The sequence below is a fragment of the Polaribacter atrinae genome, assembly GCF_038023995.1.
GTDB lineage: Bacteria > Bacteroidota > Bacteroidia > Flavobacteriales > Flavobacteriaceae > Polaribacter > Polaribacter atrinae.
The window spans coordinates 2,083,335-2,198,677 of sequence record NZ_CP150660.1; the positions used below are offsets into that span (position 1 = coordinate 2,083,335).

Annotated in this window: 86 protein-coding genes (2 of these 86 cut by a window edge); 40 read left to right on the forward strand and 46 right to left on the reverse strand. The window is 31.2% G+C overall.

The window, feature by feature from the left end; translation table 11 throughout:
* The 3 genes in view from WG945_RS09145 to WG945_RS09155 are tightly spaced (at most 4 nt apart) and all read right to left on the reverse strand, a layout consistent with a single transcriptional unit that may run on beyond the window.
* Positions 1 to 925: the 5' portion of a TolC family protein gene (locus WG945_RS09145; RefSeq protein WP_068447242.1), read on the reverse strand. It extends 395 nt beyond the left edge of the window; only the first 925 of its 1,320 coding nucleotides appear in the window; it begins with the start codon at positions 923 to 925; its stop codon lies beyond the left edge, outside the window.
* Positions 912 to 4,112 (reverse strand): efflux RND transporter permease subunit, encoded by a 3,201-nt coding sequence (locus WG945_RS09150; protein ID WP_068447243.1) that lies wholly within the window; start codon positions 4,110 to 4,112, stop codon positions 912 to 914. Before WG945_RS09150 ends, WG945_RS09145 begins: the two co-directional genes overlap by 14 nt.
* A 4-nt stretch (positions 4,113 to 4,116) precedes the next feature.
* Positions 4,117 to 5,229, reverse strand: coding sequence for an efflux RND transporter periplasmic adaptor subunit (locus WG945_RS09155; protein ID WP_068447245.1), 1,113 nt, complete (start codon positions 5,227 to 5,229; stop codon positions 4,117 to 4,119).
* A gap of 529 nt (positions 5,230 to 5,758) precedes the next feature.
* On the opposite strand from WG945_RS09155, the gene WG945_RS09160 reads away from it, so the two are divergent.
* From WG945_RS09160 to WG945_RS09170, 3 genes are read left to right on the forward strand one after another with little or no spacing between them, the layout of a single operon-like run.
* Positions 5,759 to 6,946 carry a peptidogalycan biosysnthesis protein gene (locus WG945_RS09160; RefSeq protein ID WP_231874460.1) on the forward strand — a complete coding sequence of 396 codons (1,188 nt, stop codon included), beginning with the start codon at positions 5,759 to 5,761 and terminating at the stop codon, positions 6,944 to 6,946.
* Positions 6,936 to 7,802 (forward strand): acyl-CoA thioesterase, encoded by an 867-nt coding sequence (locus tag WG945_RS09165; RefSeq protein ID WP_068447247.1) that lies wholly within the window; start codon positions 6,936 to 6,938, stop codon positions 7,800 to 7,802. Before WG945_RS09160 ends, WG945_RS09165 begins: the two co-directional genes overlap by 11 nt.
* Before the next feature lie 27 nt (positions 7,803 to 7,829).
* The gene (locus WG945_RS09170; protein WP_068447249.1) at positions 7,830 to 8,183 is read left to right on the forward strand and encodes an SdpI family protein; all 354 of its coding nucleotides are present in this window, start codon (positions 7,830 to 7,832) and stop codon (positions 8,181 to 8,183) included.
* Between the two features lie 96 nt (positions 8,184 to 8,279).
* Here WG945_RS09170 and recO read toward each other — a convergent pair whose 3' ends face one another.
* The gene (recO, locus tag WG945_RS09175; RefSeq protein ID WP_068447251.1) at positions 8,280 to 9,002 is read right to left on the reverse strand and encodes a DNA repair protein RecO; all 723 of its coding nucleotides are present in this window, start codon (positions 9,000 to 9,002) and stop codon (positions 8,280 to 8,282) included.
* Position 9,003: 1 nt separating this feature from the next.
* Positions 9,004 to 11,364 (reverse strand): hypothetical protein, encoded by a 2,361-nt coding sequence (locus WG945_RS09180; protein ID WP_068447252.1) that lies wholly within the window; start codon positions 11,362 to 11,364, stop codon positions 9,004 to 9,006.
* Positions 11,365 to 11,643: 279 nt separating this feature from the next.
* Here WG945_RS09180 and WG945_RS09185 point away from each other — a divergent pair, with 279 nt between their 5' ends.
* The gene (locus WG945_RS09185; RefSeq protein WP_068447253.1) at positions 11,644 to 12,117 is read left to right on the forward strand and encodes a CYTH domain-containing protein; all 474 of its coding nucleotides are present in this window, start codon (positions 11,644 to 11,646) and stop codon (positions 12,115 to 12,117) included.
* A gap of 3 nt (positions 12,118 to 12,120) precedes the next feature.
* Here WG945_RS09185 and trhA read toward each other — a convergent pair whose 3' ends face one another.
* Positions 12,121 to 12,759, reverse strand: coding sequence for a PAQR family membrane homeostasis protein TrhA (gene trhA, locus WG945_RS09190; RefSeq protein ID WP_068447254.1), 639 nt, complete (start codon positions 12,757 to 12,759; stop codon positions 12,121 to 12,123).
* Positions 12,756 to 13,520 (reverse strand): lysophospholipid acyltransferase family protein, encoded by a 765-nt coding sequence (locus WG945_RS09195; protein ID WP_068447456.1) that lies wholly within the window; start codon positions 13,518 to 13,520, stop codon positions 12,756 to 12,758. Before WG945_RS09195 ends, trhA begins: the two co-directional genes overlap by 4 nt.
* A 195-nt stretch (positions 13,521 to 13,715) precedes the next feature.
* Here WG945_RS09195 and trpS point away from each other — a divergent pair, with 195 nt between their 5' ends.
* The gene (gene trpS / locus WG945_RS09200; protein WP_068447256.1) at positions 13,716 to 14,684 is read left to right on the forward strand and encodes a tryptophan--tRNA ligase; all 969 of its coding nucleotides are present in this window, start codon (positions 13,716 to 13,718) and stop codon (positions 14,682 to 14,684) included.
* Between the two features lie 66 nt (positions 14,685 to 14,750).
* On the opposite strand, the gene WG945_RS09205 is transcribed toward trpS, so the two are convergent.
* The 12 genes from WG945_RS09205 to WG945_RS09260 form a co-directional block, all read right to left on the reverse strand.
* Positions 14,751 to 15,245 carry a DUF1761 domain-containing protein gene (locus tag WG945_RS09205; protein ID WP_068447257.1) on the reverse strand — a complete coding sequence of 165 codons (495 nt, stop codon included), beginning with the start codon at positions 15,243 to 15,245 and terminating at the stop codon, positions 14,751 to 14,753.
* A 117-nt stretch (positions 15,246 to 15,362) separates the two neighbouring features.
* Positions 15,363 to 16,349: a DUF4837 family protein gene (locus WG945_RS09210; RefSeq protein ID WP_082864132.1), complete on the reverse strand. Its 987-nt coding sequence runs from the start codon at positions 16,347 to 16,349 to the stop codon at positions 15,363 to 15,365.
* Between the two features lie 183 nt (positions 16,350 to 16,532).
* The gene (locus WG945_RS09215; RefSeq protein ID WP_068447259.1) at positions 16,533 to 17,822 is read right to left on the reverse strand and encodes a lytic transglycosylase domain-containing protein; all 1,290 of its coding nucleotides are present in this window, start codon (positions 17,820 to 17,822) and stop codon (positions 16,533 to 16,535) included.
* Positions 17,823 to 17,830: 8 nt separating this feature from the next.
* Positions 17,831 to 18,592 carry an exodeoxyribonuclease III gene (locus tag WG945_RS09220; protein ID WP_068447260.1) on the reverse strand — a complete coding sequence of 254 codons (762 nt, stop codon included), beginning with the start codon at positions 18,590 to 18,592 and terminating at the stop codon, positions 17,831 to 17,833.
* 78 nt (positions 18,593 to 18,670) lie between these two features.
* Entirely contained in the window at positions 18,671 to 19,327 is a 657-nt protein-coding gene (locus WG945_RS09225) for a 3-oxoacid CoA-transferase subunit B (protein ID WP_068447262.1), read from the reverse strand.
* A gap of 5 nt (positions 19,328 to 19,332) precedes the next feature.
* Complete coding sequence (locus tag WG945_RS09230) at positions 19,333 to 20,031, reverse strand: CoA transferase subunit A (RefSeq protein WP_068447264.1); 699 nt, start codon at positions 20,029 to 20,031, stop codon at positions 19,333 to 19,335.
* Positions 20,032 to 20,165: 134 nt separating this feature from the next.
* Positions 20,166 to 22,430 carry a penicillin-binding protein 1A gene (locus WG945_RS09235; RefSeq protein ID WP_068447267.1) on the reverse strand — a complete coding sequence of 755 codons (2,265 nt, stop codon included), beginning with the start codon at positions 22,428 to 22,430 and terminating at the stop codon, positions 20,166 to 20,168.
* Positions 22,431 to 22,438: 8 nt separating this feature from the next.
* A complete protein-coding gene (locus WG945_RS09240) occupies positions 22,439 to 22,933 on the reverse strand; it encodes a gliding motility lipoprotein GldH (RefSeq protein WP_082864133.1) in 495 nt (164 codons plus the stop codon).
* A complete protein-coding gene (gene ricT, locus WG945_RS09245; RefSeq protein ID WP_068447271.1) occupies positions 22,908 to 24,416 on the reverse strand; it encodes a regulatory iron-sulfur-containing complex subunit RicT in 1,509 nt (502 codons plus the stop codon). Before ricT ends, WG945_RS09240 begins: the two co-directional genes overlap by 26 nt.
* Positions 24,417 to 24,789: 373 nt before the next feature.
* A complete protein-coding gene (locus WG945_RS09250) occupies positions 24,790 to 25,020 on the reverse strand; it encodes a ferredoxin (RefSeq protein WP_068447273.1) in 231 nt (76 codons plus the stop codon).
* Positions 25,020 to 26,267, reverse strand: coding sequence for a peptidase U32 family protein (locus WG945_RS09255; RefSeq protein WP_068447275.1), 1,248 nt, complete (start codon positions 26,265 to 26,267; stop codon positions 25,020 to 25,022). The genes WG945_RS09250 and WG945_RS09255 overlap by 1 nt, the downstream gene beginning before the upstream one ends.
* A 3-nt stretch (positions 26,268 to 26,270) precedes the next feature.
* Entirely contained in the window at positions 26,271 to 27,302 is a 1,032-nt protein-coding gene (locus tag WG945_RS09260; protein ID WP_068447277.1) for a rhodanese-related sulfurtransferase, read from the reverse strand.
* A gap of 407 nt (positions 27,303 to 27,709) precedes the next feature.
* Between WG945_RS09260 and WG945_RS09265 the strand changes: the two genes are divergently transcribed.
* The 3 genes from WG945_RS09265 to WG945_RS09275 all read left to right on the forward strand — a co-directional run bounded on the left by WG945_RS09265 (position 27,710) and on the right by WG945_RS09275 (position 30,546).
* Positions 27,710 to 28,699, forward strand: coding sequence for an aspartate-semialdehyde dehydrogenase (locus WG945_RS09265; RefSeq protein ID WP_068447279.1), 990 nt, complete (start codon positions 27,710 to 27,712; stop codon positions 28,697 to 28,699).
* Positions 28,700 to 28,713: 14 nt separating this feature from the next.
* Complete coding sequence (locus WG945_RS09270; protein ID WP_068447281.1) at positions 28,714 to 29,760, forward strand: ferredoxin--NADP reductase; 1,047 nt, start codon at positions 28,714 to 28,716, stop codon at positions 29,758 to 29,760.
* Positions 29,761 to 29,880: 120 nt separating this feature from the next.
* A complete protein-coding gene (locus WG945_RS09275; protein WP_068447283.1) occupies positions 29,881 to 30,546 on the forward strand; it encodes a LysE family translocator in 666 nt (221 codons plus the stop codon).
* A gap of 410 nt (positions 30,547 to 30,956) precedes the next feature.
* Here WG945_RS09275 and WG945_RS09280 read toward each other — a convergent pair whose 3' ends face one another.
* From WG945_RS09280 to WG945_RS09315, 8 genes are all read right to left on the reverse strand, one after another.
* Positions 30,957 to 32,738 carry a cytochrome c oxidase subunit I gene (locus WG945_RS09280; RefSeq protein WP_068447286.1) on the reverse strand — a complete coding sequence of 594 codons (1,782 nt, stop codon included), beginning with the start codon at positions 32,736 to 32,738 and terminating at the stop codon, positions 30,957 to 30,959.
* Positions 32,739 to 32,763: 25 nt separating this feature from the next.
* The gene (locus tag WG945_RS09285) at positions 32,764 to 33,780 is read right to left on the reverse strand and encodes a cytochrome c oxidase subunit II (protein WP_068447288.1); all 1,017 of its coding nucleotides are present in this window, start codon (positions 33,778 to 33,780) and stop codon (positions 32,764 to 32,766) included.
* Between the two features lie 38 nt (positions 33,781 to 33,818).
* Positions 33,819 to 35,225: a quinol:cytochrome C oxidoreductase gene (locus WG945_RS09290; RefSeq protein ID WP_068447291.1), complete on the reverse strand. Its 1,407-nt coding sequence runs from the start codon at positions 35,223 to 35,225 to the stop codon at positions 33,819 to 33,821.
* Between the two features lie 28 nt (positions 35,226 to 35,253).
* Positions 35,254 to 35,796 carry a c-type cytochrome gene (locus WG945_RS09295; protein ID WP_197482025.1) on the reverse strand — a complete coding sequence of 181 codons (543 nt, stop codon included), beginning with the start codon at positions 35,794 to 35,796 and terminating at the stop codon, positions 35,254 to 35,256.
* Between the two features lie 10 nt (positions 35,797 to 35,806).
* On the reverse strand, positions 35,807 to 36,334 hold the full coding sequence (locus tag WG945_RS09300; protein ID WP_068447295.1) for a DUF3341 domain-containing protein: 528 nt from the start codon (positions 36,332 to 36,334) through the stop codon (positions 35,807 to 35,809).
* 2 nt (positions 36,335 to 36,336) lie between these two features.
* Positions 36,337 to 37,791 carry an NrfD/PsrC family molybdoenzyme membrane anchor subunit gene (gene nrfD / locus WG945_RS09305; protein WP_068447297.1) on the reverse strand — a complete coding sequence of 485 codons (1,455 nt, stop codon included), beginning with the start codon at positions 37,789 to 37,791 and terminating at the stop codon, positions 36,337 to 36,339.
* Between the two features lie 76 nt (positions 37,792 to 37,867).
* Positions 37,868 to 40,924: a TAT-variant-translocated molybdopterin oxidoreductase gene (locus WG945_RS09310; RefSeq protein WP_068447300.1), complete on the reverse strand. Its 3,057-nt coding sequence runs from the start codon at positions 40,922 to 40,924 to the stop codon at positions 37,868 to 37,870.
* Between the two features lie 82 nt (positions 40,925 to 41,006).
* Positions 41,007 to 42,314 (reverse strand): cytochrome c3 family protein, encoded by a 1,308-nt coding sequence (locus WG945_RS09315; RefSeq protein WP_068447303.1) that lies wholly within the window; start codon positions 42,312 to 42,314, stop codon positions 41,007 to 41,009.
* Between the two features lie 194 nt (positions 42,315 to 42,508).
* On the opposite strand from WG945_RS09315, the gene WG945_RS09320 reads away from it, so the two are divergent.
* Positions 42,509 to 42,877: an SPOR domain-containing protein gene (locus tag WG945_RS09320; RefSeq protein WP_068447305.1), complete on the forward strand. Its 369-nt coding sequence runs from the start codon at positions 42,509 to 42,511 to the stop codon at positions 42,875 to 42,877.
* Between the two features lie 159 nt (positions 42,878 to 43,036).
* On the opposite strand, the gene WG945_RS09325 is transcribed toward WG945_RS09320, so the two are convergent.
* The 4 genes from WG945_RS09325 to WG945_RS09345 all read right to left on the reverse strand — a co-directional run bounded on the left by WG945_RS09325 (position 43,037) and on the right by WG945_RS09345 (position 47,008).
* The gene (locus WG945_RS09325) at positions 43,037 to 43,606 is read right to left on the reverse strand and encodes a DUF2911 domain-containing protein (RefSeq protein WP_068447307.1); all 570 of its coding nucleotides are present in this window, start codon (positions 43,604 to 43,606) and stop codon (positions 43,037 to 43,039) included.
* Between the two features lie 328 nt (positions 43,607 to 43,934).
* Positions 43,935 to 46,046 carry a ferrous iron transport protein B gene (feoB, locus tag WG945_RS09335; protein ID WP_068447309.1) on the reverse strand — a complete coding sequence of 704 codons (2,112 nt, stop codon included), beginning with the start codon at positions 46,044 to 46,046 and terminating at the stop codon, positions 43,935 to 43,937.
* Positions 46,046 to 46,276, reverse strand: coding sequence for a FeoA family protein (locus WG945_RS09340; protein ID WP_068447311.1), 231 nt, complete (start codon positions 46,274 to 46,276; stop codon positions 46,046 to 46,048). Before WG945_RS09340 ends, feoB begins: the two co-directional genes overlap by 1 nt.
* Before the next feature lie 51 nt (positions 46,277 to 46,327).
* Positions 46,328 to 47,008: an SCO family protein gene (locus WG945_RS09345; protein ID WP_068447313.1), complete on the reverse strand. Its 681-nt coding sequence runs from the start codon at positions 47,006 to 47,008 to the stop codon at positions 46,328 to 46,330.
* 171 nt (positions 47,009 to 47,179) lie between these two features.
* On the opposite strand from WG945_RS09345, the gene rseP reads away from it, so the two are divergent.
* A complete protein-coding gene (gene rseP, locus WG945_RS09350; protein ID WP_068447315.1) occupies positions 47,180 to 48,526 on the forward strand; it encodes an RIP metalloprotease RseP in 1,347 nt (448 codons plus the stop codon).
* 413 nt (positions 48,527 to 48,939) lie between these two features.
* On the opposite strand, the gene WG945_RS09355 is transcribed toward rseP, so the two are convergent.
* From WG945_RS09355 to WG945_RS09370, 4 genes are all read right to left on the reverse strand, one after another.
* Positions 48,940 to 49,095 (reverse strand): hypothetical protein, encoded by a 156-nt coding sequence (locus WG945_RS09355; protein ID WP_157603506.1) that lies wholly within the window; start codon positions 49,093 to 49,095, stop codon positions 48,940 to 48,942.
* Between the two features lie 169 nt (positions 49,096 to 49,264).
* Entirely contained in the window at positions 49,265 to 50,668 is a 1,404-nt protein-coding gene (locus WG945_RS09360; RefSeq protein ID WP_068447461.1) for a flotillin family protein, read from the reverse strand.
* Between the two features lie 21 nt (positions 50,669 to 50,689).
* Positions 50,690 to 51,262: a hypothetical protein gene (locus WG945_RS09365; protein WP_068447317.1), complete on the reverse strand. Its 573-nt coding sequence runs from the start codon at positions 51,260 to 51,262 to the stop codon at positions 50,690 to 50,692.
* 430 nt (positions 51,263 to 51,692) lie between these two features.
* Complete coding sequence (locus tag WG945_RS09370; protein WP_082864134.1) at positions 51,693 to 53,516, reverse strand: TonB-dependent receptor plug domain-containing protein; 1,824 nt, start codon at positions 53,514 to 53,516, stop codon at positions 51,693 to 51,695.
* A gap of 67 nt (positions 53,517 to 53,583) precedes the next feature.
* Between WG945_RS09370 and WG945_RS09375 the strand changes: the two genes are divergently transcribed.
* From WG945_RS09375 to WG945_RS09435, 13 genes are all read left to right on the forward strand, one after another.
* Positions 53,584 to 55,083, forward strand: a complete 1,500-nt coding sequence (locus WG945_RS09375; protein WP_068447320.1) for a PLP-dependent aminotransferase family protein — start codon at positions 53,584 to 53,586, stop codon at positions 55,081 to 55,083.
* Positions 55,084 to 55,162: 79 nt separating this feature from the next.
* The gene (locus WG945_RS09380; protein ID WP_068447322.1) at positions 55,163 to 56,428 is read left to right on the forward strand and encodes a Y-family DNA polymerase; all 1,266 of its coding nucleotides are present in this window, start codon (positions 55,163 to 55,165) and stop codon (positions 56,426 to 56,428) included.
* 134 nt (positions 56,429 to 56,562) lie between these two features.
* Positions 56,563 to 56,940 (forward strand): DUF2007 domain-containing protein, encoded by a 378-nt coding sequence (locus WG945_RS09385; protein WP_068447324.1) that lies wholly within the window; start codon positions 56,563 to 56,565, stop codon positions 56,938 to 56,940.
* Between the two features lie 52 nt (positions 56,941 to 56,992).
* Positions 56,993 to 57,427, forward strand: coding sequence for a LexA family protein (locus tag WG945_RS09390; RefSeq protein ID WP_068447326.1), 435 nt, complete (start codon positions 56,993 to 56,995; stop codon positions 57,425 to 57,427).
* 76 nt (positions 57,428 to 57,503) lie between these two features.
* The gene (locus WG945_RS09395; protein ID WP_068447329.1) at positions 57,504 to 58,007 is read left to right on the forward strand and encodes a DUF2975 domain-containing protein; all 504 of its coding nucleotides are present in this window, start codon (positions 57,504 to 57,506) and stop codon (positions 58,005 to 58,007) included.
* A 1-nt stretch (position 58,008) separates the two neighbouring features.
* Positions 58,009 to 58,215 (forward strand): helix-turn-helix domain-containing protein, encoded by a 207-nt coding sequence (locus tag WG945_RS09400; RefSeq protein WP_068447330.1) that lies wholly within the window; start codon positions 58,009 to 58,011, stop codon positions 58,213 to 58,215.
* Positions 58,216 to 58,364: 149 nt separating this feature from the next.
* A complete protein-coding gene (locus WG945_RS09405; protein WP_231874463.1) occupies positions 58,365 to 61,064 on the forward strand; it encodes a LuxR C-terminal-related transcriptional regulator in 2,700 nt (899 codons plus the stop codon).
* 250 nt (positions 61,065 to 61,314) lie between these two features.
* On the forward strand, positions 61,315 to 64,413 hold the full coding sequence (locus tag WG945_RS09410) for a SusC/RagA family TonB-linked outer membrane protein (protein WP_068447334.1): 3,099 nt from the start codon (positions 61,315 to 61,317) through the stop codon (positions 64,411 to 64,413).
* 20 nt (positions 64,414 to 64,433) lie between these two features.
* Positions 64,434 to 65,846, forward strand: coding sequence for a RagB/SusD family nutrient uptake outer membrane protein (locus WG945_RS09415; protein WP_068447336.1), 1,413 nt, complete (start codon positions 64,434 to 64,436; stop codon positions 65,844 to 65,846).
* 72 nt (positions 65,847 to 65,918) lie between these two features.
* Complete coding sequence (locus WG945_RS09420) at positions 65,919 to 67,262, forward strand: glucoamylase family protein (RefSeq protein WP_068447465.1); 1,344 nt, start codon at positions 65,919 to 65,921, stop codon at positions 67,260 to 67,262.
* Between the two features lie 11 nt (positions 67,263 to 67,273).
* Entirely contained in the window at positions 67,274 to 68,074 is an 801-nt protein-coding gene (locus tag WG945_RS09425; RefSeq protein ID WP_068447338.1) for a prolyl oligopeptidase family serine peptidase, read from the forward strand.
* A 6-nt stretch (positions 68,075 to 68,080) separates the two neighbouring features.
* The gene (gene bglX / locus WG945_RS09430; protein WP_068447341.1) at positions 68,081 to 70,423 is read left to right on the forward strand and encodes a beta-glucosidase BglX; all 2,343 of its coding nucleotides are present in this window, start codon (positions 68,081 to 68,083) and stop codon (positions 70,421 to 70,423) included.
* A gap of 181 nt (positions 70,424 to 70,604) precedes the next feature.
* On the forward strand, positions 70,605 to 72,452 hold the full coding sequence (locus tag WG945_RS09435; RefSeq protein WP_082864135.1) for a family 43 glycosylhydrolase: 1,848 nt from the start codon (positions 70,605 to 70,607) through the stop codon (positions 72,450 to 72,452).
* Positions 72,453 to 72,573: 121 nt separating this feature from the next.
* On the opposite strand, the gene WG945_RS09440 is transcribed toward WG945_RS09435, so the two are convergent.
* The 3 genes from WG945_RS09440 to WG945_RS09450 all read right to left on the reverse strand — a co-directional run bounded on the left by WG945_RS09440 (position 72,574) and on the right by WG945_RS09450 (position 76,865).
* Positions 72,574 to 75,072: a S9 family peptidase gene (locus WG945_RS09440; RefSeq protein WP_068447344.1), complete on the reverse strand. Its 2,499-nt coding sequence runs from the start codon at positions 75,070 to 75,072 to the stop codon at positions 72,574 to 72,576.
* 114 nt (positions 75,073 to 75,186) lie between these two features.
* Positions 75,187 to 76,410, reverse strand: coding sequence for an FAD-dependent monooxygenase (locus tag WG945_RS09445; RefSeq protein WP_068447469.1), 1,224 nt, complete (start codon positions 76,408 to 76,410; stop codon positions 75,187 to 75,189).
* A gap of 5 nt (positions 76,411 to 76,415) precedes the next feature.
* Positions 76,416 to 76,865: a nucleoside deaminase gene (locus WG945_RS09450; RefSeq protein WP_068447346.1), complete on the reverse strand. Its 450-nt coding sequence runs from the start codon at positions 76,863 to 76,865 to the stop codon at positions 76,416 to 76,418.
* A gap of 109 nt (positions 76,866 to 76,974) precedes the next feature.
* Here WG945_RS09450 and dxs point away from each other — a divergent pair, with 109 nt between their 5' ends.
* Entirely contained in the window at positions 76,975 to 78,744 is a 1,770-nt protein-coding gene (dxs, locus tag WG945_RS09455) for a 1-deoxy-D-xylulose-5-phosphate synthase (protein ID WP_068447348.1), read from the forward strand.
* A 46-nt stretch (positions 78,745 to 78,790) separates the two neighbouring features.
* Here the strand turns inward: dxs and WG945_RS09460 are convergent, their stop codons facing one another.
* A complete protein-coding gene (locus WG945_RS09460; RefSeq protein WP_068447350.1) occupies positions 78,791 to 80,128 on the reverse strand; it encodes a deoxyguanosinetriphosphate triphosphohydrolase in 1,338 nt (445 codons plus the stop codon).
* Positions 80,129 to 80,289: 161 nt separating this feature from the next.
* On the opposite strand from WG945_RS09460, the gene WG945_RS09465 reads away from it, so the two are divergent.
* Positions 80,290 to 80,721 carry an META domain-containing protein gene (locus tag WG945_RS09465; protein WP_068447352.1) on the forward strand — a complete coding sequence of 144 codons (432 nt, stop codon included), beginning with the start codon at positions 80,290 to 80,292 and terminating at the stop codon, positions 80,719 to 80,721.
* 51 nt (positions 80,722 to 80,772) lie between these two features.
* Positions 80,773 to 82,083, forward strand: a complete 1,311-nt coding sequence (nhaA, locus tag WG945_RS09470) for a Na+/H+ antiporter NhaA (protein ID WP_068447353.1) — start codon at positions 80,773 to 80,775, stop codon at positions 82,081 to 82,083.
* A 63-nt stretch (positions 82,084 to 82,146) separates the two neighbouring features.
* Here the strand turns inward: nhaA and WG945_RS09475 are convergent, their stop codons facing one another.
* The 3 genes from WG945_RS09475 to WG945_RS09485 all read right to left on the reverse strand — a co-directional run bounded on the left by WG945_RS09475 (position 82,147) and on the right by WG945_RS09485 (position 86,527).
* Positions 82,147 to 83,103: a hypothetical protein gene (locus WG945_RS09475; protein ID WP_068447355.1), complete on the reverse strand. Its 957-nt coding sequence runs from the start codon at positions 83,101 to 83,103 to the stop codon at positions 82,147 to 82,149.
* A 367-nt stretch (positions 83,104 to 83,470) separates the two neighbouring features.
* On the reverse strand, positions 83,471 to 85,249 hold the full coding sequence (locus tag WG945_RS09480; protein WP_068447357.1) for a ribonucleoside-diphosphate reductase subunit alpha: 1,779 nt from the start codon (positions 85,247 to 85,249) through the stop codon (positions 83,471 to 83,473).
* A 3-nt stretch (positions 85,250 to 85,252) separates the two neighbouring features.
* Positions 85,253 to 86,527 carry a ribonucleotide-diphosphate reductase subunit beta gene (locus WG945_RS09485; RefSeq protein ID WP_068447471.1) on the reverse strand — a complete coding sequence of 425 codons (1,275 nt, stop codon included), beginning with the start codon at positions 86,525 to 86,527 and terminating at the stop codon, positions 85,253 to 85,255.
* Positions 86,528 to 86,912: 385 nt separating this feature from the next.
* Between WG945_RS09485 and WG945_RS09490 the strand changes: the two genes are divergently transcribed.
* The gene (locus WG945_RS09490; RefSeq protein WP_068447358.1) at positions 86,913 to 87,104 is read left to right on the forward strand and encodes a cold-shock protein; all 192 of its coding nucleotides are present in this window, start codon (positions 86,913 to 86,915) and stop codon (positions 87,102 to 87,104) included.
* 251 nt (positions 87,105 to 87,355) lie between these two features.
* The gene (locus WG945_RS09495) at positions 87,356 to 88,375 is read left to right on the forward strand and encodes a COX15/CtaA family protein (protein WP_068447360.1); all 1,020 of its coding nucleotides are present in this window, start codon (positions 87,356 to 87,358) and stop codon (positions 88,373 to 88,375) included.
* A 270-nt stretch (positions 88,376 to 88,645) separates the two neighbouring features.
* Here WG945_RS09495 and WG945_RS09500 read toward each other — a convergent pair whose 3' ends face one another.
* A complete protein-coding gene (locus WG945_RS09500; protein ID WP_068447362.1) occupies positions 88,646 to 89,068 on the reverse strand; it encodes a molybdenum cofactor biosynthesis protein MoaE in 423 nt (140 codons plus the stop codon).
* 192 nt (positions 89,069 to 89,260) lie between these two features.
* Here WG945_RS09500 and WG945_RS09505 point away from each other — a divergent pair, with 192 nt between their 5' ends.
* On the forward strand, positions 89,261 to 89,536 hold the full coding sequence (locus WG945_RS09505) for a DUF3817 domain-containing protein (protein ID WP_068447364.1): 276 nt from the start codon (positions 89,261 to 89,263) through the stop codon (positions 89,534 to 89,536).
* Positions 89,537 to 89,604: 68 nt separating this feature from the next.
* Here the strand turns inward: WG945_RS09505 and moaD are convergent, their stop codons facing one another.
* From moaD to WG945_RS09520, 3 genes are all read right to left on the reverse strand, one after another.
* Positions 89,605 to 89,847 carry a molybdopterin converting factor subunit 1 gene (moaD, locus tag WG945_RS09510; RefSeq protein ID WP_068447365.1) on the reverse strand — a complete coding sequence of 81 codons (243 nt, stop codon included), beginning with the start codon at positions 89,845 to 89,847 and terminating at the stop codon, positions 89,605 to 89,607.
* 12 nt (positions 89,848 to 89,859) lie between these two features.
* Positions 89,860 to 92,316: a DUF5686 and carboxypeptidase regulatory-like domain-containing protein gene (locus WG945_RS09515; protein ID WP_068447367.1), complete on the reverse strand. Its 2,457-nt coding sequence runs from the start codon at positions 92,314 to 92,316 to the stop codon at positions 89,860 to 89,862.
* A gap of 119 nt (positions 92,317 to 92,435) precedes the next feature.
* On the reverse strand, positions 92,436 to 93,467 hold the full coding sequence (locus WG945_RS09520; protein WP_068447369.1) for a LacI family DNA-binding transcriptional regulator: 1,032 nt from the start codon (positions 93,465 to 93,467) through the stop codon (positions 92,436 to 92,438).
* 216 nt (positions 93,468 to 93,683) lie between these two features.
* Here WG945_RS09520 and WG945_RS09525 point away from each other — a divergent pair, with 216 nt between their 5' ends.
* The 11 genes from WG945_RS09525 to sprA all read left to right on the forward strand — a co-directional run.
* Entirely contained in the window at positions 93,684 to 95,009 is a 1,326-nt protein-coding gene (locus WG945_RS09525; protein WP_068447371.1) for a sugar porter family MFS transporter, read from the forward strand.
* A gap of 4 nt (positions 95,010 to 95,013) precedes the next feature.
* Positions 95,014 to 96,597: a glycoside hydrolase family 32 protein gene (locus tag WG945_RS09530; RefSeq protein WP_068447372.1), complete on the forward strand. Its 1,584-nt coding sequence runs from the start codon at positions 95,014 to 95,016 to the stop codon at positions 96,595 to 96,597.
* Between the two features lie 12 nt (positions 96,598 to 96,609).
* Complete coding sequence (locus WG945_RS09535; protein WP_068447373.1) at positions 96,610 to 99,771, forward strand: SusC/RagA family TonB-linked outer membrane protein; 3,162 nt, start codon at positions 96,610 to 96,612, stop codon at positions 99,769 to 99,771.
* 11 nt (positions 99,772 to 99,782) lie between these two features.
* A complete protein-coding gene (locus tag WG945_RS09540; protein WP_068447376.1) occupies positions 99,783 to 101,528 on the forward strand; it encodes a RagB/SusD family nutrient uptake outer membrane protein in 1,746 nt (581 codons plus the stop codon).
* A 113-nt stretch (positions 101,529 to 101,641) separates the two neighbouring features.
* The gene (locus tag WG945_RS09545) at positions 101,642 to 102,526 is read left to right on the forward strand and encodes a carbohydrate kinase family protein (protein ID WP_068447380.1); all 885 of its coding nucleotides are present in this window, start codon (positions 101,642 to 101,644) and stop codon (positions 102,524 to 102,526) included.
* 77 nt (positions 102,527 to 102,603) lie between these two features.
* Positions 102,604 to 103,956, forward strand: coding sequence for an MFS transporter (locus WG945_RS09550; protein WP_068447384.1), 1,353 nt, complete (start codon positions 102,604 to 102,606; stop codon positions 103,954 to 103,956).
* Positions 103,957 to 104,001: 45 nt separating this feature from the next.
* Positions 104,002 to 104,940 carry a carbohydrate kinase family protein gene (locus tag WG945_RS09555; RefSeq protein ID WP_082864137.1) on the forward strand — a complete coding sequence of 313 codons (939 nt, stop codon included), beginning with the start codon at positions 104,002 to 104,004 and terminating at the stop codon, positions 104,938 to 104,940.
* Between the two features lie 13 nt (positions 104,941 to 104,953).
* Positions 104,954 to 106,690, forward strand: a complete 1,737-nt coding sequence (locus tag WG945_RS09560) for a glycosidase (protein ID WP_068447385.1) — start codon at positions 104,954 to 104,956, stop codon at positions 106,688 to 106,690.
* Positions 106,691 to 106,803: 113 nt separating this feature from the next.
* Positions 106,804 to 109,101 (forward strand): NADP-dependent malic enzyme, encoded by a 2,298-nt coding sequence (locus WG945_RS09565; protein WP_068447387.1) that lies wholly within the window; start codon positions 106,804 to 106,806, stop codon positions 109,099 to 109,101.
* A 157-nt stretch (positions 109,102 to 109,258) separates the two neighbouring features.
* Positions 109,259 to 109,840, forward strand: a complete 582-nt coding sequence (ruvA, locus tag WG945_RS09570) for a Holliday junction branch migration protein RuvA (RefSeq protein ID WP_068447388.1) — start codon at positions 109,259 to 109,261, stop codon at positions 109,838 to 109,840.
* A gap of 5 nt (positions 109,841 to 109,845) precedes the next feature.
* Positions 109,846 to 115,343 carry the 5' portion of a cell surface protein SprA gene (gene sprA / locus WG945_RS09575; RefSeq protein WP_231874466.1) on the forward strand. The gene runs 1,615 nt beyond the window's last position, so the window shows 5,498 of its 7,113 coding nt (coding positions 1-5,498); its start codon is at positions 109,846 to 109,848; the stop codon falls past the right edge of the window.

Here is a 115,343-nt window from a genome sequence, read left to right on the forward strand (position 1 = left end):
ATCCGTTAGAGGTAGATGCCGCCAAAAAAGAAGTTGATGGGTTTTCACTTTTGTTCCATCCGTAAGAAGTATTTAAACCTAAAGATGGTAAATAATTTGCTTTGTTTATTTTGATGTTAAACTCGCTAATAGCAATATTTTTTTCATTTTGTTTTAAGGTAGAGTTATTAGCTATTGTTTTTTGTAAAAGGTCTTCAAAATTCAGCTCATTTATAAACTCCACATCTGTTTCAACTACATAATTCACTTCTTTTTCAATACCTAAAATAATATTTAAACCACGCTTTACATTGCTTAATTGCTGATTAGCATTTATTAAAGTAATACTATCATTATTTACATCTACCTCAGCATTTAGTAACTCTAATTTGGTAGATTGTCCATATTCATATTGATATTTTGCACGTTGCAAACGTTGCTTAGAAATTGCTAAAGCTTCTCTTAAATTTGCGTGATTTTCTGAGAATCTTGCAATTTGAAAATACGTTGTAAACAACCGTAAATACGTGTTTTCTATCGTTTCTCTAGCTTGTAATTCAGTTAAATTATAGGTTTCTTTTAATTGTTGATAATTGTATTTTCTACCCAATCCATCAAAAATGGTGTAATTTAAACCTATTGAGGCATTATACGATTTTGTAACCGCACCGTCTATACTTGTAGAAGTACCATCTTGACGAGAAATTGTTTGATTGTTATTACTATAATTTGCACCAGAAGAAATAGAAGCTGTTGGTAAAAAACCAGTATTATAAATACTTTTATTGTTTTTTGCAACTTCTAAATTATTGTTCGCAATTTTAATTCCGAAGTTATTTTCTAACGTAATTTCTAATGCTTCTTTTTTGCTTAAAATCTCTTGCGAGATTCCTTGTAAAGTCGATAAAAATCCGACTATTAATATGGTATTTCTAATGATCTTCATTTTCGTCAAATTTAGATTCTATAATAGCTCTTTCTACTTCTTCTTTAGTTACTTTTTCTCCAGTTTTTAACCACTTAATGCCCACTTTTATAGAATTGGAAACAGACAATAATAATGGCAACATCACCAAGGTTAAAATGGTTGCAATTGCTATTCCGTAAGAAATAGAAATTGCCATCGGAATTAAAAATTGAGCTTGCCTACTTTTTTCTAACATTAAAGGTGCTAAACCAGCAATTGTAGTTAAAGAAGTTAAGAAAATTGCTCTAAAACGAGATTGACCCGCCATAATTAAGGCATCATCAAACAACATTCCTTCTTTTAAATAACTGTTGAATTTACCTATTAAAACCAATCCGTCATTTACCATAATACCTACCAAGGCAATAATACCTAACCAAGATAAAATGTTGATAGAAAAATCGTGAATAAAATGCCCCCAAACAACACCAATCATACTAAAAGGAATCATTAGAAGTAATAAAATTGGCTGACTGTAAGATCTAAATGTAAACGCAATTACAATATAAATTAAGCCTAAAATTATATATTTTAACCAAACTAAAGAATCTGTTGTCTTTTTAGCCTCTCTATTTTGACCTTCGTAAAGTGGTGTTACAGAATGATATTTAGAAAGAATTAGTGGCATTACACTCGTTTTAATCTCATCTAAAATTTCTGTAGCACTTTCTTTTGCATCTTTTAAATCTGCAGAAACTTGTATTTCTCTTTGACCGTTTAAGTGGTTAATAGCAATATCTCCTCTTCTAATTTCATAAGTTCCAATTTCAGAAAACGGAATTCTTGTTCCATTTGGGGCAACAATACGCATATCATCTAAATTTTTAATAGAAGATCTGTCTTCTTTATTGTAACGTACCCAAACTTTAATTTCATCTTGCCCTCGTTGAAAACGTTGTGCCTGAAATCCGAAGAAACCATTACGTATTTGCGCCATTACAGACTGTAAATTTAAGCCTAATACATATGCATTATCTTTTAAAGAAATACTTACTTCTTTAATTCCCGCAGGATCATTGTCTGAAATATCCTTTAAAAGTGGATTGTTTTCTAACACTAATTTTAATTCTTCTTTTGCTGCTTTTAGTTCTTCAATATTATTTCCTAACAAAGAAACTGCAACAGGACTTCCTCCAAAATTTCCTCCAGAACCAAAAACCAGACTTTCTACACCATAAACTTTTCCTACTTTTTCTCTAATAGAATTTGTTATTTCTGGTGATGAAAATTCTCTACTTTCTCCTGCTAATAAATTAATACTTAAAGTTGCATTTGCACTTCCTGGACCAACCCTTTTTATAACATTCTGAACAACTTGCTCGTCTCCAGATTGCTTTGCAGTGTATTCTTTATTTATCAACCAAACCTTTTCTTCTATAGATGAAATAATAGAATCTGTAATTGTTTCGTTAGTACCTTGCGGCATATTTAAAGTTACCTGAATTTTATCACTTGCTACAGAAGGGAAAAAAGAAGTTCTAACAATACCACCACCAATAGATGTTAAACTAAAAATTAATAAGGCAATTGGCATGGCAAAAGCAAATACTTTATTTTTTAAAGAAAACTTTAAAAAAGGAACATAAAATCGTTCATTTACTTTAGTCAAAGCTCCATCTGCAAACCTATTTATCTTATTAAAAAAAGCATCAACTCCATTCATTTTAGCTTCTGCTCCTTCTTCTAAACGTTTTCTATCTAAAGCTTTAGAATGTGCAATATGTGCAGGTAAAATAATCAACGCTTCTATTAAGGAAACGGTTAATGTTAAAAGTACAATTGTAGACACTTCACTAAAGAAATTACCGATTCTTCCATCAACAAAAAACAAGGTAGAAAAGGCAATAATAGTTGTTAGAATTGCAGAAACAATTGGCGGAATTACTTCCATTGTACCGTCAATTGCTGCCTGAATTTTAGTTTTTCCTAAATCGTAATAATGGTGATAAATATTTTCTCCAATTACAATTCCATCATCCACCAAAATACCGATTACGATAATCATCCCAAAAAGAGATAAAATATTAATGGTAACATCAAACTGAGCTGCTAAAATAAACATTCCTAAAAATGCAACAGGTAAACCAAAAGCAACCCAAATTGCCAAACGTAAGTTTAAAAAGAGTGCTAGAAAAAACAAAACTAGTAAAATACCAACAACTCCATTTTCTATTAGAAGCATTGTTCTTCCTTGTAATGTTACACTTCTATCATCTGTAATATCTAACTGAATGTTTTGATTTTGCTGATTAAATTTATCAATATAAACCTTAATTTTATCTGCTGATGAAAGCAAATCTTCATTATTGGTATTACTAATAGAAATATCAATTGCCAAATTACCATTGTAATACAATCTATCTGGAGTTTCCGACCACGTATCTTTAACCTCTGCAATGTCTTTTAAACGAATAATATGTCCGTTTGTTTCTGTTCTTACAATTAGGTTTTGTAATTCTACACCATAATAAGAACGATTGCTTGCTCTAATTAAATAATCTTCTTGTGCCGTTTTAATATTACCACCCGTAATTAAAAGGTTAGAGTTTTGTATAGCAGTTGCTACTTCTGCGAAGGATAAATTAAAAGCACGTAAATCGTTTTCTTTAACCGCTATTTCTATTTCTTCGTCTGGAAAACCAGAAATAGTAACTTGAGAAATTCCTTCGATACCTCTAATATCATTTTCTATATTTCTAGCATATTGTTTTAAAGATTTTAGCGGAATATTATCTCCACTCACAGTAAAACTAATGGTTGGTCTTATACTTTCTACTTTTGCTATTACAGCAGGCTCCATACCAGAAGGAAAAGACGGAACTCTATCTACCGCATTTTTTACATCTGTTAAAACAACGTCTATATCTTTCCCTTTTTCTACCTCTATATTTACAGTTGCAGAGTTTTCTCTAGAAACAGATGTTACACGTTCTACACCAACAATTCCTTTTAAATTGTCTTCAATTTTTAAGACCACACCTTCTTCCATTTCTTGAGGTGAAGCCCCTGGATATACTAAAGAAATGTTTATTAATTCTGAATCTGTTAATGGAAAGAAAGACGATTTCATACTAAAAGCGCCTACTAAACCAAAAGCTACAAATGCTATGATAAATACATTTACAGCAACAGGATATTTTATAAAATAAGTAATTAATTTTCTCATCTAATTACTTCTTATTAATTTTCACAATCATACCATCAAAAGCTCCAGGTAACACTTGCGTTAATATTTTCTGATTGTTTTCCAATCCTTTTATAACTACTTTTTCATCACCAAAATAAACAGGATCTACATTTACTAGTGATAAGATACTATCATTCTTAACAGTATAAATAGCTTTATTATCTACCAGTAATTTTCTAGAAATTTCAATAGCGTCATTTTCTGATTTAGCAACCAAGTCTGCTTCTAAAAACATACCTTCTTTTAAATCTTTATCAGCAACATCTACAAAAGCTTTTATAGTTTGCGATACTTGATCTACTTTACCGTTTACACGAACTACTTTACCTGTGTATTCTTTTGTTTTTTCTAAATTAGAAAGTGCTACAGAATTACCCACTTTTAATAAATCTGCAAACTTAGAATTTACAGAAACTTCCATTTCATAAACACTTGGGTTTATAAACTCCCCTAATTTTTGACCAACTCTTACTAAAGAACCTGGGCTTACCAATGCTTCTGTTAAGATCCCAGTAAAAGGAGCTCTAATTTGATATTTAGATAAACGTACTTCTAAATTCTTAACATTATAATATGCTGTTAAGATTCCTCTTCCAGTGATAAAATACTTTTCTTTATCCGTAGAAAATTCAGGAAGTTTAGGAGTTGTTTTATTCATATCAAATCCTTTGATGTACGTTTCCCACTTGGTAAATGCAACAGGATAATCTAAACGCAAATCTGGTAGAATTGCAGTTATTAAATTATTTAAATTGCTTTTCTGAGATTGTAAACTTGCGTAAAACTCATCACTATTAATACTTAACAAAGTTGCACCTCTGTTATAATTGGTACCTGCTTTAAATAACTTGTTAGATGCTTTTAAAACACCTGAAACTTCAGAATATATTTCTATTTTATTCTTTGCTATTAAGGTTCCGTTTGCTGTTAAAATAATAGGAACATCTTTATTAACAACATTTTCTACAAAAACAGTTTTTATTTGTTTTTCAAAGGTTGGTTTTGGTTTTTGGTTTTTTTCAATAAGATAACTACCTAATAAGATAGCTCCCAGAACTGTTAAAACTCCTAGAATAGCTAGAATAATCTTTCTCATAATTGGTTAATTGTACTTTTATATTTATACTTAAAAAGTATTCGGTTTTTGCAAATATACTTTTAAGACGTTCAGCACTTTAAATAATTAACAAGTAAGAATGTTAAAGAAACGTTATAATTTTAAAGTTCTTATCTTTTAAAAATAGAATTATACTTATTTAAGTCAAATTTGAAAACATCTTTAACAGCAAACAAAACTATATATGACTCTAAAAATTATAAAAAAACAACACTTCAATTAAAATTTCCTTAAAAAAATTAAAAGGACAATTGGTAAGTAATTATACTAATTTGCGACTCAATATTTGACCACAAAAAAAATGAATTATAGTAAATTTTTCTAAAAAAATCATTTATAAATTAAAAATCTCTAAAAAATGGTTTTATAAATGCTAAGAACTATTGGAATTGTGATTAGCGAAATTTGACTTATAAATTACCATATTATTACTAAAGAAAACGGAACTTTGCATATAGAGAACCTCCTTATAAAAGGTCTATAAATTTAAAAACCGATATGAATTAATTTGATTTGTTGCGCCAATACAAATACTGCAAAATTTTTCTCTTCTATTGATGAAATTCCTACCCAAATATGGGAGACTTTAAACTGTACAAAAAACAGTTATTTTCATCCTGATTTTTTAAAGTATATCGAAAAAAATCACCCAGAAATCACCTTTTCATATATTGTTTTAGTAGATAAAAAAAATATACCAACAGCTTTTGCCTGTTTAACAATAATTAATTTTGAATTAAATTCTATAAAAAATGACTTCGAAATTTTAAAAACTATTGGAAAAAAACTTCATGTATTTCCTGATAAAAAACCTTTAAAATTATTAATCTGCGGAAACACTTTTGTGAGTGGTGAACATGGTATTTTTATAAGGGAAAATCAAGATAAAAAAGCCATTATAAAAGAATTGGCAGAAAGTATGAAGCATTTTGTAAATTCTGATAAAAAACTAAAAAAACAAATTGATGCATTTCTTATAAAAGATTTTACAAAAGAATCACTAACCACAACAAGCACCTTAAAGAATTTTAATTATCATCCGTTTTCTGTAGAACCAAACATGAAGCTTCAAATCCATGAAAATTGGCAAAATTTTGATGATTATTTGGCTTCCATGAAAACCAAGTTTAGGGTAAAAGCTAAAAAAGCATTTAAACAGAGTGCAGCAATAAAAATTAAAGATGTTACTTTAGAAAATATAGATGAGATGTTACCAAAAATGACAGAGCTCTATGAGAAAGTTGCTTCTAATGCCGGATTTAATTTAGGTGTTTTCAATTTAGAAACCTATAGAAATTTAAAAGAACTGTTTGGTGAAAAATATATTTTAAAATCTTATTCTTTAGAAGGCAAAATTGTTGGTTTTGTTTCTGGAATCATAAACCAAGAATCATTAGACGCACATTTTGTTGGCATTGACTATCAACTAAATAGAGAGTACGCTATTTACCAAAGAATGTTGTATGATTATATAGAAATGGCTATCAGTAAGAAATTAAAAACCATTAATTTTGGAAGAACTGCTAGCGAGATAAAAAGTTCTGTTGGTGCAGTTCCTCAAGATTTAACCATGTATCTTCGTCATCAAAAAACAATAAAAAACAAAATTTTAAAGTTATTTTTGCAAAGAGTTCAGCCAACTCCATTTCAACAAAAGTTTCCTTTTAAAAATTTAGAAATTAAGTATGATAAATAGTAAAGAATTAATTGCACTTTTAAACCTAGAAGATTTAGGTAATCATAATTTTAGCGGAAATAGCGTTACCATTGGAAGCCCTAATGTTTTTGGTGGTCAAGTTATTGCACAAGCAGTAAATGCAGCTTATAAAACAATACCAGAAAATCGTATTTTACACTCTTTACATGCTTATTTTTTAGAAGCTGGAGATTTAACAACGCGTATTAATTACCATGTACAAGAGGTGAGAAATGGTGGTAGTTTTTCTACAAGGAGAGTTACTGCTAGCCAGAAAGATAAAACTATTTTTATTCTAGCGGCCTCATTTCATAAACAAGAAGATGGTTTTGAGCATCAGGCAACGTTTGATGCAACTATAAAACAACCAGAAAAATTGTTGAGTTGGGACGATATGTTAGAAAAATTTGGTGATTTTTTACCAAAATCCATGAAATACTTTTTAAGTATAGAAAGACCAATAGAGTTTAAACCTGTAAGAATACCAAATCCATTACAACCAGAAAACTTACCACCCACAGAACAGGTTTGGTTTCGTTTAAAGGGTGAAAAACAAGAAATGGATTTTAGAACAAAACAAGAAATTCTTGCCTATATTTCTGATTATAATATATTAAATGCCGCTTTTAATCCGAATGCAAGTAATCACAATTTTGGAAATACACAAACGGCAAGTTTAGATCATTCTATGTGGTTTTTTAGAGATTTCGATTTTGATGATTGGATGTTGTATTGTGTAGAATCTCCAAATGCTTTTGGAGCTAAAGGTTTATCTAAAGGAAATATTTTTACAAGAGATGGTAAACTAATTGCTTCTGTTGCACAAGAAGGATTATTAAGACCTATTAAAAAGTAGGCAGTAGCAAAATTAAAAAATAGAATTATGAGCGAAACTTTATTATACATACTTACCACAAATGGTTTATTATTTTTAATCAGTATTATTTTTTGGAAATTCCCTCCAAAAAAAGTGAATGGTATATATGGTTACAAAACACCTAAAGCAATGCTAAATAAAGAAATATGGGATTTTTCGAATGCTATTTTTAATAAAAGTCTTTTAATCTACTCTGGTATTTCTTTTTTAGGAGCTTTAGTTATTGCAAATTTTGCTACTATAGAATTAACCTGGCAACCAATGGTTTTAGTGCTACTATCTATTTTAGTTAGTGTTATAAAAACGGAAAGAGCATTAAACGATAATTTTACTGAAGAAGGTAAAAAGAAGAAAAATTAGAGTTTTTTCAAACTAAAAAAAGTAATTGAAAACATCTTGTTTCTTGTATCTTTTAGCGAAGCCTTCTTAAGTTTTTTTAGTGAACACTATAATGCATCAGCTAAAAACAGTTTCTAAAATTTGTAATGATTTTGGCTTTTTAAAACCATCTAAGTGCAGTTCGAAATATTGTATAATAACTTTTAAGACAATCTGTCTCTCTTGTTTACTAAAAGATACATTTTCTATTTCATCAAAAGTAATCCCTAACAATTTTTTAAATTGGTAATAATAATTGCCTGAAATAATGTTTTTTTGAGATATTAAATCAGAAAAAATTCCTTCACTTAAATCAAATCCATATTTATCATCATCAGATAAATCTGGATAAAAACCTAAAAAACGGGTTAAATTGAGTAAAAATAATAAGTGAAAATTGGCGATTTTATCATGTAAGTCTAACCAAATAAGTCCCGATTCTAAATACTCGAAAAGATCCTCATTCTTTTCTTCTTCTTTTATTGCGTAAGACAAAACTTCTGATAAAAACAAAACTACAGATTGCTTAACAATATCTCTATAAATAGTTTGATAAGGATTAGAGATTTGAACCTCTTTAATAGAGTTTAAAGTACCTTTATTGTTATGACTCGCTACAATTGTTAGTTGTGTTAATGGTTGAAAATAAGCTGCCTTTATACCTCCTTTTTTTGCTTTTAAAATACCTCTAATTAAGTAAGACTTTACACCTTCTTCTTCGGTAAAACATTTTACAATTAAACTAGAGTCTCCAAATTTTAGAGAACTTAAAACAATTGCTTTAGTAGTTACAACCGCCATTTTAATTTACAATTGCAATTTTTGTAATGGCAGTTTCTGTTGCATCATCATTAGATAATAATACAATATAAATACCAGAAGCTACATTGTTACCTGCAAGATTTTTTTTATTCCATACTACTTTACCTCCTTGCAACTCCTGCCCTTCTACCACATTCGTTTCATGCACCAAGTTACCAGCAACATCAATTATTTTTACATTGGTCCCTTTTGGTAAATGTGTGCCGTTTCTACCATCAATAGTAATCGTTTCATGATTCTTTAATGCAGGATTTGGATAAGCATAAATCTCTGGAATCACATCGCCAAAAGGCGCCACTTTACTATTATAAACTACAATCCCTTTATTGGTAGCAAAATAAACTTTACCAGTACTATCATCTACCGCTATTTTAACAATTTTATTAGATGGTAATGGCGAGTTTTGCATACTAAAATTTGCCAATGTTGTTTGTCCGTTTGGATTGGTATAAATTACACCTCCATTATCTGTACCAAACCACTTATTATCTGCGCCATCTACCACAATGCTATTAACCCTTTGATCTCCTAAAAGTCTTTCTCCAAAACCATCTTCATTTCCGTTAATAACTACTGCGTTTGCATTTGGAGTTGCATCATCAAAAACACCTGATGCATTATTATACATAACCAAGCCAGATCTAGTACCAATCCAAACTCTATTGCTACCATCTACAACTACAGATTGTACATTTACATCCGGAAGATTCCCTAAATTAGGCGTTGCAATTAATGCCTTTTTTCTAGCTCCGCTCTCATTAAATACATATACACCGTTTCCTCTAGATCCATACCAAAGACTGTTATTTCTATCAATAGCAATTTCACTTATACCTGCTCTACCACTATTAGTTTCTACAGATCTCATATCAAAACTAGACCAACTACCACTTGTAGAAAGTTTTTTTAACTCATTATCTACCAAAACATTTGTAACCCATAAGTTTCCTTCAGGGTCGAAAATAGTACCACTAACCCTTACCGTTACCCTGTTTGGGTCGGCTGCTTCAATATCTGCTAACGGACTATTTAAATGATTATAAAAGGTTTTAAGTTCATCGTTCTCTATCACTAATAAACCTCCTGTAGCATTTTTATTAGTATCTGATGTTGCATTTGTATCTCCAAAAGAACTAACGTAAACTCTATTTTCTACATTTGGATCGATTGTAATGTGGTTTAAATCTGAAAAAGGAGCATCTGAATTTAAATATATGTTTTTCCATTTTTCTCCGTCAGCCTCTCCGTCATTATAGTGGCTTATATAACCAATTCTATTTCCTATAGGTGTATAAATATCGTCATATCCACCATAAACAACCCAAACATTATTATTACTGGCTGCAATAGAAAAAACATCATTTTCTAAAGGACCTTCTGGGTGAATTTCTAAATAATTAATGCTGGTACTATTACTTTGCAAAATACCAAACTCTTTGGTTGCTAAAAAAATGTTATTATCTTCAAAAAAAGAATTGTTTAAAGTAAAATCGAATTCTGTATTTAAATCAAATTGAAAAGCGGTATTTAAAGAAGTATTTAAAATTACAGAAGTAGTATTAAAAGTTACTGATAAAAAATTAGCATCACTTTTAATAGCAATTATTGTTTGAAAAAAATCTCTTCTTTGATTTAAAGTACCGCCATTTATTTCATACAATTTAGATCCAGATATGGCAAATACTCTATTATTAAATGCTACTAATTTCTTAAAATTATTACCGTTAAATTGCTGTTGCCAATTATTAAAATCTATTAAAGATGTATTGTTTATATCTGCCGTATAAACTCCATTTTCTGTTGCTGCATAAATAACATCATTTAAAACAATTGTTGCATTAATTCTTATAGCACTAGACTCTGATCCAATAAAATAGGTGTCTCCAAACTCTAATCTATCAATATCATAAACTACAATAGCAAATGGGGTAGACAAATACAATTTGTCGTCATACTCTGTAATATCATTTATACTTTTCTCTCCAGATTGATTAAAACTTACAATATCCGATGAAATCGTTATTAGACCATCTTTATCAACAACCTCTACCAATCCGCTTTCATAACCAATTACAAGTCTTTTAAAAGTACTATTGTAATGAATTGAACTTGTAGTTTCTCCAGATAAACCATGTACAGAAGACAATTTATCTGTCTCTTTAGTAACTACATCATACGTAAAAACAGCATTGTCTACCAATGCATAAACAACATCATCTACCTTAACAAAGTCTTTTACATTATTGTAAGAATAAAAGTCTTCCCAAGAAGCACTATAATCTGTCTGCGCAGAAAACGATAATGAGAAAAATAAGGTAAAAAGTATAAAGAGTTTTTTCATCATTTAGATTTGATATCCCAAAGATATTTCTTTTTTATCATTAAACGTAAACATGCTAGTATTAGTACACTTTTTAACCATATTTCTATTGATGTTTGTTCTTTTTTATAAAACATTCATCTAAAAAGAATACGTATAGAGGATGACAGTTTATTATAAAAAAGTACTTTTGTAATGATTTTTAAAAGAAAATCAGTCTGATTTTGTGTTTGGTGTTTATCAAAATAAAAAAAGAACCTTACCTACTAGTACATTTAAATTATCGCAAAAAAACATTTTATGAGCGTAGAAATAGAAAGAAAGTTTTTAGTACAAAACGACGATTTTAAGAGTGAAAGTTTTGCTCAAAAAAGCATTAAACAAGGGTATTTAAATTCTGATAAAAATAGAACTGTAAGAGTTAGAATTGCTGATGAAAAAGCTTTTATGACTATTAAGGGGAGGTCTAACGCAACAGGAACAACTCGTTTTGAGTGGGAAAAAGAAATTGACAAATTAGAAGCAGAAAACTTACTTTTACTATGTGAACCTAGTATTATTGATAAAACAAGATATTTAGTTAAAGTAGGGAATCATACTTTTGAAGTGGATGAGTTTTATGGTGACAACAAAGGTTTAACAGTTGCAGAAGTAGAATTATCTTCAGAAAACGAACTTTTTACCAAACCAGATTGGTTAAGCGAAGAAGTTACAGGTCAGGTAAAATACTATAATTCTAGCATTAGTAAACATCCTTTTAAAAATTGGGATTAAAGATTACAAATAATAGATGGCTATAAAATGACTGATGCTACCTAATAAAACAAATACATGAAAAATTGCGTGGTTGTAAGGTATTTTTTTAATGGAATATAAAACCGCACCAATGGTATAAAAAACACCTCCGCCAATTAATAAGTTCAAATTAAAACTTGGTAAGGCAACCATTAATGGTTTTATAAAAAAGACCACTTGCCATCCCATTAAAAGATACATTGCTGTAGAAATTTTATCGAACCTTCCTGTAAAAAATAACTTTAAAATAATTCCTGTTAAGGCAAAAATCCAAACTGCTATAAACATATACCAACCTAGGTCAGAGTCTAAAGCTACCAGGCAAAAAGGGGTATAACTCCCAGCAATTAAAGCATAAATAGCTGCATGATCAAAAATATTTAATCGTCTTCTTTTCTTCGGATTTTTTGCCGCATGATAAAAAGTGGAAGCAGCATATAAAACAAGTAAACTTACCCCATAAATTACAAAACTTGCAATATCCCAAAAGTTAGAATAGTTGGTTGCTTTTACTATTAAAAAAGGAAAAACAATACTACTTGCAAGCAAACCTAAACCATGAGACCAAACATTTAAGCGTTCTTCTGTTTCTGAATACCCATGATTTAATTGTTCTTTCATTTTTTTCTATTTGTATCTTTCATGTACTTTTTATCACTAGCCAAATCCTTGTAAATGATATTAAATACTTTGTCTTTTAATTGATCTCTTTCTTTAATAGAAAATCCTTTTGTTGAAATAAATTTATGCTGGCGCACTCTAAAAACGCCCATACCTCCTTTAAAAACATCCCAAGAAAACAAACGTTTACAATCGTAATAAACTTGGGGTACAATAGGTATTTCAAACTCTATAGCTAAACTGAAAGCCCCTTTTTTAAATGGCGCTAAAACTACATCTTCTTCTGGCACTAATCCTTCAGGAAAAATAGCCATACTTACTCCGTTTTGCAACCTTTTTTTAGCCATGCTAAAAACTCTCCTTCTACTTTCTGGATTATTTCTATCAACCATAATAACAACTCGTTTATAAAAGAAGCCAAAAACAGGTATTTTAACCAGCTCTTGTTTACCAACAAATACAATAGGGTTTTTACTAATAGCTATCAAAACAAAAGGATCCATTAAAGAAGTATGATTTGGGCAAAACATATAACTTTTATTCGGTTCTAATTCTTCATCAAATTGTACATTTAAACGAAAACCCATTCCGTAAATTAGAACTTTAGATAAAATTCTAGCAATTCTCCAAAAAATATGATAGTGCGCTTCTTTAAAAGTGAATAACAATAAAAGTGGAGACATCACTAAAATAGTTATGATCATTAAAAGGTAAAACCACAAACGCCAAATTAAAAGAAAAGGAACCTTAAGGTACTTCATAGAATCAATAAAAGTTGCTAGATGATTTAAAATAGTAATCACTTAAAAAGAATAAAGGTATTCTCTTAAATTCTACTAAGAAACAAAAATACTAATATTCTTTTGTTTGATAGGTTTTCTTAAACAAAACCTTATTTTTGTAATTGCGGAGAGCAAATTAGAATCTCTCAATCAAAAAAAGATAAAAACAACGTAATGTCTAGAATTTTAACAGGTGTACAAAGTACAGGAACTCCACATTTAGGAAATTTATTAGGAGCTATTTTACCAGCAATAAAAATGGCAAATAGTCCAGAAAATGAATCTTTTATATTTATTGCAGATATGCATTCTTTAACTCAGATTAAGGATGGAAAAGAATTAAGAGAAAACACATACAGTGTTGCTGCAACCTGGCTTGCTTGTGGAATAGATATTAATAAAACCATATTTTATAGACAAAGTGATATACCACAAACCACAGAGTTAACTTGGTATTTAAGCTGTTTTTTTCCTTACCAAAGATTAACTTTGGCGCATGGATTTAAAGATAAAGCAGATAGATTAGGTGATGTTAACGCTGGTTTATTTACCTACCCAATGTTAATGGCTGCAGATATTTTATTGTATGATGCAGAAATTGTACCTGTGGGTAAAGATCAATTACAACATTTAGAAATGACACGTGATGTTGCTAATAGATTTAACAATATTGTGGGAGAAACATTGGTTCCGCCTCAAGCAGAAATTCAAAAAAACACAAAATTAGTTCCAGGAATTGATGGTGAAAAAATGAGTAAATCTAGAAATAACATTATCAATATTTTCTTACCAGATAAAAAGTTAAGAAAACAAGTAATGTCTATTAAAACGGATAGTTTAGGTTTAGAAGATCCTAAAAACCCAGATACAGATAATGTTTTTGGACTCTATAAATTATTAGCTTCTGATGAGCAGATTGCAACAATGAGAGCAAATTACGAAGGTGGTAATTATGGCTACGGACATGCAAAACAAGCTTTATATGAATTGATTCTTGAGCAGTTTTCTCCAATAAGAGATCGTTACAATCACTTTATGGAAAACAAACACGAAATTGATGAAGCTTTAAAAATTGGAGCTGAAAAAGCGACTGTAGTTGCAAACGGAGTACTAAAAAGAGTAAGGTCAAAAATTGGTTACTAAACCAATTTTTACCTATATAAAAACCACGCTAAATGCGTGGTTTTATTTTTTAGATATGCTTTAACTCTATGCCCATTCACATATAATACCTCCCATAATTGCCAAGGTTACCATCCAATAACCAGCGTTAATAGCAACATATTTTACAGATTTTCTTTCAAACATTGCTATAATTGATAAAATTGGTGAGACAAAAAATACTCCAGTCAAAACACCGTGTAATACACCGTGTTTAAATGTTCTATAATTATTTCCATACTTAGTCATAAAGTCTTCAAAATAAGCCAACGTTTCACCTTGTAATTCCATTGAACCGGATTCTAACATTGTAGAGAAAACACCACCTTGATGAATTACTAGTGATTGTAAAAGGAAAGCAATAAAAAAACTAAATATATAACAGAATATAAATGTTAATATCATATTCTTGCCCGCTAAAGACTCTTTAGTAAACCCCATTTCTTTCATCCAAATATTTCCAAATAAGGGACCATACCATACAAAACCAATAAATAAAGGGACTAAAGCCGCTAAAAGAAAGATGTAAATATTCGTTTCCATGATTAAAAAAGTTTTTGGTTGAATACCAAATATAAGTAATCTGAAATTAGCAATTTATTCCATAAAAAAAAACGAAAGCATTTGCTTTCGGTTTTAATAATAATTTACAAAGTACTTTTATTGAATCTTCATAGATTTTGCAATTGCCTCCAACTCAAATAAAAATGCTCTTTTATTTACAGAAGGTGCATAAGTAAAGCCTTCAAAAACAATTAATCGATTGTTCTTTTTATCAACCACCGTATAATTTAAAAATGGTCCAGCCATAAAATCGTTTTTCACCTCCCACTTACCACGAGTTTCATAAGCTTTTTTACCATCTATAACTGCATCAAAAGTAAAAGGAGTATATGCTTTTTCTGTAATCATGTGCATGGTTTCTGGATCTGAACCAGGTATGTATTTTTTACCAATTCTGTTTCTAACAGCTACAATACTATCCAACACTTGTGTTTCATCTTCTAAAGGAACAGAATACACTAAAATATTATTACTACCTGTTTTTGCAATTCCGCTTGATAAATGTTGACGTAACCATAAAAAATCTCCTGTATCATCTACCGTATTAAATTTATTATTAATGGTTAATGAAATTCCTAAATTTTGTAATGTTTTAAATTGAGAATCATCCAATTTGTTTTTTGAAAACAAATTTTGAAGCATATTTACATCTGATTCTATAAAGGTTTTAATAATTTCTTCTTGGTGCTTTTTAAACATTTTTACAACACCCGCTTTATCTTTTGCATAGACATAAACAATTGTTTGAGGTTGTGCATAAACATTATTTCTTACAAAGTATTCTTCTTCGTCTGCAACACCAATAACCATAATATTTCTACCAACCTGCATCATTGTTCCAAATCCGTTTGGCGCTACTTGTGAGACAGATAAAAGAGGCTCTGGTTGTGGCAAACCTACCATTAATTCTCCAAAAGAATTTCTTATTTCTTTACCAATATCACCAGCCCAATCACTAGCTTTGGTAACTACCATTACTTTGTTTACTTTACCAACTGATGATCGTAAAGTAATTTTATCATTACCTCCACCACATGAGGTTAATAAAACTGTAATTGCAAGTAGCGTAAATATTTTTTTCATGAGTTTCGTTATTTTTATATTATAAAGTTGGTTCTAACTTCTAAAAGTTTAACACCCCAAATACTGTTCCACTTTTAAAGTATTTCTAAGAAAAATAAAAATGTTTATCAGAAATACTTTAAAGCTGGTTTACTGTGTCTTTTTCGTATTCAATATAGGACTTATGGTTTCTTTATACAGTGTCTATTTTCCTAATTTCTTAGGATATACAGACAACCTCTGCCCTATTTTTAATCGGCTTGTTTTTAAACTATTCCAACGTTTTAGATCACTTACCCGAACACCAAATTTATTTGCTATTTTACCTAAAAAATCGCCACTTTTTACTTTATAGCGAATACGTTGATCCATTTCAAAGTATTTAGGTAAAGGTTTTTCTCTTTGTGCATCATCTGTATCTGCTAAAGCATAAATTTCTTTTTCTTTATCTAAAAACTCAATAACCTTATCACTTGGTAGTCTTAATGCATACTCTCTATCTTCTACAAACGGAATAATATCTAATTTATAAGACGGATTTAGTTCAGATAAAACATCTTCATCAATAGCGGTCTTCTCTGAAATTTGATCGAAACTAATGGTTCTTTTAATTTTAATAGTATCTGTCTGAAAATTAAAAAATTGAGGAAGTTCAGAATAAATATTATGTTCAGTTGCATATTCAAAAATATACATCGTTGCATAAAAAGCAGGTACATAACCTGCCGTTTCTCTTGGCAAATAAGGTCTTATATTCCAATAATTTGTATATCCACCAGAACGTTTTATTGCTTTTCTAACATTTCCAGGACCGGAGTTATAAGCCGCTAAAGCTAAATCCCAATCTCCAAAAACAGTAAATAATTGACTTAAATATTTACAAGCTGCAATGGTTGCTTTTACTGGATCTTGACGCTCATCTACATAAGAACTCACCTTTAAATCGAATTCTATACCTGTACCGTACATAAATTGCCACAAACCTGTTGCCCCAACTGGCGATTTTATTTTAGGTCTTAAAGCCGACTCAACAATAGCCAAATACTTCATTTCTAAAGGAATATCATATTGATCTAGATATTGCTCAAACATTGGAAAATAATATTTTGCCTTTGCCATTAAAGCTGGATAGTATTTTTTACGATATAGTAAATAACTATTAATAACGTTTTCTAAAGATGGATTAAACGCTAAGTTAAAAGGCGTTTTACTATTTAAAGCAGTAAGACGTAGCTTCAGTAAATCTGTTGTTAAAACAATACTTGTATTCCCTGTAATATCTATATCATTTATTACATAACTCAATGAGTCTACTAATGCCGAATTAAATTTTTCATCGACTAATAAGCTATCAATTGCGTCTAAATCTGCGTCAGAAAAAAAACTTTTTCTAACAGGTTCTTGTATGGTATCTTGGGTTATAAATAAACTATCTTTTTTTATTTGTGAAAAAATAGTATTCGTAAATAAGAGACATATAATAAGTTTCTTCATGTTTTATTTTAAATATCAAGTTCTAAAGCAATTGGACAATGGTCTGAATGTTTTGCTTCTGGCAAAATATATGCTCTAGAAATTTGCTCTTTTAAAGGTTCTGAAACCATAGCATAATCTAAACGCCAACCTTTATTGTTTGCTCTAGAATTTGCTCTATAACTCCACCAAGAATATTCTTGTTTTTCTTGATTTAGGAAACGAAAACTATCTATAAATCCATTTTTAATAAATTCACCAATCCACGTTCTTTCTTCTGGTAAAAAACCTGAAACACCTTTCATTTTCGGGTTGTGAATATCAATTTCTTCATGACAAATATTATAATCTCCACAGATTACTAAATTCGGAATTTCTTGTTTTAAATTGTTGATGTATTCTTGAAAATCATCCATGTATTTAAACTTAAAGTCTAACCTTTCAGAATTTGTCCCAGAAGGCAAATACAAGCTCATTACAGAAACTTTATCGAAATCTACACGTAAATTTCTACCTTCAAAATCCATAGATTCTATTCCGGTTCCATATTCTATATGGTTTGGTTTTTCTTTACAAAAAATGGCTACAGAAGAGTATCCTTTTTTTTGTGCAGAAAACCAATAATGATATGGATAACCTGCATTTTCAAAATCGGTAAGATCTAATTGTTCTTTATGGGCTTTGGTTTCTTGGATGCAAATTACATCTGGATTTGCAGCTTTTAACCAATCTAAAAACCCTTTTTTTAATGCAGCTCTAATTCCGTTTACGTTGTATGATATTATCTTCATGTATGCTTTTTAATTTCCTAAAAAAGAAAACACTCTTATTTTTATTTTATTGCTCTACTTAATAAATACTTAAAGACGTTAAACGTCCATTTCTGGTATTTCTCCATTTACAACCAAGGTACCTTCGGTTGCTTTCTTAATTTCTTCAACAGAAACTCCAGGAGCTCTTTCTAACAAATGAAATACATTATTCTTTACTTCTAATACCGCTAAGTTTGTTACTATTTTTGTTACACAACCAACACCTGTTAGCGGCAAAGAACATTTCTTTAAAATCTTAGATTCTCCACGCTTATTGGTATGCATCATGGCAACAATAATATTTTCTGCAGACGCTACTAAATCCATAGCCCCACCCATACCTTTTACCATTTTACCTGGAATTTTCCAGTTGGCAATATCTCCATTTTCAGCAACTTCCATAGCTCCTAAAATAGTTAAATCTACATGTTTACCACGAATCATCGCAAAACTCATGGAAGAATCGAAGAAACTTGCTCCAGGCATTGTAGTAATGGTTTGTTTACCTGCATTTATAATATCTGCATCTTCTTCTCCTTCAAAAGGAAAAGGGCCCATTCCTAGAACACCATTCTCACTTTGAAACTCAACTTCTATATCTTCTCGTACGTAATTTGCAACCAAGGTTGGAATTCCAATACCTAAGTTTACGTAAAATCCATTTTGAACTTCTTGCGCTATTCGCTTTGCAATACCAATCTTGTCTAAAGCCATAACTATTATTTTTGTCTTACCGTTCTTTGTTCAATTCTTTTCTCGTAATCTTTACCTTGAAAAATACGTTGTACAAATATTCCTGGAATATGAATATTATTAGGATCTAACTCGCCAACTTCAACCAACTCCTCTACTTCTGCAACGGTAACTGTTGCAGCACCACACATATTTGGATTAAAGTTTCTTGAGGTTCCTTTAAAAACTAAATTACCTGCAGCATCACCTTTCCAAGCTTTTACAAAGGCAAAATCAGCTTTAAAAGCAGGTTCTAAAACATACATTTTTCCATCAAACTCTCTGGTTTCTTTTCCTTCTGCAACTTCTGTTCCATACCCTGCAGGTGTATAAAATGCAGGAAAACCAGCTTGTGCTGCTCTACATTTTTCTGCTAAAGTACCTTGAGGTGTTAATTCTACCTCTAATTCTCCAGATAACATTTGACGTTCAAACTCATCATTTTCGCCAACATAAGAAGAAATCATTTTTTTGATTTGTTTATTTTGAAGCAATAAACCTAAACCAAAATCATCTACACCTGCATTGTTAGAAATACATGTAACATTTCTAATATCTAATTTTACGAGTTCTGAAATTGCATTTTCTGGGATTCCACATAAACCAAAACCTCCCAACATAAAAGTCATTCCATTTTTAACACCTTTTAAAGCATCTGCTACGTTGTTTACTTTTTTATTGATCATAATGTTCTTGTTTTAGAGCTTCTCGATTACGCGTGAAGCCACATTCTTGTAATTTACTGAAAAATAAATTTAGTGCAAAATAAAGAATTTATTGAAACAAAGAATCTCCTAACAAGTAGGAGACTCTTTTTAGACTAAAAATCGGTATCTTCTTCTATAGGTGAATCTTCATCATCAGAAGTATCATTACAATCAATATTTATTGATAAATTATCTGGTTTTTCAAAATCTGCTTTACTAACATTTAACGTTTTGTCTGCATAAACCTTTTGCATATATAACGCCCAAGATGGTAAAGCCATTGTAGCTCCTTGTCCCTTTGCAATACCTGCAAAATGAGTTGATCTATCTTCTCCACCAGTCCAAACACCTGTTGCTAAATTAGGTACAATCCCCATAAACCAACCATCCGATTGATTTTGAGTAGTACCTGTTTTACCTGCAATAGGGTTTGTAAATCCATAAGGATTCCCTGTAATATAATCTGCTCTTTTCCAAGATAGGCGTAAACGAACACCAGAACCAGATTGGGTAACTCCTTTTAATAAATCTAACACAACATAAGCAGATTCTTCACTAAGAACTTCTTTTGTTTCTGGTGTAAATTCTTCTAAAACGGTTCCGTTTTTATCTTCAATTCTTGTTAAAATCATTGGAGCAACTCGTAAGCCTTGATTTGCAAATGTAGCATATGCACTTACCATCTCTAATAATGATAAATCTACAGCACCTAATGCTATTGCAGGGTTAGCATCAATATGACTTTCTATACCTGCAGATGTTGCTAAACGAACTACATTTTCTGGACCAACCATATCTATTAATCTTGCAGACATTGTATTTACAGATCCTGCTAAACCATCTTTTAGGCTTAACATTCCTCCATACTTTCTACTCGCATTTTCTGGTGTCCATGCTTTTGGAATTCCATATTTTCCTTTTGGAATTGTATAAGGTATGTTTGGAAACTTATCACAAGGAGATAATTTTAATTGATTAATTGCTGCAGCATACACAAATGGTTTAAAAGTAGAACCTACTTGTCTTTTCTGTTGTGCAACTGCATCATATTTAAAATGTTTATTATTAATACCGCCTACCCAAGCTTTAATATGACCAGTTTGTGGTTCTATAGATAACAGCCCAGAACGTAAAAAGTATTTATAATATCTTACAGAATCTATTGGAGACATAATAGTATCAATATCTCCTTTCCAAGAAAAGACACTCATTTCCGTTTTTGTTTTAAAAACTTCATCGATGTATTTACTAGATTTTCCTGCAATTTTTAATCGCTTATATCTATCTGAATTTTTCTTTGCTCTTTCTAGAATTGAATTAATTTCAGATTGCTCTAAATCATAAAAAGGGGCATTTTTGTTTCTTTTCTGCTCCTCAAAAAAATAGGATTGTAGGTTAGACATATGTTCTTCTGTAGCTTCTTCTGCGTATTTTTGCATTCTAGAATCTATGGTTACATAAATCTTTAAACCGTCTCTAAAAATATTATACTCTTCACCATTGGGTTTTGGGTTTTCTTCTACCCATTTTCTTAAGTATTTTTGCAAATAGGTTCTAAAATAAGTTGCAGAACCATCACTGTGTCCTTCTTTATGGATGTCTAAACCTAAATCTAGTGCTTGTAAAGAATCTTTTTCTTGTAAAGAAATAAACTCGCTACGATTCATTTGTTTTAACACAACGTCCCTACGATTTTTTACACGCTCTGCTCTTCTTAAAGGGTTAAATAGTGATGCATTTTTTAACATACCAACCAACATTGCAGATTCTTGTACCTCTAATTCTTTTGGTTCTTTACCAAAGTAAATACGTGCTGCAGAACGAATACCCACTGCTTGATTTATAAAATCATACTTATTTAAGTACATTGTTAAAATCTCATTTTTGGTATATTGTCTTTCTAATTTTGTAGCAACAACCCATTCTTTTACTTTTTGACCAATTCTTAAAAAAATATTTCTAGAAGCTCTACCTGTAAATAACATTTTTGCCAATTGCTGCGTAATAGTACTAGCACCACCACTTCCTGGTTTTAAGATTGCTCTTGCAGTTCCTTTAAAATCAATACCAGAATGCTCAAAAAAACGTTCATCTTCCGTTGCAACTAATGCTTTTATTAAATTCTCTGGTAAATCATTAAACTTAATAGGTGTTCTATTTTCTGTAGCATATTTCCCTAATGTTTTACCATCTGAAGAAATAATTTCTGTTGCCAAATTGTTTTCTGGATTTTCTAATTCTTCAAACGTTGGTAATTTTCCTAAACCACCCCAAGAAGCTATTAAAAACAATAATAATATTGATGCAAATCCACCTAGAACTAGCAACCAAAACCATTTGATATATTTTTTAAAATCTGTTGTTTTCTTTTGTGTCATCTTCTAATTTAATTTTCTATGCTAAAACCAACATCCTGAATTCCTTTTAAAAATTCAATTGGGTTTACTTCACCATTTTTACGCATTGCATGGCGCACATTAAATATATAATTCCCAGAAATTGGAAATGCCTTTTTTTCTTTATAAAATAATTTATTCTCTTTAATCTCTGTAAACCCAACACCTAAAAACTGCCCTGTTTTATCAGCCATTTCATATTGCAAAGTGTCTACAACCTTTGTTTTATTAGGAAAAATAAGCTCTGTAATAATATACAAATTACTATAGGCATACTCATTATTATTTCTAATATTAATAAACAAGTTCTTTGGAGAAATAGTGTCTTTTACATCAAACTCAAAAAATATTTTTTCATTTGCTTTCCAACCTTCATTATCTATTGATTTATATAGATTAAAATCTGATTTATCGTCACAAGAAAACATCAAAAATAGAGTTACTAAAACAATTGAAAAACTACTTCTTTTCAGAACTGTCATCATTTTTCGGGTTGTTATTTTTACGGTTTCTATTATTTCTTCTTGGCTTATTTACCTTTTTTACTTCTCCTTCTGGTTTATTTACATCTCCTTGAGCTTTAGGCCTTGGTTTTGGCCTTGGTCTTGGCTTAGGTTTCTGAGCAACATCGTCTTTAACCTTTTGATTTGGTTTTTGATTCGGATTAGGTCTTGGCTTAGGTTTCTGATTTGGATTGGTATTTGGTTGTTTTTTTATCTGAGGCTTTCGTTTCTGATTTGGGTTTGGTTTCGCTTTTTGACCAGGGATTGCCTTTGCCGCTGGCTTGCTTCGATTATTACTAGCAACTGCAACCGGTTTTTTCTTATTTCTATTTCTATTATTCTTTTTACGATTACTCGTCTTTGGAACATCAAAACGTGTTAAACTATCTTGCCCAACAGCATCTTCGAAATCTACTTTTACTGGAATTTCTACATCTGCTTCATATTCTTCTAACGAAATAGATTTCTCGTTATTCTTATTCAGATCAACTATTTCTAGAACTTGTTCTAAAGTAAGTCTAAACCATTTAAAACGTTCCTCTTTGTATGTATACCAAAGGTGGTTTTTAAAAATATCCATCTTCACAAAGACAGCATCTCCCTTTTCTGTTTTTAAGACTACATCTTGTTTAGGAAACGATTTTAAAGCATCTAAATACGTGTCTAATTCAAAATTTAAACAACATTTTAATTTACCACATTGTCCTGCTAACTTTAAAGGATTTAAAGATAATTGTTGATAACGTGCCGCAGAAGTTGTTACTTTTCTAAAATCTGTTAACCAGGTAGAACAACACAATTCTCTACCACAAGAACCAACACCTCCTAAACGAGCCGCTTCTTGTCTTGCACCTACTTGTTTCATTTCTACACGAATAGAGAATGCACTTGCCAAATCTCTAATTAACTGTCTAAAATCTACTCTTGTATCTGCCGTATAATAAAACGTAGCTTTGTTGCCATCACCTTGATATTCTACATCAGATAATTTCATTTGCAAACCTAAACGTCCTAAAATCTCTCTTCCTTTTCGTTGCGTTTCTTCTTCTTTCCCTCTGGCTTGTTGCCAAATATCAATATCTCTCTGACTTGCTATTCTGTAAATCTTCTTTACATCTTCATGATCTGCGGTAATTTTGCGTTTTTTCATTTGCACTTTCACCAATTCTCCTGCTAAAGAAACCGTACCAATATCATGTCCTGGAGCACCTTCTACCGCAACAATATCTCCCATAGTGATGGGTAAATTATCTGGATTTGTAAAAAAATGCTTTCTTCCATTCTTAAAACGGACTTCAAAAATATTGAATCTTTCTTGTCCACTTGGTAACGTCATATTAGACAACCAATCAAAAACGGCTAGTTTATTACTACCACTTCCGCAGGTTCCTGACCCACAATTACCATTACTCTTGCAACCTTTTGGTACTCCATTTTCTGTTGTACCACAACTTCCACATGCCATGTAAGTATATATATTTTTATAGTTGATATTTTTTATAGCATATTTTTAGCAGCAAATCCACTAAAAAACCTCTCTATAAATTCTAAAAACCTCTTGGTTCATAATTTGATTATCAGACCGATACACAAACACAGCCTAATCTTCACTAATTCGTAAATATACGCATTCTCAAAGAATGAAAAAATAGGTTAATATAAAGTTCTCATAACTAATTTTTTATTTGATGATACCCAAATGTAGTATGAATAGTTGTTTACCCACTAATTCGTTTAGTATTTGCATGGATTAAATTAGTATTCGTATAAAAAATCTCTTTTTTCAACAAAAAAAGACCTCAAAAATGAGGCCTTTCTATATTTAGTTTATGTACTTATTAAATCTGTTTTACTTCAATAATTTTAACAGGACACGCTTTTTTTGCTTCGTTAGAACAATCAAAAATAGACTCATCAAAAGATTTTATGGTAAAAAAACCTTTCTTTTCTACGGAATGTAACAGCACCGTTTTGCCATCTTTTTTTGACATCTGGAATTGACTTGGAGCCAACTCTACGCAGTAATTACAACCAATACACTTGTTTCTTTGCAATGTAACTACCACCATTAGCTTACTGCGAATTCAGTTTTTACAATCTTATACAACTTGTCTGATCTTCTAATTTTAAAATCTAACTTCATGGTAACTTCGTCTCCTTTTGTTGCTTTTTGGGCAGAAGCATCATTTACAAACATTTGTTTAACTTCCATTTCTTGAGCTCCAGTTGTTGGCCCGGTAATTAAAATAGTGTCTCCTACCGCAACATCATAGGCATCAATTTTAAATTGACCAATTTTAGCTTTGTCAAAATAATGTTCTCCTTTACCTAAATACACTTTCTTTTGTGTTGCATGAGAGCCAGATTCTTTACTCCACTCTCCTAATTTCTGACCTAAATAATAACCATTCCAAAAACCACGATTGTAGACTTTTTCTAATTCTTGCATCCAAGAAATCACCTTCTCATTATCATACGTTCCGTTAGCCAAACTATCTATAGCATCTCGGTAACATTTAATTACTTTGGCTACATATTCTGGCGCTCTTCCTCTACCTTCAATCTTTAAAACTTTGATTCCTGCCTCTGCAACCTGATCTAAAAAATCGATGGTACATAAATCTTTTGGAGACATAATATACTCATTATCCAATTCCATTTCAAAACCAGTTTCTTGATCGATAACTGTATATTTTTTTCTGCAATTTTGTTTGCAAGCACCTCTATTTGCTGATGAATTATGAGAATGTAAACTCATATAACATTTACCCGAAACAGCCATACACAAAGCACCGTGACCAAAAATTTCAACTTCAATTAATTTACCAGAAGGTCCTTTTATTTGATCTTTCTCAATTGCTTCTGTAATCTTTTTTACTTGTCGTAAACTCAACTCTCTACTTAAGACAATTGTATCAGCAAAAAGTGCATAAAACTTTACAGTTTCTATATTTGTAATATTAATTTGTGTAGAAATATGAACTTCCATTTGTTGTTCTCTCGCCATAGAAATCACTGCTTGATCCATGGCAATTACCGCAGTTATATTTGCTTCTTTTGCACGTTTTATCAATGTTTTTACTATTGATAAATCATGGTCGTAAACTATGGTATTTAAGGTAAGATAGGTTCTTACTTTTTTTTCTGAACATCTTTTAGAAATCTCTTCTAAATCATCTAAAGTAAAATTAACAGAAGCTCTTGCTCGCATATTTAGTTGCTCTACTCCAAAATAAATAGAATCGCAACCATTATCTAAAGCAGCCTGCATCGATTCAAAATTACCGGCTGGTGCCATTAATTCGATTTTTTGCATGTCTTACTTCTTAAACTTTAAAACTTCAGATCTTCCTTTTTTAAATATTTTATTGCTATTTCCCTTCCCTTTTCTAAGCTCTTTTTGCTCCTCAAAAGACAATTGAATTATTTCTTGACAATCTGTAGAACAGGTGTTTTCCATAGCTTCTGAACATTCATCACATTGAATAAACAATAAATGACATGCTTCATTTGCACAGTTGGTATGTTCATCACACGCTTTACCACATTGGTGACAGTTAGAAACGACATCGTCTGTAATACGTTCGGCTCTTCTATGATCGAACACAAAGTTTTTACCGATAAATTTATTCTCTATTCCTTCTTCTTTTACTTGACGCGTGTATTCTATAATTCCGCCTTCTAGCTGAAAAACATTTTTAAAACCTTTGTGTTTGTAATACGCAGATGCTTTTTCGCAACGAATTCCGCCAGTACAATACATCAACAAGTTTTTGTCTTCTTTGTTGTCTTTTAAATCTTCTTCTATAATATCTAAAGAATCTCTAAAAGTATCTACATCTGGTGTTACAGCGCCATCGAAATGACCAATTTCACTTTCGTAATGGTTACGCATATCTACACAAACTGTGTTTGGATTTGCTAACATCTCATTGAATTCCTTTGCATTTAAATGAACTCCTTTTGCAGTAACATCAAAAGTTTCGTCATTTAAACCATCAGCAACAATTTTGTTTCTAACTTTTACTTTTAGCTTTAAAAACGATTTATTATCATGTTCTACAGCAACATTTAAACGGATGTCTTTTAAGAAAGAAATACTGTCTAATTGTTCTTTTAAAGCATAAAAGTTTTCTGATGGAACAGAAAGTTGCGCATTAATACCTTCGTAAGAAACGTAAATTCTACCAAGTACATCTAATGCATTCCATTCTAGGAATAACTTGTCTCTAAGTAATTGTGGGTTTTCTATCTTAAAATATTGATAAAAAGAAATTGTTAAGCGGTCTTTACCAGCTTCGTCTATTAATGCAGCGCGTTCTATGGCGCTTAACTTATTGTACAGTTGCATGCTATACTAATTGTTTAACGTTTTAAACTGAATTTGTTTCAGTTTCTATAATTGCAAAGTTACAAATTTTAGAAACAGATTTTATGACTTTTATCAGGGATTTACTAGGTTTTACAGTGTACTAAAATAAGTTAGTAAACAGGTTTAGCCCAGATTGAAGCATTTGTTTGAGCTCTTTTTTGGCTTTTTAGACAAAAAAAGCGAGTGCGGAAAGCTGGAAATAGCTTCTAAAGAATAAAATAAGATTGCTTCGTACCTCGCAATGACAATAAAGTTTAAATTTAAACATTAGAAATTTTTGTGAATCAATTTTAAACTTTAGTTGATTTAGAACGATTTAAGTGATTTGTATGATTATTATTTTTAGGATATTTGTAACTCAATTTATAATATTAAATTTTTAGGCGATGAAAATAGCTGTAGTTGGTGCAACTGGAATGGTGGGCACAGTAATGTTGAAAGTTTTAGAAGAACGTAATTTACCAATAACGGAATTGATTCCTGTAGCATCTGAAAGATCTGCTGGAAAAAAATTAACCTATAAAGGAAAAGAATATACCATAGTAACCTTAGCAGATGCCGTAAAAATGAAGCCAGATGTTGCTTTATTTTCTGCCGGTGGAGATACTTCTGTAGAATGGGCACCTAAATTTGCCGAAGTTGGTACAACTGTTATTGATAATTCTTCTGCTTGGAGAATGGATCCTACTAAGAAATTAGTGGTACCAGAAATTAACGGAGATGTTTTAACGAAGGATGATAAAATTATTGCAAACCCAAATTGTTCTACAATTCAGTTAGTTGCAGTATTGTCTCCTTTACATTTAAAATATAAAATGAAACGTGTAGTTATTTCTACCTATCAATCTGTTTCTGGTTCTGGTGTAAAAGCGGTACAGCAATTAGATAATGAAGAGGCTGGTATTGATGGCGAAATGGCGTATCCTCATAAAATTGGTAGAAATGCAATTCCTCATTGTGATGTTTTCTTAGAAAATGGATACACTAAAGAGGAAATGAAATTGGTAAAAGAACCAAAAAAGATTTTACGTGATGATTCTTTTTCTGTAACGGCAACTGCTGTTAGAATTCCTACCGCTGGTGGACATTCTGAAGCTGTAAATGTTCAGTTTGAAAATGCATTTGATTTAGCAGAGGTTAGACAAATATTAAGTGAAACTCCTGGTGTTATTGTAGAAGATGATTTGGCTAACAACGTTTATCCGATGGCAATAAACGCACATGATAAAGATGAAGTATTTGTTGGACGTATTAGAAGAGATGAATCTCAAGAAAATACCTTAAATTTGTGGATTGTTGCAGATAACCTTAGAAAAGGAGCAGCTACAAACACAATACAAATTGCCGAATATTTAATTGAAAATAATTTGGTGTAAAATATACATTTTTAATGTCAACATTTCACAAAGTAAACATACAAGAAGTGATAAGAGAAACTGCAGATGCGGTTTCTCTTGTGTTTAAAATACCTGGTAATTTAAAAGCAAAATTTGCTTTTCATGCAGGACAATACTTAACACTTAAGAAAACAATTAACGGAAAAGAGGTTAGAAGAGCGTATTCTATCTGTTCTTCTCCAAGTGATAATTATTTAAAAGTGGCAATAAAAGCGGTAGAAAATGGTACTTTTTCTACGTATGCTACCACAGAACTAAAGGAAGGAAATTTTATAGAAATTTCTGAACCAGAAGGAAAATTTACTTTAGAACCTAAAGCAAATAAAAATTACATCGCTTTTGCAGCTGGATCTGGTATTACTCCAATACTTTCTATGATTAAAGATGTATTAGAAAACGAAACTTCGTCTACTTTTACATTAATCTACGGAAACAAAACAGCAGAGGATACCATCTTTAAAAGTGAATTGGACGCTTTAAAAGAATCAAACCAAGATCGTTTTAACCTACACTACATTTGTAGTAGAGAACAACAAGAAGGTTCTTTATTTGGTAGAATAGATAAAGCACACACCAATTTCTACATCAACAACAGTTACAAAGACACTTCTTTCGATTCAGCATTTTTATGCGGACCAGAAAGTATGATTAATGAGGTTTCTGCAACACTTACTGAACGTGGATTTGCAAAAGAAAATATTCATTTTGAATTGTTTACGGTTTCTCTTGATGAAGAAGCAGTTTCTGAAATAAAGGAAGGTACAACGGAAGTAATTGTAATGTTAGATGATGAAGAAACTACGTTTACCATGCAGCAAACAGATGATCTTCTTTCTGCAAGCTTACGTAATAACTTAGATGCCCCTTATTCTTGTCAAGGTGGTGTTTGTAGCACATGTATGTGTAAAGTTACAGAGGGTAGTGCCGTAATGGTTAAGAATTCAATTTTAACGGATAGTGAAATAGAAGAAGGATTGGTTTTAGCTTGTCAAGCATATCCAACAACTTCAAAAATCTCTATAGATTTTGATGATGTTTAGAAAATAATGATGCAAAACTGCATAACTATATGATGATGAGTACATAAATACAACATTAATAAAGGGTGGTTTTTCCATCCTTTTTTTTTGTCCCTCGATTAAAAATCTTAATTTTAGAAAATGGATATTTACGACTTTAAAAATGCTTTTTTAATAGGTTTTTTCATGGCTTTTATGATAGGACCAGTATTCTTTATGCTAATTCAAATTAGTATTTTAAAAGGTGCTAGAGCGGCCATTTCATTTGATATTGGAGTAATATTAGGTGATATTACTTTTATATTAATCGCTTATTACGGAAGTAGGTCTTTATTAGAAAAGATAAAAGACGATCCTAGACTTTATTTTGTTGGTGGTTTGGTATTAATCGTCTACGGATTGATTACATACTTTGATAAACAAAACAAAAAGGAAGCTTTAGAGCACACCAAGACAATTGAAGTTCCTGTTAAGAGTAATTATATAAAACTATTCTTTAAAGGATACTTTTTAAACTTTATCAATATTGGTGTTTTGGCATTTTGGTTAGGCACCGTATTAGTTATAGGTCCTACTTTAGACATGAATCCTAATAGTATCTTTTGGTACTTTGCAACGGTAATTCTTGGTTATGCAGTAACAGATCTAGGAAAAATACTTTTGGCAAAACAGCTAAAAAATAAAATGACTCCTTTGGTTATTTATAGAATGAAAAGAATAATGGGAATTATCCTTTTTGTATGTGGTATTTTCCTCATTCTAAAAGGATTTATACCGAATGATAAAATAGATAACTTCATCAATTAGAACAAGATCAACAACTTTGTGAAGATTGCAGTTAAAGGAAATTTAATGCTTGAAATAAATAAAGTGTAGACTAAAAATTGAAATAGGTTCACAAATAAATTCAACTTTCTTAAAATAATCTAGTGTTAATACAAATATATATAAATGTATTCATTTGTTATATATCTAGCTTTTTTAAACTAACTTATAAATCTTGCTAGTAGAATTTATATTTTAAAAGCATATAAGTTTAAACAAAACATATAAAAGTATCTATTACCCCATCTATTTAAGTTGTATGAGGGTATTACACTAAGAAACATCAGCATATAAACATTCTTATAGAAACTTATAAAAGCAAAAAACCAGTGATGTAATATCACTGGTTTTTATATTAAGAATCATTTATAACTAAATGATATTTTTACAATCTAAGAAGGCTCTTCACCATCTAACAAAGGTACCGTTTGTAAAACGTAATCCTCACCGTGTAAATAAGCACTATCATCATCTTCTGCGTCTACACGCTTACTATAATCATAAGCCCATCTATGTACTTCTGGTAATTTCCCTGGCCAGTTTCCATGTACATGATCTACAGGAGTTGTCCATTCTAAAGTATTTGCTTTCCAAGGGTTCATAGTTGCTTTTTCTCCTCTATAAATAGAGATAAAGAAGTTAGAAATAAAGAATATCTGAGCAAAACCACCAACTAAGGCAAATAATGTAATTACAATGTTAATATCAGATAAATCATCAAACATAGGAAATGCTGTGTTAGAATAATATCTTCTTGGTAAACCTGCTAAACCTATAAAGTGCATTGGCCAGAAAACTCCGTAAGCACAAATAATGCTTAACCAGAAATGCCAGTATCCTAAAGTCTTGTTCATCATTCTACCGTACATTTTAGGAAACCAGTGGTACACACCAGCAAACATTCCAAAAATTGCAGAAACTCCCATTACTAAGTGGAAATGCGCTACTACAAAGTACGTATCATGAACATTAATATCTAAAGCAGAATCGCCTAAAACAATACCTGTTAAACCTCCTGTTACGAATGTAGAAACCAATCCGATAGAAAATAACATAGCAGGATTTAATTGAAGATTCCCTTTCCACAGTGTTGTAAGCCAGTTAAATGATTTTACAGCAGAAGGAATTGCAATTAATAACGTTGTAAATGTAAATACAGAACCTAAGAAAGGATTCATTCCTGAAACAAACATATGGTGTCCCCAAACAATTGTAGATAAAAATGCAATTGCTATAATAGAACCAATCATTGCACGGTATCCAAATATTGGTTTACGTGAATTGATAGCCAAAATTTCTGAAACAATACCCATGGCAGGTAAGATTACAATATAAACCTCAGGGTGACCTAAGAACCAAAATAAGTGCTCAAATAATACTGGAGACCCACCTTGATAATGTAATACTTCACCAGCAATAAAGATATCTGATAAATAGAATGAAGTTCCAAAACTTCTATCAAAGATTAATAATAAAGCTGCTGATAATAAAACAGGGAAAGAAACTACACCTATAATTGCAGTTACAAATAAAGCCCAAATTGTTAAAGGCAATCTTGTCATTTTCATTCCTTTTGTTCTTAAGTTAAAAACAGTAACTATATAGTTTAAAGAACCTATTAAAGAAGATGCAATAAATATAGCCATAGAAACTAACCATAATGTCATACCCATTCCAGAACCTGGAATTGCTTGGGGTAATGCACTTAACGGAGGATAGATAGTCCATCCTGCTGATGCTGGACCTGCTTCTACAAATAAAGATATTACCATGATTATACTTGAAATAAAGAATAACCAATAAGATACCATATTTAAAAAACCAGATGCCATATCTCTAGCTCCAATTTGCAACGGAATTAATAAGTTAGAAAAAGTACCACTTAATCCTGCTGTTAATACAAAGAACACCATTATAGTACCGTGTATTGTTACCAATGCTAAGTACATATCTGGGTTCATTACACCGTCTGTTTGATGAGGGCCTAAAAATGCTTCAATTATAGAAAAAGATTTTTCTGGCCATGCAATTTGCATACGAAATAACATAGACATAAATACACCAATGATTCCCATAAACATACCAGTTACAAGGAACTGCTTAGAAATCATTTTATGATCTTGGCTAAAAATATATTTTGTTACAAATGTTTCTTTATGATGATGTTCTGACATAATCTTATTTATTTGTAGTGTCTTTTTAATTATTATTATTTAATACTGATGCTAATGTTGGTTGCTCTGCAATCCATTTGTCGTACTCTTCCTGCTCTACAACTGTAATTTTCATTTGCATGTTATAGTGAGATGCACCACAAATTTTATTACATAACAATAAATAGTCAAACTCATAAGGATCTTCTCCTTTAGCTTTTCTAATTTCATTAATACCTGCAGTTTTTTCAATTACTTCAGATTGCTGTCTCATTTCCGCAGTTGTATATTTTGGAGTAAAACCAAATTCTGTTACCATACCTGGCACACAGTTCATTTGCGCTCTAAAGTGAGGCATATAAGCTGAGTGTAGCACGTCTTGAGAACGGAACTTGAAATGTACTTTTCTACCTTTAGGTAAATACAATTCAGTTACTTGCTTATCATCTTGAGCATTCTTATCAGTCATATCAACACCAATAGTGTTCATACCTTTAATATAGTTTACATTACCCAAACCTAACGTATTATCATCTCCTGCATAACGAGCATCCCATCTAAATTGTTGAGCATATACTTCTATAACTACAGGATCTTCTAAGTCTGATAAATCCATAATATTATTCCATTGCCATAATCCGTATCCAATTAAAACAACTAAAACAACTGCTGGAGTAATCGTCCAAATAGCTTCTAATTTATGACTATCAGAATAAAATTTTGCTTTTTTACCTTTCTCACCTTTATATTTAAAAGTAAAGTAGAAAATTAAAAATTGCATTAAAAACTGAACGATACCAATTAACCAAAATGTAATATCAAAAAGGTTATCATCATGCTCTCCTTCAATAGAAGCAGATTCTGGTAACAAAATAACATTCATGAAGATTAAACAGTAAATCATCATTGCGTATAAAAATACCATAAAATAAATGGCATTTCTTCCTTGGGTTGCGTTGTCTTTATCAGTAGCGATTACGCTTCTTAAGTTTAAAATTCTGGTTATTTGCCAAAAACTTACACCGATTGCAACAGCTATAAAAATATAAAATAGAGCTAGCATATTTATCTCGTCTTAATTATTTTAATTCAAATTATTTATTAATGATGATCTCCTGAACCTTCTCCTCTGTGTTCAATATTATAATAGTGATAATGTTTACTTTCTTCTAAGAAAGGATTACCAATAGGTACTGATCCTGCTTTTGCAAATGAACTAAAAGTAGCATATATAAAGACTCCTAAGAAGAATAATATTGCACTAATTTCAGGAATACCGAAAGCCCATTGTGCTCCAACTGTACCTGGCATAACCATTACAAAAATATCAATATAATGACCGAAAAGGATAGCGACACCTCCAATAACGATAAACCAAGGAACACTCTTAAAGTCACTGTTTAATAATAACAATACAGGAAAAACAAAGTTCATCACTACCATTGCTAAGAACGGAAAGTTGTACTCATTAAATCTCATCGCAAAATAAGTAGTTTCTTCAGGAATATCTGCATACCAGATTAACATAAATTGAGAAAACCATAAATAAGTCCAGAATATAGAAAAACCAAACATATATTTAGCTAAATCATGAATATGACTATCATTTACACCCGGTAAAGCACCTTTAGATCGTAAGTAAATTGTTACAAGTGCAATAACAGTTAAGGCACTTACTAGTAAACTAGATAATACATACCATCCAAATAATGTAGAGAACCAGTGTGGGTCTAAGCCCATAATCCAATCCCAAGACATCATTGTTTCAGTAATCATAAATAAGAAAATAAAACCTACAGAAGCATTATAACTTAATTTATATGTTTTACCACCATCATTAGCAGTATCTTCTTTGATAGAGTTTTTACGAATAAACCATCTATAAGCATTCCAAATAGCTAAATACGCGATACTTCTAATAGCCCAACCTGGTACATTAATCCACCAAGATTTACCATCAACAATAGGATCGTAATTAGGACTTGTAGGGTCAAAAACGCCTTCTGCCATCCAAGGGAACATGTGGTTCCAATGCATAACTGCAGAAGCTACTATTATAACCATTACAATAGAAGTTGGTACTAAATTAGCTGTAATTGCTTCCATTACTCTAAACAGTAGGATAGACCAACCGGCTTGAGCTACTCTTTGGATAGCATAAAAAGCTAAAACCAATAACGTAGTACCTAAAAAGAAAAATAAGGCTACATATATTGCAGACCAAGGTTTATTTTTTAATTGATGTAAAACGTGTTCTGCATGTGCATCACTATGATCTGCATCTACTGAAGCATGGTTCTCACCATGTGATTCTTCTTTATGCCCATCTACACTAACCTCTTCATGAGAAGTAGCATGACTATCACCATGTGAAGCTTGTTGTGCAATTACTTCTTTAGCTTCTTCAACTGTTTTTGGAGCTGAATAAAAACCATAACCAATTCCCACTAAACCAACAAGTATAAGTGCTAATGAGAATGTTTTTAATTTACCTGAGAATTGATACATATCTTTTTCGTATTCTTTCTAATTGAAATTATAATTCTGAACGTAATTTTTCTACGTACTGTACTATTTGCCAACGCTCTGTATACGTTGTTTGAGATGCGTGTGATCCCATTAAGTTTTTACCGTGCATAATTACATGATAAATACTCCCTGTGTTGATATCTCTATCTTTATAATTAGGAATACCAGAAAACTTATCTCTTTGAGATAAAACTCCATTTCCATCTCCTTTTTTACCATGGCAAGAAGCACAATATATATCGTACATTGCTTTTCCGTTTGCTAAACTTTCTTCAGTTGTTTCTAAAGGATTAGTCACAACAGTTTTAGACAATTCATAACCTTCGTTGGTATTAGGAATATCATAAGCAGGATGCCCACCTCTTGGAATTGTTCCTGCAACAGGTTTACTATTTACAGGTTCTCCGTTAAGACCATTAGCTCCATTTACATCATAAGGAACAGATACATACATATCTGGCATGAATTGTAATTGCGGTTTAGTTTTATCGTTACAAGAAATGATACTTGTAAGAGTAAATAAAGCGATAATTAATTTAAAATTCTTCATTTTCTATATATTAGTGCTTGTCTACTACATTAATTTCTACAGCTCCTGTATTTGTTAATAAAGCAATAATTTTAGCTTCATTATTGTCTACAGGTATTTCCATTAAAAAATGATCATCTGTAGTTCTTGGATCTGGATTCTCTGCATCTTTAAATGGCCATAATCTACTTCTCATATAAAAAGTAATTACCATTAAATGGGCTGCAAAAAACACAGTTAATTCAAACATAATTGGCACAAATGCTGGCATATTAGCCCACCAAGAAAAGTTTGGTTTACCACCAATATCTTGTGGCCAATCTTGAATCATCATGTAATTAGTCATCCAAATGGCAAATGATAATCCTGTAATTCCGTAGAAAAATGCAGTAATTGCCAATCTTGTAGGAGCTAATCCCATTGCTTTGTCTAATCCGTGTACTGGAAAAGGACAAAATACTTCCTCTATATGAAGATGTTCTGCTTTTACAGCTTTCACTGCGTCCATTAGAACTTCGTCATCATTATAAAATGCGTGAATAACTTTTGATGATTCCATAATTATTCTTTATTAGATTTATCAGTTGTACCTGCTACGTTTGCTACGTTAATAGCTGGCTTAGTTGGTATACCTTGTTCTCTTCTTTTCTTGTAAAACTCTCCAGAAGATTTTAAAATTGTTTTTACTTCTGCTTGTGCAATTACTGGAAAAGTTCTTGCATATAATAAGAATAATACAAAGAAAAATCCAATAGTACCTACAAAGATTCCAACATCTACAAATGTAGGTTCAAAACGCCACCATGTAGATGGTAAATGTCCTTTACTTAATACAATTGCAATAATATCGAAACGTTCAAACCACATACCAATATTAATAGCAATAGATATGATAAAAGTGATTATAAAACTTCTTCTAAATTTCTTAATCCATAATAACTGCGGAGTAATTATATTAAATATAATTAATGACCAGAATGCCCAAGCATAAGGTCCTGTTGCAGCACCTACAGATAAGTATGTATAGTTTTCATAAGGTGAACCTGTATACCAAGCAATAAAGAATTCTGTTGCATAAGCTACAGCTACAATACCACCTGTTAAGATAATTACAATATTCATATACTCGATATGCATACGTGTAATATAGTCTTCTAAGTTAGTTACCTTTCTCATGATTCCTAATAACGTTTGTACCATTGCAAATCCAGAAAAGATTGCTCCTGCTACGAAATAAGGAGGAAAAATTGTTGAGTGCCAACCTGGATTAATAGAGGTAGCAAAATCCATAGATACAATTGTGTGTACAGAAAGTACTAATGGAGTAGCTAAACCTGCAAGTACCAAAGATACTTCTTCAAAACGTTGCCAATCTTTAGCTCTACCAGACCAACCGAAAGATAATAAAGCATATATTTTCTTTTGAAAAGGCTTTACTGCTCTATCTCTAATCATTGCAAAATCTGGTAATAAACCTGTCCACCAGAAAACTAATGATACAGATAAATATGTTGATATCGCAAAAACATCCCATAATAATGGTGAGTTAAAGTTTACCCATAACGAACCAAATTGATTTGGCATTGGCAATACCCAATATCCATTCCATGGTCTACCCATGTGGATAAGTGGAAACAATCCTGCCTGAAAAACGGCAAAAATTGTCATTGCTTCTGCAGAACGGTTAATTGCCATTCTCCATTTTTGACGGAACAATAAAAGTACTGCAGAAATTAAAGTTCCTGCGTGACCGATACCAACCCACCATACAAAGTTTGTAATATCCCAAGCCCATCCAATGTTCTTGTTCAATCCCCAAACTCCAATACCAGTACCTATGGTATAAAAAATACATCCAAATCCCCAAAGCGTTGCTGCCAAAGAAATATAAAATGCTATGTACCAATTTTTATTTGCAACACCTTCAATAGGTTTTGCAATGTCTTCTGTAATATCGTGATAACTTTTATCACCTAATACTAAAGGTTCCCTTATGGGTGCTTCGTAATGAGACATATTTTTATTACTTAGTTTAATTATAGTTTTTAAACTTTCAAAGCCGTTTAACTTTGAATTTTAAATTTAAAATTTCTTACGCTTCGTTTGTATTTCTAACTTTCACTTGATATACTACATTCGGTTTCGTTTGTAAGTAATCTAATACGTGATAAGCTCTTTTATCTTCTGCTAATGCTGCTACTTCGTCTTTCTCGTTGTTAACATCACCAAAAACCATAGCTCCGGTTGTACAAGCAGATGAACAAGCTGTTGAGAATTCGTCTGTGTTAACAGCTCTTCCTTCTTTTTTAGCTTTTAGAATTGTAGCTTGTGTCATTTGAATACACATAGAACATTTTTCCATAACTCCTCTAGAACGTACTACAACATCTGGGTTTAATACCATTTTACCGTAGTCATTATTCATGTTGAAGTCAAACTCTTTATTATTCGAATACTGGAACCAGTTAAAACGACGAACTCTATAAGGACAGTTGTTTGCACAATATCTTGTACCAACACATCTGTTATATGCCATTTGGTTTTGACCTTGACGACCATGAGATGTTGCTGCAACCGGACAAACAGTCTCACAAGGAGCATGATTACAGTGCTGACACATCATTGGTTGAAAAGTAACCTCTGGGTTTTCGGCTTCAGTTTCTATAGCTTTATACAAGTCTCCACCGCTTAAGCCCATAGCTTTAGCTTCTTCACGTGTTGCAACTTCAGAAGAATAATATCTATCGATACGCAACCAGTGCATATCTCTACCTACTCTAACTTCATTTTTACCTACAACTGGTACATTGTTTTCTGCATGACATGCAATAACACAAGCACCACAACCTGTACAAGATGATAAATCTATTGATAAGTTAAAGTGATGACCAACTTCTCTGTTGTGCTCCTCCCATAAATCTATAGATTTTGCTTCAACTTCTTGATGATCATAAGATACAAAAGCAGGTTTGTTCCAAGAATGTTTTGGATCTACACTACTTACTACTTCTTTTAAAGAAGCTACTTTTAAAATATCATGACGACCCGCAATTGTTTTTTGTACTTGTGTACAAGCAAACTTATGAGTTCCAGATACTTTTTCTATAGTAACTCCGTACTGAATATTGTTTCCGTTCATGTATAATGGATAACCATTAACACCAACTTTCATTTCTTCTTTTAATCCAAAAGTTTTACCGTAACCTAATGCTAAACCTACAGAACCAATAGCCTGACCTGGTTGAACCATTACCGGAACCACAACATCAACACCATTAACAGATACTTTGGCATAATCACCATTAATAGCACCGTTATCTTTTACAGGGTTTGAAAAACCTAACTCTCTGGCGTCTGCCATAGACATCATTAAGTAATTATCCCAAGAAGCTCTTGTAATAGGGTCTGGGAATTCTTGTAACCAAGGGTTGTTTGCTTGTTTACCGTCTCCTAAACCTGTTTTAGTATATAAGTTTAATTCAAAACCAGAAGCTTGTTTTGCTGAGCTTGCTAATTTAGAAGCAACATCAGAAATAACAACAGTAGATTCAAAAGCTTCCTCATCTAAAGATGGAGTCATTTTGAAAAAACCATTATGTAAAGCTTTGTTCCATGAAGCACCAGCTAAAACGTTGGTAGCTGCATAAGTTTTTAAATAATCGTAATATTTTGTTGTATCTCCAGACCATTTTAACAACGTATCTTGAACTTGACGTGTATTAAATAATGGCTGAATAGTTGGTTGCATTAAACCATATGTTACAGAATCGAATTGCGCATCACCCCAAGACTCTAAAAAGTGTGGTGTTGGTAACGCAAAATCCATTAAAGCTACTGTGCTATTATGTTCTGTAGACAATGCTACTGAAATTTCTAATTTACTTAATCCCTCAGAAAAATCTGATGAATTTGATAATGTATATACAGGATCTACATTGTAAGTAATTAATCCTGATACCTTACCAGCTTTCATATCTGAAACTAATTGAGCAACTTCAGCATCATTTCCTTTACGGATATTTAGCGTATTTTTTGTATCAATAATTTCACTGTTTAATGCTTTATTAATTGCTAATGAAATTAATTGTGCATTTTTATCGTTCAACCCAGTTAAAACAACTGCTTTAGAACCAGCTTTCTTTAAGTCTGCTGCTAATGTTTTAATCGTTGCATCTACAGAAGTTGCTTTAGAAGAAACATTAGCTCCTGTAATAGCGTTGTATAAATTTAACAAAGCAAATACCTGATCAGATGGTTTTACAACCACTCTTTTATCAGCATTAGCACCTGTTAAAGACATATTACTTTCTACCTGTACATGGTAAGACATAAACCCTTTTCCCGGTTGTCTACCAGCAATATATTTCTTCTCTAAACCACCGTGAAAATCTCCAAGAAAATCTGCACCAAAAGAAACAATTGTTTTTGCATTCTCTAAATGATAATTTGGTAATACACGTTTACCGTACATTGCCATAAAAGCATCGGCTGCTCCAGATTCTGAAACCGCATCATAAACAACATGCTTTACATTTGGGTTTGCTGCAATAAATCCTTCAATAACTTTATCAGTTGATGGACTTGCCATAGTACCTGTTAATAATACAACAGGTTTATTAGCTTCTTTTAATTCGTTTAATTTTGCACCGATTTTTGCATCAGCATCTGCCCAAGTTAAATAAGACTCTTTATCTTGAGGTTCTTTTAAACGTAATTTTTCATCATATAAAGATAAAACAGAAGCTTGCACTCTCGCACTTGTTGTTCCGTTTGCTTCTTTATTTGGCATAATTTGAATAGGACGACCTTCACGTGTTTTAACCAACACATTTGCAAAATCGTAACCATCTGCCATAGAAGTTGCATACCAATCTGCAATACCAGCAATGATATCGTCTGGTTTTACAACATAAGGAATAGCCTTTCTAACTGGTCCCTGACAAGCTGCTAATGAAGCTGCAGCTGTAGTAAAACCAACATATTTTAAAAAGTCTCTACGTGAAGTAGAAGAATTTTCTAGAGTTTCTTTATCACCTAAAAACTCATCTGTTGGAAGTTCTTCCACAAATTCGTTTTTACTTAACGTTTCAACAATAGAACTACCTTTAAGTTCCTCAACACTTTGCCAGTATTTTTTGTCTGAAGCCATTTATACTTTTTATTTAATGATTGAAAGATTTAAAACTAAAAACATTCAGTCTTTTGATCTTTTAATTTTTAATTCTTTTTTATTAGTAGTGACATTTACCACACTCTTTACCACCTAATTGTGAAATGGTAACTTGATCTACATTGTATTTCTTTGCCAAATCTTCATGGATTTTCTTGTAATAATCATTACCTTTTAAATCCACTTTCGTACCATTATGACAATCTATACACCAACCCATTGTTAATGGAGCATGTTGATACAACTCATCCATCTCCTCTACAGGTCCATGACATTTCTGACAATCAACACCAGCAACAGTTACGTGTTGTGAGTGATTATAGTAAACAAAATCTGGTAAATTATGAACTCTCACCCATTTAATTGGAGCTGTTTCACCTGTATATTCTAAGTTTTCTGGATCCCAACCAGCTGCAGTATAAATTTTTGCAATTTCAAGATCTAATTCTTCTTTTCCAAGAACAACTCCATCTCCTAACTCCACAACAGTATCATCTGCTACTTCAGAAATATTTAAGTGACAATTCATACAAACATTAACAGATGGAATACCTGATGTTTTGCTATGTTTTGCCGAAGAGTGACAATATTGACAATCTATCTTATTATCTCCTGCGTGTATTTTATGCGAAAACGCTATTGGCTGAATTGGTTGGTAACCTTCATCTACCCCCACCTTAAACAAGGTTCCGAATAAGAAATAAATACCAATCAACACTAAGAATATAGTAGCTAATACTTTCAAAAACGTATTCTGCTTCACTCCCGCCCAAAGCTCATGTAAATCTCTTTTAAGATTTGAAGTTTCTCCTGGAGCAGTATCACCTTTTAACTCACTTACTTGCTTTAACAAACTAGCAATCATTAAAAAAGCAACAATAATAGCACCAGACAAAACATATATTAACCAACCAGGTGCTCCTTCAGAAGAAACATTTGCAGCAACATCACCTGTCGCTACAACTCCCGCTTTCTTAAGTTCACCTACAGTAGTATAATACAAAATATCATCTACATTTTGATCTGTTAACTGAGGAAATGCAGACATTGCCGCTCCGTTGTATTCTTCAAAAATTGCATTTGCATCTGAATCTCCGGAAGCTCTTAATTCTGCGTTGTTTTTAATCCAAGCATGTAACCAATCGTTCTCTCTTTTTTCCTCGACACCACCTAAAGCTGGTCCAATTAATTTCTTATCTAACTTGTGACAAGAAGCACATAACGATTTAAATAATTTTTTCCCTTCTTTCTGACGAGCCTCATCTACCTCTTGTGAATAAGCAGATATACTGAATGCAAAAATTAGGAGAAAAGTAATACTTTTAAGAAGTAATGTGGTTAGTCTATTGTGCAGTTCTACACTTTTCATATTTAAACTTTGATTAAAAATATCTAATATAAAATGACAAAAGTCATTTTTTTCCGTTTGACAAAAGTAATACTTCTTCCTAAGGTTTGAAAAGCTAAAAGAACGTAAAACATAATTTATAATAATTCTAAATAAGAGTTAAATCTAATTTATTCCTAAACTAGTCGTTATTTTTGTATCAAATTAAATTAGGTATGAAAAGTAAATTAACAGTACTCTCGTTTTTGATTGTTTTACTAACAACAAGTTACAATTCTTTCTCACAAAACAAGACAAATGAATCTCCAGAAATAAAGGATATCATTTCTAAAAAAAGAAGTTTCAATAGCACTTTTGGGTTTGGTTACAGAATTCAACTTTATAATGGAAATGAGCAAAAAGCAAGGGCATTTATTGCTCGTTTTAAAGTAGAATTTCCTGGAAACTTCTCTAAACTAGTTTATTATGCACCTGAATGGAAAGTACAAGTAGGTAATTACAAAACAAAATTAGAGGCTGATAAAGATTTAATAAAGTTTCAAGAAAAATTTTCTGGAATTATTGTAATCCCAATGGGTAAATAGATATTTTACTCTAAAAAGCTAAAGATTACAATATAAGTAATCAAAAAAGCTTCATTTTATGTTTTCTAAAGAGAGAACATAAAATGAAGCTTTTTTTTTGATATAATATATCTAAGAAGACTCTATAAATCTAAAACACTTAAGAACATAACGTAAAAACTAATCTTCTGAATCCAAATCCTCTTGTAAAGAAACTGAAACCACCGTATTGCCCCAACCTAAATACATAGTAATGACATCTTCTTTTTCTTCATTAAAAACAATCGAAAAAGCTTCAATGATCTTTTCTGATTCAGAAACCTTACCAGCAACTCTTAGAACATCATCTTTTTTATCATACGTATAATGCCCCCAAACATTTCTAACAGCACTAAGTATTACTGTCCATTCTTTATCGCCAGGAATCGTAAATAAGGTATAAGTACCAGCTTTTACTTGTTCACCTGCAAACAAAACATCCTTAAAAAAAGTAATTTCTGAAGCTTCATTGGCACCAGTTCTCCAAACACCTTTTTCAGACACATCTGCCAAAGAAGACAACGCTCTTCCTTTTAATTGAGGTCTTCCGTAAATCACCTTCACTAATTTATCTGAATTTCTCCAGTCCGATGGGTAGGTAGCTGCATCCAGTGGACTGACATCTAATCTTGGAAATTTTTGAGCGAATGTATCGGTTGATGAAATAATTGCGATTGCAAAGAGCGCAAATGATAGAATTGTTTTTTTCATTTTTTATAATTTATGATATGGTTTAAATATCAGTCATCAAAAATAAAAAATCTTACAGCCTTAATTTACTAATTTTGTGTTAAACATCTTATAATTCAATTACGTAATCAATAAAGTCAAGAGTACTTTATTTTATTAGTTTTACAACAAGTTTGCTTACCGTTAAATTACCTTAAACGGTTAAAAAAGGATTTATAGATTAGTGAAAAAATTAATTAACACCCACAACCAGAACTACAACCCTTATTTTTTTTAGAAGGAAAAATATATTTTCTCACTAAGAAAAACACTGCTAGAACAACTAATATGTATGCTATAATTTCTTGCATTATGTTAAAATTTGATAAGTTATAAATGAAGCAACATAAGCTAATAATCCCATTCCGAATAATTGGATTAATGGCCATTTCCATGTTTTTGTTTCTCGCTTCACAATAGCTAAAGTAGCCATGCACTGCATTGCAAATGCATAAAAAACCATTAAAGACATCCCTACAGGGAAATTAAATCGTTTTCCCCCAGTATCAGGATTTATTTCTGACCTCATTTTTTCTTTAATAGTAGACGTATTTTCATCATCTGCCTCAACACTATAAATGGTTGCCAACGTACCCACAAACACTTCCCTTGCGGCAAAAGATGTTATTAAGGCAATTCCAATTTTCCAATCATATCCTAAAGGTCTAATTGCTGGCTCTATCGTTTTTCCTAAAATACCAATATAAGAATTCTCTAATCTTGCTGATGCAATTTTTTGCTGTAACTCTTGATCTGTTAAACGCTGATTCGCAACATTTTCAACAGTATTTTTCTCAGCATTCTCAAAAGAAGTTGGTCCGTTTGATGCTAAAAACCATAAAACAATAGACAGTGCTAAAATGATTTTCCCTGCCTCTAAAACAAACGACTTTGTTTTTTCAATTACTTCATAAAACACATTTTTAACAGAAGGTAATTTGTAATTTGGCATTTCCACCACAAAAAACGACTTCGACTTTATTTTTAATGTTTTATGTAAAATATAGGCTGCTATAACTGCGGTTGCAAACCCCAAACCGTATAACAACAATAAAACCAAACCTTGTAAATTTAAGAATCCAAAGATTTTAGTATCAGGAATAATTAAAGAAATTAAAATTGCATACACCGGCAAACGCGCAGAACAGGTAGTAAAAGGCACTACTAAAATAGTAATTAATCGTTCTTTCCAACTGGCAATTGTTCTAGTAGCCATAATTGCAGGAATTGCACAGGCGGTTCCAGAAATTAATGGAATTACACTTTTACCATTCATACCAAATCGTCGCATAATTTTATCCATTAAAAATACCACACGACTCATATACCCCGTTTCTTCTAAAACTGAAATAAATAAAAACAGAATGGCTATTTGAGGTATAAATATTATAACACCTCCAATACCCGGAATTATCCCTTCGGTTAATAAATCTGTAAGCACTCCATTAGGCAGGTTACTTTTTGCAAAATCAGCAATTTCAGCAAATGTAGTGTCTATAAAATCCATAGGCACAGAAGCCCAGTCAAATACAGATTGAAAAATAATCAACAATAAAAATACAAAGAAAAAGTACCCAAAAAACTTATGCGTAAAAACTCTATCTAACTTACCACGTAAATCTTTTGCCTTCGTTTTATCAACGATATAGGTCTTTTTAAGTATTTTATTAATTTCTTGATAACGATAAATAGTTTCTTTATGTTGATATTTCTTTAGCTTAGAAACATCTTCTTTAAAGCTAAGTAACTTTATTTTTTCTTCTGATGATATGGTATCTGGATAATTATTCTGAGTTACCATTAGCCATAATTCATACAAAGAGTAATTAGGGCTAATTTCTTTTAACTTATCAAAATAATCTGGATCAATTTGATGGTTAATCCCACATAAAGGAGAGGCTTTTGCAGCAACATGACAACGAATAATTGCAGCTTTCACATCTTCTATTCCTTCATTTTTTCTTGCACTTATTAAAACTACTTCTGTATTTAACTCTTTTTTTAATAAGGATAAATCAATCGTAATTCCTTTTCTATTCATTTGGTCAACCATATTGATTGCCAAAACTGTTGGAATTTCTAAATCTTTAATTTGAGAAAATAGTAGTAAGTTTCTTTTTAAGTTTTCTACGTCTGCAACAACCAAAATAACATCTGGAGATTCTTTAATATCCTTTTTTAACAAGGTTTTTAAAACAATACTCTCATCTAAAGAAGTAGGATTAATACTATATGTACCTGGTAAATCTGTAATAATTGCATTCTGAGTTGCAGATAATTTACTAACACCATTTTTCTTATCTACCGTAATTCCTGGATAGTTTCCAACTTTCTGATTTAAACCTGTAAGTTGGTTAAATAGAGATGTTTTACCAGTATTAGGGTTCCCTATTAAAGCAACCTTTATATCATTTTTAGACATTATAAATGTACTTTAAGGATTCGAATTTTAGAAGCTGTTTCTATTCTTATTGCCAAATGACTCCCGTTTACGCAAATATATAAAGGGTCTTTTAAAGGCGCTATTTGAACCAACTGAACCTCAGCTCCTGGCAAACAGCCCATTTCTAACAATTTTAAAGGAATATAATCTAAAGACTCTTCAGAAATATACCCAATCTCTCCCTTACGTAATGTAGCTATTGTGCTCAATGAATTTTATTTGGAAGGCAAATATAATCATTTAGAATGATTCTAAACAAGTTATTCAGAGGCATATTCTTCTTTTAACAAAACAATATCACTTTTAAGTTTTTCCATATCTTCTTTCTCTGTGCCATCGTAATAACCACGAATACGTCTCTCTTTATCTACTAAAATAAATTGTTCTGTATGTATAAAATCATTTTCATCACCAAGACCTTCATCTAAAACTGCAAAATAACTTTTTCTTGCCAACTCATAAATATGTTTTTTAGCACCTGTAGTTACATTCCATTTACCGTCAATAACACCTTTTCTATCGGCATATTCTTTTAAAACAGAAACACTATCCATAACTGGTGTAACAGAATGAGATAAAAACATAATATCATCATCATTTTTATAAAACTCTTGAAGCTCTCCCATATTATAAGCCATGGCAATACAAATTGTTTGGCAACGAGTAAAAAAGAAATCTGCTACGTAAATTTTATCTTTATAATTACTATTTGTAATTGTTTCTCCGTTTTGATTGATCAATTTAAAATCTGCAATGGTATGGTTGTTTTGAATATGCGTCATACTATCATCTACCAATCTCGGGTTTACATCAATAGGATTGTAAATTTTAAGGTGATTATCCACTTTTAATAAATGATAATAAACCGTAAGTGAAATTGCAGAAAACACCAAAAAAAAGATAAGTAGTGGAATAGACTTTTTAAAGATTTTAAACTCCATAAGATAATTTTGTAAACACAAATTTACGACTTAAAATAACCTTAGAAAAACAATCAAAAGGGAATAGTTTCCAAAATCTTTGTTAAATTAAAAAGGTACCTCAATTTGTTCTTTTGCAACTATCTTTAAAAACGTACATTTGCGACTATTTTAATTATGATTTAACGCTGAATGGAAATATTAATAAAAGCATCGCAATTTATTTTAAGTTTATCTTTATTGATTGTATTGCACGAGTTAGGGCACTTTATCCCTGCAAAATTGTTTAAAACCAAAGTAGAAAAATTCTACTTATTCTTTGATTATAAATTCTCTATTTTTAAGAAAAAAATTGGTGATACAGTATATGGTATTGGCTGGATTCCTCTAGGTGGATATGTAAAAATATCTGGTATGATCGATGAAAGCATGGATACTGAACAAATGGCTTTACCTGCACAACCTTGGGAATTCCGTTCTAAACCTGCATGGCAACGTCTAATTATAATGTTGGGTGGAGTTTTTGTAAATTTCGTTTTAGGTATTTTTATCTACATTATGTTAATGTATGCATATGGAGAAAACTTTTTACCAAACGAAAATGTAAAAGATGGTGTTTGGGTACAAGATTCTTTAGCAATGAACTTAGGTTTAGAAACTGGAGATAAAGTTTTAACGATTGATGGAGAAAAAATTAAAAAGTTTAACGAACTAACTTTAGGTTTTGTAAACGGTAATAATTTTCAGATTGAAAGAAAGGGGGAAATTATTGATAAAGTAATTCCGGAAGATTTTATCTCTCAATTAGTAGACAGAGGTAAAGATGCTGGTGTAATTTTACTACCAAGATATCCTTTTGCAATTACTAGTATTTCTGAAGATTCACCAAATAAAAATGCTGATTTAAAATCGAAAGATATTGTTGTTGCCATTAACGGAAATGCAATAAAATATTTTGATGAAGCTCAGGTTGAATTAAATAAGTTTAAAAATCAAGATATTTCAGTTACCATAAAAAGAGAAAACGAAACAAAAGATGTCGCTGTAAAAGTTACCAATGAAGGTAAATTAGGCGTTGGTTTTGGGTTATTACCTTCTAAAGATTTAGAAAGACTTGGCTACTACGATTTAGCGAATATCGAATACACTTTTGCAGAAGCAATTCCTGCAGGATGGAACAAATCTGTAAAAACACTTACAGACTACATCAAACAATTAAAGAAAATATTTAACCCAAGCACAGGTGCTTATAAAGGTTTAGGTGGTTTTATTTCTATAGGAAGTATTTTCCCTTCTGAATGGAGTGCAGAATCTTTCTGGAACATTACAGCCTTCTTATCTATTATGTTAGGTTTTATGAATCTTTTACCAATACCTGCTTTAGATGGAGGTCATGTAGTATTTACCCTTTGGGAAATGATTACAGGTAAAAAACCAGGAGATAAATTTTTAGAATACGCACAAGTAACTGGCTTTATTCTTTTAATAGCCTTACTACTTTTCGCAAACGGAAATGATATCTTTAGGTTGTTTAATTAAACAAAATATAACTATAAAGAAAGCCTCACAATTTTAAAATTGTGAGGCTTTCTTTTTATAATTTAAACGAACGATTGATAAATGAAAACCAAGTATACATAGTATTACACCTGTCACAAGCATAGGACTTAGTACCTGGTATTAATTTAACAAATGCACCTCTTCTCATTCTGTGATTCGATGTAGATTTACACTTCGGACAAGCTTTCATAATTAAGTTAGTTTAGTTTACGCCTGAAATTTAGGAAGATAGAGCTAAAAACACCTATACAGAATTAACTCATTTATATATTAAACTCATATTTTCAAAAAGAAAAGTTCAAAATAGAAGACTTAGATTTACAGACATATTGAATCTCAGTAAAGAACAAAATTAGTGGGACAAGGTTTAGTATATTTAGACAATCTATTTTTTACACTTTAAAAGTACGGTTGATAAAAGAAAACCACGCATACTGTGTATTACAATTATCACAAGCATAACCCCTTGTTCCTGGAATTATTTTAACAATTCCTTTTCTCATCATTCTGTGTCTAGATTCAGATTTACATTTCGGACAAGATTTCATAAGCTAGAGGATTTATTTTAAGCACGCAATGTACTAATTGCAAGCAATGCATCTATACGTATAAATACCCATTTCTTTGAAACCTTTAACAACAAATTATGAATCAAAAAAATAAGCCATCATTTAAAAATTAAATGATGGCTTATTCTAAAACTTATACCTTAAGAGACTACTTATCTTTCGGCTCAATTACCTCTGCAGACAACTCAGTAGGGATATCTTTACCTTTTAAATAACTTGGTAACTCCATACCAGCCATATTAAACATTTCTTGTAATGGTGGCACTGCTTTATACATACCAGAAATAAAGTTAGAAGTAGATGTTTTACCATCTTTTCCTCCACCATTTTCCCAAACAGTAACTTTATCAATCTTAATATTTTTAATTGCTTCTGCTTGTATTTTAACCAACTCTGGTAATTTATCAGCAATTAATAATAAAGCTGCATTTTGAGAATCGTTTCCTGCCGCTTTTACTATTTGATCTAAACCTTGTGCTTGTTTTGTTAAAACCTCATACAAACCTTGTGCTTCTGCTTGTGCTTTAAATAAAATTGCATCTGCTTCTCCTTTTGCAATTCTTCTAATATTTTCTGCTCTTGCTTCTGCATCAATCTCTACTTTACGCTTATCAATTTCTGCAGGCACAATAATATCTGCTAATTGAGAAGAACGTTCTCTTTCTGCTCTGGCAACCTCTGCCTCTTGCTCTGCTGCATAAGATTCTTTTAACGCATTTGCTGTTTGTACTTTTTCTGATGCAATTGCTGTACGTTCTGCCTCTGCCTCTCTTTGTCTTCTTAAAGAGTCTGAATTTGCAACATTAATTTTTGCTGTATTTTCACCTGCTACTGCTTGTGCATTTGCTGCTGCAACTTGTGTTCTTTCATCTTGTACTGCGTTTGCTTCTCCAATAGAACCATCTCTATTTTTCTCTGCTACAGATTTTCTTGCTGCGTTAATTGCATGTGCAGCTGCTTCTTTACCTAAAGCCTCTATATAACCAGATTCATCAACAATATCTGTAATATTTACGTTGATTAATTTTAAACCTACTTTCTTTAATTCTGTTTCTACAGATTGAGAAATATTAGTTAAAAATTTATCTCTGTCATTGTTAATTTCTTCAATATCCATCGATGCAACTACTAAACGTAATTGCCCAAAAATAATTTCTTGTGCTAAATCCTGAATGCTATCTTGGTCTAAACCTAATAACCTTTCTGCAGCATTTTGCATAATTCCTGGTTCTGTAGAAACCCCAATTGTAAATCTTGAAGGAACATTAACACGAATATTTTGTTTAGAAAGTGCATTTACCAAATTTACTTCTATAGAAATTGGTGTTAAATCTAAAAATTGATAATCTTGAATTACAGGAAAGATAAATGCGGCTCCACCATGAATACATTTAGCAGATTCTCCACCACCTACTTTTCCATAAACAACCAAAATTCTGTCTGACGGACATCTTTTATATCGTTTTACCATTGCGATTAGCAATATAAAAACGAAGAGAATTGCAATTCCTATTCCGATTAATCCAGCAAATTGACTGGCTTGTAATACCATAAAGTTTAACATAGCTTTTTTTTAATTTTGAGGTTCTATTATTAATATTCCGTTATTTGTTACTTCTATTACTTTAATTATCTTTCCTTGTTTTAAATCTTCATTATAATCTGTTAACGCTTCTAATTCTCTTAAAGCTCCTTGAATTTTAATCTGAATTTTACCTGTTTTAGATCTATTTGCACCAACCGTTAAATACACTTCACCTATAGAATTTAAAGCATTTTTCATTTTTAAAGTTCCACTAGAGGACAATTTACTGATGTAATAAAACAATGCTGCCATTACAAACATCATCAACAAACCAGAAAATATAGAAATAATAATGGTAGTTCCTGTTGCGTTTCCTGCATCCATACTTGCAATTCCACTCCATCCAAAAATGGTAAAAAAAGCAACTAAGTTTTTTAAGGTAAAAAACTGAAATCCTGCTCCAGTATCTGCATCTATTTCGGCATCTACATCACCAATATCATCTGTTTCTGCACCAATTATTGTGGTTATTAAAACCAACAAAAACATAAATGTAGAAATTCCGGTAATTACCCAATAGGTCTTTTCGAAAGTAGTTAATTCTTGAAACCATTCCATCATAGCAGCTTGTTTTAAAAGAGATTAAAGATAAATATTTTTTGACCGTATAAAGCGATTTATTCCATCAATATAAAGCGTAAAACAATTTTATGAACATCAACTTTTAAGAACACTCTTTAGAGTTGACTTTTAAACTTTAATTGTTAAAAAAGATAAAGCAATAAAAGAGATTAATAGTCTTTAGCTTTTACTATTAGTAGCCTAAGAGCTTGTTTTGTTACAAACTTTTAAAAATTTAAATTACAGAAGTACTAAAACGGCTGTTTGAGACATCAAAAAAATACAAAAAGAAGAAAACGACACACAATTCGTTATCATATTAATGAGACCTAAAGTATATTGATTTTCATAAAACTTAAGAAAATCAATAGTAAAAAAAAGCCTTGATAAAATATATCAAGGCTTTTTTAAAAATATGGAATTTTATTATTTAGAAACCATAACGCAATCCGAATAAAACATTACTACCAGGCATTGGCACAAAACCAGATTCTATATAATCTGTATCAAAAATATTATTTGCAGTAACTGTAAAACTAATTTTATTAAGATCTATAATTACAGAAGCATCCCAAACATTATAACTTGTACCAACAGTACGTTCTGCATGTTTGTAAATAATATTCTGACTTACATTTTTAAATAATTTTGATGAAAATCGGGTTGTAAAATGGTGTTTTAAAGTATTTAAAGAATAACGAGACAAATCTTTATTCTGATCTAAAATATCATCCTCTAAAAAAGTATAACCAACAGAAAGGGTTTGTTTGTACTCTTTTATATTAAAACGATAATCAGCATTTACCTCAAAACCTTGCGTATTTACTTCTGCTATATTAGTTGCTGTAAAAATAGACGTTGCAGTATCCGGACGAATAAAATCAATTAAATCAGTTGCATCTCTATTAAAAACAGCAACAGAAGCGCTAAATTTTTCAGCATCATATTTTAAACCAATTTCTTGTGCAAACGCTTCTTCTGGCTCCAAATCTGAATTTCCGTTAGTACTTGGTGAGTTGTAAAATAAATCTGTATAAGTAGGTATTCTATATGTATAGCCAACATTTCCGTAAGCCTTTACATTGTCTGCCAATCTATAACCAACATCCAAACCTGGAAAAGCATGGAATTTAAAATCAGAAAAATAAGTAACTGCAACTCCCGGAGTAATATCTAACTTGTTATCTAACAATTTAAAACGATGCTCTAAAAACAAATTCGCCATCGTTCTATCTCTATCCCCTAAATTATTACTACTGATAGAAACCTTAGAAACATCTACACCAAAACCCGTAACACCTATATTAGAGGTGTAAGAAGCATTTGCTTCTACTCCAAATTTATGAGTTGTGTGTAGATTTCTAAAAAAACTAGGATCGTATCTTTTTAACAAAAATATATCTTGCCCTCTTTTCCAATAAACCCTTGGTGTAATTTTAAAATTTTCTGTCTTAAAGGTCGTAGAAGCACTTATTAAACTACTCTGCGTTTCTTCATACTCATTCCAATCAGGATTTGTAGTATAAAAATTTTCTGCTCCGAATTTCTTATCGAAAAAAGTAGCTAAAACCTCTATCGGTTGCTTCTTTTTATTAAAAACACCTTTTAAGAAATAATTGTAATTATTATAATCTGTATTATTTCTATATCCGTCTGATGTTAATGCACCAACATGTGCAATTATAGATGAATTTTCAAACTCTTTACCAACCGTTACAGAACCATTTAATTGACCATATGAACCAGCCTCTACATTTATAGAAGCCGTATTTTCTAATTTCTTTTTAGTCACAATATTTATGGCACCCGTAAATGCATTCTGACCAAAAACTCTTGCTGCAGGACCTTTAATAATTTCTATTCTCTCGATAACCTCAACCGGTAGCGCAGCGTTTAATGTATGATGTCCTGTTTGAGAATCATCCATTTTAATACCATCCACCAATAATAAAGTCTGATCGAAACCTCCTCCTCTAATATATAAATCTGCTTGACTACCTCCAGTTCCTCTTTTTCGAATATCTACACCGGCAACTTGTTGTAATAAATCGGCAACATTTGTAGCAGCACTATTTTTTATTACTTCGGATGAAATAACATTTATAGTTCTAGAATTTTCTTTAAAAGGCAAATCTATTCTTGTAGAAGTAATAACAACTTCTTGTAACGTATCTCTTTTTATAAGATCTGATTGCGCTTGCGCCTGAAAAGCAGCAAATAACAAAGTAATGATTCCTGTAATTTTAATTTTCATAATTAGTTATTTTAATATGATGCAAAACTCGTAACTTTCCGGACGATTAAAATAGTCCAGTATTAAAATGACAGATAGTCCGGTTAACATATTATTTAAGCAATTAATCAATTTTGATAAATCCATACCTCAACCTGTCTACATACAAGTTGCTCAACAAATAATAAATGCCATACAACGTGGTTATTTATCTAAAGGCACCATTTTACCCGGAACACGTGTTTTAAGTCAACTTTTAAAAATACACAGAAACACGGCAGTTGCAATTTACGAAGAATTAGCATCACAAGACTGGGTAGAAATCATCCCTAATAAAGGTACATTTGTTTTAGAACCTGCATTAAAAACAGCTAAAATAAAAGCTACTTCACAAAAAATAAATCAAGCTTATAATGCTGCAAAAATCACTGGGTTTCCATTTCAGAAATCATTTCATTTAGCTTCTACAATTCAGTTAACAAGAGCCCAATACACTATTAACGACGGAAAACCAGATTTACGTTTGCATCCTGTACATGAATTTTCTAGATGGTATAGCGCTGCAATGAAACGTAAAACATTAATCAAAAAATGGAATAGGTCTAATGAGTCTCTCTATTCTTTATTCGAAACCCAACTTTGTAACCACTTAAACGCTACTAGAGGTTTTCACATAACCCCTAATAACTTAATAAGTACACGTAGTACAGAAATGAGTTTATACATTGTTTCTCAACTATTAATCAAACAAAACGACATTGTTTTAGTTGGCAACTTAAGTAATTATGCTGCAAATATGATTTTTCAGCAAGTTGGCGCAAGTATTAAAACAATTCCGGTAGATAAAAATGGATTAGATGTAGACTACATCAGAAAACATTTTATAAAAAACAGTATTCGATGTATATATATTTGTGCACATAGAGATTATCCTACAACCGTAAAATTAAGTGCAGAACGTCGTTTAGCATTATTACAATTAGCCAAAGAATACGGTTTTGCTATTATAGAAGATGATTACGATTACGATTTTCAGTTCGAAGGTTCTGCCATGTTACCAATGGCAAGTTCAGATGCCAACGGAATGGTGATTTATTTAGGTAAATTAGGTCAATCTTTATTCCCTAGTTTTCAAACAGGATTTGTAATTGCACCAGAAAATTTAATTTCTGAAGCAAAAAATTATCTCCAGTTATTAGATGAACAAGGCGATTTAATTCAGCAACAAATGTTATCCGAATTAATTAATGAGGGTGAAATTTATCGCTTAATTAAAAAAAACATTGTTATCTACAAACAAAGACGCGATTGTTTGTGCGCACTCTTAACTCAGTATTTTTCTGAAATTGCAAAATGGGAAATCCCTTCTGGCGGTTTGGCAATTTGGTTAGAGTTTCAACATCAAATATCATTGGTAAAACTAGCAGAAGAAGCAGAAAAACAAGATTTATTTATACCAAAAACCATTCTGTATCAAGATAAAAATACGTGTGCCATTCGTTTTGGTTTTGGTCATCTAGAAAAAGAAGAAATGGAAACCATTATTATTAAGTTAAAAGATGCTTTTAACAAATTGCCTTTAAGTTAAATTAATTCTTTCTTATTTTTTATAAAACAAAGATATTAACAACGCTATTTTGCCTGCTATTTTTTGATACTTTTATAGCATGTTTGCACTCGTAGATTGTAATAATTTTTATGCTTCTTGTGAGCGGGTTTTTAACCCCAACTTACAAGGAAAACCCGTTGCTATTTTAAGCAATAATGATGGTTGTGTTATTTCTATGAGCGATGAAGCGAAGAAGTTACAACTGCCTTTTGGTGCGCCTATTTTTAAATGGGATGCATTTTGTAAAGCAAATAATATTACTGTTTTATCATCTAACTACCCGTTATACGGAGACATGAGTGCGAGAGTGATGAATATTTTGGCAGGTTTCTCTCCAGATGTAGAAATCTATTCTATTGATGAATCTTTTTTAGAACTAAAAGGTTTTGAAAATTATGATCTATCTGAATATGCTACAAAAATGAGAAGTCGTATTTTAAAATGGACAGGTATACCAACTTGCGTTGGAATTGCGCCAACCAAAGCATTGACTAAAGTTGCCAATAAAATTGCGCGTTCTAACATCAAACAATCGAAAGGAATTTGTATTATAGATTCTGAAGAAAAAAGAATCAAAGCCTTAAAATGGACAAAAATTGGCAACGTTTGGGGAATCGGAAGTCGTTTAAAAAAACGCTTGCAAGATAAAGGTTGTATTACTGCGTATGATTTTACACAACTATCTAGTGATTGGGTTTTAAAAGAATTTTCTATTGTAGAATGGCGTTTGCAGAAAGATTTACAAGGCATTTCTAAAATTCCTTTAGAAGACGCTGTTTCTTCTAAAAAGATGATTGCAACTACTAGAAGTTTCGAATACACCTATTCGGATATTGATAATATTAAAGAGCGTATTTCTACCTTTGCAGCAAGTTGTGCCGAGAAATTAAGGAATCAGAAATCTAGTTGCCACATGCTAATTGTACAACTTTCTAGTGATCGGCATAAAAAAGAAATGCAGCAACATAGAGAAAACATTACGGTTGTTTTTTCTTCGCCAACAGATTCTACGTTAACCATTGCAAACGCAGCAGTAGAAGCTGTAAAAACTATTTTTAAAACTGGTGTTAAATATAAAAGAGCAGGTGTTATTGTTACGGGGTTAGTACCCAATGATAATTTTCAATTAGATTTATTTTCTAGTGAAAACCCTAAACACAAACCTTTAATGTCTGCTATTGATAAATTAAATCGTAAATTTAAAGCAGACAAAATTAAATTAGGAAATCAAGATTTACAACGCACCTGGAAAATGCGTCAAGAAAGATTATCGCCTAGATTTACCACAAATATTAATGATATTATAATTGTAAAAACCACCTAAAATACTAATTATCAACTTAATAAGCCCTAAAAAACTATTTTTTAAATCAGCTTGTCATTCGTAACTTACGCTTTCGAAATGACAAGAAACTATAATGAAATTGCAGGTTTTTAACCTTTTAAAATGATAATTTTATGAACGATAACTATACTGTTTTAGCTGTTTTCGAATATTCAACCGAGGCTCATGTTACAAAATCGAAGCTAGATTCTGAAGGTTTTGACACAATGCTCATGGATGAAAAAACTATCGATTCAGATCCTTTAATGAGCAATGCTATTGGTGGTGTAAAATTGTTGGTTCATAAAGATGATTTTGAAAAAGCGGTAACTATTTACAATGAGATTAGAATTTATCAAAAAGATAAAAACGGAAATGCTATTTTTTGTCCGAATTGTAATACTACTCAAATATTAATTGCCCCTCTTACAAGGAAAAATATATTCTACATGTTATTTCCTTTTTTCGAAAAAACAAGACACATTTGCAACAATTGTAAGACCGTATTTTAATTGTAAAATAATACCTCTAACATTTAAAGAAAAGTTATAATTTGCAAACATTATGAACGGAACTAAAAACCTTACTTTTTTTACACCTAAAGCTTCTTCTGGTAATGGAGCTGTTTTGGTAGATGTTGGTATTTCTGCTGGTTTTCCTTCTCCTGCAGATGATTTTAGAGAAACTAGAATTTCTTTAGATGATGAATTAATCCACAACAAAGACGCTACTTTTTTTGCAAAAGTAAAAGGGCAATCTATGATTGATGCTGGTTTAGACGACAACGATTTATTGGTTATTGACAGAAGTTTGGAGCCTGCCAACAACAAAATTGCGGTTTGTTTTTTAGATGGCGATTTTACTGTAAAGCGTTTACGTGTAGAAAAAAACGAAGTTTGGTTACAACCAGAAAACCCTAATTACCCTATTATAAAAATCACAGAAGAGAATGATTTTATGATTTGGGGAATTGTAACAAGTGTGATCAAAAAAGTATAAAATTACCTTTTTTTAATATTTTATTATTGTTTTTCGATAATTTTTATATATTTGCATATGTCAAATATTTAAAGTCATGAGAAAAATTAATATTTTAAAAGCAATTGTAGATTTACTTTGGATATTATCCATGCCAATAGTTTTGGTAATTATCGGATTTTCTATTGCTGTTTTCTTTGTAGACCTAGGTGATTTAAACATAAAAATAAACTCAATAGGTCTTAATACCGATACACTATTCTCAAAAACACTTCTTGTTGTTTCTGCACTAAATTATTTATTAATTGTTGCTGCTTTATATTTTTTTAAAAAAATATTAAACTACTTTATTAGAGTAAAAATATTTGAAGAAAAAGTTATTTCATCCTTTAAGAAAATGGGAAACCTATTATTTATTTCAGGAATTATTTCTCTTACGATTTCTATGATTAGTAGATTTTATTTTCTTCAGAAAGTAACTTTAGAATTCGGTTTGAATCAGCATTTAGTAATTATCTGTTTAGGCTTGTTCTTTTTAGTTTTAAGTGAAATTTTTAAAGTTGCAAAGAATCAAAAACAAGAAAACGATTTAACAATATAATATGGCAATCATTGTAAATTTAGACGTAATACTAGCCAAACGTAAAATGCGAAGCAAAGAATTAGCGGAAACTATTGGTATTACAACAGCCAATTTATCTGTTTTAAAATCAGGAAAAGCAAAAGCAATTCGTTTTTCTACTTTAGAAGCAATTTGTAAAGCATTAGATTGCCAACCTGCAGATATTTTAGAGTATCAAAAAGATTAAAAGCAGTACTTTTAGTCCGTCTTAAAACACATCAAATCAGTTAACGAATCGTAATGACAAAACACTTAAAAATTTTAAGCATACTTTTCTATTATTTATCTATTTCGATAGTAAATGCTCAGTTCTCTCCCAGCCTTAAAAATTATACTTTGGCAGAATATAAAGCTGGTAACCAAAATTGGGATATTACAAGAGCTAAAAACGGTAAAGTATATGTTGCTAATAATAGTGGTTTATTAGAATATGATGCTTTGGTTTGGAAATTGTATCAATTGCCTAATAAAACAACCGTTAGGTCTGTTTTAGCTGTAGATGATATCATTTACACAGGTTCGTTCGAAGAATTTGGGTTTTGGAAAAGAGATGATTTTGGAATTCTTAAATACCACTCATTAAGTGATACCATTCTCAATAAAATTTCGCCTAATGAAGAAATATGGGGAATTGTAAAGTATAAAGACAAAATAATTTTTCGTTCGTTTCTAAATATCTATGTGTACGATTTTAAGAGTATTGTACAGTTAAAGTCTGATTCGATACTTATTTCTCTTAGTGTTATTGATGATGACTTGTATGTAAGCACTTTAAACGCAGGTATTTTTTTACTAAAAGAAAAGAAACTAGCACCTTTATACTTTAATGATTTACTTGTAGATACTAAAATCATATCCATCAACAAGTATAAAGATAAACTGCTTTTAATGACCTCTCTAAAAGGAAGTTATTTTTTAGAAAAAGGCAAGTTGGTTCCCACTAATTTTAAAATAAATGAAGCCATTAAACTACATCAGCTTAATGATTTTTCTATCTTAAAAAATGGAGAAATGGTATTCGGAACCATAAAAGATGGTCTTTTCTTAACGGATCATTTAGGAAACTTAAAATTTCATGTTAGTAAAGAAAATGGTTTATTAAACAATACCGTTTTAGGACAATCTCTAGATGATTCTGATAATCTTTGGTTGGGTTTAGATAACGGAATTGCCCACATAGAATTAAACAATAGCAACTATTTCTTTAATGATGTTTCAGGAAAACTAGGGGCTGTTTATGACATTATTGAATATAAAAGTGTTATTTATATAGGAACTAACACAGGACTTTTTAGACTTGACAGCAACAATCGATTAGAGTTTGTAGAAGGATCACAAGGTCAGGTTTGGGATTTAACAATTATAGGAGATGAACTTTTTTGTGGTCATAATGAAGGGACTTTTTTGGTAGATACGAATACCTTTAAAAAGATATCTAATTTTACTGGAGGTTGGACTATAAAAAAAGTTCCAGAACGAAATGACACCTATATTCAAGGTACTTATTCTGGATTGGTAAAGTTTGAAAAGAAAGAGGGTGAGTGGATTGTAAAACAATTTGACAAAGCCTTAATACCTGCTCGTTTTTTGGTATTCGAAAATCCGCATACCGCTTGGGTTGCTCATGAAACTAAAGGGGTTTATAAGATTCGGTTTGATGAAGATTATGAAACAATACTAAATGTAGAAAATTATCAGAAAAAAGGTATTAGCTCTAATTATAACATACGAGTTTATAACATTAAGAATAATATTAGTTTTAAAACGAGTGAAGGATGGCAAAAGTATGAGCCTATTTTAGATTCTATTATTCCTTATAAACTACTTAATGATAAGTTAGGAAGACATAATTATATTATATCTGAAGATGATACAAACCTTTTTGCGTTAAAAAACAATGATGGCTTTATTAATTTTAAATCTTTCCATAATAATGACGAACAACTCATTTTAAGTGACGATCTATTAAAAAACAGATACATCATAGGCTATGAAAACGTCTCTAAAATAAACGATTCTGTTTATGCATTAAACTTAGACAATGGTTTTATGATGATAAATAGCACCACACCGTCTAATAATCGTTTGCAAAAACCAAAGATAGAAGTTGTATCTATTGGTGGAGTTCCTATCAACCTATCAAAGATTGTAAACAATGAAATCCGTTTTAATTTTAATGAAAATATTACAATAGAACTGTCCTCTTCAAAATCTGTAAATCATTATTTTGAATACAAAATATCCAACACAGGTAATTTATGGTACAAAGCAGAAAACGATAAAATAGAGTTCTCTAACCTTAAAGACGGAGAGTCTACAATTTCCTTTAGAGCTAAAGGAAATTCTGGAAATGTATCCACCATTCAAAACTTAGAAATAGATGTATTACCACCCTGGTATAGAGATACTTTTGGGTTCTTTCTATACGCAATTATTGCACTTTTAATTATTGCACTATTATATGTTTTGCAAAATAAAAAAATAGCAAAAGAACAGCATCTTATAAAAATCAAGTATCAGAAAGAACAAGAAAAACTACTACGCGAAAAGACATTAGAAAACGAAAAACAAATTGTAGAGTTTAAGAATGAATCTTTGCAGAAAGAAATTAAGCTTAAAAGTAAACAACTTGCCAATAATGCGATGGCTTTAGTGAAGAAAAATGAAATCCTTGAGGAAGTTAAAAAAGATCTGATGGGTCATAAAGAAGGCTTTAATAGTCAGTACAACTTTAAAAAATTGTTGAAAAAATTAGATAATTCTATTGTACTTAAAGATGAATGGGCTGTTTTTGAAAATAACTTTAGTCAAGTGCATGATGAGTTTTTCGAAATCTTAAAAACCAAACATCCAAAGCTTACTCCAAAGGATTTAAAGATCTGTGCTTACATCAAAATGAATCTTTCTTCAAAAGAAATTGCACCTTTAATGAATATCTCTCATAGGGGTGTAGAAACGCATAGATATAGGTTAAAAAAGAAGTTAAATTTAGAAAATGACATTTCTATCACTGATTATTTGTTAAATATCAAATAATAAACTTATTTTTTTACCTAATACACAATTAATAACTACGTCATCTATACGTCATTTATCAAATTCACCTTCAACTACAACGTTTTATTTAGGGCAACAAAGTACGTCAACCTCGATTTGTTAATGCTTTTTAACATTTAGTGCATTTAGTGACGTATTTAAAATGTAAAGCTCTTTTTAATTTATTTAATAATAGTTTATAATTTAGTCTACCGAATAAACTGAATATTTAATAATTAATAACACTAATATGAAAACAAAGATTAGTCTATTATTAATACTGTTTTTTTCATTGGGTGCTTTAGCACAAAAAATGGAAATAAATGGTATTGTAACAAGTAAAAATGGAGGTACTCCTTTACCAGGAGTAAGCGTTGCTGTAGCAGGAACAAGCAATGGAGTCTCAACCGATTTTGATGGAAAGTACGCTCTTACCGTTAATAAAGGAGAACAATTAACATTTAGCTACATTGGCTTTAAAAAAATTACAGTAACTGTAAATAATGAAAATGTTATCGATATTTCATTAGAAGATGACGTAGAATCTCTAAATGAGATTGTAGTTATTGGTTATGGTACCCAAAAAAGATCAGATCTTACAGGTGCTGTTTCTAGTATTAAATCAGATGATCTATTAAAACAACCAGCGGCAAACGCAACACAATCTATACAAGGAAAATTGTCTGGTGTAAATATCATTAATACCAACGCACCTGGTAGTGACCCTGTAGTAATGATAAGGGGATTAGGTACTGCCGCATCTGGCACAACACCTCTTTATATTGTAGATGGTATACAAGTAAGCGGTATCAGTAACATAAACCCTTCTGATATTGAAACGATGGATGTTATGAAAGATGCTGCCTCAGCTGCCATTTATGGTATGGATGCTGCAAATGGTGTTATATTCATTACAACCAAAAAAGGGAAGAATGGAAAAGCTAAAGTTTCATTAAGTTCTTACTACGGAGCAACTAGTACGCTTAACCCAGTAAAAATGGCAGATGCTTCCGAGTACATTACTTACTTTAATGAGGTTCGTACATCTTTAGGATCTACAGATTTATTATCATCGAACCAAGCATATGATACAGATTGGTATGATGAATTAACAGACGTTAGATTATCTAATAGTAATAATGTTTCTATTTCAGGAGCTAATGAACATACAAACTATTTCTTTAGTTTAAATAATTACAATGAGGACGGACTATTGAAAGATCAAAACTTAACTAGAAATACGTTAAGATCTAACAATACCTTCAATCTTTTTGAAAACACTGTAAAATTAACACAAAGCTTTAGTGCTGCAATTTCAAAAGGAACTCCAAAGCCTTTTAATGCCTTTAATGAAGCATATAGACAGTCTCCATTAGTACCTGCGTACTATGATAATGGTGCTTTTGGTCAATCTAACTGGAATACGAATACAGGAGTTGTTGGTTACCAAGGCAACAGTCGTTTAAACTCTATAGGTAACCCTTTGGCAACCGTATATTATAACAATCAAAAAGACGAAACTACAGATTTACAAGGGTCTTTTGATTTAGAGGTTAAGATAACAGGTTCTTTAAAAGCCAACTCTCGTTTTGGAGGTACTAAATCGTACTACAAATCAAGATCTTTTAATGATATCAAGTCTCAATATTTAACTACAAATACAGGGCAAGATGAGTCTGATTTTAACGCATTAAAAGAAGCAAACCCAACAACTACAGCATATGCAGACAACAATCTATCTTTTAGCAGATCTGAAAGCTATAGATACAACTGGGATAATTATTTAACTTTCGACAAAATAATAGGCAATCACAGCATTAATGTGGTAGCAGGTCTTACAAAAGGAAGTAAAAATAATACGTTTAGTACTTATCAACTTGCTTATGATGTACCACAAAAAGAGCAATACTGGAACATCAACTTTGCTTCTGAAGATTATGAACAAACGTCACAACAAAGTTCATCTACGCCTACAAATCAATTATCGTATTATGGAAGGTTGCAATATAACTTCAATGAAAAATACTTTCTTCAAGCAAATATCCGTAGAGATGGTATAAGCACATTCAATAACGATAATAATACAGAATATTTCGGAAACTTCCCTTCTTTTAGTGCAGGTTGGGTGTTAACTAAAGAATCATTTTTAAATGATATAGAAAATTTAAATTTCTTAAAAATGAGAGTAGGTTGGGGTAAATTAGGGAATTCAGATGTTCCTTTTAATATTTCAACATATTCAACCGCTACCGGAAGTAGTAATGTAAATTACGTATTTGGGGCGAATCAAGATTTAGTGTACGGAGCAGCTTTAGGCGCTTCTATCTACCCTATTTCTTGGGAAATTACTAAAGAAACAAACGTTGGTTTAGATTTTCAGGCGTATAGCTCAAGATTATCTGGTAGTTTTAACTACTACAACAGAAACACGGAAAATGCAATTCTAAACGTAACTCCTGTGTACACTTCTGGTGAAGGAACCAATTATTATGATCATGGTGCAGAAGTACTAAACAAAGGTTTTGAAATAGAATTTAATTGGAGAGACAACATCACTGAAGACTTATCATACAACCTAGGTTTTGTATTTTCTGATAATAAAAATAACGTAGAGAATGTAAAATCAGCTTATGATGGTCAAACCGGAGGTAGTTTATCTAACGGTCAAATTACAAAGAAATTACAAGAAGGACAGCCTATTTATGCTTGGTGGATGTACGAAGCAGATGGTGTTTGGCAAAACCAAGACGAAATAAATAACAATGCACATTACGGTACTCCATCTCCAGGACATTTACGTTATAAAGATCAAAATAATGATGGTGTTATCGATGATAATGATAAAAAATTCTTCGGTTCTTACATTCCTACTTACAACTTCGGATTTAATGTAGGTTTAAATTATAAAGATTTTGACTTGGCTATTGATGCTTTCGGAGCTGGAGGAAATAAAATTTATAATGGATTAAAAGGAACTAGCATAGATGGTGGTGAAAATATAGCGTATGATACATTTTCAAATAGATGGACAGGCGAAGGATCTACCAATGTAAACCCAGGAGCTGATAAAGACTCTTATGCATCAAGTTATTATTTAGAAGATGGAGATTATTTAAGAATCAACAATATTACTATTGGTTATACTTTGCCAGTACTAATGAATCAAGTTTCTAGAATTAGAGTTTATGCAACTGCTAAAAACCCATTTATGTTTACTAAATATTCTGGTTTTACTCCAGAAATAGTTGGTTCATCTGGTTCAGCGGGAGCAAGTGGAGCAGCAGGAATAGAACTTTCTGCATACCCAAACACTAAAACCTTTTTATTTGGTGTAAACATCGATTTATAAAATTTTAAAAAATAATTATCATGAAAAATAATATTAAAAATATACAGATTCTATTTGCTATAGGACTGCTTTTCACTACTGTTTCTTGTAGTGAAGATTATTTAGATGTTGATAGTAAAGATCGTTTAGAGCAAGACGATACTGAAACAGTAACGCCTAAAGAAATGGTAAATGGTGCCTACGGTATGTTAACCGAATGGGATTATGCTTTTTCTTATCTTGGAATCACAGAAATTATTTCTGACAATTCAGATAAAGGTAGTTCTTCTACCGATACTGGTGCTGATAAAGACGTATTAGATGCCTTAACCTTTACAAGTAGTGCAGGTTCAATTCTTTCTATGTGGCAAAATTGGTATAAATCTATAAACAGAGCATCTATTGCTATAGATTATACAGAAAATTATGGCCTAACAGATGAAAACTTAAAAAACAGATTAGTAGGTGAAGCGAAGTTTTTAAGAGCTTTAAATTATTTTTGGTTAGTAAGATCTTTTGGGGCTGTACCATTACAAAATATAGATTTAGTTGAAAGACAACCTGTAGCAGATGTATACGCTTATATAGAAGCAGATTTATTAGACGCTATAGAAAAACTACCTCTTAAAAGTAAGTATGCTTCAGAAGATTTAGGTCGTGCATCTAAGGGAGCTGCGCAAGCACTTTTATCTAAAGTTTACCTTTATGAAAAAGAGTGGCAAAAAGCATATGACATGGCAGAAAATGTTATTAATTCTGGAGAATATGGTTTACATCCAAATTATGAAGAATTATGGAGAGCTTCCACAGAAAACGGTATCGAATCTATTTTTGAAGTACAAGGTAGAGGAGAATCTATAGCTCATGGTGTGCAACAATACTCACAAACTCAAGGTGCAAGAGGTGCTGACGGTTGGGGATGGGGATATAACAACCCATCTGAAACACTTGTAAAAGCGTTCGAAGCAGAAGGAGATCTAATTAGAATGAATGCTTCTATTATTTTTGAAGGTGAAACACTATGGGATGGTCGTGAAGTTTTTGAAGTTGAGAACCCTAGGTATAATGAAAAAGCATATTCTAGTGCCTCTACAGGATCAGACGATGGCGATAAAAACATACGAATACTTCGTTATGCAGAAATTCTATTAATAAAAGCAGAAGCGGCAACATATATTGGTCAAGATGCGGCAACACCTCTTAATTTAGTAAGAAGCAGGGTAAACTTACCTACCATTAGCAACCCAACAGTAGCACAAATCTGGAAAGAAAGACACTTAGAATTAGCGATGGAACATGATCGTTGGTTTGATATTGTTAGAACAGGACAGGCAAAAGAAGCAATGGCTGCAGATGGTAAAACATTTGTTGTTGGTAAACACGAATTGTTTCCAATTCCTTACAATCAATTAATACAAACTCCAGGAATGACACAAAATCCAGGATGGGAGTAATCTAAAATTTCAGCTATGCTTACCATTTAAGTATAGCTGAAATTTAATGTATCATTTAAGAACATGTTATATATGCGTAATTTTCTATTAATAAGTATACTATCACTAGCTCTATTTGGTTGTAATAAGCAAAAGGAAGAAACTACTACAGATATCATTGTAGAGGATACCTTAATTTCTGATGATGCACTTTTAGATCGTATTCAAGAGCAAACTATCAATTATTTTTGGGACGGAGCAGAACCTAATTCGGGTTTAGCACTCGAAAGAATTCATATGGATAATAGTTCTTATGATTCTCCTAATAATACAGTAACAACTGGAGGAAGTGGATTTGGGTTGATGGCTATTTTAGTAGGGATCGAAAGAGGATTTATAACTAAAGAAGCAGCTCTTTTACGATTTCAAAAAATAGTAGATTTTTTAGACAAGGCAGATCGTTTTCATGGTGCTTGGCCACATTGGATTAATGGAGAAACAGGAAAAGTATATCCTTTTAGCGAAAAAGATAATGGTGGAGATTTAGTTGAAACAGCTTTTTTAATACAAGGTTTATTAACTGTTTCTGAATATTTTGATGGAGATACAGCTGCAGAAAAAGAACTGGTTTCTAAAATCGACAACCTATACAGAACGGTAGAATGGGATTGGTATACCAAAAACGGAGAAGATGTTTTGTACTGGCATTGGTCGCCAGAATATGGTTGGGATATGAATTTACCTGTTCAAGGATATAATGAATGTTTAATTATGTATGTGCTTGCTGCTGCATCTCCTACACATCCTATTAATAAATCGGTTTACGAACAAGGATGGGCAAAAAATGGAGGTATTGTTTCTAATAAGACATATTATGATGAAAACATCGTTTTAAACTATTTTTATAATGACACAGATTTGGTTGGACCTTTATTTTGGGCACATTACTCCTACTTAGGTTTAGATCCTAGAAATTTATCAGATCAATATGCTAATTATTGGACACTAACACAAAATCAAGCTAAAATTCATTACAAATACGCAGTAGATAATCCACTAAACTTTAAAGGATACGGAGAAAACCTTTGGGGTTTAACTTCTAGCTATTCCATAGACGGTTATCATGGACATAGACCAGGTGATGATCTTGGTGTAATTTCACCAACTGCAGCATTGTCATCATTTCCATATACACCAAAAGAAAGCATGAATGTTTTAAGGAATATTTATATGAATCACGATAATCTAGTTGGTAAATATGGTCCGTATGATGCTTTTAGTTTTGAAGATAATTGGTACATAGAAAAATATCTAGCAATAGATCAAGGTCCTATTCCTGTAATGATAGAAAACTACAGAACAGGTTTATTATGGCGCTTATTTATGAAAAATAGTGATGTACAAAATGGTTTAGATGCACTTGGGTTTACCTATTAATAAGTAAAAAAATGAAGTTAAAAACATTTATAACAACACTCTTTTTAGTTTTTGTAATGTCTTTTTTAATGAGCGCACAGCAATTAAAAAAGTCTGAAGATTTATTTCTAAACAAAATGCATATTGTTCAGAAAGACACGCTACAATTTAGAATGTTATTACCTAAAGATTTTTCTGAAGACAAATCTTATCCGGTAGTATTATTTTTACACGGTGCAGGTGAACGCGGTGGCGATAATGAAAAACAATTGGCAAATGGAAGCGATTTATTTTTAAATGAAACCACAAGAAACTCTTTTCCTGCAATAGTAATTTTTCCACAATGTCCAGAAAATGATTATTGGGCAAAATTAAAAGCAGATCGTACCACAAAACCAATTACGTTTAATTACAAATACAAAAAGCCTCCTACTAAAGCAATGGCTTTGGTTATGGATTTGATGGATGAAATGGCAGAAAAGCCATATGTAAAAACCAATCAAATATACGTTATGGGCTTATCTATGGGAGGTATGGGAACCTTCGAAATTATCTATAGAAAACCAGATATGTTTGCAGCTGCCATTCCAATTTGTGGCGGTGGAAATCCAAAATCTGTGTCATCCTATGCTAAATCCATTCCATTATGGGTTTTTCATGGTGCTAAAGATGATGTAGTAGACCCCAATTTATCCGTATACATGGTATCTGAAATTCTTAAAAATGGCGGATTCCCAAGATTTACACTCTATGATTTTGCAAATCACAATAGTTGGGATCCTGCTTTGGCAGAACCAAAATTATTAACATGGCTTTTCTCTAATTCAAAATAAAAAAAAATGACAAAACAATCAATTCTAAAAATAACAGGTCTTCTAATTATAGTAACCCTATTTTCGAGCTGTAATTCTAATAACAATACAGGTACAAGTTCTAAAACAGCAGTAGACAATCCATTCGAGTCAAAAATAGATTCAATTCTAGAACTGATGACCCTAGATGAAAAAATAGGGCAGCTTAATTTACCAACTTCTGGAGATATCACCACAGGAACAGCCAAAGGAACTGATGTGGGAGAACGTATAAAAGAAGGTAAAGTTGGTGGGTTATTTAATATTAAAACAGCTGAAAAAATTTATGAAGTTCAAAAAATTGCTGTAGAACAAAGTAGATTAGGAATTCCTCTAATTTTTGGTATGGACGTGATTCATGGTTATAAAACAACGTTTCCAATCCCTTTAGGTCTTTCTAGTTCTTGGGATATGGAAATGATAGAAAAAACTGCCAGAGTAGCAGCTACTGAAGCTAGTGCAGATGGAATAAACTGGACGTTCTCTCCTATGGTTGATATTTCTAGAGATCCACGTTGGGGACGCGTTTCTGAAGGAAATGGAGAAGATCCATATCTAGGAAGTAAAATTGCTGTAGCCATGGTAAATGGGTATCAATCTGATGATTTATCAGCAAATAACACCTTAATGGCTTGTGTAAAACACTTCGCACTTTATGGTGCCTCAGAAGCAGGTAGAGATTACAATACGGTAGATATGAGCCGCATTAGAATGTATAATGAGTACTTAGCTCCTTACAAAGCAGCGGTAGATGCAGGAGTGGGTTCTGTAATGGCTTCATTTAACGAAGTAGACGGAATTCCTGCTACAGGAAATAAGTGGTTACTTACAGATTTATTAAGAGACGATTGGGGGTTTAACGGTTTTGTTGTTACTGATTATACAGGTATTTACGAAATGATAGCACATGGTGTTGGAGATAAATATGCGGTTTCAGAACAAGCATTAAAAGCAGGTGTAGATATGGATATGGCAGGAGATTCCCCTTCAGTTCCAGCTGCTTTTATAAAAACTTTAAAAGAGTCTTATGAAAATGGTAAGGTTACTATGGATGAAATTGATACGGCTGTAAAACGTATGTTAACAGCTAAATATCAATTAGGCTTATTTGAAAATCCATATAAATATTGCGACCTTGATAGAGCTAAAACAGAAATTTTTACCCCAGAAAACAAAGCGTTTGCTCGTAAAGTTTCTGCAGAATCTATGGTATTGCTTAAAAATGAAAATCAATTACTTCCACTTAAAAAATCTGGAACCATTGCTTTAATTGGGCCCTTAGCAAAAGCAACGAATAACATGGCTGGAACCTGGAGTGTAGCTACAGATCAAGAAGAATCGAACTCTGTTTTTGACGGTTTAAAAGAAGTTATTGGAGATAAAGCAAACATGTTATATGCCAAAGGAAGTAACATCGATTACGATTTAGAATTAGAACAACGTGCTACAATGTTTGGCAAAGGGATTCCTAGAGATGGACGTACCGACAAACAATTATTAGATGAAGCTCTTAAAATTGCAGCGAAGTCAGATGTTATTGTTGCCACTATTGGTGAATCTGCAGAATTTAGTGGAGAAAGCAGTAGTAGAACTGATTTAGGGATACCACAAGTTCAAAAAGATTTATTAAATGCTTTGTTAAAAACAGGTAAACCTGTTGTTTTAGTATTATTTACCGGAAGACCTTTAGTTTTGGTTGAAGAGAATGAAAATGTACCAGCAATACTTAATGCATGGTTTCCAGGTAGTGAAGCTGGTTTAGCAATTTCTGATGTGTTATTCGGAGATGTAAATCCTTCAGGAAAATTAACAGCTACCTTTCCAAGAAATGTAGGTCAAATTCCATTATTTTACAATCATAAAAACACAGGAAGACCTCTTGGAAATACAGAAGGGAAATTTGAGAAATTTAAAAGTAATTATATAGATGTTCGTAATGAGCCTTTATACCCTTTTGGATATGGATTAAGCTACACTACGTTTGATTATGGTAACCTAAAATTAGATAAACCTACTATAAATATGGATGACGAAATTAATGTTTCTGTGGATGTGACTAATTCTGGTGATTACGACGGAAAAGAAGTTGTGCAATTGTACATAAGAGATCTTGTAGGTTCTGTAACACGACCTGTAAAAGAGTTAAAAGGTTTCCAAAAAGTATTGATTAAGAAAGGAGAAACTCAAACTATAACCTTCAAAATTTCTGTTGAAGATTTAAAATTCTATAATTCAGAATTAGATTTTGTAGCAGAACATGGACAGTTTCAAATATTTGTAGGAACAAATTCAGACACCAAAATGATGAAAGAATTTGAATTGACTAAATAAAAACATCTTATTTAGCTGATAGCAATTTTATGCCACACATATTTTTTAAGTTTTATTCTTATAATTTTGTGTGGCTTTTACTTGTCAAAATGTAGCACTATTTTAGATAAGCAGTTTAAAAGATTATAAATGCAATACGTCTTATAATTCACTAACCGAAAAAGACACTAAATTATAAATCATGAAAAATTTACTTTTTTTATTCACTTTAGTATTACTTTTTTCTTGTCATAATGAAAAAAATCAGAATGAAGCACAAGCTTCTGATACCAAGAAAATAGCAGAAATAAAAAAAAGACTTGAAACCTATATCAACCCATTAGATATTGATTACACCTATATGGTGTATAATTCAACTCAAAATAAATCGTACCGTTCAGGTGCAGATCCAGCGGTTATAGAGTTTAAAGGTGAGTATTACATGTTTGTAACGCGTTCTTTTGGCTATTGGCATTCTACAGATTTAATAAACTGGAATTTTATTAAACCAGAACAATGGTTTTTTGAAGGTAGTAACGCACCTACAGCTTTTAATTACAAGGATTCATTGGTGTATTTTGCTGGTAATCCTGCCGGTTACGGAAGTATTCTTTACACAGATGATCCGAAAGGAGGAAAATGGACACCAAGTGCCTCTATATCTACGGACATTCAAGATTCGGAATTATTTATAGATGATGATGGAGAAACCTATTTGTATTGGGGCTCTTCTAACGTGAATCCGCTAAAGGTAAAAAAGTTAAATAAAGACGATCGTTTTTTAGAAACAGGCGTTCGTAAAGAGTTGTTTAACCTCAACGAAGAAAAACATGGATGGGAACGTTTTGGAGAAAATAACTTTCACCCAACTTTAAAGGAAGGCTACATGGAAGGTGCTTCTATGACCAAACACAACGGAAAATATTATTTACAATATGCAGCTCCTGGCACACAATTTAATGTCTATGCAGATGGAGTTTATATTGGAGACACTCCATTAGGTCCTTTTACATACATGAAAAACAACCCAATGAGTTTTAAACCAGGCGGATTTACAAATGGTGCAGGACACGGAATAACGGTGAAGCAAACCAATGGACAATATTGGCACTTTGCAACAATGGCACTTGCTTCTAATTCACAATGGGAACGTCGTTTATGTATGTTTCCTACTTATTTTGATGACGACGGATTAATGTATAGCAACACAGCGTATGGTGATTATCCGCGTTTTGGAGCGAACCATCCTACAAAGGCAGGACATCATAATGGTTGGATGTTATTGTCTTATAAAGGAGATGTTACTGTCTCTTCTTCATTAATGCAGATTAAGAAATTTACATCTGATGATGATGCTGTAGAAGTAACAGAATTACCTTTAGAAAAAAATACTGATGGTCAAATAATCTCTAAAGTATTAACAGACGAGAACCCTAAAACATTTTGGGTAGCAGATGCAAATGATGATACCCAATGGATAACTATTAATATGCTAAAACCAGGAAACATCAATGCTTTTCAATTGAATTTCCATGACCATGAATCAGGAATTTACACACGTACCGAAGGATTAAAACATCAATTTACTATTGATGTATCTGAAGATGGCGTTAACTGGCAAACTATTGTAAATAGAAGCACGTGTGAAAAGGATTCACCCAATGCATACATTGTATTAGAAGCCCCTGTAAAGGCAAAGTATGTGCGTTATAACAATGTAAAAGTGCCTGGAGCAAACTTTGCAATGTCAGAATTTAGAGTCTTTGGATTAGGACTTGAGGATGCCCCAAAAGGCGTTACAGGGTTCAAAGTAAATAGAGAAAAAGATCGTAGAGATGTATCTTTTTCTTGGGATGCTGTAGAAGGTGCTCAGGGGTACAATATCCGTTGGGGAATTGCAGAAGATAAGTTATATCAGTCATGGCAAGTCTACGATACTAATGAACATTTTATGCGTTCTTTAGATAAAGATACACCGTATTATTTTACCATAGAAGCATTTAGCGAAAACGGAATTTCTGTAAAAAGTGATATTCTTTTCACTGAATAAATAGTATTAAACCTTCTTCTTTTAAAGTATTAAAGACACCATAAAAAAACTCCGAATTTTCATTCGGAGTTTTTTATACTTTAATTAGTTCTCGGTTTCGCTCGAACTGACATTAAACCTTTTACTTATTCATTGGTTTGTCTAAATTCATAAACTTAATATCTGCATCAGTAGCTTCTTTACCTAACAAATACTTACTAAAATGATCTGCTCTTAACCAAAAAGAATATTCTGTCATATTTCCAAAACCATGTCTTTGTCCTGGCATAATCATATATTTAAAACGTTTATTTGCTTTAATTAATTCGTTTGCCATTCTAATCGTTCCTGCAGGATTTACGTTATTATCCATATCTCCATGAATCAACATTAAATGTCCTTTTAGGTTTTTTGCTAAAGATTGATTGTCATCGATTTTATATACGTGAGAAATTTTTCCTTTCTCATCAATTTCTTCCTTTACACCATGATGTGTTTCACTCCACCAAGAATTGTACACATTATTATCATGATTTCCTGCAGATGAAACTGCTGCTTTAAAGAAATCTGGATATACTAACATAGCTGCTGTAGACATAAATCCTCCACCAGAATGACCATAAATCCCTACTTTTTCAATGTCGATAAATTTATGTTTGTTTGCCAATTGTTGTGCTACATACTTTTTATCAGCCAAACCATAATCACGTAAATTACCATACCCATAATTATGGTACCATTTAGATCTGTCTGGATGCCCACCTCTGTTTCCTAAGGTAATTACTATAAAACCAACCTGCGCCATTCTATCTACACGATCCATAGAATAAGAAAAAGATTTGTTTACCGCTTCTGTCTGCGGACCAGGATAAACATATTCTAATAACGGATAAACCTTAGTAGAATCCATATCAAATGGTTTATACATTACGCCGTAAATATCGGTAATACCATCATCTGCCTTTACTTTAAAGGTTTCTGGAAACTTGTAACCAGATGCAAACAGTTGCGATAAATCTGCCGTTTCTAAATCCATTACTTTACGTCCGTTTGCATTTCTAAGCTCCGATTTTGGTATGGTGTTTACTCTAGAAAAGTTGCTTACAAAATACTTATTAGAATCAGACATACTTGTGCTCGATGTAAAATCTCCAGGATTTAAAGTTTTCAATCCTGTTCCATTCAAACTAATTTTATAAGAATGTGCATAGTAAGGATCTTGTTCTTTATTAACTCCGTTTGCAGAAAAATACAAAGTCCTATTTTTTTCATCTAATCCTTCAAAACTAGCTACATGGTAATCACCTTCTGTAACCTGATTTTTTAAGTTTCCATCTGTATCATATAAGTAAAAATGTGCCCAACCATCACGTTCTGCCCAATGCAACATTTCTTTTTCATCATTTAATAAAATTAACGGACGAGATTCAATATAGGTGTTAAAACGCTCTTCAATTAAGGTTTTATACTCCCCTGTATTAATATCAGCAACATTAATATCGTATTTTTTACGATCTCTAGAGATTACACTGAAATATACTTTCCCTTTTTTAGATAAAAGTAAAGAAGGTCTAAACTCATCATCTCTACTAGATTGTTTTCTTGGAGCTCTAAAAACAGAAATACTTTGTTGTTTAATGGTATCTAAAGGTACTTTTACATGTGTTTTAGTAGGAATATCAAAAATTAATAACTCAGATTTGTAATATTCTTGTTCTCCTGGCATGTGGTATTTATAGGTTTCTAACGTTGGTCTTTTTTTACCAGTAGAATTAATTACCCATAAATCTTTAATGTGTCTAGAGTCTGATTTTTGAAAAACAAACTTTTTAGAATCGTGAGACCAAACGCCACCAACACCATTTCTTTTGTCTTTATTTTTTTCTTTATCAACATTATCTCCTCTAGAACCACGTCCGTAAGCATAATTTTCTTCACCATCTTTAGTCCATTGGTTTTCTACAACGGTACTATCTTTTTCATCTTTAATAAACTTCTTAAAGTTCATTTTATCCATCCAGTACAAGTTATAGTTTTTAGAATACAAAACAATAGAACTATCTGGTGCAATGTTTGCCCATTTTTTCCAGTCTTCTTTTTCTTTCTTAATGGTATCAATAATTGTCAAGCCATTTCCACCTAATTTATATTCTAAATGGTAAACTTTTTTCTCCTTTTTAGGTTTCTTGCTTTTTCCTTTTTTTGATGAAGTAGAATCTTTTTTCACTTCTTTTTTATCATCAATAACTTCAACTTCTTCTGTTGATGTTACTCTAAAACGAATAGCATCTTCTGCTTCGTTAAATTTAATATCCAAACGAGGTAAATGTTTTGCATCGTATGGATCTTTAGTGATTTCTGTTAACCACTTTGCCATCTTTACATTGTCGAAAAGTGATTTTTTAGATTTTTTATCTGCATCCACTAAGTAATAGTTAGCACCTTCGGATGTTTTATAAGCATACCAAAAACGATTTCCTTTTTTTAACCAATGTGGACTTACAGATGTAGAGTGTACCATTTTTGCCAAATTTGTTGGCGAGTACTTAGCAGCAGCTCTGTAATTGGGAGTTGGAGTTTCTTGTGCAGAAATTGTTGCCACAACAAAAAAGGACAAGAATACGAGTAAAAATTTTTTCATGTAGTAAAATAATTTGAATTAGTTGACGTAAAGTTTCTCTAAAACAAACTATCTCACAAATTTTTAAGAAATAATTGTAAAAATTTTAACACTAAATAAAAAGTAAAACCTAAATTAAAACTCCTTGTTATTAAATTTATATTTTAATTTCATCCATAAATAACTAAAAACTCTAGAGAGCATTTTATTATAATTAAAGTTAAATAAGCTATCAATAAGAACATCTATTGAAAAATGTTTCTGAAAAAACTCTACTCTATTCTCTACCTGTAAATCAGAATATCTATTGTACATTCTTCTAGCAGAAACTTCACTTAATCGCCATTTTAGAAGTTTCTTCTTTTTCCATTGCTTCTCGTACTCTTTAAAATTTTCTTGTCCTGTTTTAAAATAAACATCTATATAATCGCATGCTAAATTGGCACTTTGCATTGCATACCTTATACCTTCACCTCCTCTGGGGTTAATCGCGGAAATTGCATCACCAACAGCAATTACATTGTTTTTATAATAAGTATCGTTTAAGCCTTCACAGTATCTTAAAATACCACCATGAATATCTAATAATGTGTAAGTTTCTGGTTTGATATACTCTTTAATAATTTTTTCTGTAATTTTTTTGGTTGATTTATCTGTATTTTCTTGATCTTTAGATTTTAAATGTGTTCTACCCGAACCAACTTTTAAAATTCTATTTTCCATAGGAAAAACCCAAGAATACCCCTTCAAAGCCCATTTATGCCCTAAGAAAAAAACTAATTTCTCTTTAAATTTATTATACGTCTTTTGATCTACTTCAATTAAATACTCTGTTCCACTACCTAAATTCATTTTAGGTTGTTCTTCCTTAGAATCATACATTACTTTACGTAGTGGACCTGTTGCATCTATTAGAAGTTTCGTTTTTACTGTTTTTATTTTAGAAGTCTCAGCTTCTAAAAGGTCTACTTCTACCTCCGTACCTACAACTCTTTTCTCTACATATTTATGACCTAATAAAACTTCACCACCATTAAAAACAGATTCTTCTGCTAAAAACTCGCGCAATTTTCCAAAGTCTAAAACAACTCCTTTAGGCTTTTCTCCAAACCAGTCATATTCTTTTTCGGTACATTTTATGGTAATATCTTTCCAATAAGAACCAATCACTTTAGTTGGTAAATTAAACTCTTTTAAAGGCTCTAAAGTCATACCTGCACTAGAAAAATTATTATCATAAAAACTTTTATAACGCTCTACTAAAAGTGTTTTATATCCTTTTTGAGATAAATTTCTAGCTGTTTGTCCTCCAGCAGGTCCTCCACCAATAATTACAACATCGTATTTATTTTCTATCATACTCATTAATTCAAATTTCTTTTTTCAACAAAAAAACGTTTTAAAAGTAAAGAACATTCATTTTCTAAAATACCACCAACAACTTTTGTCTTTGGGTGTAACGTAGTATTTAAATTTACAAAACCTCTGTCTGGTTCTGTTGCTCCGTAAACAATTTTACCAATTTGCGCCCAATAACTTGCACCTGCACACATTTGGCAAGGCTCTAAGGTTACATATAGGATGCAATCTTTTAGATATTTTCCTCCTAAAAAATCTGCAGCAGCTGTAAACGCTTGCATCTCTGCATGTGCAGTAACATCGGTTAATGTTTCGGTTAAATTATGCGCTCTTGCAATAATTTGATCTTTAAAAACAATAATGGCACCAACTGGTACTTCGCCTTTATCAAAAGCAGATTCTGCCTCTTGTAAGGCTTTTTTCATAAAATAGGTGTCGTCAAAAGGCTGTATCATGTATGTTAATTATAAATATCAAAATTAAGTAAAATATTTACGATAGATTTGTATTTATTAACGATCCGTTTTACGGACACAAAATTTGATGTTGTAATTTCGTATTTCAATGAAGAACTTGTTAGACAATATAGTAAACCCAGAAGATTTACGAAAACTAAATCAAGATCAATTACCTCAACTTGCAAAAGAATTAAGAGACTTTATTATTGATATTGTAGCTACCAAAGAAGGGCATTTAGGTGCAAGCTTAGGTGTTGTAGAGTTAACAATAGCATTGCATTATTTGTTTGACACACCAAATGATTTATTGGTTTGGGATGTTGGCCATCAAGCATACGGACATAAAATATTAACAGGCAGAAAAGACATTTTTCATACCAACAGACAATTTGGTGGAATTGCTGGTTTTCCGACTATAAAAGAAAGTAAATTTGATGCATTTGGAGTAGGACACTCCTCTACTTCTATTTCTGCAGCTTTAGGAATGGCAATTGCCTCTAACATAAAAGGAGCAACAGAAAAACACCATATTGCGGTTATTGGAGACGCTTCTATTGCAAGCGGAATGGCTTTTGAAGCCTTAAACCACGCAGGAGTTTCTAAAGCAAATTTATTAATTATTTTAAATGACAACGCTATTGGTATTGATCCTTCCGTTGGTGCTTTAAAAGAGTATCTAACAAAGGTTAAAACCGATAAAAGACTTGCGGCGCAAAACAATATAATAAAAGCTTTAAATTTTGATTATTCGGGTCCTATTGACGGACATGATTTACCGAAGGTTTTATCAGAATTAAAACGTTTAAAAGATGTAAAAGGCCCAAAGTTTTTACATGTAATTACTACAAAAGGAAAAGGTTTACAGAAAGCTGAAGAAGATCAAGTAACCTATCATGCACCTGGTAAATTTGATAAAATTTCTGGTGAGCGATTAAAAATAGCGAAAAGTTTATACACAAAGTATCAAGATGTTTTTGGAAAAACGGTTGTAGAATTAGCCGATGAAAATAAAAATATTGTTGGTATTACACCAGCCATGTTAACAGGTGGTTCTTTAAAGTTTATGATGGAAAAACACCCAACAAGAACTTTTGATGTTGGTATTGCAGAACAACATGCAGTAACCTTAGCGGCAGGTATGGCAACGCAAGGTTTAGTGCCATTTTGTAATATTTATTCTACCTTTTTACAACGTGCATACGATCAAGTAATTCATGATGTTGCTTTGCAAAACTTACCTGTTATTTTTTGTTTAGACAGAGCTGGTTTGGTTGGTGAAGATGGCGCAACACATCATGGAGTTTTCGATTTAGCGTATTTACGTTTAATTCCTAATTTGATTGTTTTTGCACCAAGAAATGAAATTGAATTGCGTAATATTTTATACACTGCTCAATTAGGATTAAAAAAACCAATTGCCATTCGATATCCAAGAGGAACAGGAACTATTATCGATTGGAAAAAACCTTTTGAAAAAATAGAAGTAGGAAAAGGAGTTTGCTTACAAGAAGGAAATAAAATAGCGATTCTATCTATCGGAACAATTGCTAAAAACGTTTCTGAAGCTTTAGAGTTTGTAGAGAATCTAAATCTCTTTTCTCATTACGACATGCGCTTTGTAAAACCTTTAGATGAAAATTTATTACATCGTATTTTTGATAAACATCAAACTATTATTACCATTGAAGATGGCACGATAAAAGGTGGTTTTGGAAGCGCTATTTTAGAATTCGCATCAGAAAATAATTATCACCATAAAATAAAAACGATAGGAATACCTGATGAGTTTATTGAACACGGAAATGTATTAACGCTACAGCATAAACTTAAGTTAGATGCAGAAAATCTTGCAAATACATTTAATGCATTAACATAAAAAAAGACGCTACATAGCGTCTTTTTTATATCTGATATATTTATTCTTAAATAATATTTCCTGTTAATTTCTTATGTGTTCTAATAGCATAACTATCAGACATTCTAGAAACATAACTGCAAATTTGCATAATTCTTTGATACAAACTAGCCGATTCTGTTTGGTATTCTTCTGGTAATAAATTCAATACCAACTCATCAAAATTAGATTGATTACCATCAAACTTATTATTTAAAGCCGTTACAAAAACATCTAATAAATCGGCAATAATTCTATAACCAGCAATTTCTTTTTCTACAACATCTTTGCTTTTATAAATTTTTGCAATACTTAATTTAATAATGTCTTTTATTTGTGCTTCATATTTACATCTATCTAATAAAGACCTCTCGAAAGTACCATTTAAAATAGCCTCTTCATTTGCTAAGAAAATAGCAACCGCTTCATTAATTAAAACCCCAATAGCTAAAGCTCTTAAGTAACTTATTCTATCTGTTTTATGCTGTAAAGAATGATATTTATTAATATCGATGGTATCTTTTACCAACTTAATCATGTACTCTAAAGCAAATTCTTCTTCTATTAAGCCTAAATTAATTCCGTCTTCGAAATCTATTATTGTATAACAAATATCATCTGCAGCTTCTACTAAATAAGCCAACGGATGTCTGTAAAAAGAAATTGCCGAAGTAGATTTTTGTTTCATCCCTAAGTCTTCTATAATTTCTAAAAAAGCATCTTTTTCTGATTGAAAAAAACCATACTTTTTATCTACAATATGATTGGTAGGTTTCTTTGGTAAACTTTCTTTTGGGTATTTTAAAAAGGCTCCTAAAGTTGCATAACTTAAACGCAAACCACCAGAAATTCCCTCTCTAGATTCTGTTAAAATCTTAAATCCATTCGCATTCCCCTCAAAGTCAATTAAATCTTGATATTCTTTATCAGACAATTGGTCTTTGTATTTTATACCCTTTCCTGTTTTAAAATACTCGCCAATAGCTTTTTCTCCAGAGTGCCCAAAAGGAGGGTTTCCAATATCGTGCATTAAAGAAGCTGTACCAACAATAGCACCAAAATCATTAAACTTATAACCTAATTCTTCTAATTTTGGATGACGCTCTAACAACACCTTACCTACTCTTCTACCCAAAGTTCTCCCCACAACAGAAACCTCTAAACTGTGTGTTAAACGTGTGTGTACAAAATCTGTTTGAGATAATGGTATTACCTGTGTTTTGTCTTGTAAACTTCTAAATGCTGATGAAAATATAATTCTATCAAAATCTACATCAAAACCCAGACGAGTTTCGTCTTGTGTAGCTCTTGGGCGCTTTTGTGTATCGCCAAAACGTTTTAAAGAAAGAAGTTGTTCCCAGTTCATTTATTTTAATAATAAAGTTTAATCGGTAAAAATACAAACTATTATTTTGAGGTTATGGTATCATTATAAAAAACATTCTTTTTACAAAAAAATTAAGAGAAATTTAATGTAAAAAAGTTTAACATCTAATCAACTTAACTTATTTTTATAAAAATTTTTTAATGAAAACTAAAATATTATTTCTTATTATAATTTCAATTACCATAACAAACTGTAAGTCAGTAAGTGGAAAAGACTACGACAATACCATTACAGAAAAGTATTGGAAGCTTAAAACTTTGTATGGAAAAGAAATTAAAATGGAAGACAACCAAAAACGTGAAATATTTATTACTTTAAAGACAAAAGAGAGTAGATTTACTGGTTTTGCAGGTTGTAATACTATTAATGGCGAGTATATTTTAGAAGAGGGGAATAGAATTAAATTCACAAAAGTTATTTCAACAAGAATGTTTTGCAATAATACCGATGAATCTAAATTCTTAAAAGCTATAAATTCAACAGATAATTATACTATTAAAAATAATATATTATCTTTAAATCTTGGAAAAAGGGCTCCTATAGCAGTTTTTGAAGCTGTGTACATGAATTAAAAAAACGTTCGTGCCATTTTATTATTCAATTTATAAATTAACTTATTATTCATGATAAAAAAATTATTTATTACCCCGTTTCAAAAATTTGTAAAAATTGAAAGTTTTAGCGGAATCCTGTTACTAATATGTACTTTAGTTGCTTTATTTTGGGCAAACTCACCTCTTCATGAAAGTTACTCTTCTATTTTAGAATATAAAGTTGGTTTTTCAGGAGAAAATTTTGAATTGAAAAAATCTGTTTTATTTTGGATTAATGATGGTTTAATGGCTATTTTCTTTTTCTTAATTGGATTAGAAATAAAACGTGAAATTTTAATTGGAGAATTAAACACCGTTAAAAAATTAGCTTTCCCATTATTTGGAGCTGTTGGTGGAGCACTTATTCCTGTTGGTTTATTTATGCTTTTAAATCAAAATCCAGAAACATTTAAAGGTTGGGGAATTCCTATGGCAACAGATATTGCTTTTTCTTTAGCTGTATTAAATACATTAGGAAAACGTATACCTCTTAGTCTAAAAATATTTTTAACTGCTTTTGCAATTGTAGATGATATTGAAGCTGTTTTAGTAATTGCTGTTTTTTACAGTGAATCTATTCAAGTTGCATTATTATTAATAGGCTTAGGGTTAATAGCACTATTGTATGTCTTAACATATAAAGGGTATTACTCTAAATTTGTAATGATTGTTGTAGGTATTATCGTTTGGGTATTGTTCTTAAAATCTGGAGTACACCCTACTGTTGCGGGTATTTTAATTGCATTTTCTGTACCAATTAGACAAGAAATAAAAACAACTACATTTCTTTCTCAGTTAGAAGGTATTTACAATAGCATTAAAAGTGCACCTGTATTAAAGGAACCTATACTATCTAATCAACAATTAAAATTAGTAAATAACTTAACCCATTGGAGTAAAAAATTTCAATCTCCTTTACAACATTTAGAACATAACCTACACAATTGGTCGGCTTATTTTATAATCCCTGTTTTTGCACTTGCCAATGCAGGTGTGTTAATAGATAGTTCTGTACATATAGACATGGCTTTAGTTTTCCACATTATACTCTGTTTAGTATTAGGTAAGGGACTAGGTATACCACTAGTTATATTGGTTGCAAAAAAATTAAATTTAATTCAAATACCTTCAGACATTCACTTTATACAAATTTTAGGAGTTTCATTTATTGCTGGTATTGGGTTTACTATGGCTATTTTTATTGCTGGTTTGGCATTTTCAACATCACCAGAGTTTATTAGCTCTGCAAAAATAGGTATTCTTTTAGGTTCGCTTATTTCTGCGGTAATTGGTTATCTTATTTTAAGATTTGGGCCAGTTAAAGACTATATTAAACTTTAGTAAGTATTTAAAATCTTATTTATATAAAAAAAGAGAAGCTTTACAGCTTCTCTTTTTTTATTATTACTTTCTACCTGCGATTATTCTTTCTAAACTTTGTTGCCAGTTTGGAGTGTGTTTTATTCTAATAAACTCGTCTGCAGGTCTTGTTTGTATTTCGGTTCTACTCATTTTACTTAATTCTTCCCAATTTTCAAATAAAACGTAAATAGCATTTCCATAATTTAAATTCTCAAATACAACAAGGTTGTCAGAAAATTTAGCTCCAAAATATTTCCTCATACCACTTAGTCCTGATATAATTTCAACAGGATTTAAAGCAACTAAATAATCATATTTATTTTGAATTTCCTCAACTCTTTTAGGTGTCAAGTTTCTACTACCTTTAATAATTCTTTCTAAATCATCATTTCTTTCTCCAGGAGGAAATACATCCCAAGTTAAAGACAAAGTCCTTAAATACTCTTCTCGACTTGTTTCTGAAGAGAAAACATTAACAGAATGAATATTTTCTTGTAATAAATTTAAAACAAAAAATAACTCTTCATCAAAATTTTCATCATTTCTATTTAGTATAATATCAACAGAAACTTTAACTTTTAAATCATTTTCTGTTTCTTCAAGTAACTCCGTAGCTATAGATAATTCTCTTGGCGGAATATCATCAGATTGATAAACCTCTCTTGATGAATAAAGAGGAAAAGAGCCTTTTTTCCAATCTCCATAATAAGGTCTCTCCCCTAAATAAAATAATTTTCTTATTTTTTCTTGATCTTTGTGTACATTTTTATAACCATCAATATTTTTTCGGCTATATAATCCAACTGTATTTTCTGGAATATATTGATTTTTAAAACTTATATGATTATCAGTTAATTGTAAGTTTAAGTTTCGAAATTTTAAATCCTCAATTTGATTCTTGTTTATTTTAATTATTGTAGCAATAATAACATTATCAGAATTTAAAACTTTTATTCTATTTGTTATAAATTCAGGTGTTTTTCTGAAGTTTTTCTTCATCTCTGTTTGTGTTTAAATCAACCTATTAACTTTTTATTTTTGTTAACAAGTCTGTTCTACATTAGATAACAAGGCAATTAGCCCTATCAAAGAATGTATAAAATTTATAAATAAAACTTGGTGAAGAGAATCGTATTTTGTAATTTTGAAGAACAAAAGGGAAGGAGATTGAGTATTCTCAAAATTCATTTCTTTTAATTAAAATTTTGGCCGTAGGAAGCAAAAATTTAAAAAATTACACCAAGAAGCGATATATCTAGTATCGCTTTTTTTTATACTTATTATTTTTACCTCAAATAAAATATTTTAATTATTCATATTAAAGAGAAGCCTTTCGACTTCTCTTTATCAACTTTTAATGTGTTAATTACCCTTCACAAGAAGCACATTCTTTCTTTTGTTTAAACTTCTGTGCAGCATTCATACTGTGTTGGTAATACATAGATTTTACACCTAATTTCCAAGCATTAATATATACTGCATTTACGTCTTTAATCGGCATATCTGGGTGCACCATAATATTTATAGATTGCCCTTGATCTATATGATTTTGTCTATTAGCTGCCTGATACACAATTACATTTTGATCGATTTCTGAATATGTTTTAAACACTTCTTTTTCAGATTCCGTTAAAACGCTTAAATGTTGTACAGAACCATCATTGTCTCTAATACTTTTCCAAATATCAGATGTATTATGTCCTTTTTCTTCTAATAATGCTTCTAAAATTGGATTTTTAATAGTCGTTTTAATCTTTGCAATATCCTTTACATAAATATTAGACCAAATTGGCTCAATACCTTGTGATACTTGACCTAAAATAAATGCAGATGACGTAGTTGGTGCAATTGCATTTAAAGTAGTGTTACGTCTTCCGTACCCTTTTAATACTGCTGGCTCACCATACAACTTAGCCATTTCTTCTGATGCTTTGTAAGATTTTTCTTTAATTACCTTAAAGATTTCACTATTTAAAGCATACGCTTCTGCACTATCAAAAGCATGCATTTTAGATTGTAATAAAGAATGCCAACCTAATGCACCTAAACCTAAAGCTCTATTTTCTTTTGCAAAATTATACGCTTTTTCCATAAAACGGAACGTAAACTGATCGTCTCTATCAGATGAATCTTTATATACTTCTAACTTGGTAATAAACTCTTGCATTACTGCATCTAAAAAGTACGTAAGTGTTTCTACAGCATCTGTATCTTTCCACTTATCATAATGTAATAAGTTTACAGATGATAAACAACATACAAAAGACCAATCTTCATTAGAAGGTAACATGATTTCTGTACACAAGTTACTTGCATAAATTTCGTGGTTTTTGTCTTTATAAACATCTACCGTTCCATTATTTGCATTGTCTCTAAAAAGAATATATGGATACCCAATTTCTCCTCTTCTTTGTAATATTTTTGCCCAAATACTTCTTTTTTCTACATCACCATCAATCATTGCTTGCATCCAATCGTCACCAACGGTAACACCATGCGTTAATTCTTGTATTGGGTTTCCTTCTGTTCCTATTTCTAAAAACTCTTTAATATCTGCATGATCTACTGGTAAATATGGAGAAAAACGTCCACGTCTTACAGAACCCTGACTTACAACATCAACCATTTTTTCAAACAATTGCATAATGTGTACAGAACCAGATGAAGATCCGTTATTTTTTACATCGGCACCTCTTTTACGTAACTTACCAAAATAACCAGAAGTTCCTCCTCCTAATTTAGACATCATACCAACTTCTGATTGTGAGAATAAAATATCTCCCATATCATCTGCTACATGCGATCCAAAACAGCTAATTGGCAAACCTCTTTTCTTACCAAAGTTAGACCAAATTGGTGAAGCTAAAGAGTAATACCCCTCTGCCATGTATTTATAAAACTTATCAGAAAAACCATCCATTTTTAAAATACGCTCTGCATTGTCTGCAATTTCACGTATTCTTTCTTCTGGTGTAGTATCTCCTGTTAAATAACCAGACTCTAAAAATTTACGGCTATTTTCTGTTAACCATGTAATTTCTGGTTGGTTTTTACCTTTAAGCATTTCTTTCCTAGCAGCGGTTCTAACTTGAATTAACTGTTCGTGTTCTGTAAGTTCTGTTGTTTTTGTTTCGTTCAAGTTCATAATTTAAAATAAGTCGTCGCTAGTTATACTTTTTGTTCTTTTACTATAGTTGATTGATCTTTTTACAAAGAAATCACCATGTTTGGTTCCAATAATTTCATCATCAAACCAATCTGTCTCTTTTAATAATACTTGGTCTACCTCAAATACTTTTGCAATACCAATACTTTCTAAAGAGTTATTAAATCTGTTTTTAATAAATTCTTTGATTACATCTTTAGGTAAAAAATCTAATTCTCCTTTTTCAAAAATCCAATCGATTAATTTACTTTCTGATAAAAATGCTTCTTTACAAGTTTCTTGAACTAATAAATTATGCTCTTCACTAAACCAATCTGGGTTTTCTTCTTTAATAATTTTAATCAAATCGATACCAAAATCTCCATGAATTTGCTCTTCTTTAGAAGTAGCTTCTACCACATTAGAAATTCCTTTTAGTACGTTTTTATGCTTATTAAAAGCCATTATAATCAAAAACTGAGAGAATAAAGATACATGCTCTATAAATAGAGAAAATAAAATTATTGATTCAGAAAACTCCTGATTATCTTCACTATTTACGTTTTTTAATGCAGCTTCTAAATAGCTAACACGTTTCATAATTACAGGCTTCTTCTTTAAGTTTTTAAACTCATTGTTTAACCCTAGAATCTCTAATAAATGAGAATATGCATCATGATGACGTACTTCACTCTCTGCAAATGTTGCACCAACAGAACCAATTTCTGGCTTCGGCATTTTTTTATAAATGTCTCCCCAAAAAGTTTTAACTGCTACTTCTATTTGAGAAATTGCTAACATGGTATTTTTAATAGCATTTTTCTCTAAATCGGTAAGCGATGTCTTAAAATCCTGTATATCACTGGTGTAATTAAACTCAGTATGAATCCAATAAGAGTGTCTAATAGCATCTACATATTCTCCTAAAGCAGGATAATCATATGGCTTTAAGTTTATTCTCTTTTCAAAAATATTTGGTTTTCTACTTCTTGTTTGTTCGTCTCTATATAATATATAAGCCTTTGCAACATCATGAAAAGGGCTGTCCATTAATTTATACTCTACTATATCTTGTACTTGCTCTACTGTAGGTATATAATCTGGTTCATTTAACCTTCTTTCTAATAACGTACCGTGTACAATATTAGAGATTGCAATTGCATCGTTTCTAGAACCGTTGTTAACGGTAAGCATTGCTTTTTCAATAGCGTTAATAATTTTTTCTAACTCAAAGGTTGTTGTTTCCGAGTCTCTTTTTATAATGTGGGTAATTTCCAAGGTAAAAGAAGGGTGTTTAAAAGTTAATTTTAATGTTAACAAAGATTGGATTTTTTGCTCCAAAATAAAAGTTATACTTATTCACAAAACCCTTGAAGTTTTTAACAAATTGGATGTTTTATTGATTTTAGCCTCAAAAAAAAGATTTTTCAAAACACTCATTCACAATTCGTTATCAATCTAAAATCGCTGTAACCGCTACCTGTATTGACTTTCTTAAAACACCTCTATTAAATAATTATTGTAGTAATAATGTGCGTTTTTTTTTCATTTGACCACTCGCTGTTTTTACAAAAAAGAAATAATTATTTAAAACAGTATTTTGGTAATACCAATTAATATAATCTTATATTTGCAGTATTATTAACATTTATATTATATTATTTTGAAAAAAGGGACAGTAAAATTCTTCAACGAATCTAAAGGATTTGGATTTGTAACAGAAGATGATTCAAACACAGAGTACTTTGTACATGTATCAGGATTAATTGACGAAATTAGAGAAGGTGACGCAGTAGAGTTCGACCTTAAAGAAGGTAGAAAAGGTTTAAATGCAGTAGACGTTAGAGTTCTATAATTTTAAATTTTTTGAAAAGAACAAGTCGCTTAATTTTTTAAGCGGCTTTTTTTTTGTCTTATTTTTTTTACAAAACAAGCTTTTTATAAAAAGGAAACTGTCATTAGAACTAATTAAGTATAGTTTTTTTTAGAAAACAAAGCTGTTTTAAAAACTTATTGGCAAGTATTTTCTTTTTTATAAGAACAAGTCGTTTAATTTATTTTAAACGAATTTTTTTTGCCTTATTTTTGTAAAAACATTTATTTATAATGAAAAGTAGCTTCGCGAAAACTGTACAAATTGCCATTATATCTGTCTACTTAATTTTTTTAGCAGGCTCTGTTGTTAGAATGACTGGCTCTGGAATGGGATGTCCGGATTGGCCAAAATGTTTTGGGTATTATATTCCGCCTACAGCGGAAGAACAAATTACATGGAAACCAAATACTGAATTTAAAAAAGGTTTTATCATCATTAAAGATGAAGCCCTATTTGTTGCAGAACACGATATAAAAACAGCAGACCAATTTAACAAAAGCAATTGGGCTACTTATACAAAACACGATTACGCAAATTTTAACAAATACCACACCTGGACAGAGTACATTAACAGACTATCTTCTGTTTTAGCAGGTTTTGTTTTCTTATTCTTAATCTACGGAGCTTCAAAATTTTGGAAAACAGATAAAAGAATTCCAATACTTGCTTATACTGCTTTCTTTTTAATGTTAGTAGAAGCTTGGTTAGGAAAAACTGTTGTAGACACCAATTTAAAACCCTCTATAATAACCATTCACATGGTTATTGGTTTAATAATTATTGCACTTTTACTACAACTAAAATTTATTACTTCAGACAAAAATAAAACCCACAAGTACAACTCATTATTTAGCAAATTACTTATTATTTCTGCTGTATTTTCTTTGATACAAATAGCAATGGGAACACAAGTAAGACAATTTATAGATGAGCAAGTAAAGTTGTATGGTTTCGAAAACAAAGATTACAGTTTAATGAATCCGAGTTTTAAATTCTACTTTCATAGATCTTTTACCATTGCCATTGTAGCAATTAACTTTGGTTTATTCTACATAAATCAAGTAAAAAAATTAGATTATAAGTTGATAAACTGGGTGATTGCATTAATTTTCTTAGAAACTATTTCTGGTATGTTAATGTATTACGCAGAGTTTCCATTAGGTACACAAGCAACACATTTATTGGCAGGTGCAATTCTATTTGGGTTACAGTATTATTTATGGCTGCAAAGCAGAAAAACAATTAAGTAATCATCCGCTAGCACTAGCATTGGTAAGTGAATAGTATTCAGTATCAATTTTCAGTGGATCACTGTTAGGGAAGAAGAAAACATCATTTTTTTAGACCTTAAAACTTATTTATAGACTACTCCGATAGCGCGAGCGTCCCGCTCGTGCAAACACCAATAACTTGTAGAGTAATTTACACAAACTTATGCTACAATATTTTAAAAAAAGATACGAGCGAGACGCTCGCACCAGCATTGGGCGTTGAGTAAAACTGTGTACTAAAAACTGAATTTACGGATGCGCATTCACCCAAACCTCACCGTCAGAAAAATATTCTTTTTTCCAGATAGGAACGGTTTCTTTTAGAGTATCAATAGCAAATTCACAAGCTTCAAAAGCTGCTTTTCTATGTTTAGAAGACGTAGTTATAATTACAGGAATTTCACCAACCTGTAACATTCCTTCTGCATGATGAATGGCAATTTTTTTTATGTCGAATTTTTCTAGTGCCAAGTCTGCAATTTTTTGCATTTCTTTAATCGCCATTGGCTTATATGTAGAAAAATCTAATTGAAGAACTTCTTTTCCTTGTGTGTCACTTCTAACAGTACCTACAAATGCAGAAATTCCACCACAAGAAGCATCTTCTACAAAATGATAACATTCTTGTAAATCTAGTTTTTCTGAAGTAATTTTTATGGAAGTTCTTTTCATTTCTTGAGACACTAAAACATTTATACTGAATTTAACTCAGGAAGTTCAGTACTAAGACAAAAATAGGAAAACAAAGTTGTATTTTCGCAAAAATAAATGAATCAACATTACAAGGAGGTTTCTGTGTTTTAAAAAACAACGATCATCAACACAGATTATAAACATAAGTTGCCTTGACAAAAAATTATCTTTATGAAAAATATCTTTAGAATTGTAAGTATTTTAGAAGGAGTTTCTTACCTATTATTATTATTTATTGCAACACCTATAAAATATTTACAAGGTGATGCTTCTTACGTAAAAATGTTAGGAATGCCTCATGGAATTCTTTTTATGCTATATGTAGTATTGGCTATTGTAATCAAAAAAGAAATGAATTGGAACAATAAAACTTTAGGAATTGTTTTGGTTGCTTCTGTAATTCCTTTTGGTACTTTTTATGTTGATAAGAAGTATTTTAAGAAATAATTACTCGTACTCTTTTAGAAAATCATATTAGCTTGTTTCTTTCCTTAAGGATAAAAACAAGCTTTTTTTTATCCTCCGCTTACTGGCGGAATCACCGCAACAACATCGCTCTCTTTTAGAAGTAAATTATCGGCTGCATAACTTTCATTTACAGCAATTGCATAAGAATTTAAGTTTTCTAATTGATGATACTTCTCTTTTAAAGACTTTTTAAAATCTGCTACAGTAGCAACATCAACTATATTTAACTCTAAAGTTGATGAACCCACTAAATCTGTTGTAATTCCGAAAAAAAGTACTTGAATTTTCATTATTCAAAAATATTAAAACATACTCAATCGAAGCAATAAACCATCGTTTTTAATTCCTCCATGAAAAGATTTTACATAATCTACTCTTAAAAATCGCCATTTACCAAAACCTATATTATCTAATCCAACAGAATATTCTGTGTATGGCTTTTTATCTGCCATGATTAAGGCTTTTGCACCACCAACTAAATGAAGATTTAATTTATTCAATAACGGAATCTTACCTAAAATAGCCCCTTTAAAATCATGCTGAATATGTGCTTCTGCATACCTATCATTGGTGTAAAACTTATAATACTCTAACAAACCAAAGCTACTTAACTCACGATCCAAAGGAAAAAGTAATTGGTTTCCGTTGGCTTGCAAAAAGTCCATAAAAGCGATGTCTTTCTTTTTTAGAAATACACCTCCCCTAACATTATAAGATAGTTCTCCGTAATTTACTGCATTAATATCTTGTGTTAAATTTGCTGTAAATACATCTGAATTTAACTCGGAATTAGAAGCGCCAAAGTGTTTTCTATAATTAATATTTAAAGATGGATATTTCTCGTTTCCAATATTTTCTTTTCTATCCGGATAAGACAAATATTTTTGTCCGAATACAAAAGTAGCACCTAGATTAAACGTAGCAATTTCATGTTCTTCAAACACATCAATAACATCTGAAGGATTATTAGGCCTATAACCTCCATTTTCACCTTGTTTTGCAAAAGAATAATCTGTAGTATTAAAAAGTGGTTTTCTATTTACATATTCTAACGATGTAGCTAGGTAAATTCCATTTACAATTTCTTCTGAATAATTAATTTCAGCAAACTCCTTTTCGTAAATTCTTAAATAATTTAACCTCCTTATCAAAGAACTAACGGTGTTATTTAATTTCATTATAGGATTTCTACCATTAAACTGAGCTGTTGTAACTCCACCAGAAATTGTCATTCTAGGCCTGGAAATATCATTCCAATTTTTAGTTAAAAAGAAAGTAGGTCTTATCCGTTTGTCCGAAAAACCATAATTTACTTTTCCACCTACATTCCACCATTTCCCTGTGTTATTTTGCTCTTTAAAATAACTACCACCTAAAGAAACATTAAAACCTTGTACCGTATTAAAATTAAAATCATTAATTAAACCATTGTAAGAAACAGACCATTTTTCAAAAGAATTTCTATAAGTATATCCCATTATTGGGGCCACTAAATTCATTTTGTTTTGTATTTTATTTACAGAATCTAAATATTTCTTAGACTTTCTTACCACCTTTAAACTATCTTTAAATTGATAATCTATCGTTTCCTCTAACGTTAAAGGAACTGGTCTTAACGTATTCCAATAGGTAGTATCTTTTTCTGTAGCTTGTTTCTCAAACGATAAAACTTCATTTGTAAATGTGTTTTCGTCATATTTTGGTGTAAAATTATATGCAGAATATGCAGATGAAAAACGACCATCTAACTTAAAACCAAAACCATCTACTTTAAAATCGATACTCTGACTAATTAATACCCAAGCATCATTTTCTTCTGAATAATTATAATTTTGTTTTAAATACAAAACGTCTACAATTGGTATGTTTACCTGCGCTCCGGTAACAGAAACATCTGCGCCATAAATAGCCCAATCATCTTCTACAATATATAAATAACCATTAAAAACGCGGTCATTTTTACGCTTCGGAATCAATTTTATTTTATTGATCAGTTTACCATTTGTATCATAAAATGTTCCTTCTAATTGATATTTGTAATAACTAAAAGCATTGGTAGAAACTGGTGAAATTAAATCGCTACCAAAAGTAACACTATCATCATAAAAATTAATATTTGCATCCTCTGCTCTATTAAAACTAATACCATTATCGGTTCCGCTTACTTTAGAAGCAATAATTTTTTCTTTAAACTTTTTTGGTTTTTTCTGAAAATGGATTTCAGAAACAGTTTCCGAAAGGTAAATAATTCCGCTTCTTGTAGAATCTAATGCTCCACCAAAATCCCCCATATTTCTACCCAAAAATCTTTCTGGTGCATCCTTAATTTTATACAAACCTCTAGAATAGAATTTAGCAGTATAATTTGCATACTTATTCGTGTTTTTATCCTTATTAGCTATTGTATTTCTAATAATTCTATTTGCAGGATTGTCTTTTGTAGAAATAGAAATTTCTGCCAACTGCACATTTTCTTCCTCTAATTGCACATTTAACTCAAAAGGAAAAGACGTAATATTTATTTCCTTTTTTAACGTTATGTATCCTAAAATTTGAAAAACAACAGTATGTTTCCCTTTCTTTTCAATACCTAAAACGTACGCTCCATTATCATTAGAAGTTGTTCCTGTAACACTTTCATCTAAATAAATACTCACAAATGATAATGGGTTGTTATTTGTATCTGTAATTTTTCCTTTTACTTGGGAAAAAGAGGATAAAGAGGTGAAAAAAATGAGTAAAAAAATAGAATATTTCATCGTGTAATTTTGGTTGATAAACACAAACATAAACTTTATGCTAAATCTAACCACTTATTTTTTATTAAACAAGGCCTAATAATTTCTAAATTTTCAATTTCAGAAACACAAAAACAACCTTAAAGTTTTCTTTTAGTAGATTCTCTAATCACTAAATCGGTATCTAAAACAACTTCTTTATAACTAATACTTTTATTCATTTTTCTGTCTTTTATTTCTTTATATAATATTTTAAAAGATTTTTTCCCCATTTCAAAACCAGGTTGATTAATTGTTGTTAAAGAAGGTGAAATTACAGAAGACATAAACCAGTTACTAAAACCAACAATACTAATATCTTCTGGCACTTTAACACCCAATTTAGCAAATTCCGTCATGGCCCCAATAGCAACTAAATCTGTATTTATAAAAATACCATCCACATCTTTATGGTCTTTTAATAATTGTCTTGCATTTTCTTTTCCTTCCTCAAAACTCATATCTCCACACTCATTAACATATATTAAAGAAGGGTCGTACTCTAAGTTATTATCAAGCAACGCCTTTTTATAACCAAGAAATCTATCGATAGAATTTTGAGGCAACAAAGCCCCTCTAAAATGAGCAATTCGTTTACAACCAATATCAATTAAATGTTTCGTTGCTATATACGCAGCTTTTCTATCATCAATAATAACCTTAGAACATTTTACCACTTTAGCAATTTTATCAAACATTACTAAAGGAGTTTCTTGTTCAATAATTTCTGTTAGGTGTTTAAAATCTCCTGTTCCGTTTGCTAAAGAAATTAAAATTCCGTCTACTCTTTTACTAAGTAATAAATCTATTTGCTTTTTTTCTAACTCGTAAGATTCATCAGACTGAAGAATAATTACCAAATACCCTTTTTTTTCTGCTTGAGAAATAATTCCTTTAATAACACTAGAAAAAAAGTGATGCACAATTACAGGTATAATTAAACCTATAATCTTAGATTCTTTAGTTCTTAAATTAACGGCAAAAGAATTTGGTTTATAGTGCAATAAAGAAGCTGTTTCTCTCACCAACTTTCTTGTTTTTTTACTTACATCCGGATAATCTTTTAATGCTTTTGAAACGGTTGTGATAGAAATACCTAATTGTTCGGCTATTTGTTTAAGTGTTACCAAAATAGAATTGTTTAATTTTTAGAGCAAATATATGTTTTATTACCCTGTAAATATAGTAAATTACCTTAATCGAAAACGTTTTCGGTAAATCGAAAACGTTTTCGATTTATTATTTACACAAAATACTGTGCTGCTATTTTAATTTTACTCAAAAAAAAGTCTAAATTTTATTAAATCAACAAAATAGATGCAAAACTCAATTACAATTAAATCAAAAACATGAATAAAAAAATAATAATCTGGTCTTTAACAACTGCACTAGCAGGTTTCTTGTTTGGTTTTGATACAGTTGTTATTTCTGGTGCTGAAAAAAAACTTCAACTAATTTGGGAATCTACAGATATGTTTCATGGATTGGTAGTTATTGGTATGGCATTATGGGGTACAGTCTTTGGGGCAATTTTTGGAGGAATACCAACTAATAAAATTGGTAGAAAAAACACCTTAATATGGATAGGTGTCCTTTACACAATATCTGCAATTGGATCTAGTTTAGCTAATGATCCTTGGACTTTTGCTTTATTTAGATTTATTGGAGGCCTAGGTGTTGGAGCATCTACAATTGCAGCTCCAGCTTATATCTCAGAAATTGCACCCGCAAAAGATAGAGGTAAATTAGTTGGCTTATATCAATTTAATATTGTGTTTGGTATTTTAATCGCTTTCTTTTCTAATTATTTATTAAATAATATTGGTGAAAATGCCTGGAGATGGATGTTAGGTATAGAAGCAGTGCCTGCAATTATTTATACTTTAATGATTTTATCTGTACCTAAAAGCCCTAGATGGTTATTAACCAAATCTAAAGAAGATGAGGCTAGAAAGGCTTTAAAAATTATTAATCCAAAATTAAACTCAAATGCTTTAGTTGAAGAAATCAAACAAGAGATGAAAGATACGATACCTAATGAAAACATCTTTCTTAAAAAATACAGATTCCCTTTAATCTTAGCTTTTTTAATTGCCTTTTTCAATCAATTATCTGGTATTAATGCATTATTATATTATGCTCCAAGAATATTAGAAGAAGCAGGTTTAGGAGAAAGTACTGCCATGTTAAGTAGTATTGGTGTTGGTGTTACAAATATGCTATTTACATTACTTGGTATATTTTTAATAGATAAATTAGGTAGAAAACAACTAATGTATATAGGCTCTTTTGGTTATATTATATCATTATCATTAGTTTCTGCTGCCTTCTTTTTTAACTGGGAAGGAACTTACATGCCTATCTTCTTATTTATTTTTATTGCAGCACATGCAATCGGGCAAGGCACTGTAATATGGGTTTTTATATCAGAAATATTCCCCAATCATTTAAGGGGTTCAGGACAATCTTTTGGTAGTTCTGTACATTGGGTATTAGCAGCAGTTATTCCTTCATTAGTACCGGTATTATTCTCTACAATTGGGGCTAGTGTTGTCTTTCTATTTTTTGCAGTGATGATGGCCATACAATTACTATTCGTAATCTTTATGATGCCAGAAACTAAAGGTGTTACACTAGAGGAGCTAAGTAAAAAACTAATCAAAAATAAAAATTAAGCAAATGAAATTCAAAAAACTAACTTTTATAACTCTTGTGTTGCTTGTATTTTTTAACTGTAAAAAAACAGTAGAAACTAAAGAAAAAGTTTCTAAAACTTATACAGAAGAAGAACTTTACAGACCTAACTTTCATTTTACGCCAAAAAAAGCTTGGATGAATGATCCTAATGGCATGTTTTATTACAATGGTTACTATCATTTATATTTTCAATACCATCCAGATAGTAATGTTTGGGGTCCTATGCATTGGGGACATGCAATTAGCACAGATATGATTACCTGGTCAGAGCAACCTATTGCTATTTATCCTGATGAACTTGGAACCATTTTTTCTGGAAGTGCGGTTGTAGATATTAGCAATAGCTCTGGATTAGGAGAAGTTGAAAAATCTATTCCAATTGTTGCTATGTACACGAACCATAAAGATTTTGGTAACGGAAAGGTTAAACAGGTACAAAGTATTGCTTACAGTAATGACGAAGGTAAAACTTTTAAGAAATACGAAAACAACCCGGTTATAGACAACGATACTATTAAAGATTTTAGAGATCCAAAAATTACTTGGGATGAGGATAGACATAAATGGATTATGTCTCTAGCAGCTGGAGATAAAATAATGTTTTACGATTCTAAAAATTTAAAAAACTGGAACTTACTTTCAGAATTTAAAAAAGATGAAAATTCTAAAGATGGAGTTTGGGAATGTCCAGATTTATTTAAACTACCAATTAAAGGTACAGAAGAATTTAAATGGGTATTATTTGTAAGTGTTGGAACTGGTGGTCCAAATGGTGGAAGTGCAACACAATATTTTATTGGAGATTTTGATGGTAAGAACTTTAAAATTGATAAAGAGTTTGAAAAAAACTTAAAAGAAAATCATACGTATTGGTTAGATTTTGGTAAAGATAATTACGCAGGTGTTTCTTGGTCTAACGCAAGAACAAAAGATGGTGCTAAATTAATGATTGGTTGGATGTCTAATTGGGATTATGCAGTAAAAGTACCAACAGAAACATGGAGAAGCGCAATGACAATTCCTAGAAAAGTAGCACTTAAAAAAGATGATAATGGTTATCGATTAATTTCCAACCCTGTAACAGATTTAAATAAATACAGAGGCACCAAATTTAAAAAAGAAAATATTTCTGTAAACGGGAATACAAAAATTATAGGTTCAGAATCTATTGATTTATCTAGTTCTGAAATAAAGTTTAATATAAACAATTTAAATGATAAAAGCTTCACTTTTAAACTATCTAACAAAGTAAATGACTCACTTTTATTTGGATATGATAATGCTAAGAATTCTTTTTTTATTGATCGTAAAAAATCTGGAAAAATAAATTTCTCAGAAAAATTTGCAGATAAAATTTCTTATGCTCCTAGAACATCATCTAATAAAAATTTATCAGGAACAATATTAATAGATAAAACCTCTATAGAATTATTCTTTGATGATGGAGAAACTGTTATGACAGAAATATTTTTTCCAAACAAACCCTATTCAACCTTTTCTATAGAAACTAATAATCAAGAATTACTTCTTGATAACATCGAATTAAATCAATTAAACATTAACTAAATTAAATAAATTATGAGACGTAAATTACTCTTTTTACTTACAATATTTGCTCTTATCAGCATATCCGCCCAAGCCCAGGTTAAAGGTGTGATTACTGATAAAGATGGAGATATGCCATTACCAGGTGTTTCAGTAGTTGTATCTGGCACTACTGTTGGAACAACAACCGATTTTGATGGAAATTATACTTTAGCCAACACAAAAGGTGATGACACATTGGTTTTTAGTTATTTGGGTTACAAAATCGAAACCATAAAAATAAACGGTAGAACTGTTATAAATGTTGTACTAACAGCAGAAGCAAGTCAACTAGATGAAATAATAATAACTGGTTACTCCAAAGAAAAAAAGGTAGATGTAACTGGGGCAATATCTGTTGTAGAAATGGCTCCTATTAAGGGTGTTGGTTTAAGTACAGGTAGTGCCGTACAGAGTTTACAAGGCCAAGTAGCTGGTTTATTTATTGAGAAAAACGGAGACCCAACTGGTACAAGTAATAATATACTAATTAGAGGTGCAACCACCCTTGGTAACAACAACCCATTGTTTGTTATTGATGGTGTGCCAACACTAAGGCAAGAAGTTTTTGCAAGTTTAAACCCAAGTACAATAGAATCTGTTCAAGTTCTTAAAGATGCTTCTGCTTCTTCACTTTATGGAGCTCGTGCAGGAAATGGTGTGGTAGTTGTATCTACAAAAAACAGATCAAAAGCAGGAGGCGCAGAAAAATTTAAAATCAGTTTAAACTCAAACATTTCAGTTTTATCAGAAAAAAAACAACGTTATAAAATGCTAAATGCATTGCAAAGAGGTAAAGCTTTATGGCAAGCATCTGTTAATGATGGTGCAGACCCTAGTGGTGGTTATGGTGAAATATATAATTTTGATTGGAACGGTGATTTTAATAACCCTGTTTTAAATAGTGTAACTGTACAGCCCTTTGTTGGTGGTGATACAAGTGTACCAGTTGGAGACACTGATTGGCAAGACGAAACTTACCAAACTGGATATTTATACAATAATGAAATTTCATTTTCTGGAGGTACAGACAATTCATTTCACTTAATAAATGTAGGTCATTTAAGCAATACAGGTATCTTAAAAAACACAGGTTACGAAAGAATTACAGCTAAATTAAACTCTAATTTTAATTTATTTGATAATAGGTTAAGAGTTGGTGTAAATTCACAAATGTCTACTTCTGATGAAACTTTAGCTGCTAGAGACGTTGGTAGTGGTTATACAACAAGTTTAGCTATATCACTAGCACCAACAATTCCTGTATATGATGCAAACGGAGAGTTTGCTGGCCCTTTGGGTTCTGGTTATTCAGACAGAAATAATCCTGTTTTAATGCAACAACTTAATAGTTGGGACAATACAAACAGAACCACTTTTTTTGGAAATATTTATGGAGAGTTTGATATCGCAAAAAATCTAACCTATAGAACTAGCTTAGGTGTAGATTATAATGTAGTAGACAGAAGGGATATTGAAAGAAAAGTTAACAATGGTTTTATAACAAGAGCTACAAATAGATTGATACAAGGCAATCAAAAATTTACAAGTTTAGTATTTACAAACACCTTAAATTATAGTGTAGAATTAGCCGAAAAGCATAAAATAGGAGTGCTTTTAGGAGCAGAATCTATTAAAGACGATCAAGATAGTTTTATTGCACAAGCAGATGGATTTGCAGTAGAGACTGAGTCTTTCTTTCAGTTAGATGCTGCTACAGGAGCAAAAACAAACTTAGGGTCTTCTACAGGTAGTAGATTGTTGTCTCAATTTGCGAAAGTAAATTATGGTTACGAAGATAAGTATTTAGCTTCTGTAACTGTACGTAGAGATGGTTCATCAAGATTTGGAGCAGATAATAGATATGGTATTTTTCCTGCAGCAACAGTAGGTTGGAGAATTAGTAATGAGGATTTTTGGAAAGAAAATGATATTGTAAATTCTTTAAAATTTAGAGCGGGTTATGGAGAAGTTGGTAACCAATCTATTGGAGATTTAGCACGTTTTGGTTTATTTGAATCTAATTACGGACAAAATCAATTACAAGCTACTGGAGATACTTTTTTCTTTAATACGTTTTACAATGTTGGTACCGCTTATGATTTAAACGGAAATAACACAGGTAATTTACCATCTGGTTTTGTATCAATTCAAGCATCAAACCCAGCTTTAAAATGGGAAACTACCAAAGAATTTAATTTTGGTGTAGACTTTTCTTTATTAAACAATAAAGTAACTGGTACTTTCGATTATTTTACTAGAGAAACTAGTGATATCTTAACAACACCACCAATTGCTTCTGTAGTAGGAGAAGGACAACAAAGAGTATTAAATGGAGCAACAACAGAAACTAACGGTTGGGAATTAGCTTTAGCTTATGCTAATACTTTTGAAAACGGATTAAAATTAACTGTTTCTACTAACTTTGGTGCTTTTAAAGATAAAATTACGGCATTACCAGAAGAGGTTGTATCTTCTTATCCTGGTACTATAGACAATTCTATCATTGGGCATTCTCAATTTTCAATTTTCGGATATAAAACAGATGGTTTATTTCAAAGTCAAGCAGATATAGATGCAAGCCCAACTCAAGTTGGAGCTAGACCTGGAGGATTAAAATTTCAAGATTTAGATGGAAACGGCAGTATAGGTGCAGAAGACAGAGATTTTATTGGCACAACGTTACCAGATTTAGAATATGGAATTAGAGTAAACTTAGAATATAAAAACTTCGACTTTTCTGTATTCGGCTCAGGTGTTACAGGTAGAATAGGTTTAGACCCATATATATACTGGAATAACTTTGTACAAGGAAGAGAAAATGCTGGTTTAGGTGTTTTAAATGCATGGACACCAACCAACACGGGTTCAAATATTCCAGCGGCATCACTTGTAAATAACGATACAAGAACCTCTGATTATCTTTACCGAAATAATTCTTATTTCAAAATAAGAAACTTGTCATTTGGATATTCATTACCAGAAGAAATTGTTAATAAATTCGCAGGCATGTCAAGTTTAAGATTTTACGTTCAAGGAGAAAATTTATTTTGGTTTACACCTAAAGACTATATAGGATCAGATCCAGAAAGAACAAATGTAGATAACATTCCTGTTCCAACCACATTATCACTTGGTCTTAACATTAACTTTTAAAAAATATTAAAATGAAGAATATAAAAATATTATTAGCGGGAATCTTTGCTACATTTTTAATAGCAGGATGTTCTGATGATTTCTTAGAATATGAACCAGAAGGTGTATTATCTAATGAAAACGTAGCTACAGCAGAAAATGCAGAAGCATTAGTTGTTGCAGCATATGCAGGAATAGCAAATGATGACATGGTAGGTCCACTAACTAACATGTGGGTTTACGGAAGTGTTAGATCTGATGATGCCTACAAAGGTGGTGGTGGTAGAGGTGATGTTGATATTGTAGATAGATATGAACAATACAACTTAACAATTGCAGACGACCCTTTAGATTGGATGGGACCAAGAACTTGGACTAATTATTATAAAGCAATATCGAGAGCTAATTTTGCTTTAAAAGTAATTAATGATATACCAGATGTAGAGTATTCAAACAAAGCTATAAGACAAGGAGAACTTCGTTTTTTAAGAGCGCACTCTCATTTTATGCTTAAACTATTGTTTAAAAAAATTCCATATATCACAGAAGATTTAACACAAGATGAAATTATTAAAGTTTCTAATGATGTAGATAATGATGCTTTATGGAACACAATTGCAGATGATTTTAAATTTGCTTATGATAACTTACCTCAATCTCAAGATCAGGTTGGTAGAGCAGATAAAAATGCAGCAGCAGCTTATTTAGCAAAACTACGTTTATACCAAGCTTATGAGCAAAATGATAATCACGCCGTTACTAATATAAACATGTCTAAATTACAAGAGGTAGTTGATTATGCAGATGATGTAATAGGTGCTTTAGAAGGAGATTATGGAAATAACTTTTTAGATGGTTTTGATAATGGTTCAGAATCTATTTGGGCTGCACAATTTTCTATTAATGACGGAACAACTGTTAGTAGAGTAAGCTTTGTAACCGGTTTAAATTCACCTCAGGGTACTGGGCTGTATGGATGTTGTGGTTTTCATTTGGCTAGTCACAATATGGTAAACGCATTTAAAACGGATGCTTCTGGCTTACCATTATTAGATACTTTTAATGATAGTAACATTTTTGATGTTGTGGATGCAAATGGAGAAACTGCTTTAGCTACAGGAATTACATTAGACCCAAGAATAGATCATACAGTAGGTATACCAGGTCGTCCTTTTAAATACAGAAATACGGTAAATACTACTGGAGATATGATATACAATTTTAGTTGGGCAAGAGACCCAGGAGTGTATGGTTATTTTGGAAACATGAAAGAACAGCAAGCACCAGATTGTGGTTGTTATGTAAAAGAAGGTCCTTTTGTGGGTACTTCAAAGAATGTAGATTTTATAAGATATGCAGACGTACTTTTATTTAAAGCAGAAGCTTTAATTCAAATGAATCAAGTAGATGCAGGTGTCGAAATTATCAATCAAATTAGAAGAAGAGCTAAAGTAAGCACTCAAAGACAAATGAATGCGGGGGCTAGTAATGTATATAATGTGGGTGAATATGCCATGGGAATGTCTAAAGATGATGCTTTTAAAGCTTTAATGTTTGAAAGACGTTTAGAGTTTGGTATGGAAGGTCCAAGATTTTTTGACTTAGTAAGATGGGGAATGGCAGAACAAGTTCTAAATGCATATTTAGCAGTTGAAAAAACAAGAAAAGATTTTTTAACAAATGCTAATTTTACAGTAGGTAGAGATGAGTACTATCCAATCCCTCAAAGAGAAATAGATTTTACAGGTGGCATTTACAAGCAAAACCCTGGTTACTAATATAGTGTAGATTGTTTTTTGAATTGAATTAATTGGTATCAAGAGAGATTGACATTGTTTAATCTCTCTTGTTTTTATCACAATGAAATTGTTTTATTTTTAAATATTAAAAGATGTCAAAAGTAGTTTGTTTTGGAGAAGTTTTGTGGGATATATTTCCAACTCATAAAAAAATAGGAGGAGCTCCTCTAAATGTTGCCAGCAGATTAAGTTCATTTGGTCATAACGTTACAATGATAAGTGCTTTAGGTGAAGATAATTTTGGACAAAAAATAATTGAGTATCTTAAAGATAATAAAGTTAACACCAACCATATTCAAATAAAAAAACAATTTCAAACTGGTAAAGTAAATGTCATACTAGATAAAAGAGGCACTGCTTCTTATACTATAAATTACCCAAGTGCTTGGGATAAAATTTCCATTACTGAAAAAGCAAAAAATGAAGTTGAAAACGCTGATGCCTTTGTTTTTGGTAGTTTAATTGCAAGAGACAAAACTTCAAGAAAAACATTGTATGAATTAATTGAAGCCGCGAAATATAAAATTTTCGATTTAAATTTAAGGCAATCTCATTACACAACAGATGTATTACTATATTTAATGGAAAAAGCAAATTTTATTAAATTTAATGATGATGAGTTATATGAAGTTTGTAAAAAAATAGGTTCAAAATACAATTCACTTGAACAGAATATAAGATTTATTGCGGCAAAAACAAATACAAATCATGTATGTGTTACTAAAGGACCACATGGTGCTGTTTTATTATATAACGATATTTTTTACTACAATAGTGGTTATCAAATAAATGTTATTGACACTGTTGGTGCAGGAGATTCTTTTTTAGCTTCACTAACTAGTGAATTATTAAAAAAATCAACCCCACAAAAAGCAATCAATTTTGCTTGCGCTATCGGAGCATTAGTTGCTCAAAGTGAAGGAGCTAATCCAAAAATATTGCAATCAGAAATTGAAACTTTTATTAATCCACAATAAAAGATGTATCATCATAATTATTAGATAGCTTAGACATTTATGTCTTTCTTAAAAAAGAATAGATTAAAATAAATAAAATGAAATTAAAAAAACCTAATTTAAGTTTCTGGCAAATCTTTAATATGAATGTAGGATTCTTAGGAATTCAATTCAGTTTTGGTTTACAACAAACAGCAGTTAATCCTATATTTTCATTCTTAGGGGCTCATCATGAAGATTTACCATTATTAAATCTAGCAGGTCCTGTTACAGGTTTAATTATTCAACCTATAATCGGAGCTATTTCAGATAAAACATGGTCTCCTCGTTGGGGCAGAAGAAAGCCTTTTTTTCTTATTGGTGCTTTAATAGGTAGTTTATGTTTATTTGCTTTTCCATATAGTCCATCGTTATGGTTTGCTGTTGGTTTATTATGGATTCTAGATGTTGGAAACAATATGGCAATGGAGCCTTATCGTGCTTTTGTTGGAGACAAACTACCAAACAAACAATTAAGTTTTGGTTACCAAATGCAAAGTTTATTTGTTGGTGCTGGTATTGTTTTAGCTAATGCTTCCATTTTCCTTTTTCAAGATTGGTTTGGCGCAGAAGAAACCACAAGTACAGCAGCAACTTCTATACCTCAATGGTTGTATTATTCCTTTTTTATAGGAGCAATACTATCTATTGCAACAATTCTTTGGTCGGTATTAAAAACTCCAGAAATACCGCCATCAAATAAAGAATTAGAAGAAATTAAAAAACACAATGCACTACCCTTTTTAGATAGAGTTAAAACACCTTTTACAGAAATTGTACAAGCAATAAAAGACATGCCTAAGTTTATGTGGAAATTATCAGCCGTTTATTTATTTCAATGGTATGCTCTATTTATTTACTGGCAATTTATTTCTCCAATGTTCGAAGAAAGTATGGGCTTTAACAAGTCTGAAGCTTTAAGTCAGGCTGCAAAAATGAATACAACATACAACATTTCTACAATTGTTTTTGCTTTAGCTCTTGTTCCTTTAGCCCTAAAATGGGGTGGAAAAAAAGTATATGTTTTAAGTTTGTTCTTAACAGGTATTGCTATGCTTAGTATTCCCTACATTCATGATCCTATGCTAGTTATTTTACCTATGATTTTATTTGGTATCGGATGGGCAGCAATGATGGGAATTCCATATTCTATGGTTTCTAAAATTGTACCACAAGAAAGACGTGGAGTGTATATGGGAATTTTAAATATGATGATTGTTATTCCTATGGGAATACAAACAGTAACATTTGGACCTATTGTAAAAAATATTTTAAATAATAGCGCCGTAAACGCAATACTACTAGGAGGTGTTCTTTTTGTTATTGCCGGTGTTTTTGCACTACGTCTTAAAGAACCTAAACCAAATATTGATCATAAAAATACAGCAACCACAACTATTTCTGTTGAATAATTCTTGAACTTCTTAGACTAAAAAGCGCTAATTAAAATTAAAAAATTGAAAAACACAACTAAAAATATAGACATACTATGTGTTGGTGAAGTCCTTATCGATTTCATTGGCCACCAATCTGGCGTACTTATTAATAATACTAGAGATTACCATAGATATTTAGGTGGGTCACCTACTAATGTTGCTATGAATTCTGCTAGATTAGGATTAAAATCTGTTATGATATCATCCGTTGGTGATGATGGCTTTGGCGAATACATTTTTAAAAGACTTGCAGAAGAAGGTGTAAATACACACCATATTAAAAAAATTGACAAGAAGCCTACAAGTGTCATTTTTGTATCAAAATCAGAGGGAACTCCAGATTTTATTCCCTTTCGTGAAGCAGATTATCACATTACAGAAGAGCAGATATCTACAGAAATGTTGACTAAAACCAATATATATCACACAACTTGTTTTGCATTAAGTAGAGAACCTGCACAAACTACCATCTTAAAAAAAGCAGAAGAGGCTTATAATTTAGGCTGTAAATTAAGTATTGATTTAAATTATGCTAAAAAATTATGGAGCAGTCAAGAACAAGCTTTAAGCGTAATAAAAGCCTACTGTAAGTTTAATCCTTTGATAAAAATTAGTGAAGACGATATGCTTCGCTTATTTGAAAAAGAGTTACCACACCAAGAGATTTTTGATTTTTTTCATAACCTAGGTGTAGAAACAGTTTGTTTAACATTAGGCAGTAACGGTGTTAAATTGTCACAATCTGGTAAAGAAATTATTCAGTTACCAGCCATTAAAGTAGAACGAGTAATGGACACTACAGGAGCAGGAGATGCTTTTTGGTCTGGTTTCTTATTTGCTTACATTAAAGAAAAACCAATACAAGACTGTTTACAGGTTGCTTTAAAATTAGCGGCTTTAAAACTTCAAAACGTTGGCAGACTGCCAGATAACATTAATATTTTATCTAAACTTTTATAGTAATTACAATCTTATGCAAAAAGAAAACAATATAATTTCTAACGGAGTAATGCTTAATGCTTACCCAGATAGTATTGGACAAAAATTAAGCGACACTATTTCTATGCTTAAAACACCAGAATTTAAAGATGTTTTTTCTTTGTTTTATGTGTTACCTACCTTTTTTAATAGCGATTTAGATAGAGGGTTTTCTGTTATAGATTATAATTTAAATACAGATTTAGTTTCTAAAGAAGATTTAAAATCTTTAGAAGAACTAAACATAATGCTAAAATTTGATATTGTTCTAAATCATTTATCTGTAAATTCTCCACAATTTAAAGACATATTAGAAAATGGTGAAAAATCAAAATTTAAAGATTTTTTTATCAATTGGAATACTTTTTGGCAAGAAAACGGAACTAAAAACAAAGAAGGCATTGTAATACCAAAAGAAGCGTTTCTTAATAAATTATTTATGAGAAAATCTGGACTTCCAATACTAAAAGTTCCTTTTCCTGACGGCACAGAAAAACCGTATTGGAACACTTTTTACCAAGAAATTAAATACAATAAAATTAATAGCAAAGATTTAGAAAACAGTATTCCCACAAATTCTCAAAAAGCTGAATTAGTTTGTAAACAAGTTAATTTAGCTATTGAGAATAAAATTAATATTAATGATCTTGACTTAGGAGATTATAATAAATACAAAAAAGAAATAAGCCTTTTAGTAGAAAAAAATAGATCCTTTTTGGGGCAAATGGATGTAAATGCCAAATCTGAATTAGTTTGGGATTTTTACGAAGAAACGTTATCTAAAGTAAAAAGTTTTGGCTGTAAAATTTTACGATTAGATGCTTTTGCCTATTTACATAAAGAAGTTGGACAAACTAATTTTTTTAACAAACCAGGTACTTGGACCTATTTAGACCGCATTAATGAAATTGCTAAAAAAAATGATCTTATTCTTTTACCAGAAATTCATGCAGAATATGGTTTAGATTTACATGATGAGGTAGCAAAAGAAGGGTATCAAATCTACGACTTTTTCTTACCAGGATTAATGATTCACACCATAGAAACATCTAATGCTAAAGCTCTTTTAACTTGGGCAAAAGAAATTATTAGTAAAGGTTACAAAACTGTAAACATGTTAGGGTGTCATGACGGAATACCTGTTTTAGATTTAAAAGGAAAAGAAGTTAACGGAAAATACAATAACGGTTTACTAAAAGACGCTGAAATAGAATCGATCATGAATACTATTTTAGAACGCGGTGGTAGAGTAAAAAACCTATACGACCCTGCCGGAAATAAAATTTCGTACTACCAAGTTAACGCAACCTTTTTTAGTGCATTAGGAGAAAATGAACAAAAACTATTACTAGCAAGAGCCATTCAAATGTTTATGCCAGGCATTCCTCAAGTATGGTATTTAGATATTTTTGCAGGTAAAAATAATTATGCAGCCGCAGATAAAGGCGGAAGCGGTGGTCACAAAGAAATTAACAGAACAACCTTATCAAATAAAGACATAGAACAAGGCGTTAAAACAGATATTGTTTTAAACCAACTAAAAATAATGCGACTAAGAAATACTTCTAAAGCATTTAAAGGAACAATAAACATCAATGAAAGTTCTGAAAATGAATTAAATATAACCTGGTCTACCAAAAAAGATTTTGCTCAACTAAAAGCAAATCTTAAAACATATTCTTTTTCTATTACCTATTCAGAAAACAATACCACAAAAACTTTATCATATTAGAATACTAATGAATAAACCTTAAGTTAAAAGGTCCTTTAAAAGATTAGAAAATAAATTTTCTCTTTCACTGAAAATCATATATTTGTAAGCTTAAACAAGCAAAGACTTATTATATGAGCGATTCTAGAAAAAGACACGAAGCTTTATTATATCACGCAAAACCAAAACCAGGAAAGATAGAGGTAGTTCCTACTAAAAAATATGCCACTCAACACGACTTAGCATTGGCATATTCACCCGGTGTTGCAGAACCTTGCTTAGAAATTGTAAAAGATAAAAACAATGCATATAAATATACTGCAAAAGGAAACTTAGTAGCAGTAATTTCTAACGGAACTGCAGTTTTAGGCTTAGGAGACATTGGTCCGGAAGCTTCTAAACCAGTAATGGAAGGAAAAGGATTACTTTTTAAAATATTTGCAGATATCGATGTTTTTGACATTGAAGTTGATGCAACTGATGTAGAACTTTTTATACAAACCGTAAAAGCAATTGCTCCTACTTTTGGAGGAATAAACTTAGAAGATATTAAAGCACCAGAAGCTTTTGAAATTGAAAGAAGGTTAAAAGAGGAATTAGACATTCCGGTAATGCATGATGACCAACACGGAACAGCAATTATTTCTGCTGCAGCCTTAAAAAATGCCATAGACATTACCAACAAAGATATTAGTAAAGTAAAAATTGTTGTTAATGGAGCTGGAGCTGCTGCAATTTCTTGCACACTTTTGTATTTAAAATTAGGTGCAAAGAAAGAAAACGTGGTAATGTGCGACAGTAAAGGCGTTATTAGAAGCGATAGAGACAACCTTACCTCACAAAAAGCAGAATTTGCAACCGATAGAGATTTGCACACGCTAGATGAAGCCATGCATAATGCAGATGTATTTATTGGTTTATCTAAAGGAAACGTGGTTTCTCCTGAGATGCTTTTAACAATGGCAAAAGACCCCATTGTTTTTGCTATGGCAAACCCAGTTGCAGAAATAGATTACGATGTAGCAGTTGCTACAAGAAAGGATATTATTATGGCTACAGGAAGATCTGATCATCCTAACCAAGTGAATAATGTACTTGGATTTCCATTTATTTTTAGAGGTGCTTTAGATGTTAGAGCTACCAAAATTAATGAAGAAATGAAAATGGCAGCCGTTCATGCTTTAGCAGATTTAGCTAAAAAATCGGTGCCAGAGCAAGTAAATATTGTCTATGATGAAGTAAGTTTAGCTTACGGAAGAGAGTATATTATTCCAAAACCATTTGATCCAAGATTAATTTATGAAATTCCACCAGCAATTGCAAAAGCTGCAATGGATTCTGGTGTTGCATTAGAACCAATTGAAGATTGGGATAAATATAGAGAAGAGTTAATGGAACGTTCTGGTTCTGGAAGTAAAGAAATTAGAATTTTACACAACAGAGCAAAGAGCAATAGAAAACGTATTGTGTTTGCAGAAGCAGACCATATAGATGTTTTAAAAGCTGCGCAAAGAGTACATGACGAAAAGATTGGTGACCCAATATTATTGGGAAGAAAAGAAGTAATCTTAGCTTTAAAAGCAGAAATTGGTTTTACTGCAATTGTACCAATTATTGATCCAAAAATAGACGAAGAAACAGAACGTAGAGAACGTTTTGGAAAGATTTATTGGCAAAATAGACGACGTAAAGGACGTACTTTATCTGAAGCAACAAAATTAATGCGAGAACGTAATTATTTTGCTGCAATGATGGTGAACGAAAAAGAAGCAGATGCTTTAATTACAGGATATTCTAGACCTTACCCAACAGTTTTAAAGCCTATTTTAGAATTGATTGAAAAAGACAAAGGAGTTACTAAAATTGCTGCAACCAACTTAATGTTAACAAAACAAGGTCCGTTATTTTTAGCAGACACTACAATTAACATAAACCCTACGGCAAAAGAATTGGTGAAAATTACTCAAATGACTGGTAATTTTGTAAAAATGCTTGGAATGAAACCAAATATGGCAATGGTCTCTTTTTCTAACTTTGGATCTTCAAACTCTGAAACTTCTAAGAAAATTAGTGAAGCCGTTTCTTATTTACACCGTCATTTTCCAGACACTGTTATCGATGGAGAATTGCAAGCAGATTTTGCTTTAAACCCAGAAATGTTGGCAAAAGAATTTCCATTTTCTAAACTAAATGGTAAAAAAGTAAATGTTTTAATTTTCCCTAATTTAGAATCAGCAAACATTACTTATAAGTTAATGAAACAATTAAACCACGCAGAATCTATTGGTCCTATAATTTTAGGATTAAGTAAACCTGTACATATTTTACAATTAGGTTCTAGTGTAGATGAAATGGTAAACATGGCTGCATTGGCTGCTGTGGATGCTCAAGAAAAAGAAAAAAGATCTAAAATTAATAATAATTTAGTGTAAGAAGAATTTGATGTGAGAGTCAAATTTAAAGAACATACATCATAGGCAATTTCCTTTTATCATTTAAAGGCTATTTTCTATGATTTATAAAATATAATTTGCTCTCACAGCAAACCTAAAATAAATTCTTACTTTAGAGGCTTAGAAAAAATACTATATGATTACACAAGTTAGAGGAAGATTGGTAGAGAAAAACCCAACAGAGGTTGTTGTAGATTGCAATGGAGTTGGTTATTTATTACATATTTCTCTAAATACTTTCTCTAGTTTACCAGATGATGAATCGGTTGTATTATACACCCATTTATCCATAAGAGAAGACGCTCACACACTTTTTGGATTTATCACAAAAACAGAAAGAGAAGTTTTTAAATTATTAATTTCAGTTTCTGGTGTAGGACCAAGTATTGCTAGAACCATGTTGTCATCAATGACATCAGAAGAAATACAACACGCTATTGCATCCGAAAATGTACAACTCATACAATCTGTAAAAGGTATTGGAGCAAAAACAGCACAAAGAGTCATAGTCGATTTAAAGGATAAAATTTTAAAAACCTTTAATATTGATGAAGTTTCTACATTTACAAGCAATACCAATAAAGATGAAGCGTTATCTGCTTTAGAAGTTTTAGGTTTTAATAAAAAACAGTCAGAGAAAGTAATCTCTACTATTTTAAAAGAAAATCCAGAAGCTACAGTAGAAAACTTAATAAAACTAGCCTTAAAAAATTTATAATAATTTTGAAAAGTTTTTTTAACAAAATATTTTTATTTCTTGCTTTTATTTTCATAGCAAATACAGCTCTATATGCACAAACAGATAGAGATACCACTACAGTAAAAAATGACACGCTACAGTTAAGATATAACTTTAAAAAAGAGCAAACGGGTGGATTGTTTTTAGATTACCTGGCAGAGAAAGAAATTATATTTGATAAAGATTTAAACAGGTATGTAATTGTAGAAAAAATAGGCGATTATTATACAAAAACACCTATTTATCTCACGCAAAAAGAATACGCAGATTATCGTTTAAGGCGAGATATGACGCAGTATTACAAAGACAAAGTAAGTGCTACAAACTCTAAGAAAAAAGGATCTAAAGAAGCTCAGAAAGACTTATTACCAACGTATTATGTAAAATCTGATTTATTTAAAACTATTTTTGGAGGAAGTGAAATAAAAGTAACACCTACCGGAAGTTTAAATTTAAAATTAGGTTTTATTTATCAGAATACAGAAAACCCACAATTATCTGAAGAAAACAGAAGTAGTTTTACGTTTGATTTTGATCAACAAATTAACGCAAGTATTCGTGCACAAGTAGGTACACGTTTAGATTTTACAGCAAATTACGACACACAATCTACTTTCGATTTTCAGAATTTAGTAAAAATTGGTTACGAGCCAACAGAAGATGATATTTTACAAGGAATAGAAGCTGGTAATATTTCTATGCCCATTAAAAACTCATTAATTAATGGGGCTCAAAGTCTCTTTGGGATAAAAACACAGTTAAAATTTGGTAACACCAATATAACCGCTGTTTTCTCACAGCAAAACTCAGAAAGTACAACAACAGTTTCAGAAGGTGGTGCTTCTATACAAGAGTTTCAATTAAAGGCTACGGATTACGATAATGACCGTCACTTTTTCTTATCTCAATATTTTATAGACAACTACGCAAATTCACTTAAAAATTATCCATTAATTAATAGTCAAATTAATATTACAAGAGTAGAAGTTTGGATAACCAACAGAAACTCAAGTACAGAAGATTATAGAAGTATTGTGGCTTTAGCAGATATTGGAGAATCTGATACCGATGTTTTGGTAAATCAAACAGGAGAAGTACAACCTACAAATCCGCCAACCACAACCGGTGGAAACATACCAACAAACGAATCTAACAATTTATCTGATTTACTAACTACAACTAGCGGAATTAGAAGTATTTCTACCGTAAATAGTACCTTACAACCTTATAACATGAGCGAGGGTACGGATTATTCTGTATTAGAAAATGCAAGAAAATTAAGCTCTAGCGAATTTACTTTAAACTCTCAATTAGGTTTTATCTCTTTAAATAGTAGATTAAATGATGGTGAGGTTTTAGCTGTTGCTTATGAATATACAATTGCTGGTGGAGTTTCTGGAAGCACAAAAACGTCTTTTAAAGTTGGGGAATTTTCTAATGATGGTATTCAAACTCCACAAACTTTAGCTGTAAAGTTATTACGTAGTGAGATTTTAAAAACAAAAAGAGATAGAGTTGTTGGTGGTGTTACTATTGAAGAGTCTTTTCCTACCTGGCGTTTAATGATGAAAAACGTGTATGCCTTAGGTACTTATCCATTATCTCAAGATGGTTTCTATTTCGAAATTCAATATAGAGATGACCAAACAGGTATTTCTTCTAATGTTTTACAAAACTCAAACACAGCAGGGATTCCTAACTTGCCGTTAATACAAGTTTTTAAATTAGATCAATTAGACCAAAGTCAGTATAGATCTCCAGACGGATATTTTGATTATGTAGAGGGCATTACTGTTAATTCTACAAACGGATTTATCTTTTTTCCTGAACCAGAACCTTTTGGTAATGATTTGGTACAACAGAATACCAATGATGTTGGTTTAGATGAGACTGTAGACAATAACTATTTATTTAAAGAACTCTATTTAAATACAAAAGTAAACGCGCAAAACAACTATCAAAATAAAGATAAATACTATTTAAAAGGATATTTTAAATCAGAAAATTCTGGAGGAATACCAATTGGAGCTTTTAATGTACCTAGAGGATCTGTTACAGTAACCGCAGGTGGAAGACAATTAGTAGAAGGGGTAGATTATGTAGTAGATTACCAAGCAGGACGTGTACAAATTATAGACAGTGGCTTGCAAGCTTCTGGAACACCAATAAGTGTTTCTACAGAAAACAACGCTGTATTTAATCAACAACAAAAAACATTTATGGGAGTAGATGTTGAACATAAGTTTTCAGATAAATTTATTATTGGAGCAACCATTTTAAATGTAAATGAAAAGCCTATTACTCCTAAAGTAAATTTTGGTTCAGACCCAATAAACAACACCATGTTTGGGGCAAATATAGATTACACAACAGAAGTACCTTATTTTACAAAATTAGCTAATAAATTACCTTTTGTAGATACAGATGTCCCGTCTAACTTATCGGTTAGAGCAGACATGGCATACTTGCTTCCTGGAACACCAAGCGGAATTGATGTGGCAGGTGCTGCAACCTCTTATATAGATGATTTTGAAGCTTCTCAAATACCTATTAGTATCTTATCGCCATTAGATTGGCATGAAGCAAGTACTCCAAAATATTTTCCTGGTTTTAATGGTGATCAAGAAGATTTATCTTACAACTACCAAAGAGGAAAATTAGCTTGGTACAATGTAGATCAAATTTTTTATGGAGCTGGAGATACCCCTGCAAACATTAATGCTGCAGAACTTTCTAGAGCAGAAACAAGACAGATTAATTATAGAGAATTGTTTCCTAATGTTCAGTTAGACATTACACAGAATTCTGTAATAAGAACTTTAGATTTAGCCTATTTTCCTTCAGAAAGAGGTTCTTATAATTTAGATACTGGTATTAACGTAAAGGCAGACGGAACTTTCTCTGATCCAGAAAATAGATGGGCAGGAGTTATGAGGTCTTTAACAACCAACAATTTTGACCAAGCAAATGTAGAATATGTTCAATTTTGGGTAATGGATCCTTATGAAAACTATTCAATTACAGAAGCAGAAGGTTTGCCTATTGGCATGAATCCTGAAAACACATCAAACCAAGTTGGAGATTTATATATAAACTTAGGTAATGTTTCAGAAGACATCTTAAAAGACAGTCGTAAAATGTATGAAAATGGTTTATCTGAAACTGGTGGAGACTTAAATACAGCAGAGACAACTTGGGGTAAAGTACCAACAAACCCATCTATTATTTATGCATTTGATGAAAATGATGAATCTAGAACCAACCAAGATCTTGGTTATGATGGTTTAAATGATGCTGAAGAATTTTCTAAGTACAATGCAACCATTCCTAACTTTAGTAAATTAAATCCTAATGATCCTGCATCAGATAATTTTCAATATTTTAGAGGAAGTGAATTAGATGCAAACCGTGCTTCTATTCTTACCAGGTATAAAAATTATAACAATACACAAGGGAATTCACCAACCTTAAATCAATCTACAGAAAGCTACCCTACTTCATCAACAACCTATCCAGATGTAGAAGATATTAATAAAGATCAGACCATGAATACCGTAGAAAGTTACTACGAGTATAAAGTTTCTATGAATAGAAATGATTTGGTTGTTGGAAAGAATTTTATTGTTGATAAAAAAACAACAGATGTAACTTTAGAAAACGGAGCAAACCAAACAACAACTTGGTATCAATTTAGAGTCCCTATTAGAAGCGGAACACCTGTAAATGGTATTTCAGATTTTAATAGTATTCGTTTTGTTAGAATGTTTTTAACTAATTTTAAAATGCCTGTTGTAATTCGTTTTGGTGAGTTAGACTTGGTACGTGGAGATTGGAGACGTTATACAAAAACTTTAGACGAATCTATTTCAACTCCAGTAGATTTAGATGAAAACGAATTAAAAGACTTTGAAGTTGGTGTTGTAAGTATAGAACAAAATGAAGGAAGTTATATACAGCCTCCAGGAATAGAAAGAGAACAATTACAAGGTAGTACTAGTATACAATTACAAAATGAACAATCTGTTACCTTAAAAGTAAATAATTTACCTGCAAATGAAACCAGAGCAATTTATAAAAACATCAGCATAGATTTAAGACGATTTAAAAATTTAAAAATGTTTATGCACCTTCAAAAAAATGAAGGAGCACTTGCAATTAATGATGATGATTTTTCTGCGGTTATAAGATTAGGTACAGATTTAGATGACAATTTTTATCAAATAGAAATGCCTTTAAAAGTATCTCAAAACGGTACTTCTGCTTTAGATATTTGGCCAGAAGCAAATAATTTAGATGCTTTTCTAGAAACTTTTGGATTGGTCAAATTAGAAAGAGACAGAGTTGGAGTTGCCATTACAGACATCTACACCTCTACAGAACAAGATGCAGAAATACCATATACCATTTCTGTAAAAGGAAACCCAACGTTAGCAGAATTAAAAACAATTGTTTTAGGAGTTAAAAATAAAACAACTTCTCCTATTAGTGGTGAGGTTTGGTTTAATGAGTTGCGTTCTTCTGGTTTTGATAATGAAGGTGGTTGGGCAGCTGTTTTAAATGCCGATGCAAATTTTGCAGATGTAGCAAATATTTCTTTATCTGGTAGCATGTCTACAGTTGGTTTTGGTAATGTAGAAGACAGAGTAGGCCAACGTAGTTTAGATGAAACAAAACAATACGATGTTGCTACTACTATAAATTTAGGTAAAGTTTTAACCCCTAAAAAATGGGGAATTCAATTGCCAATGAGTTATAGTGTTGGTGAACTTTATATAGACCCAAAATACGATCCTCAGTTTCAAGACGTAGAATTAGCAGATGCTTTAGGTGAAAATGAAAATAGTGAATTCTCTAGAGATTATACCAAAAGAACAAGTATCAGTTTTACAAACGTAAAAAAGAATAGAAACCCTAATTCTACCAAAAAACAAAAATTTTATGATGTAGAAAACTTAGCAGTTTCTTACGCACACAATAAAGAGTTTCAAAGAAATTATAACATCAAAAAACGTATTAACGAAAGTGTAAGAGCATCTGCTTCTTATAATTTTAGTTTTGATTCTAAACCAATAGAACCTTTTAAAAATAATGATTCTATTTTTAAAAGCAAATATTGGCAACTTCTAAAAGACTTTAATTTTAATCCAATTCCTAAAACTTTTGCCGTTAATTCTAGTATCAACAGAAATTATAACGAACAACAGTCTAGAAATTTAGTTGCAGGTTTATCTGCACAACCAGAATTAAAACAACGTAGATTTTTATTCGATTGGGATTATACTATTGGTTTCGATTTAACAAAATCGTTACAAGTAAACTTTAATGCCACCAACAGCTATATTTACGATACTTTTGGTAGCGATGATGAAATACAAGTTTTTGATGACTTCTTTAACACAGGAAGAGCAAATCATTATCATCAAGCATTAAACGGTACCTATAATTTACCAATAGATAAAATTCCGTTTTTAAAGTTTATAAA

What these genes read in the sequence shown, in the direction of transcription:
- WG945_RS09150 (WP_068447243.1), bottom strand. Translation starts at nt 4,112, where the DNA reads ATGAGAAAATTAATTACTTATTTTATAAAATATCCTGTTGCTGTAAAT.
- WG945_RS09155 (WP_068447245.1), bottom strand. Translation starts at nt 5,229, where the DNA reads ATGAGAAAGATTATTCTAGCTATTCTAGGAGTTTTAACAGTTCTGGGA.
- WG945_RS09165 (WP_068447247.1), top strand. Translation starts at nt 6,936, where the DNA reads ATGATAAATAGTAAAGAATTAATTGCACTTTTAAACCTAGAAGATTTA.
- WG945_RS09170 (WP_068447249.1), top strand. Translation starts at nt 7,830, where the DNA reads ATGAGCGAAACTTTATTATACATACTTACCACAAATGGTTTATTATTT.
- recO (WP_068447251.1), bottom strand. Translation starts at nt 9,002, where the DNA reads ATGGCGGTTGTAACTACTAAAGCAATTGTTTTAAGTTCTCTAAAATTT.
- WG945_RS09180 (WP_068447252.1), bottom strand. Translation starts at nt 11,364, where the DNA reads ATGAAAAAACTCTTTATACTTTTTACCTTATTTTTCTCATTATCGTTT.
- WG945_RS09185 (WP_068447253.1), top strand. Translation starts at nt 11,644, where the DNA reads ATGAGCGTAGAAATAGAAAGAAAGTTTTTAGTACAAAACGACGATTTT.
- trhA (WP_068447254.1), bottom strand. Translation starts at nt 12,759, where the DNA reads ATGAAAGAACAATTAAATCATGGGTATTCAGAAACAGAAGAACGCTTA.
- WG945_RS09195 (WP_068447456.1), bottom strand. Translation starts at nt 13,520, where the DNA reads ATGAAGTACCTTAAGGTTCCTTTTCTTTTAATTTGGCGTTTGTGGTTT.
- trpS (WP_068447256.1), top strand. Translation starts at nt 13,716, where the DNA reads ATGTCTAGAATTTTAACAGGTGTACAAAGTACAGGAACTCCACATTTA.
- WG945_RS09205 (WP_068447257.1), bottom strand. Translation starts at nt 15,245, where the DNA reads ATGGAAACGAATATTTACATCTTTCTTTTAGCGGCTTTAGTCCCTTTA.
- WG945_RS09210 (WP_082864132.1), bottom strand. Translation starts at nt 16,349, where the DNA reads ATGAAAAAAATATTTACGCTACTTGCAATTACAGTTTTATTAACCTCA.
- WG945_RS09215 (WP_068447259.1), bottom strand. Translation starts at nt 17,822, where the DNA reads ATGAAGAAACTTATTATATGTCTCTTATTTACGAATACTATTTTTTCA.
- WG945_RS09220 (WP_068447260.1), bottom strand. Translation starts at nt 18,592, where the DNA reads ATGAAGATAATATCATACAACGTAAACGGAATTAGAGCTGCATTAAAA.
- WG945_RS09225 (WP_068447262.1), bottom strand. Translation starts at nt 19,327, where the DNA reads ATGGCTTTAGACAAGATTGGTATTGCAAAGCGAATAGCGCAAGAAGTT.
- WG945_RS09230 (WP_068447264.1), bottom strand. Translation starts at nt 20,031, where the DNA reads ATGATCAATAAAAAAGTAAACAACGTAGCAGATGCTTTAAAAGGTGTT.
- WG945_RS09235 (WP_068447267.1), bottom strand. Translation starts at nt 22,430, where the DNA reads ATGACACAAAAGAAAACAACAGATTTTAAAAAATATATCAAATGGTTT.
- WG945_RS09240 (WP_082864133.1), bottom strand. Translation starts at nt 22,933, where the DNA reads ATGATGACAGTTCTGAAAAGAAGTAGTTTTTCAATTGTTTTAGTAACT.
- ricT (WP_068447271.1), bottom strand. Translation starts at nt 24,416, where the DNA reads ATGGCATGTGGAAGTTGTGGTACAACAGAAAATGGAGTACCAAAAGGT.
- WG945_RS09250 (WP_068447273.1), bottom strand. Translation starts at nt 25,020, where the DNA reads ATGGTGGTAGTTACATTGCAAAGAAACAAGTGTATTGGTTGTAATTAC.
- WG945_RS09255 (WP_068447275.1), bottom strand. Translation starts at nt 26,267, where the DNA reads ATGCAAAAAATCGAATTAATGGCACCAGCCGGTAATTTTGAATCGATG.
- WG945_RS09260 (WP_068447277.1), bottom strand. Translation starts at nt 27,302, where the DNA reads ATGCAACTGTACAATAAGTTAAGCGCCATAGAACGCGCTGCATTAATA.
- WG945_RS09265 (WP_068447279.1), top strand. Translation starts at nt 27,710, where the DNA reads ATGAAAATAGCTGTAGTTGGTGCAACTGGAATGGTGGGCACAGTAATG.
- WG945_RS09270 (WP_068447281.1), top strand. Translation starts at nt 28,714, where the DNA reads ATGTCAACATTTCACAAAGTAAACATACAAGAAGTGATAAGAGAAACT.
- WG945_RS09275 (WP_068447283.1), top strand. Translation starts at nt 29,881, where the DNA reads ATGGATATTTACGACTTTAAAAATGCTTTTTTAATAGGTTTTTTCATG.
- WG945_RS09280 (WP_068447286.1), bottom strand. Translation starts at nt 32,738, where the DNA reads ATGTCAGAACATCATCATAAAGAAACATTTGTAACAAAATATATTTTT.
- WG945_RS09285 (WP_068447288.1), bottom strand. Translation starts at nt 33,780, where the DNA reads ATGCTAGCTCTATTTTATATTTTTATAGCTGTTGCAATCGGTGTAAGT.
- WG945_RS09290 (WP_068447291.1), bottom strand. Translation starts at nt 35,225, where the DNA reads ATGTATCAATTCTCAGGTAAATTAAAAACATTCTCATTAGCACTTATA.
- WG945_RS09295 (WP_197482025.1), bottom strand. Translation starts at nt 35,796, where the DNA reads ATGAAGAATTTTAAATTAATTATCGCTTTATTTACTCTTACAAGTATC.
- WG945_RS09300 (WP_068447295.1), bottom strand. Translation starts at nt 36,334, where the DNA reads ATGGAATCATCAAAAGTTATTCACGCATTTTATAATGATGACGAAGTT.
- nrfD (WP_068447297.1), bottom strand. Translation starts at nt 37,791, where the DNA reads ATGTCTCATTACGAAGCACCCATAAGGGAACCTTTAGTATTAGGTGAT.
- WG945_RS09310 (WP_068447300.1), bottom strand. Translation starts at nt 40,924, where the DNA reads ATGGCTTCAGACAAAAAATACTGGCAAAGTGTTGAGGAACTTAAAGGT.
- WG945_RS09315 (WP_068447303.1), bottom strand. Translation starts at nt 42,314, where the DNA reads ATGAAAAGTGTAGAACTGCACAATAGACTAACCACATTACTTCTTAAA.
- WG945_RS09320 (WP_068447305.1), top strand. Translation starts at nt 42,509, where the DNA reads ATGAAAAGTAAATTAACAGTACTCTCGTTTTTGATTGTTTTACTAACA.
- WG945_RS09325 (WP_068447307.1), bottom strand. Translation starts at nt 43,606, where the DNA reads ATGAAAAAAACAATTCTATCATTTGCGCTCTTTGCAATCGCAATTATT.
- feoB (WP_068447309.1), bottom strand. Translation starts at nt 46,046, where the DNA reads ATGTCTAAAAATGATATAAAGGTTGCTTTAATAGGGAACCCTAATACT.
- WG945_RS09345 (WP_068447313.1), bottom strand. Translation starts at nt 47,008, where the DNA reads ATGGAGTTTAAAATCTTTAAAAAGTCTATTCCACTACTTATCTTTTTT.
- rseP (WP_068447315.1), top strand. Translation starts at nt 47,180, where the DNA reads ATGGAAATATTAATAAAAGCATCGCAATTTATTTTAAGTTTATCTTTA.
- WG945_RS09355 (WP_157603506.1), bottom strand. Translation starts at nt 49,095, where the DNA reads ATGAAATCTTGTCCGAAATGTAAATCTGAATCTAGACACAGAATGATG.
- WG945_RS09360 (WP_068447461.1), bottom strand. Translation starts at nt 50,668, where the DNA reads ATGGTATTACAAGCCAGTCAATTTGCTGGATTAATCGGAATAGGAATT.
- WG945_RS09365 (WP_068447317.1), bottom strand. Translation starts at nt 51,262, where the DNA reads ATGATGGAATGGTTTCAAGAATTAACTACTTTCGAAAAGACCTATTGG.
- WG945_RS09370 (WP_082864134.1), bottom strand. Translation starts at nt 53,516, where the DNA reads ATGAAAATTAAAATTACAGGAATCATTACTTTGTTATTTGCTGCTTTT.
- WG945_RS09375 (WP_068447320.1), top strand. Translation starts at nt 53,584, where the DNA reads ATGACAGATAGTCCGGTTAACATATTATTTAAGCAATTAATCAATTTT.
- WG945_RS09380 (WP_068447322.1), top strand. Translation starts at nt 55,163, where the DNA reads ATGTTTGCACTCGTAGATTGTAATAATTTTTATGCTTCTTGTGAGCGG.
- WG945_RS09385 (WP_068447324.1), top strand. Translation starts at nt 56,563, where the DNA reads ATGAACGATAACTATACTGTTTTAGCTGTTTTCGAATATTCAACCGAG.
- WG945_RS09390 (WP_068447326.1), top strand. Translation starts at nt 56,993, where the DNA reads ATGAACGGAACTAAAAACCTTACTTTTTTTACACCTAAAGCTTCTTCT.
- WG945_RS09395 (WP_068447329.1), top strand. Translation starts at nt 57,504, where the DNA reads ATGAGAAAAATTAATATTTTAAAAGCAATTGTAGATTTACTTTGGATA.
- WG945_RS09400 (WP_068447330.1), top strand. Translation starts at nt 58,009, where the DNA reads ATGGCAATCATTGTAAATTTAGACGTAATACTAGCCAAACGTAAAATG.
- WG945_RS09410 (WP_068447334.1), top strand. Translation starts at nt 61,315, where the DNA reads ATGAAAACAAAGATTAGTCTATTATTAATACTGTTTTTTTCATTGGGT.
- WG945_RS09415 (WP_068447336.1), top strand. Translation starts at nt 64,434, where the DNA reads ATGAAAAATAATATTAAAAATATACAGATTCTATTTGCTATAGGACTG.
- WG945_RS09420 (WP_068447465.1), top strand. Translation starts at nt 65,919, where the DNA reads ATGCGTAATTTTCTATTAATAAGTATACTATCACTAGCTCTATTTGGT.
- WG945_RS09425 (WP_068447338.1), top strand. Translation starts at nt 67,274, where the DNA reads ATGAAGTTAAAAACATTTATAACAACACTCTTTTTAGTTTTTGTAATG.
- bglX (WP_068447341.1), top strand. Translation starts at nt 68,081, where the DNA reads ATGACAAAACAATCAATTCTAAAAATAACAGGTCTTCTAATTATAGTA.
- WG945_RS09435 (WP_082864135.1), top strand. Translation starts at nt 70,605, where the DNA reads ATGAAAAATTTACTTTTTTTATTCACTTTAGTATTACTTTTTTCTTGT.
- WG945_RS09440 (WP_068447344.1), bottom strand. Translation starts at nt 75,072, where the DNA reads ATGAAAAAATTTTTACTCGTATTCTTGTCCTTTTTTGTTGTGGCAACA.
- WG945_RS09445 (WP_068447469.1), bottom strand. Translation starts at nt 76,410, where the DNA reads ATGATAGAAAATAAATACGATGTTGTAATTATTGGTGGAGGACCTGCT.
- WG945_RS09450 (WP_068447346.1), bottom strand. Translation starts at nt 76,865, where the DNA reads ATGATACAGCCTTTTGACGACACCTATTTTATGAAAAAAGCCTTACAA.
- dxs (WP_068447348.1), top strand. Translation starts at nt 76,975, where the DNA reads ATGAAGAACTTGTTAGACAATATAGTAAACCCAGAAGATTTACGAAAA.
- WG945_RS09460 (WP_068447350.1), bottom strand. Translation starts at nt 80,128, where the DNA reads ATGAACTGGGAACAACTTCTTTCTTTAAAACGTTTTGGCGATACACAA.
- WG945_RS09465 (WP_068447352.1), top strand. Translation starts at nt 80,290, where the DNA reads ATGAAAACTAAAATATTATTTCTTATTATAATTTCAATTACCATAACA.
- nhaA (WP_068447353.1), top strand. Translation starts at nt 80,773, where the DNA reads ATGATAAAAAAATTATTTATTACCCCGTTTCAAAAATTTGTAAAAATT.
- WG945_RS09475 (WP_068447355.1), bottom strand. Translation starts at nt 83,103, where the DNA reads ATGAAGAAAAACTTCAGAAAAACACCTGAATTTATAACAAATAGAATA.
- WG945_RS09480 (WP_068447357.1), bottom strand. Translation starts at nt 85,249, where the DNA reads ATGAACTTGAACGAAACAAAAACAACAGAACTTACAGAACACGAACAG.
- WG945_RS09495 (WP_068447360.1), top strand. Translation starts at nt 87,356, where the DNA reads ATGAAAAGTAGCTTCGCGAAAACTGTACAAATTGCCATTATATCTGTC.
- WG945_RS09500 (WP_068447362.1), bottom strand. Translation starts at nt 89,068, where the DNA reads ATGAAAAGAACTTCCATAAAAATTACTTCAGAAAAACTAGATTTACAA.
- WG945_RS09505 (WP_068447364.1), top strand. Translation starts at nt 89,261, where the DNA reads ATGAAAAATATCTTTAGAATTGTAAGTATTTTAGAAGGAGTTTCTTAC.
- moaD (WP_068447365.1), bottom strand. Translation starts at nt 89,847, where the DNA reads ATGAAAATTCAAGTACTTTTTTTCGGAATTACAACAGATTTAGTGGGT.
- WG945_RS09515 (WP_068447367.1), bottom strand. Translation starts at nt 92,316, where the DNA reads ATGAAATATTCTATTTTTTTACTCATTTTTTTCACCTCTTTATCCTCT.
- WG945_RS09525 (WP_068447371.1), top strand. Translation starts at nt 93,684, where the DNA reads ATGAATAAAAAAATAATAATCTGGTCTTTAACAACTGCACTAGCAGGT.
- WG945_RS09530 (WP_068447372.1), top strand. Translation starts at nt 95,014, where the DNA reads ATGAAATTCAAAAAACTAACTTTTATAACTCTTGTGTTGCTTGTATTT.
- WG945_RS09535 (WP_068447373.1), top strand. Translation starts at nt 96,610, where the DNA reads ATGAGACGTAAATTACTCTTTTTACTTACAATATTTGCTCTTATCAGC.
- WG945_RS09540 (WP_068447376.1), top strand. Translation starts at nt 99,783, where the DNA reads ATGAAGAATATAAAAATATTATTAGCGGGAATCTTTGCTACATTTTTA.
- WG945_RS09545 (WP_068447380.1), top strand. Translation starts at nt 101,642, where the DNA reads ATGTCAAAAGTAGTTTGTTTTGGAGAAGTTTTGTGGGATATATTTCCA.
- WG945_RS09550 (WP_068447384.1), top strand. Translation starts at nt 102,604, where the DNA reads ATGAAATTAAAAAAACCTAATTTAAGTTTCTGGCAAATCTTTAATATG.
- WG945_RS09560 (WP_068447385.1), top strand. Translation starts at nt 104,954, where the DNA reads ATGCAAAAAGAAAACAATATAATTTCTAACGGAGTAATGCTTAATGCT.
- WG945_RS09565 (WP_068447387.1), top strand. Translation starts at nt 106,804, where the DNA reads ATGAGCGATTCTAGAAAAAGACACGAAGCTTTATTATATCACGCAAAA.
- ruvA (WP_068447388.1), top strand. Translation starts at nt 109,259, where the DNA reads ATGATTACACAAGTTAGAGGAAGATTGGTAGAGAAAAACCCAACAGAG.